At 64.3% G+C, this 113,968-nt stretch carries 101 protein-coding genes and 4 tRNA genes (2 of these 105 only partly in view); 51 read left to right on the forward strand and 54 right to left on the reverse strand.

Features of this window, described 5'->3' with window-relative positions; genetic code table 11:
* The 5 genes from CLU86_RS01805 to CLU86_RS01825 form a co-directional block, all read left to right on the forward strand.
* Positions 1-331: the end of a DMT family transporter gene (locus CLU86_RS01805; protein WP_099740385.1), read on the forward strand. Its footprint begins 551 nt before the window's first position; the window shows 331 of its 882 coding nt (coding positions 552-882); the start codon falls outside the window, past its left edge; it ends in the stop codon at positions 329-331.
* A gap of 176 nt (positions 332-507) precedes the next feature.
* Entirely contained in the window at positions 508-1,350 is an 843-nt protein-coding gene (locus CLU86_RS01810; RefSeq protein ID WP_099740386.1) for a DUF429 domain-containing protein, read from the forward strand.
* A gap of 21 nt (positions 1,351-1,371) precedes the next feature.
* A complete protein-coding gene (locus CLU86_RS01815; protein WP_233194729.1) occupies positions 1,372-1,614 on the forward strand; it encodes a hypothetical protein in 243 nt (80 codons plus the stop codon).
* 142 nt (positions 1,615-1,756) lie between these two features.
* On the forward strand, positions 1,757-2,404 hold the full coding sequence (locus CLU86_RS01820; protein ID WP_099743218.1) for a LysE family translocator: 648 nt from the start codon (positions 1,757-1,759) through the stop codon (positions 2,402-2,404).
* Between the two features lie 122 nt (positions 2,405-2,526).
* Positions 2,527-3,198: a histidine phosphatase family protein gene (locus CLU86_RS01825; protein WP_099658306.1), complete on the forward strand. Its 672-nt coding sequence runs from the start codon at positions 2,527-2,529 to the stop codon at positions 3,196-3,198.
* 4 nt (positions 3,199-3,202) lie between these two features.
* On the opposite strand, the gene CLU86_RS01830 is transcribed toward CLU86_RS01825, so the two are convergent.
* Both CLU86_RS01830 and CLU86_RS01835 read right to left on the reverse strand, forming a co-directional pair.
* On the reverse strand, positions 3,203-3,904 hold the full coding sequence (locus CLU86_RS01830) for an MOSC domain-containing protein (RefSeq protein WP_099740387.1): 702 nt from the start codon (positions 3,902-3,904) through the stop codon (positions 3,203-3,205).
* Between the two features lie 102 nt (positions 3,905-4,006).
* On the reverse strand, positions 4,007-4,552 hold the full coding sequence (locus tag CLU86_RS01835; protein WP_099740388.1) for a carboxymuconolactone decarboxylase family protein: 546 nt from the start codon (positions 4,550-4,552) through the stop codon (positions 4,007-4,009).
* A 96-nt stretch (positions 4,553-4,648) separates the two neighbouring features.
* On the opposite strand from CLU86_RS01835, the gene CLU86_RS01840 reads away from it, so the two are divergent.
* The gene (locus tag CLU86_RS01840) at positions 4,649-5,563 is read left to right on the forward strand and encodes an AraC family transcriptional regulator (protein WP_099740389.1); all 915 of its coding nucleotides are present in this window, start codon (positions 4,649-4,651) and stop codon (positions 5,561-5,563) included.
* 111 nt (positions 5,564-5,674) lie between these two features.
* On the opposite strand, the gene CLU86_RS01845 is transcribed toward CLU86_RS01840, so the two are convergent.
* Together CLU86_RS01845 and CLU86_RS01850 are read right to left on the reverse strand one after the other, a co-directional pair.
* Positions 5,675-7,015, reverse strand: coding sequence for a tetratricopeptide repeat protein (locus tag CLU86_RS01845; RefSeq protein ID WP_099740390.1), 1,341 nt, complete (start codon positions 7,013-7,015; stop codon positions 5,675-5,677).
* Positions 7,016-7,043: 28 nt separating this feature from the next.
* Positions 7,044-7,652, reverse strand: a complete 609-nt coding sequence (locus CLU86_RS01850; protein ID WP_099740391.1) for a hypothetical protein — start codon at positions 7,650-7,652, stop codon at positions 7,044-7,046.
* 278 nt (positions 7,653-7,930) lie between these two features.
* Between CLU86_RS01850 and CLU86_RS01855 the strand changes: the two genes are divergently transcribed.
* Positions 7,931-9,355, forward strand: coding sequence for a YdgA family protein (locus CLU86_RS01855; protein WP_099740392.1), 1,425 nt, complete (start codon positions 7,931-7,933; stop codon positions 9,353-9,355).
* A 101-nt stretch (positions 9,356-9,456) separates the two neighbouring features.
* Here CLU86_RS01855 and CLU86_RS01860 read toward each other — a convergent pair whose 3' ends face one another.
* The 6 genes from CLU86_RS01860 to CLU86_RS01885 form a co-directional block, all read right to left on the reverse strand.
* Positions 9,457-10,860 carry an amidase gene (locus CLU86_RS01860; RefSeq protein WP_099740393.1) on the reverse strand — a complete coding sequence of 468 codons (1,404 nt, stop codon included), beginning with the start codon at positions 10,858-10,860 and terminating at the stop codon, positions 9,457-9,459.
* Between the two features lie 103 nt (positions 10,861-10,963).
* The gene (locus CLU86_RS01865; RefSeq protein ID WP_099740394.1) at positions 10,964-12,454 is read right to left on the reverse strand and encodes an ABC transporter substrate-binding protein; all 1,491 of its coding nucleotides are present in this window, start codon (positions 12,452-12,454) and stop codon (positions 10,964-10,966) included.
* Positions 12,455-12,568: 114 nt separating this feature from the next.
* Complete coding sequence (locus tag CLU86_RS01870) at positions 12,569-13,471, reverse strand: ATP-binding cassette domain-containing protein (protein WP_099740395.1); 903 nt, start codon at positions 13,469-13,471, stop codon at positions 12,569-12,571.
* A complete protein-coding gene (locus tag CLU86_RS01875) occupies positions 13,468-14,493 on the reverse strand; it encodes an ABC transporter ATP-binding protein (RefSeq protein WP_099740396.1) in 1,026 nt (341 codons plus the stop codon). The genes CLU86_RS01870 and CLU86_RS01875 overlap by 4 nt, the downstream gene beginning before the upstream one ends.
* Positions 14,490-15,398, reverse strand: coding sequence for an ABC transporter permease (locus tag CLU86_RS01880; RefSeq protein WP_099740397.1), 909 nt, complete (start codon positions 15,396-15,398; stop codon positions 14,490-14,492). The genes CLU86_RS01875 and CLU86_RS01880 overlap by 4 nt, the downstream gene beginning before the upstream one ends.
* Before the next feature lie 17 nt (positions 15,399-15,415).
* Positions 15,416-16,378: an ABC transporter permease gene (locus CLU86_RS01885; RefSeq protein ID WP_099740398.1), complete on the reverse strand. Its 963-nt coding sequence runs from the start codon at positions 16,376-16,378 to the stop codon at positions 15,416-15,418.
* Positions 16,379-16,609: 231 nt separating this feature from the next.
* On the opposite strand from CLU86_RS01885, the gene CLU86_RS01890 reads away from it, so the two are divergent.
* A complete protein-coding gene (locus CLU86_RS01890) occupies positions 16,610-16,864 on the forward strand; it encodes a YfhL family 4Fe-4S dicluster ferredoxin (protein ID WP_099658319.1) in 255 nt (84 codons plus the stop codon).
* A 193-nt stretch (positions 16,865-17,057) separates the two neighbouring features.
* Here the strand turns inward: CLU86_RS01890 and pth are convergent, their stop codons facing one another.
* The 7 genes from pth to CLU86_RS01925 form a co-directional block, all read right to left on the reverse strand.
* Positions 17,058-17,669, reverse strand: coding sequence for an aminoacyl-tRNA hydrolase (gene pth, locus CLU86_RS01895; protein WP_099740399.1), 612 nt, complete (start codon positions 17,667-17,669; stop codon positions 17,058-17,060).
* Between the two features lie 113 nt (positions 17,670-17,782).
* Entirely contained in the window at positions 17,783-18,415 is a 633-nt protein-coding gene (locus CLU86_RS01900) for a 50S ribosomal protein L25/general stress protein Ctc (protein ID WP_099658321.1), read from the reverse strand.
* Between the two features lie 175 nt (positions 18,416-18,590).
* Entirely contained in the window at positions 18,591-19,562 is a 972-nt protein-coding gene (locus CLU86_RS01905; protein WP_099659062.1) for a ribose-phosphate pyrophosphokinase, read from the reverse strand.
* Positions 19,563-19,610: 48 nt separating this feature from the next.
* Positions 19,611-19,687, reverse strand: a tRNA-Gln gene (locus CLU86_RS01910).
* Between the two features lie 36 nt (positions 19,688-19,723).
* The gene (gene ispE / locus CLU86_RS01915) at positions 19,724-20,575 is read right to left on the reverse strand and encodes a 4-(cytidine 5'-diphospho)-2-C-methyl-D-erythritol kinase (RefSeq protein WP_099743219.1); all 852 of its coding nucleotides are present in this window, start codon (positions 20,573-20,575) and stop codon (positions 19,724-19,726) included.
* A 20-nt stretch (positions 20,576-20,595) separates the two neighbouring features.
* Positions 20,596-21,030: a lipoprotein insertase outer membrane protein LolB gene (locus CLU86_RS01920; protein ID WP_233194731.1), complete on the reverse strand. Its 435-nt coding sequence runs from the start codon at positions 21,028-21,030 to the stop codon at positions 20,596-20,598.
* 95 nt (positions 21,031-21,125) lie between these two features.
* Positions 21,126-22,988 carry a tetratricopeptide repeat protein gene (locus tag CLU86_RS01925; protein WP_233194732.1) on the reverse strand — a complete coding sequence of 621 codons (1,863 nt, stop codon included), beginning with the start codon at positions 22,986-22,988 and terminating at the stop codon, positions 21,126-21,128.
* On the opposite strand from CLU86_RS01925, the gene mutM reads away from it, so the two are divergent.
* From mutM to mutY, 3 genes are all read left to right on the forward strand, one after another.
* Entirely contained in the window at positions 22,936-23,748 is an 813-nt protein-coding gene (mutM, locus tag CLU86_RS01930; protein ID WP_099740402.1) for a bifunctional DNA-formamidopyrimidine glycosylase/DNA-(apurinic or apyrimidinic site) lyase, read from the forward strand. The genes CLU86_RS01925 and mutM overlap by 53 nt on opposite strands.
* 110 nt (positions 23,749-23,858) lie before the next feature.
* Positions 23,859-25,820: a dynamin family protein gene (locus CLU86_RS01935; protein ID WP_099740403.1), complete on the forward strand. Its 1,962-nt coding sequence runs from the start codon at positions 23,859-23,861 to the stop codon at positions 25,818-25,820.
* Positions 25,817-26,866, forward strand: coding sequence for an A/G-specific adenine glycosylase (mutY, locus tag CLU86_RS01940; protein ID WP_199175076.1), 1,050 nt, complete (start codon positions 25,817-25,819; stop codon positions 26,864-26,866). The genes CLU86_RS01935 and mutY overlap by 4 nt, the downstream gene beginning before the upstream one ends.
* Positions 26,867-26,887: 21 nt before the next feature.
* Here the strand turns inward: mutY and rapZ are convergent, their stop codons facing one another.
* Genes rapZ through CLU86_RS01955 form a run of 3 tightly spaced genes read right to left on the reverse strand, consistent with a single transcriptional unit; the run spans position 26,888 to position 30,313 of the window.
* Positions 26,888-27,751: an RNase adapter RapZ gene (rapZ, locus tag CLU86_RS01945; protein ID WP_099740404.1), complete on the reverse strand. Its 864-nt coding sequence runs from the start codon at positions 27,749-27,751 to the stop codon at positions 26,888-26,890.
* The gene (gene recN, locus CLU86_RS01950) at positions 27,741-29,417 is read right to left on the reverse strand and encodes a DNA repair protein RecN (protein WP_099740405.1); all 1,677 of its coding nucleotides are present in this window, start codon (positions 29,415-29,417) and stop codon (positions 27,741-27,743) included. Before recN ends, rapZ begins: the two co-directional genes overlap by 11 nt.
* 2 nt (positions 29,418-29,419) lie before the next feature.
* Complete coding sequence (locus CLU86_RS01955) at positions 29,420-30,313, reverse strand: NAD kinase (protein ID WP_099658329.1); 894 nt, start codon at positions 30,311-30,313, stop codon at positions 29,420-29,422.
* A gap of 28 nt (positions 30,314-30,341) precedes the next feature.
* Here CLU86_RS01955 and hrcA point away from each other — a divergent pair, with 28 nt between their 5' ends.
* The 4 genes from hrcA to greB all read left to right on the forward strand — a co-directional run bounded on the left by hrcA (position 30,342) and on the right by greB (position 32,370).
* On the forward strand, positions 30,342-31,346 hold the full coding sequence (hrcA, locus tag CLU86_RS01960) for a heat-inducible transcriptional repressor HrcA (protein WP_099658330.1): 1,005 nt from the start codon (positions 30,342-30,344) through the stop codon (positions 31,344-31,346).
* Between the two features lie 42 nt (positions 31,347-31,388).
* Positions 31,389-31,465, forward strand: a tRNA-Ile gene (locus CLU86_RS01965).
* A gap of 181 nt (positions 31,466-31,646) precedes the next feature.
* A tRNA-Arg gene (locus tag CLU86_RS01970) sits at positions 31,647-31,723 on the forward strand.
* 80 nt (positions 31,724-31,803) lie between these two features.
* Entirely contained in the window at positions 31,804-32,370 is a 567-nt protein-coding gene (gene greB, locus CLU86_RS01975; protein ID WP_099740406.1) for a transcription elongation factor GreB, read from the forward strand.
* 159 nt (positions 32,371-32,529) lie between these two features.
* On the opposite strand, the gene CLU86_RS01980 is transcribed toward greB, so the two are convergent.
* From CLU86_RS01980 to CLU86_RS01995, 4 genes are all read right to left on the reverse strand, one after another.
* A complete protein-coding gene (locus CLU86_RS01980; protein WP_099740407.1) occupies positions 32,530-34,806 on the reverse strand; it encodes a bifunctional (p)ppGpp synthetase/guanosine-3',5'-bis(diphosphate) 3'-pyrophosphohydrolase in 2,277 nt (758 codons plus the stop codon).
* A gap of 94 nt (positions 34,807-34,900) precedes the next feature.
* Entirely contained in the window at positions 34,901-35,104 is a 204-nt protein-coding gene (rpoZ, locus tag CLU86_RS01985; protein WP_005794722.1) for a DNA-directed RNA polymerase subunit omega, read from the reverse strand.
* Positions 35,105-35,121: 17 nt separating this feature from the next.
* Positions 35,122-35,742 (reverse strand): guanylate kinase, encoded by a 621-nt coding sequence (gene gmk / locus CLU86_RS01990; protein ID WP_099658372.1) that lies wholly within the window; start codon positions 35,740-35,742, stop codon positions 35,122-35,124.
* Positions 35,743-35,778: 36 nt separating this feature from the next.
* Positions 35,779-36,696 carry a YicC/YloC family endoribonuclease gene (locus tag CLU86_RS01995; RefSeq protein ID WP_099740408.1) on the reverse strand — a complete coding sequence of 306 codons (918 nt, stop codon included), beginning with the start codon at positions 36,694-36,696 and terminating at the stop codon, positions 35,779-35,781.
* Positions 36,697-36,771: 75 nt separating this feature from the next.
* Between CLU86_RS01995 and CLU86_RS02000 the strand changes: the two genes are divergently transcribed.
* From CLU86_RS02000 to hemW, 5 genes are all read left to right on the forward strand, one after another.
* On the forward strand, positions 36,772-37,788 hold the full coding sequence (locus CLU86_RS02000; protein WP_099740409.1) for a serine/threonine-protein kinase: 1,017 nt from the start codon (positions 36,772-36,774) through the stop codon (positions 37,786-37,788).
* An 82-nt stretch (positions 37,789-37,870) separates the two neighbouring features.
* Entirely contained in the window at positions 37,871-38,773 is a 903-nt protein-coding gene (locus CLU86_RS02005; protein ID WP_099658374.1) for a PP2C family serine/threonine-protein phosphatase, read from the forward strand.
* A gap of 81 nt (positions 38,774-38,854) precedes the next feature.
* Positions 38,855-39,583 carry a ribonuclease PH gene (rph, locus tag CLU86_RS02010; protein WP_099740410.1) on the forward strand — a complete coding sequence of 243 codons (729 nt, stop codon included), beginning with the start codon at positions 38,855-38,857 and terminating at the stop codon, positions 39,581-39,583.
* Positions 39,584-39,647: 64 nt separating this feature from the next.
* Positions 39,648-40,247 (forward strand): RdgB/HAM1 family non-canonical purine NTP pyrophosphatase, encoded by a 600-nt coding sequence (rdgB, locus tag CLU86_RS02015; RefSeq protein ID WP_099740411.1) that lies wholly within the window; start codon positions 39,648-39,650, stop codon positions 40,245-40,247.
* A 27-nt stretch (positions 40,248-40,274) separates the two neighbouring features.
* Positions 40,275-41,522, forward strand: coding sequence for a radical SAM family heme chaperone HemW (gene hemW, locus CLU86_RS02020; RefSeq protein WP_199175077.1), 1,248 nt, complete (start codon positions 40,275-40,277; stop codon positions 41,520-41,522).
* A 64-nt stretch (positions 41,523-41,586) separates the two neighbouring features.
* On the opposite strand, the gene CLU86_RS02025 is transcribed toward hemW, so the two are convergent.
* A complete protein-coding gene (locus CLU86_RS02025) occupies positions 41,587-41,913 on the reverse strand; it encodes an I78 family peptidase inhibitor (protein WP_099658377.1) in 327 nt (108 codons plus the stop codon).
* 272 nt (positions 41,914-42,185) lie between these two features.
* On the opposite strand from CLU86_RS02025, the gene CLU86_RS02030 reads away from it, so the two are divergent.
* Positions 42,186-44,180: a bifunctional 2',3'-cyclic-nucleotide 2'-phosphodiesterase/3'-nucleotidase gene (locus tag CLU86_RS02030; RefSeq protein WP_233195184.1), complete on the forward strand. Its 1,995-nt coding sequence runs from the start codon at positions 42,186-42,188 to the stop codon at positions 44,178-44,180.
* A 155-nt stretch (positions 44,181-44,335) separates the two neighbouring features.
* Here the strand turns inward: CLU86_RS02030 and CLU86_RS02035 are convergent, their stop codons facing one another.
* Both CLU86_RS02035 and radC read right to left on the reverse strand, forming a co-directional pair.
* Entirely contained in the window at positions 44,336-44,986 is a 651-nt protein-coding gene (locus CLU86_RS02035; protein WP_233195185.1) for a Smr/MutS family protein, read from the reverse strand.
* Positions 44,987-45,297: 311 nt separating this feature from the next.
* A complete protein-coding gene (gene radC, locus CLU86_RS02040) occupies positions 45,298-46,011 on the reverse strand; it encodes a DNA repair protein RadC (RefSeq protein ID WP_099740412.1) in 714 nt (237 codons plus the stop codon).
* A gap of 124 nt (positions 46,012-46,135) precedes the next feature.
* On the opposite strand from radC, the gene CLU86_RS02045 reads away from it, so the two are divergent.
* Positions 46,136-46,618: a peptidylprolyl isomerase gene (locus CLU86_RS02045; RefSeq protein WP_099740413.1), complete on the forward strand. Its 483-nt coding sequence runs from the start codon at positions 46,136-46,138 to the stop codon at positions 46,616-46,618.
* A complete protein-coding gene (ispH, locus tag CLU86_RS02050; protein WP_099740414.1) occupies positions 46,618-47,613 on the forward strand; it encodes a 4-hydroxy-3-methylbut-2-enyl diphosphate reductase in 996 nt (331 codons plus the stop codon). The genes CLU86_RS02045 and ispH overlap by 1 nt, the downstream gene beginning before the upstream one ends.
* 67 nt (positions 47,614-47,680) lie before the next feature.
* Here the strand turns inward: ispH and CLU86_RS02055 are convergent, their stop codons facing one another.
* Entirely contained in the window at positions 47,681-48,379 is a 699-nt protein-coding gene (locus CLU86_RS02055; RefSeq protein ID WP_099740415.1) for an HPP family protein, read from the reverse strand.
* Positions 48,380-48,572: 193 nt separating this feature from the next.
* On the opposite strand from CLU86_RS02055, the gene CLU86_RS02060 reads away from it, so the two are divergent.
* The 7 genes from CLU86_RS02060 to CLU86_RS02095 all read left to right on the forward strand — a co-directional run bounded on the left by CLU86_RS02060 (position 48,573) and on the right by CLU86_RS02095 (position 58,603).
* Positions 48,573-49,514, forward strand: a complete 942-nt coding sequence (locus CLU86_RS02060) for a threonine/serine dehydratase (protein WP_099740416.1) — start codon at positions 48,573-48,575, stop codon at positions 49,512-49,514.
* A 612-nt stretch (positions 49,515-50,126) separates the two neighbouring features.
* On the forward strand, positions 50,127-53,402 hold the full coding sequence (locus tag CLU86_RS02070) for an IPTL-CTERM sorting domain-containing protein (RefSeq protein WP_158236288.1): 3,276 nt from the start codon (positions 50,127-50,129) through the stop codon (positions 53,400-53,402).
* Positions 53,403-53,803: 401 nt separating this feature from the next.
* The gene (gene serS / locus CLU86_RS02075; protein WP_099740419.1) at positions 53,804-55,126 is read left to right on the forward strand and encodes a serine--tRNA ligase; all 1,323 of its coding nucleotides are present in this window, start codon (positions 53,804-53,806) and stop codon (positions 55,124-55,126) included.
* Positions 55,127-55,301: 175 nt separating this feature from the next.
* On the forward strand, positions 55,302-55,814 hold the full coding sequence (locus tag CLU86_RS02080; RefSeq protein WP_099740420.1) for a DUF1993 family protein: 513 nt from the start codon (positions 55,302-55,304) through the stop codon (positions 55,812-55,814).
* Between the two features lie 107 nt (positions 55,815-55,921).
* Positions 55,922-56,011: transfer RNA gene (locus CLU86_RS02085), tRNA-Ser, on the forward strand.
* A 196-nt stretch (positions 56,012-56,207) separates the two neighbouring features.
* Positions 56,208-56,393 carry a hypothetical protein gene (locus tag CLU86_RS02090; protein ID WP_143226639.1) on the forward strand — a complete coding sequence of 62 codons (186 nt, stop codon included), beginning with the start codon at positions 56,208-56,210 and terminating at the stop codon, positions 56,391-56,393.
* 530 nt (positions 56,394-56,923) lie between these two features.
* Positions 56,924-58,603 (forward strand): hypothetical protein, encoded by a 1,680-nt coding sequence (locus CLU86_RS02095; RefSeq protein WP_143226640.1) that lies wholly within the window; start codon positions 56,924-56,926, stop codon positions 58,601-58,603.
* A 170-nt stretch (positions 58,604-58,773) separates the two neighbouring features.
* On the opposite strand, the gene CLU86_RS02100 is transcribed toward CLU86_RS02095, so the two are convergent.
* The 12 genes from CLU86_RS02100 to CLU86_RS02155 all read right to left on the reverse strand — a co-directional run bounded on the left by CLU86_RS02100 (position 58,774) and on the right by CLU86_RS02155 (position 71,682).
* A complete protein-coding gene (locus tag CLU86_RS02100) occupies positions 58,774-59,622 on the reverse strand; it encodes a phosphodiesterase (protein ID WP_099740423.1) in 849 nt (282 codons plus the stop codon).
* Positions 59,619-60,704: an ABC transporter ATP-binding protein gene (locus CLU86_RS02105; protein ID WP_099740424.1), complete on the reverse strand. Its 1,086-nt coding sequence runs from the start codon at positions 60,702-60,704 to the stop codon at positions 59,619-59,621. Before CLU86_RS02105 ends, CLU86_RS02100 begins: the two co-directional genes overlap by 4 nt.
* Positions 60,694-61,500, reverse strand: coding sequence for an ABC transporter permease (locus CLU86_RS02110; RefSeq protein ID WP_099740425.1), 807 nt, complete (start codon positions 61,498-61,500; stop codon positions 60,694-60,696). The genes CLU86_RS02105 and CLU86_RS02110 overlap by 11 nt, the downstream gene beginning before the upstream one ends.
* Positions 61,500-62,315, reverse strand: coding sequence for an iron ABC transporter permease (locus tag CLU86_RS02115; protein ID WP_099743224.1), 816 nt, complete (start codon positions 62,313-62,315; stop codon positions 61,500-61,502). The genes CLU86_RS02110 and CLU86_RS02115 overlap by 1 nt, the downstream gene beginning before the upstream one ends.
* A gap of 51 nt (positions 62,316-62,366) precedes the next feature.
* Entirely contained in the window at positions 62,367-63,371 is a 1,005-nt protein-coding gene (locus CLU86_RS02120; protein ID WP_369803869.1) for an ABC transporter substrate-binding protein, read from the reverse strand.
* Positions 63,372-63,432: 61 nt separating this feature from the next.
* Complete coding sequence (locus CLU86_RS02125; protein WP_099740427.1) at positions 63,433-64,449, reverse strand: LacI family DNA-binding transcriptional regulator; 1,017 nt, start codon at positions 64,447-64,449, stop codon at positions 63,433-63,435.
* 193 nt (positions 64,450-64,642) lie between these two features.
* Positions 64,643-65,503: an oxaloacetate decarboxylase gene (locus CLU86_RS02130; RefSeq protein ID WP_099740428.1), complete on the reverse strand. Its 861-nt coding sequence runs from the start codon at positions 65,501-65,503 to the stop codon at positions 64,643-64,645.
* Between the two features lie 82 nt (positions 65,504-65,585).
* Complete coding sequence (gene prpF, locus CLU86_RS02135; RefSeq protein WP_099740429.1) at positions 65,586-66,794, reverse strand: 2-methylaconitate cis-trans isomerase PrpF; 1,209 nt, start codon at positions 66,792-66,794, stop codon at positions 65,586-65,588.
* Positions 66,795-66,874: 80 nt separating this feature from the next.
* Positions 66,875-67,252, reverse strand: a complete 378-nt coding sequence (locus CLU86_RS02140) for an endonuclease domain-containing protein (protein WP_099740430.1) — start codon at positions 67,250-67,252, stop codon at positions 66,875-66,877.
* 71 nt (positions 67,253-67,323) lie between these two features.
* Entirely contained in the window at positions 67,324-69,981 is a 2,658-nt protein-coding gene (gene acnD / locus CLU86_RS02145) for a Fe/S-dependent 2-methylisocitrate dehydratase AcnD (protein ID WP_099740431.1), read from the reverse strand.
* A 115-nt stretch (positions 69,982-70,096) separates the two neighbouring features.
* Positions 70,097-71,287, reverse strand: coding sequence for a 2-methylcitrate synthase (gene prpC / locus CLU86_RS02150; RefSeq protein ID WP_099740432.1), 1,191 nt, complete (start codon positions 71,285-71,287; stop codon positions 70,097-70,099).
* Complete coding sequence (locus CLU86_RS02155; RefSeq protein WP_099740433.1) at positions 71,284-71,682, reverse strand: acyl-CoA thioesterase; 399 nt, start codon at positions 71,680-71,682, stop codon at positions 71,284-71,286. The genes prpC and CLU86_RS02155 overlap by 4 nt, the downstream gene beginning before the upstream one ends.
* 164 nt (positions 71,683-71,846) lie before the next feature.
* Here CLU86_RS02155 and CLU86_RS02160 point away from each other — a divergent pair, with 164 nt between their 5' ends.
* Positions 71,847-73,271 (forward strand): short-chain fatty acyl-CoA regulator family protein, encoded by a 1,425-nt coding sequence (locus tag CLU86_RS02160; protein WP_099743225.1) that lies wholly within the window; start codon positions 71,847-71,849, stop codon positions 73,269-73,271.
* On the opposite strand, the gene CLU86_RS02165 is transcribed toward CLU86_RS02160, so the two are convergent.
* The 7 genes from CLU86_RS02165 to CLU86_RS02195 form a co-directional block, all read right to left on the reverse strand.
* Positions 73,234-75,591 (reverse strand): CHASE2 domain-containing protein, encoded by a 2,358-nt coding sequence (locus CLU86_RS02165; RefSeq protein WP_099740434.1) that lies wholly within the window; start codon positions 75,589-75,591, stop codon positions 73,234-73,236. The genes CLU86_RS02160 and CLU86_RS02165 overlap by 38 nt on opposite strands.
* A 44-nt stretch (positions 75,592-75,635) precedes the next feature.
* Positions 75,636-77,375: a FecR domain-containing protein gene (locus CLU86_RS02170; protein ID WP_233194734.1), complete on the reverse strand. Its 1,740-nt coding sequence runs from the start codon at positions 77,373-77,375 to the stop codon at positions 75,636-75,638.
* Positions 77,376-77,522: 147 nt separating this feature from the next.
* Positions 77,523-78,221 carry a response regulator transcription factor gene (locus CLU86_RS02175; protein ID WP_099740436.1) on the reverse strand — a complete coding sequence of 233 codons (699 nt, stop codon included), beginning with the start codon at positions 78,219-78,221 and terminating at the stop codon, positions 77,523-77,525.
* Positions 78,222-78,360: 139 nt separating this feature from the next.
* Entirely contained in the window at positions 78,361-79,284 is a 924-nt protein-coding gene (locus CLU86_RS02180) for a formylglycine-generating enzyme family protein (protein WP_233195187.1), read from the reverse strand.
* Between the two features lie 184 nt (positions 79,285-79,468).
* Positions 79,469-79,729: a hypothetical protein gene (locus CLU86_RS02185; RefSeq protein WP_099740438.1), complete on the reverse strand. Its 261-nt coding sequence runs from the start codon at positions 79,727-79,729 to the stop codon at positions 79,469-79,471.
* A gap of 207 nt (positions 79,730-79,936) precedes the next feature.
* The gene (locus CLU86_RS02190) at positions 79,937-81,235 is read right to left on the reverse strand and encodes a tryptophan--tRNA ligase (RefSeq protein WP_099740439.1); all 1,299 of its coding nucleotides are present in this window, start codon (positions 81,233-81,235) and stop codon (positions 79,937-79,939) included.
* 67 nt (positions 81,236-81,302) lie between these two features.
* Positions 81,303-81,974, reverse strand: a complete 672-nt coding sequence (locus CLU86_RS02195) for a site-2 protease family protein (RefSeq protein WP_099740440.1) — start codon at positions 81,972-81,974, stop codon at positions 81,303-81,305.
* A gap of 241 nt (positions 81,975-82,215) precedes the next feature.
* On the opposite strand from CLU86_RS02195, the gene CLU86_RS02200 reads away from it, so the two are divergent.
* Positions 82,216-83,412: a methyl-accepting chemotaxis protein gene (locus tag CLU86_RS02200; protein ID WP_099743226.1), complete on the forward strand. Its 1,197-nt coding sequence runs from the start codon at positions 82,216-82,218 to the stop codon at positions 83,410-83,412.
* Positions 83,413-83,461: 49 nt separating this feature from the next.
* Here the strand turns inward: CLU86_RS02200 and CLU86_RS02205 are convergent, their stop codons facing one another.
* Positions 83,462-84,097: an L-threonylcarbamoyladenylate synthase gene (locus CLU86_RS02205; protein ID WP_099740441.1), complete on the reverse strand. Its 636-nt coding sequence runs from the start codon at positions 84,095-84,097 to the stop codon at positions 83,462-83,464.
* 21 nt (positions 84,098-84,118) lie between these two features.
* Positions 84,119-84,982, reverse strand: a complete 864-nt coding sequence (locus CLU86_RS02210; RefSeq protein ID WP_099740442.1) for a 3',5'-nucleoside bisphosphate phosphatase — start codon at positions 84,980-84,982, stop codon at positions 84,119-84,121.
* A gap of 168 nt (positions 84,983-85,150) precedes the next feature.
* Here CLU86_RS02210 and CLU86_RS02215 point away from each other — a divergent pair, with 168 nt between their 5' ends.
* Complete coding sequence (locus CLU86_RS02215; RefSeq protein ID WP_099740443.1) at positions 85,151-86,905, forward strand: methyl-accepting chemotaxis protein; 1,755 nt, start codon at positions 85,151-85,153, stop codon at positions 86,903-86,905.
* A 186-nt stretch (positions 86,906-87,091) separates the two neighbouring features.
* Here CLU86_RS02215 and recJ read toward each other — a convergent pair whose 3' ends face one another.
* Positions 87,092-88,816 carry a single-stranded-DNA-specific exonuclease RecJ gene (recJ, locus tag CLU86_RS02220; protein WP_099740444.1) on the reverse strand — a complete coding sequence of 575 codons (1,725 nt, stop codon included), beginning with the start codon at positions 88,814-88,816 and terminating at the stop codon, positions 87,092-87,094.
* A complete protein-coding gene (locus CLU86_RS02225; RefSeq protein WP_099743227.1) occupies positions 88,813-89,775 on the reverse strand; it encodes a phosphoglycerate mutase in 963 nt (320 codons plus the stop codon). Before CLU86_RS02225 ends, recJ begins: the two co-directional genes overlap by 4 nt.
* Positions 89,776-89,887: 112 nt before the next feature.
* On the opposite strand from CLU86_RS02225, the gene CLU86_RS02230 reads away from it, so the two are divergent.
* The 12 genes from CLU86_RS02230 to CLU86_RS02280 all read left to right on the forward strand — a co-directional run bounded on the left by CLU86_RS02230 (position 89,888) and on the right by CLU86_RS02280 (position 103,847).
* Positions 89,888-91,141: a lipoprotein-releasing ABC transporter permease subunit gene (locus tag CLU86_RS02230; RefSeq protein WP_099658410.1), complete on the forward strand. Its 1,254-nt coding sequence runs from the start codon at positions 89,888-89,890 to the stop codon at positions 91,139-91,141.
* Complete coding sequence (locus CLU86_RS22755; protein ID WP_158236289.1) at positions 91,134-91,310, forward strand: hypothetical protein; 177 nt, start codon at positions 91,134-91,136, stop codon at positions 91,308-91,310. The genes CLU86_RS02230 and CLU86_RS22755 overlap by 8 nt, the downstream gene beginning before the upstream one ends.
* Before the next feature lies 1 nt (position 91,311).
* Positions 91,312-92,010: a lipoprotein-releasing ABC transporter ATP-binding protein LolD gene (lolD, locus tag CLU86_RS02235; protein WP_099740445.1), complete on the forward strand. Its 699-nt coding sequence runs from the start codon at positions 91,312-91,314 to the stop codon at positions 92,008-92,010.
* Positions 92,011-92,264: 254 nt separating this feature from the next.
* Positions 92,265-94,820 (forward strand): PAS domain S-box protein, encoded by a 2,556-nt coding sequence (locus CLU86_RS02240; protein ID WP_233194735.1) that lies wholly within the window; start codon positions 92,265-92,267, stop codon positions 94,818-94,820.
* Between the two features lie 24 nt (positions 94,821-94,844).
* The gene (locus tag CLU86_RS02245; protein WP_099740447.1) at positions 94,845-95,681 is read left to right on the forward strand and encodes a TatD family hydrolase; all 837 of its coding nucleotides are present in this window, start codon (positions 94,845-94,847) and stop codon (positions 95,679-95,681) included.
* Positions 95,682-95,783: 102 nt separating this feature from the next.
* Positions 95,784-96,419 carry a DNA-deoxyinosine glycosylase gene (locus CLU86_RS02250; RefSeq protein WP_369803871.1) on the forward strand — a complete coding sequence of 212 codons (636 nt, stop codon included), beginning with the start codon at positions 95,784-95,786 and terminating at the stop codon, positions 96,417-96,419.
* Positions 96,420-96,423: 4 nt separating this feature from the next.
* The gene (locus tag CLU86_RS02255; protein ID WP_099658413.1) at positions 96,424-97,188 is read left to right on the forward strand and encodes a spermidine synthase; all 765 of its coding nucleotides are present in this window, start codon (positions 96,424-96,426) and stop codon (positions 97,186-97,188) included.
* A gap of 97 nt (positions 97,189-97,285) precedes the next feature.
* Positions 97,286-99,079: a GspE/PulE family protein gene (locus CLU86_RS02260; protein ID WP_099740448.1), complete on the forward strand. Its 1,794-nt coding sequence runs from the start codon at positions 97,286-97,288 to the stop codon at positions 99,077-99,079.
* Positions 99,080-99,221: 142 nt separating this feature from the next.
* Complete coding sequence (locus CLU86_RS02265) at positions 99,222-99,710, forward strand: tripartite tricarboxylate transporter TctB family protein (protein WP_099740449.1); 489 nt, start codon at positions 99,222-99,224, stop codon at positions 99,708-99,710.
* Positions 99,711-99,725: 15 nt separating this feature from the next.
* Positions 99,726-101,237 carry a tripartite tricarboxylate transporter permease gene (locus CLU86_RS02270; protein ID WP_099740450.1) on the forward strand — a complete coding sequence of 504 codons (1,512 nt, stop codon included), beginning with the start codon at positions 99,726-99,728 and terminating at the stop codon, positions 101,235-101,237.
* Positions 101,238-101,386: 149 nt separating this feature from the next.
* Positions 101,387-102,682, forward strand: coding sequence for a DUF3422 family protein (locus CLU86_RS02275; protein WP_099740451.1), 1,296 nt, complete (start codon positions 101,387-101,389; stop codon positions 102,680-102,682).
* 223 nt (positions 102,683-102,905) lie between these two features.
* Positions 102,906-103,847 carry a DMT family transporter gene (locus CLU86_RS02280; RefSeq protein WP_099740452.1) on the forward strand — a complete coding sequence of 314 codons (942 nt, stop codon included), beginning with the start codon at positions 102,906-102,908 and terminating at the stop codon, positions 103,845-103,847.
* Between the two features lie 44 nt (positions 103,848-103,891).
* On the opposite strand, the gene CLU86_RS02285 is transcribed toward CLU86_RS02280, so the two are convergent.
* Positions 103,892-104,575 carry an SH3 domain-containing protein gene (locus CLU86_RS02285; protein WP_099740453.1) on the reverse strand — a complete coding sequence of 228 codons (684 nt, stop codon included), beginning with the start codon at positions 104,573-104,575 and terminating at the stop codon, positions 103,892-103,894.
* 62 nt (positions 104,576-104,637) lie between these two features.
* Between CLU86_RS02285 and CLU86_RS02290 the strand changes: the two genes are divergently transcribed.
* The 3 genes from CLU86_RS02290 (at position 104,638) to CLU86_RS02300 (ending at position 109,448) form a co-directional block, all read left to right on the forward strand.
* Positions 104,638-105,465 carry an SDR family oxidoreductase gene (locus CLU86_RS02290; RefSeq protein ID WP_099740454.1) on the forward strand — a complete coding sequence of 276 codons (828 nt, stop codon included), beginning with the start codon at positions 104,638-104,640 and terminating at the stop codon, positions 105,463-105,465.
* A gap of 222 nt (positions 105,466-105,687) precedes the next feature.
* Positions 105,688-106,782, forward strand: coding sequence for a TRAP transporter substrate-binding protein (locus CLU86_RS02295; protein ID WP_099740455.1), 1,095 nt, complete (start codon positions 105,688-105,690; stop codon positions 106,780-106,782).
* Positions 106,779-109,448, forward strand: a complete 2,670-nt coding sequence (locus CLU86_RS02300) for an EAL domain-containing protein (RefSeq protein WP_099740456.1) — start codon at positions 106,779-106,781, stop codon at positions 109,446-109,448. Before CLU86_RS02295 ends, CLU86_RS02300 begins: the two co-directional genes overlap by 4 nt.
* A gap of 21 nt (positions 109,449-109,469) precedes the next feature.
* On the opposite strand, the gene CLU86_RS02305 is transcribed toward CLU86_RS02300, so the two are convergent.
* Entirely contained in the window at positions 109,470-110,369 is a 900-nt protein-coding gene (locus CLU86_RS02305; RefSeq protein ID WP_099658423.1) for a DMT family transporter, read from the reverse strand.
* A 183-nt stretch (positions 110,370-110,552) separates the two neighbouring features.
* On the opposite strand from CLU86_RS02305, the gene CLU86_RS02310 reads away from it, so the two are divergent.
* Entirely contained in the window at positions 110,553-111,536 is a 984-nt protein-coding gene (locus CLU86_RS02310) for a quinone oxidoreductase (RefSeq protein WP_099740457.1), read from the forward strand.
* On the forward strand, positions 111,533-112,378 hold the full coding sequence (locus CLU86_RS02315; protein WP_099740458.1) for an NUDIX domain-containing protein: 846 nt from the start codon (positions 111,533-111,535) through the stop codon (positions 112,376-112,378). Before CLU86_RS02310 ends, CLU86_RS02315 begins: the two co-directional genes overlap by 4 nt.
* A 101-nt stretch (positions 112,379-112,479) precedes the next feature.
* On the opposite strand, the gene CLU86_RS02320 is transcribed toward CLU86_RS02315, so the two are convergent.
* Positions 112,480-113,412, reverse strand: coding sequence for a LysR family transcriptional regulator (locus tag CLU86_RS02320; protein WP_099740459.1), 933 nt, complete (start codon positions 113,410-113,412; stop codon positions 112,480-112,482).
* 124 nt (positions 113,413-113,536) lie between these two features.
* Here CLU86_RS02320 and CLU86_RS02325 point away from each other — a divergent pair, with 124 nt between their 5' ends.
* A protein-coding gene (locus CLU86_RS02325) for a bile acid:sodium symporter family protein (RefSeq protein ID WP_099740460.1) crosses the window boundary here: on the forward strand, positions 113,537-113,968 show its start. 567 nt of this gene lie beyond the right edge of the window; the window shows 432 of its 999 coding nt (coding positions 1-432); its start codon is at positions 113,537-113,539; its stop codon lies off the right edge, out of view.

Here is a 113,968-nt window from a genome sequence, read left to right on the forward strand (position 1 = left end):
GTCGCCCATCCTCATCGACTACATGGGCAACTTTGTGCGGGTGGGTTTGCTGGCGCCCGTGGTGCTGCGCGACCTGCCCACGGCCCGCACGCTGTGGCTGGCCCAATGGCGCTTTGCCCTGCTGGTGGCCGTGGTGAGCCCCGTGGCCTACGTGCTGGTGCTGTATGCCATGCAGCAGGCCCCCATGTCGCATGTGGCCCCGGCGCGCGAGGTGTCCATGCTGTTTGCCGCGCTGATTGGCGGGCATTTGCTGGGCGAGGGCGACCGGCTGGCGCGCGTGTGCGGGGCCGTGTGCATTGCCGCGGGCGTCACGGCACTGGCTTTAGGATGACAAGATGCACCCCCTGAGTCGCTTCGCGCCTTCCCCCTCTCTCATCTCGCGGCGCGAGTTGGGTGGGGGACGCCCCCAGCGGGGCGGGGCGGCCCTTGCGCGGGGGCGCTGGCGTTTGTCGTGCCAGTAGCGTAGGTTGCGTCCCGCAGGTAGTTCAGAGTCTGAAAGGAATAGGCATGTTAGTCGGCTGCGATTTCTCCAGCAGCCCCAGTCGCCGCAAACCCATCGTGCTGGCGCTGGGCCGCAGCGACGGTGTGCGTGTGCAATTGCTGGCGCTGGAGCGCATCGAGACCTTGCCTGCGTTTGCCCAGTGGCTGGGCCAACCCCGGCCTTGGGTGGGCGGCTTCGATTTGCCCTTTGGCCTGCCGCGTGAACTGGTGCAGACGCTGCGCTGGCCCACCGATTGGCGTGCCTGCATGCAGCATTACCGCAGCCTCACGCGCGAGCAGATCCGCGAGGCCTTTGCGGGCTTTTGCGATGCCCGGCCCGTGGGCGGCAAGTTTGCCCACCGCGCCACCGACGGCCCCGCAGGCTCCAGCCCCTCGATGAAGTGGGTGAACCCGCCGGTGGCCTACATGCTGCACGCCGGCGTGCCCTTGTTGCTGGAGGCCGGGGTCTGGTTGCCGGGCCTGATGCCCCCCGGCGCAGGCGCTGCAGATGGTGTCCAGCGCGTGGCGCTGGAGGCCTACCCTGGCCTGCTGGCGCGCGAGGTGCTGCAGCGGCGCAGCTACAAAAGCGACGACCGTGCCAAACAAACGCCCGAGCGCCTCATTGCCCGCAAGGACTTGGTCAACGCGCTGGAGATGGGGCAGACCCGCCTGGGCCTGCGCCTCAAGCTCAGCCACGCGCAGCGCGATGCGCTGGTGGCAGACGCCAGCGGCGACAGCCTGGACGCCACGCTGTGCCTGCTGCAAGCCGCCTGGGCGCAACGCGAACATGCGCAGGGCGATGCGCTGTATGGCCTGCCACCGGGGCTCGATGCGCTGGAAGGCTGGATCGTGACCGCCCCTGTTCCCTAGTGTCTCGAATCTCTGCCCACTATGAACCACCCCCAACCCCTGCACTGGTGCATCCGTCTGTCGGCCCTGGCCCTGTGCGCGGGCCTGGCCGCCTCTGCATTGCAGGCCGCCCCAGCGCCTTGGTACTACTGGCGCAGCAAGGTCGATGGCGCGCGGGTGTGCGCCCAGACCTCGCCCGGCCCTGGCTGGGAGCGCGACAGCCCGCCCTATGACGGCCCCGGCTGCCAGCCCCGCCGCAAGGTCATCGTGGTGCCTGTGCGATAGCGCCTGTTGCGGCGCTGTGCCTGCGCCGTAGCGGCACAATGGCAGGCTGCTGCCCGGCGTGGCAGCCTGCTTGTTCCGGTTGCCCGCCACTTTCACCACGGGCTTTTTTGCACCTTTGCGCCATTCGCGTGGCGATGAATTCATGCCTTCTACCGATACCTTGCTGGCCTTTTTCGGTGTCTCCATTCTTCTGGGCCTGACCCCCGGGCCAGACAACCTCTTTGTGCTGCTGCAATCGGCCCAGCGCGGCTGGCGTGCGGGCATGGCCGTGGTGGTGGGGCTGTGCATGGGCCTGGTGGTGCACACGGCGGCCGTGGCGCTGGGGCTGGCGGCGGTGTTTGCGGCCTCGGCCGTGGCGTTCACGGTGCTCAAGCTGCTGGGCGCCGCCTACCTGGCGTGGCTGGCCTGGCAAGCGCTGCGGGCCCCGGCGCCGTCGGGCGATGCGGGCGGCACCGCGGCGGCATCGGCGGGCGTGGCAGCCCCCAGTCTGTGGCGCATGGTGGGGCGCGGCGTGGTCATGAACCTCAGCAACCCCAAGGTGCTGGTGTTCTTCCTGGCCTTTTTGCCGCAGTTTGCCGACCCTGCCCGTGGACCCATGGGCGGGCAGCTCATGGTGCTGGGGCTGGTGTTCATCGTGGCGGCACTGCTGGTGTTTGGCGCCATTGCCTGCTTCTCGGGCGTGTTTGGCGCGCTGCTGCTGCGCTCGCCCCGGGCGCAGCAGTGGCTCAACCGCATTGCGGGCGTGGTGTTTCTGGGCCTGGCGGTGCGCCTGGCGACCTCACAGCGTTGAATCCCCTACAGCGCTGAGGCTGCAGAGTTTGCTATGAATTGAATAGCTGCTAGCGCTTGTCCCTCAAGCGCTAGGCGCTGTTTTTGCTTGTCATTTGTGTCTGTATCTTCAAAAATGACGCCATGACCGAACTCATCCTCATCCGCCATGGCGAAACCGACTGGAACCGTGAGCTGCGTTTTCAGGGCCAGGTGGACGTGCCCCTGAACGCCATGGGGCATGAGCAGGCCCGCCGCCTGGCGCAGCGGCTGGCGCAAGAGCAGTGCGTGGTCGATCACCTGGTGTGCAGCGACCTCATCCGTGCCCAGCAAACTGCGCAACCCGTGGCCCAGGCCTTGCTGCCGCATTTGGCGCTGGAGGGGCTGACCGATGCCGGGCTGCGCGAGCAGCACTTTGGCGAGGTGGATGGCATGCGGGTGAGCGACATCCAGCAGCAGCACGCCCAGGCCTGGGCCGACTGGCTGCGCTTTGATGCCGACCACGCCATGCCTGGGGGCGAAACCACACGCCAGTTCCACGCCCGTGTCATGGACGCCGTGCGCCGCCTGGCCGCGCAGCACGCGGGGCAGACGGTGATGGTTGTGACCCACGGCGGCGTGCTGGACATGGTGTGGCGCACCGCCCAGGGCCTGGGCCTGAGCGGCCCCCGGCAAAGCGACATCCCCAACGCAGGCCTGAGCCGTGTGCGCCTGCAGGGCGATGCGATTGAGGTGCTGCACTGGGCCGACACCCGCCACCTGGCAGACCTGCCCGCGCAGCCGGTGTACGACCAGAAGAAATTGCTGGTGCGCTGAGTTCTCAGTGTTCCGGTTGGGCGCCTTGCAGCCGCGCCTCCCAGTTCTCCGCCAGCCCCTGCTCCAGCCGCCGCGCAAACAGCTTGCGCCAGGAAGGCGGCAGGGGCAGCTCCAGCACACCGCTCAACGCTGCAGGATCGCATTCCCGGTCGCGGATCAGTGCCAGCAGGCGCTGCACCGTCCAGCCGGGGTGGGGCCGCTCCAGCAGCTTCAGCCTGTCGCCCGCCTGCACCACACCGCCTTGCAGCGTGCGGCAGTACCAGCCCGCGCGCAGGGTGTTTTGCACGCGGGCCGACATGTCGGGCACGCCAAAGCGCAGGTTGAGCTTCCAGCACGGCTGGCGGCCCTGCGTCACCTCCAGCACCGCAGTGCCCGCGCGCCAGTGGTCGCCCAGGCACACGCCGGCCTCGTCCAGGCCCGTCAATGCCAGGTTCTCGCCAAACGCACCGGGGGCTTGCAGCAGGGGCAGGTTGCCCAGCTCGCGCTGCCACTGGGCGTAGTGCTCCCATGCATACAGGTGCACCGCCTTGTCGTGCCCGCCGTGCACGCGCAGGTCGGCCTGGGCATCGCCCGCCAGCCCCTGCGGGCCGATGGCAACCGGATGGGCCACGGGCTGCTTGGCAATGGCGCTGGTGGCACCGGCCTCGCCCAGCGGGGCCACGGCTCCGGTCAGCACTTGCAGGATGTGGGCGGTGGGTAGGGTCATCGGGTGTTTCTCGTCAACAGGCTCTGGGGTGTGGCGTGCGGGGCCCGCCTTGGGCCCCGCGCGCCACGGGCGGGTGATGTGGGTTATCGCCGCTTGCGCAGATCAGGCCGCAGGGCGCAGTTTGACGGCTGGGAAATCCAGCGGCACATCAAAAGCCACGTTCACATAGTTGGTGAATAGGTTCAGCGCCACGTGGGCCAGGATTTCCATCACGGCCTCGTCGCTGAAGCCTGCGGTGCGCAGGGCCTGCACGTCGTCGGCGGTGATCTGGGCGCGCTGTTCTACGACCCTGAGGGCGAAGTTCAGCGCCGCCTGGGTGGCGGCATCGCCAGCGCTCCCTACCTGGGCGGCGGCCATTTCGTCGGCGGTGGCACCGGCCTTGCGGCCCAGCGCCGTGTGGGCGGCCAAGCAGTACTCGCAAGCGTTGCGGTTGGCCACGGCCACGGCAATCTGCTCGCCCAGCTTGGCGCTGAGTGTGCCGCTGCCCAGCGCGCCAAAGGCGGCCCACATGCTTTGCAGCGCGGCGGGCGAGTTGGCGACGGCACGGAACATGTTCGGTGTGGCCCCAAAAGCGCCGTGGACCTGGTCCAGCAAAGCCTTGCGGTCGGGGCTGGTGTGGGCGCGGTCGATGAGGGGGATGCGGTTCATAAAGACTCCTGTGGGTGGTGTGAAAGAGCCTCTAGTGTGTGGCGAATGTTTGTATGATTAGATTCATAAAATCCATCAAACAATGCAAATCGTCCAATGAGTGCACCAGCCCCTTCTTCAGAAGCCCCAGCGGTTCCCAACGCAGGGGTGGACCGCCTCTCGGCCCTGCTGGAGCGTTTTCGCGTGCGGGCGCACCTGTTCCATGCGGGGCCGCTGTGTGGCGTCACGCACTTTGCGGCGCAGCCGGGGCGGGCCTTTTTGCATGTGCTGCGGCGGGGCGACATGGTGGTCACGCACCAGCCGCGCAGCGGGGCTCCGCGACGCCTGCAGGTGAGCGAGCCCACGCTGCTGTTCTACCCCCGGCCGCTGGACCATGACTTTCACAACGCCCCGGTCGATGGCAGCGACTTTGTGTGCGCCACGCTGGACTTTGACGGCGGCGTGCGCCACCCGTTGGTGCAGGCCTTGCCCTCGGTGCTGGCGCTGCCCGTGGCCCAGGTGCAGGGCATTGGGCAAACGCTGGACTTGCTGTTTGCCGAGACGGAGCGCGTGCGCTGCGGCCAGCGCCTGCTGGCCGACCGCCTGTTTGAAGTGCTGCTGCTGCAGATGCTGCGCTGGCTGCTGGACCAGCCCGTGCACAGCGGCATCCAGTCTGGCGTGTTGGCGGGCCTGGCCCACCCCAAGCTGGCCCGCGCGCTCACGGCGGTGCACGAGCAACCGGGCGCCGATTGGTCGCTGGACCGCATGGCCCAGGCGGCCGGCATGTCGCGCAGCGGCTTTGCGGCCGAATTCAAGGCGGCGGTGGGCACCCCGCCGGGCGACTACCTGCTGCGCTGGCGGGTGTCCATTGCCCAGGCGCAGTTGCGCAGCGGGGCAGCGGTCAAGTCGGTGAGTGATGCGCTGGGCTATGCCAGCCCGGCAGCCTTCAGCCGGGCGTTCACGCAGGTTGTGGGTGCGTCGCCCCGTGCATGGCTCAAGGCAGAAGCCCCGGAGACCGTGAATGGGCCTTGAGCTGCCAATGCTTTGGCTGATTATTTGCTATTGATTTGGTAGCTTCTGGCGCTTGTAGATAGAGCGCTAGAGCCCTAAAAGGCTTGTAAGCCAGAGGGTGAAAGCAAGTTCTCAATCTGGCAAACCCAGCGCCGTGTTCACCGCGTGCATCTGCCGCGCCAGCCGCAGTGATTGCGGCTGGGCATTGCACTGCGGCTGCAGCAGGTTCTGGGCCGATGCCCATTGCCCGTTGCACTGCAAGGCGTGCAGGTACAGCTGGCTGAACAGGTCCCGCTGCGCATGGCTGCCGCCAATCTCCACCAACTGGGGCAGGGCCTGGCCCAGGCCTGCGACCGCATCGCCCCATCGCTCTTGTGCAAATGCTTGAATGCCGCGCGCAGCGGGCACGCACACGCCTTGCCATACCGCACGTTCTTGTGCATCGGTGCGGCTGGCGGCATGGGCTTCGATATGGGCCAGAAGGCGGGCGGCAGCAGCGTCTTCGCCCGCGCGGCCCAGGCCCAGCAGGTATTGCAGGTCGAGAAAGGGCAGCACTTGGTCCTGCCCACGCACGGCCAGGTAGCGGGCCACATCGGCCCAGCGGTCGCCCACGTCCACGCCCGCCAGCTCCAGCCGCGCTAGCAGGGAGATGGCGTTGATCTGGTCTTGCGAATACTCCTTGACCACGCCCCAGACCTGCGTGTCGTACAGGTGCAGGGCCTCGGCGTGCAGGTCTTGCTCCAGCAAAAACAGCGCCTGGTGCCACCAGTTGTGCGTGACCATGAAGGAGTTCAGTCCCGTCCAGGTGTCGTTCACGCTGTCCATGAAGGCCGCGCCCTCGCGGATGCGGCCTTGCGTCAGCATCACATGCGCCAGGGCGTGCTGGGCCCAGGGTTCCTTGCGGCACAGGGCGATGGCGTGACGGGCCGCAGCCTCAGCCTCTTGGAGGCGGTGGCACTGCTCCCAGCCAAAGGCCAGCATGCCGTGCAGGTAGGGCACCTCGGGCGCGGCGGGCAGGGCCTGCAAGGCCAGGCGCAGCATGCCGGGGGAGTCGCCCCGGTTGAACAGGTGGTACTGGCCCAGCTTGAGGGAGGCCAGGTCACGCGGGTGCAGGCGGGCTTGCTCTTCGTGCAGGGCAATGGCGCGGGGCAGGTCGCCATCCACCCACGCGGCCACGGCGGCCACAAAGCGTTGCTCGCGCTCGCTGGCCTGCGGGGCGCTGGCCAGCGCCTGGGTGATGAAGGGGCGGGCGTTGCGCGGTGCCTCGGCCGATTCGGCAAACATGTGCAGCGCGGCGCAGCAGGCCTGCACCATGGCACTGGTATCGCCTGCGGCTTGCAGCACGTTCACGGCCCGGGCTTCGCAGGCAATGAAGCCTTCCACAAAGTCGTTCACGGCATCCACGCTGCCTGCGTGATGCAGCGTGAGCGGGTTGCCCAGGCTGTCGGTCAGGGAGGGTGCACGGCCTTGCATGTGAGGTGGCTGGCGATGGGCGGGGCGCCTATTCGCCCTGGATGAGCGCCAGATAGGCGCGCCGGGTGGTCTCAGAGACCGAGTCCACCAACTGCGCGTGCGGCGTCTGGTGGCGCGCCATCATGCGGGCCGAGGCGATGGTTTTGGACTTGCAGTACCAGTGGCAGGTGTGCTGCATCAAAAACAGCTCGGCCGTCATCATGAAGGCGCGGTCTTTGGTGGCCAGGTATGCGGTGTTTTGCACCACATGGGCGATGCCCTTGGCGTGGATGGCCAGGGCCTGGCGCATGTCAAAGGTGAGGGCAGGCAGCAGCTTGTCGGCAAAGGGCAGGGCGATGGGCAAGCGGCTCACGCGCGCATCCTCTTCGCTGACCTTGGCGAAATCGGCGGCAAAGCGGCTGAATTGCTCGCTGAGTTGCTGCTCTGTGGTGCTCAGCAGCGACCACACTTGGTCGCGCCGCTCTGCGCTGCTCTCGCCCAGGGCGCGCATGTAGCCTTCGGTCAGGGCTTCCATGAGCTTTTCAATCTGGTAGTGGCTCAGGTGCATGCCCAAAATGGCGATGCGCTTGCGCTGCTCTTTGGCATTGAGCATGTAGGTGCCGGAGGCGATGAGGATCGCCATGAAGAGAAGGTCCATGAAGTGCTGCAGTGAAGGCGTGAAAAAGAGAGGCGGACTGGCCGCCAGGGCGGTCTTACCCAAAGATAGCGGATATTCCCGCCGAGTCAACGCAGCACCGCAAAAAGGCTGCGCAGTGCGGGGTGTGTCGTGCGGGAGATCAATTTGTGGGCTGCAGTGCCTACAAATGCACATCTGCTTGCATATGGAGCGTAGGGGCTTGGCCTAGGTGCTCAGAGGCGCTGGTATTCTCCCGCGCACCATCCGAGGGGGTGGGTAACCCAATTCACAGATTCAAAATGAGCAAAAAAACAGCTTTGGGCGCCGCCGTGGCGCTGGCCGTGGTGGCCTATGGTGGCGCCACTTGGTACATGGGCCAACGTGCGCAAGCCAGCTACAACGAGGCGCTGGAGGAAGTGCGCAAGGTGCTGGGCGCTGAAGCCGTGGTGTCGCAGGACTACCAAAAGGGCTTTTTCACTTCGCAGGCCAAGCTGGTGCTGCAATGGACGCCGCCTGCCGATGCCGAGACCAACAAGCCAGCCCAGCCCCTGCGCGTGGTGGTCAACAGCGCGGTGCGCCACGGCCCGCTGGCCGGTGCCCGCCTGGCCGCCGCCGTGGTGGACACACGCTTTGCCCTGGACGGCCTGGACGAAAAAGCCGCCAAGGACCTGGCCAAGGTGACAGCCCCCACGCTCACCACCGTGCACGGCCTGATGGGCGGCCACGATGCCACGCTGCTGGTGCCAGCGGGTGAGATGGGTGACGAAGAAGTGACGCTGCGCTGGCAAGAGATGAAGACCGAGTTCTCGGTCAATGGCGACCGCACACGCGTCAAGGGCAGCCTCCAGTGGCCCGAGATGTCTTTCTCGGGGGTGAACAAGTCTGCGGACGAAGACCTGGGCGGTTCGGGTGACCGCTTTGCCGTGTCGATGAAGGGCATGACGGGCGACTTCGAGAACCAGATCATCGATGGCCTGTGGATGCTGGCACCGGGCAAGGGCAACATGCGCTTTGCGCAGATTGAAGCGACCAGCACCCCCAAGGACGGCGCGGCCAAGCCGCTGATGTCGCTGAAGGACTTGGCGGGCACCACCACCATTGACCGTGCGGACAAACTGATGAGCGTCAGCACATCGATCAAGGGCAAGGGCCTGATTGGCCCGGTGGACTTTGAGTCCATCGGCTTTGAAGAGAAACTCCAGCGCATCGACGCCGATGTGCTCAAGAGCCTGCAGGTGCTGATGGTCGAGAGCTACAGCAAGGACGGTTTCAAGGCCATGACCATGGCCAACGAAGAGCAGGGCGGCAAGCTGATGAAGCTGCTGGCCGACAACGCCCAGCGCCTCACGGCCGCGTTGCCTGCGTATTCGATGAAGTTCTTTGCCACGCTGGGCGGGCAGCAAGGCGAGCTGTCGTACGGTGGCGAGGTGACCCGCGCCCCTTCTGCTGACGAAGTGACCCAGGCCGGTTGGGGCCCTGTGCTGCTCAAGAACTCGACCCTGCACGCCGATGTGCGCCTGCCCAAGGCCTGGCTGCCCCAGTTGGCCAAGGCCGCTGGCCAGCAAGAGTTCAAGAGCGAGGACATGGACGGCATGATCGGCATGGCCCAGGCAGCTGGCTACGTGCGCCAGGAGGGCGACAACCTGACCAGCTCGCTGAAGATGGAAGGCGGCCAGGCCAAGCTCAATGGGAAGGTGATGGATTTGCCTAACTTCCTGCAGTAATCCACCGGCCCGCGGCTGCCCTCAGGGTGGCTGTGCGACGGTACAAAAAAGCCCCGATCACCGCAGAGGTGACCGGGGCTTTTGACATGGGGCCGCCAACGTCAGGGTGCGGGCGGCAGGGGCCAGGGCCGCTGCGGGTCGCGGATCAGCTCAAAGGCCCGCGCCACCTGCAGCACGCCCAGGTCGTCAAACCGTGCCCCGGCAATTTGCAGCCCGATGGGCAGACCGCTGGCGGTGTAGCCGCAGTTGATGGACGCTGCGGGCTGCTCGGACATGTTGAACGGCACCGTGAAGCCAATGTGCTCCAGCGGCCGCAGCGGGTCATTGGTGGGCGAGGGCAGCTCCGCCGCAAAGGCGGGCATGGGGGCCACGGGCGAGAGCACGTAGTCGAACGCGCTGCATGCCTTGACCGTGGCGACCCGTGTGAGGTGGAACTGTTGGCTGGCCTGGAACACCTGCGTGCCCGTGAAGCCCGCCGCGCTCTCGGCCCAGGCGCGGATGTAGGGCAGCACCTTGGCGCGCTGCGCATCGGGCAGGGCTTGCAAATCCATGTGCGAGCGCATGCGCCAGAAGTGGTCCATGCCGTCGAGCATGGCCTGGGTCATGAAGGGCTGCATCAGCGTCACGCGGGCACCGGCTTGCTCGAACAGGCGGGCGGCATGTTCCACCGCAGAACGCACTTCGTCTTCCACGGGCAGGCCACAACCGGCATCCAGCAGCAGGCCGATGCGCAGGCCGCGCAGGCGTTGCACGCCCTGGTCGTGGTCGTCCCAGGCAATGGTCTGCGGCGGCAGGCTCATGCTGTCGCGCGCATCGGTCAGGCTGAGCACCTGCATCATCAGCGCGGCGTCCTGCACGGTGCGCGTCATGGGGCCCGCCGCACGGCCGGTGTAGGGTGGGTCGATGGGAATGCGCCCCAGGCTGGGCTTGAGGCTGAAGATGCCGCACCAGCTGGCAGGCAGGCGCAGCGAGCCACCGATGTCGGTGCCAATGTGCAGCGGCCCATAGCCCGCCGCTGCGGCAGCGCCACCCCCGGCGCTGGAGCCGCCCGGGCCCTTGCTCACATCCCACGGGTTGCGCGAGAGGGGGTGAAAGCTCGACAGCCCTGAGGACAGCATGCCGTAGTCGGGCATGGTGGTCTTGGCCACCATCACTGCGCCGGCCTCGCGCAGGCGGGCGGCGGGGGGCGCATCGGCCAGCGCAGGCACCAGCGGCACGGCGGCGGTGCCCAGCGGCGTGGGGTCGCCCTGGGTGGCGATGTTTTCTTTGATGGTGACAGGCACGCCATCCAGCAGACCTTGGGGCTCGCCGCGCTGCCACCGGGCTTCGCTCTGGCGGGCCTGCGCCAGCGCGTGCTCAGGCCGCAGCAAGTAGGTGGCGCGGATGTGGGGCTCCCAGCGCTCCATGTGCGCCAGCACGGCCTGCGTGATCTCCACGGGGGACAGCGTGCGCTGGCGGTAGGCTGCAAGCAGGTCGTGGGCGGGCAGGTCGTGCAGTGCGGTCATGGCGGGGGGGGCTATCAATGAAAATGGCTGATAGCGCTTATGAATAAAGCGCTAGCAGCTATCATTTAAGGAGTAATCCGCTGCCGCAGAGGCAGCATGGGCATCATGACCAAGAGAGGGCGGAGAGGTCGTTCACGAACACCGGCATGTCCTTCCACAACCCCTTGAGGTTTTTGTTCGCCACGGTGATCCACTGTGGCTGGTACAGGAAGGCGTGCACAGCGTCTTCGGCCAGCAGCTTTTGCGCGTCGCCCAGCAGGCGGGCCCGGTCTTGCGGGCGGGCTGCGTTCTTGATCTGGTTGTACAGGTCGTTGAACTTGGCCGACTGGTAGCCCCAGTAGTAGTCGGGCTTGGCGAAGTTGCCCAGGTCAAAGGGCTCTACATGCGAGATGAGGGTCAGGTCGTAGTTCTTGTTGCCATAGGTGCCGCTGAGCCACTGCGCCCATTCCACGTTTTGCGTCTTGGCCACGATGCCGACCTTGGCCAGCTGGGCCACGATGACCTCACCGCCCTGGCGTGCATAGGGCGTGGGGGGCAAGGTGAGGGTCAGCTCCAGCGGGGTCTTGACGCCTGCCTCGGCCAGCAGCTTTTTGGACTTTTCGATGTCGAACGGGTTGACGCCTGTGGTGTCCACATAGCCAAACGCGCCGGGCACATAGTGGCTGCCGATGGGGGCGCCGTAGCCGTCACCCGCGCCTTCGATCATGGCCTTGCGGTCAATGGCCGCAGCGATGGCGCGGCGCACGCGCACATCATCGAGCGGCTTCTTGGCGTTGTTGATGGCGAGGATGGTCTTGGCCCGTGAGCCACAGACCAGCAACTGAAAGCGCGGGTTGGCTTTGAACTGCGCCACGCTGCGCGGCGTGACGCGGGGGAACAGGTCCACATCGCCCGCCAGCAAGGCGGCCACCTGGGCGGCGGGGTCTGAGATGAATCGGAAGGTGGCGCGGCGGATTTTGGCGGCGCCCGGGGTGCGAAAGCCATCCCACGCCGTCAGCACCACGGACGAGCCCTTGTTCCAGGCACCCAGCTGGTAGGGGCCAGTGCCCACGGGCTTGGTGGCGTTGGTGTCGGCGCTCTTGGGCTCCACGATGATGGAGGTGGCCTGGCCCAGCGCAAACAGCAGGTCGGGGTCGATGTCCTTGTTCAGCACCACCAGGGTGTGCTCGTCCACCACCTGGGTGGTCAGGTTGGCAAAGGTGCGCTTGTCTTTGTTGGTGCTCTTTTCGCCGCCAGCGCGGTCGTACGAGAACTTCACTGCGGCTGCGTTGAAGGGCTCGCCGTTTTGGAACTTCACGCCACGGCGCAGCTTGAATGTGTAGGTTTTGAGGTCGGGCGAGACCTCCCAGCTTTCGGCGAGCAGGGGCGTGACGCTGCCGTCGGCGTTGATCTTGGTGAGCGTCTCGAACACGTTGTATTGCACGATCTCGGCAATGGCCGACGCGGCCCCGGCCGTGGGGTCCAGGCCTGGGGGCTCCAGGGTCATGGCGAGCACCACGGCGTCTTTGCGGCCCTGGGCCAGTGCACCCACGGGGGCGGCGAGTGGGATGGCGGCCAGGGCGCCAGTGGCGAGGACGGATCGGCGGTTCAGCATGTTCGCAAACTCCAGACTAAGACCAGACAAAAACCTGCAGCCGCCCGCGCATCGGTGCGTGGCAGCGGGGCGGGAGACAGAGCGCTTTGTACACCATCGACAGCCTTTGGGACGTCACGCCGCAGGCGCGGGGGCAGGGCTGTTGGCGCGTGCGGCCGCCGCAGCCAGCCGCCTTGCACGCGCCCGCCCCGGCTGCACCTGGGGCACCGCGGCCACCAGGGCCTGGGTGTAGGGGTGCTGCGCGTGGTGGAACAGTTGCGCCGGTGCACCGCGTTCCACAATCTGCCCCTGGTAGAGCACCACGACCTCATCGCACAGGTGGTTGACCACGGCCAAATCGTGGCTGATGAGCAGGTAGCTCACGCCAAAGGTCTGCTGCAAATCCTGCAGCAGGTTGAGCACCTGGGCTTGCACCGACACATCCAGGGCGCTGACCGGCTCGTCCGCCACGATGAGCCGGGGCCGGGTGATGAGGGCCCGCGCAATGGCAATGCGCTGGCGCTGCCCGCCCGAGAATTCATGCGGGTACTTGTCCAGGTCGTTGGTGCGCAGGCCCACCTGGGCCAGCACTTCGGCGGCTTGCTCGCGTTGCATGGCGCGGGTGGTTTCGCCCTGGGCCTGCAGGGGCTCGCTCACGATGCGCTCTACCGTCTGGCGCGGGTCCAGCGAGCCGTAGGGGTCTTGGAACACCATTTGAAAATCCCGCCGGGCCTGGCGCAGCGCTGCTGGGGCCAGTTGGTGCAGGTTGCGGCCCAGCAGGTGCACGCTGCCCGAGGTGGGGGTGTCCAGCGCCATCACGGTGCGGGCGAGAGTGGATTTGCCCGACCCTGACTCGCCCACGATGCCCAGGCTGCGGCCGCTGGGCATGGAAAAGCTCACGCCTTTGAGAGCCTGCACTTTGGCCGGTGGGCGCAGCAGGTGCTCGCGGGGCAGGGTGTATTCACGCACCAGGTCGGTCACTTCGAGCAGAGGCGCGTCGAGGGCTGGTGGGGCCGAAGAGGGGGTGGACAGGGTCATGCGGCTGCCTGAGTGGTCTGGGCGGTGTGGCTGGCCGCCTGCATGGCCTCGGGGCGCAGGCAGCGCACCTCGTGCACACCGTCTGCATCGTGCGCGACCACGGTGGCCGGCGGGCAGGTGCCGTGGCAGGCTTGTGCGGTGAAGGCGCAGCGGCCTGCAAAGGTACAGCCTGTGGGCAAATCCACCAGCTCGGGCACCGTGCCTGCGATGGTGGCGAGCCGCGCTGTGGGTGTCCGCTGCGCGCCCATCTGCGGGCGTGCGGCCAGCAGGCCGCGCGTGTAGGGGTGGGCCATGGCCGCAAACACCGAGGCCGTGGGGCCGCTCTCGACCACGCTGCCGCCGTACATCACCAGCATGCGGTCCACGTTCTGCGAGATCACGCCCAGGTCGTGCGAGATGAGGATGAGCGCCATGTGGCGTTCGGCCACCAGGTCGCTGATGAGGTCCAAAATCTGCTGCTGGATGGTCACATCCAGCGCGGTGGTGGGCTCATCGGCAATCAGCAGGTCTGGCCCGCAGGCCAGTGCCATGGCGATGGTGATGCGCTGGCGCTGGCCGCCCGAGAACTGGTGTGGATAGGCGTCAAAGCGCTGTGCCGCGCTGGGGATGCCTACGCGGTCAAGCAGGGCAATGGCTTGCTGGCGTGCGGTGCTGGCATCCAGGCCCAGGTGCCTGCGCAAGGGCTCGGCCACCTGGCGGCCTATGGTGTGCACGGGGTTGAGCGCGGTCATGGGCTCCTGGAACACCATGCCGATGCGGTGCCCGCGCAACTGGCACATCTGCGCGTCGCTGCGGCCCACCAGTTCTTGTCCGTCAAACTGGATGCTGCCCGAGACTTCTGCGCTGTCAGGCAGCAGCCCCATGAGCGCCATGGCGGTGAGCGATTTGCCGCAGCCCGACTCGCCAATCAGCCCCAGCGTCTCGCCACGCCCCAGCGCAAAGCCCACGCCGCGCACCGCATCGGCGGGGCCCCGGTGGGTCTGCAAGCGGATGCGGAGGTTGGAGACTTCAAGCAATGTCATCTCTTCCTCGCCAAACGGGGGTCCATCAGGTCGCGCAAACCGTCGCCCAGCAGGTTCAGCCCCAGCACGGCCAGGGCAATCGCCACGCCGGGCCAGACGGCCAGCATGGGGGCCTGGAACATGAGGGTCTGGGCCTCGCTCAGCATGCGGCCCCAGGAGGGCTCGGGCGGTTGTGTGCCCAGGCCCAGGTACGACAAGGCCGCTTCGGCCAGGATGGCCAGTGCAAACTGGATGGTGGCCTGAACAATCAAAGCGGAAAGGATGTTGGGCAGCACATGCTCCAGCGTGATGCGCCAGGGCCCCTTGCCGCAGGCGCGGGCCGCCAGGATGTACTCGCGCGACCACACGGCATTGGCCGACGCCCGGGTGACCCGCGCGAAGGTCGGTATGTAGAAGATGCCGATGGCAATGATGGAATTGACGATGCCCGCGCCAAACACGGCCGTGAGCATGATGGCCAGGAGCAGGGCAGGGAAGGCGAAGGTGAAGTCGGCCAGGCGCATGATGGCTTCTTCTACCCAGCCGCGCCGTGCAGCGGCCAGAAGGCCCAGCGCGGTGCCGATGCCCATGCCGATGCCCACCGCAATCACGCCGACGAGGATGGAGTTGCGCGCCCCCACCATGATGAGCGAGACGATGTCGCGCCCAAAGGCATCGGTGCCCAGCCAGTGCGCGCCCGAAGGGGCCTGCAGCTTGCTGGCCATGTCCACCTCATAGGGCGACCAGGGTGTCCAGACCAGGGACAGCGCGGCGGTGCCGAGCATGAACAGCGTGAGCACGGCACCCAGCACAAAGCTGCGGTGGCGCAGTGCACGCTGCACCCAGGTGGGCGGGCGCAGGGCAGCGGGCGCGGGCTGTGGGCCTGTGGCCTGCGCCGAAGCGAGTGTGGAGGTGTCTTTGGCCATGGGGCAGGTTCAGCCTCTCAGATGTCGCTGGCCTTCACGCGAGGGTCGATCACCGCGTAAAGGATGTCCACCACAAAATTCACCACGATCACCATGGCCGCCAGCAGCATGACGCAGTTGCGCACCACGATGAGGTCGCGGTTGGCGATGGACTGGAAAATCAGCCGCCCCAGCCCCGGCAGGTAGAACACGTTTTCCACCACGATGGTGCCCGCCAGCAACGAGGCAAATTGCAGCCCCATGACGGTGACCACCGGGATCATGGCGTTGCGCAGCACATGGCCCCACAGTGCGGCCCGTTGCGACAGGCCCTTGGCGCGGGCGGTGCGCACAAAGTCTTCGCGCAGCACCTCCAGCACGGCCGATCGGGTGATGCGGGCCAGGATGGCCGCTTGCACCACGGCCAGGGCAATGGCAGGCAACAGCAGCGCCTGGAGTGCTTGCAGAAGTCCACCACCGCTGTCCTCGGTCCAGCCCGGAAAACCGCCCGCCGCAAACCATTGCAGCTTGACCGAGAACAGCAGGATCAGCAGGATGGCAAACCAGAAGTTGGGGATGGCGATGCCCACCTGTGCCAGGGCCATCACGCCCACATCGCCCCAGCGGTTGTGGCGCGAGGCGGCATAGACGCCTGCCAGCAAAGCGAGCACGGTGGTGATCACCATGGCCATGAGCGCCAGCGGCACCGTGAGGGCCAGCCGCTCCAGCACCAGGTCCAGCACGGGCGAGCTGTAGGCGTAGCTTTCGCCCATGTTGCCCCCCACCAGGCCGCCGATCCATTGCCCATAGCGCTGCAGCGCGGGCTGGTCCAGCCCCAATTTGCTGGCCAAGGCGGCCACGGCCTCGGGTGACGCGTCCGGGCCCATCAGCATTTGCGCGGCATTGCCCGGAAGTATCTCCAGCACCAGGAACACCACCGCAGACGCGCCGAGCAAGGTGGCGAGCAGCGTGGTCAATCGTTTGAGGAGAAACAGTCCCATGGGGAGGTGTCAGTGGCGAGGCAAGAGAGGGTGTATCAATGCATGTGCGGACAAAGCATAGCGGCAAAGCGCCCCTTCTGCGGGCAGTGGGTTGTGCCCAGGCGTGCAAGCTTTGTGCCATGGTCGCGGGATAATCACCGCCATGACGTTTGCCTTGCCCTTTTCGGTGGCCCCATCCATGGCCCTGTCCCTTCGTATTCAGGCGGCCCCTGGCGCCTGTGGGAGCCTCGCATGGCGCTGATGATCACCGACGAATGCATCAACTGCGATGTGTGTGAGCCCGAATGCCCCAACGATGCGATTTACCTGGGCCAGGAGATCTATGAGATCGAGCCCAGCAAATGCACCGAGTGCGTGGGGCATTTTGATGAGCCGCAGTGCGTGCAGATTTGCCCTGTGGCCTGCATCCCGGTGAACCCGCAACATGTGGAAAGCCGCGAAACCCTGTGGCAGAAATTCCAACGCCTGCAGGCCGCTGCATCCTGAGGCGGTGGGTCGGCATGGCCCCGCAAGGCTTAGGGCGACGGTGTGCCGTCTGTGGCGTGCTTGGGCTGGTCGTCCCAACGGGGCGGCTGGGGGCAGGGCCCCGCTTGCTGGGGAATTTATGACCCAATTGGGCCCCTAGCGCTTATCAATCAAGCGCTAGCAGCTATCTAAAACATAGCAATTTGTTGAAGAGTCAGAGCGTTTCGGCAGGCCGAGGCGGCTTGGGGCGTGGGGGCTTGGTGGTGTGCACCAGCAAGGTGGCTTTATCCATGTCGCCTTCCAGCAGGGCGGGGTGGGCCTTGAGCGAGTGGGCAATGCTGTCTTCAATCAGCATGCGCTGGTCGGGGGCCGGCTTTTTGAGCACCCAGTGGGGGACTTCGGCTTTTTCGCCTGGGTGGCCGATGCCGATGCGCAAGCGCCAGTAGTCGGGCGAGCCCAGTTGGGCATGGATGTCTCTCAACCCGTTGTGGCCTGCGTGGCTGCCGCCGCGCTTGAGCTTGACCTGGCCTGGTGGGAGGTCCAGCTCGTCGTGCACCACCAGAATCTCATCTGGCTGGATCTTGAAGAAGCGTGCCAGCGATGCGACCGATTTGCCGGAGAGGTTCATGAAGGTCTGCGGTTGCAGCAGCCAGACGCTTTGCCCGTGCACCGTGGCGCGGCCCGCCAGCCCGTAGTAGCTGCGCTCAGGCACCAAGTGCACTTTCAACTCGCGTGCCAGTGCATCAATCCACCAGAACCCGGCGTTGTGGCGCGTGGCCTCATAGTCTGGCCCGGGATTGCCCAGGCCCACAAACAGCTTGATCATGTCGGCGATTATCTGTGGAGCAGATCAAAAAAAACGGCCCACATGGGTGGGCCGTTTGGGCTGCCAACCCTGTATAGGGCGGCAGCAGCAGGGGAGTCAATGCAAGCCTGAGCTTACTTCTTGCCCTTGCCCTTGCCCTTGGCGTCAGCAGCTGGAGCGGCTTCAGCTGGGGTGTCTTCCACCACCACTGGAGGCACCACCGACACGAGCACAGGGTTTTGCTTGTTGCCACGGATCACGGCGCTCACGCCCTTGGGCAGCTTGATGTCCTTGAGGTTCAGGGACACGCCCTTTTCCAGCTTGGACAGATCGACAGCGATGAACTCTGGCAGGTCCGAAGGCATGCAGGTCACATCGAGTTCGTTCACGATGGGGTTGACCATGCACTTGTCCACCTTAACGGCAGGGGACTCTTCTGCACCGCTGAAGTGCAGTGGCACCTTCAGGTGCAGCTTGGTCTTGTCGTCCACGCGCTGGAAGTCGATGTGCAGAACCAATTGCTTGTAGGGGTGGTATTGCACGTCGCGCAGCACAACCTTGGCAGTCTTGCCAGCCACTTCCATGTCCAGCACGCTGGAGTGAAAGGCTTCCTTCTTGAGGGCGTGCCACAGAGCGTTGTGGTCGATCTCGATCAGTTGGGGTTCCGCAGCACCGCCGTACACGATGCCAGGCGTCTTGCCCGAATTGCGCAGACGGCGGCTCGCACCCGTACCTTGCTTGGCGCGCTCAAAAGCGACGAAGTTCATAGTTAGCTCCTGGAAAGGGTCGACCGCGACCAGTCGTTCCCTGTTAAAAAAGATCTGCCTGCGTATTGCGTATGGCAGACCTACTGGGTTGTTCTCGAACGGACAAGCCTCCCGAAGGAGGCTTGTTGCAGCGTCGATGAAAAAGCGGCTTCCCTTGAGGGGAGCCCGCTGGTCATCAGGCGTTGTCTTGGTCCGAGAACAGGCTCATCACCGACTCGCCCTTGGCAATGCGCTGGATCGTCTCTGCAATCAGCGGTGCCACGGACAATTGGCGAATCTTGGAACATCCCTTGGCGGTTTCGCTCAATGGGATGGTGTTGGTCACCACGATCTCATCCAGGGCCGAGCCCTTGGAAATGCGTTCGATGGCAGGACCCGAGAAGATGGGGTGGGTACAGTAGGCGTACACCTTCTTGGCGCCGCGCTCCTTGAGCACTTCGGCGGCTTTGACCAGCGTGCCAGCCGTGTCGATCATGTCGTCCATGATGACGCAGTTGCGGCCTTCGATCTCACCGATCACGTGCATCACTTCCGAAACGTTGGCCTTGGGGCGACGCTTGTCGATGATGGCCAGATCGCAACCCAGTTGCTTGGCCAATGCACGAGCACGCACCACACCACCCACGTCGGGGGAGACCACAATCAGGTCTTCGTAGTTCTTTTGGCGCAGGTCACCCAGCAGCACAGGTGATGCGTAGATGTTGTCTACGGGAATATCGAAGAACCCTTGAATCTGGTCCGCGTGCAGATCCATCGTCAGCACACGGGCCACCCCGACGGCCTGCAACATGTTGGCCACCACCTTGGCGGTGATGGGCACGCGTGTGGAACGGGGACGGCGGTCTTGGCGGGCGTAGCCAAAATAAGGAATCACGGCACTGATGCGCTCGGCCGATGCGCGCTTGAGCGCATCCACCATGATCAGCAATTCCATGAGGTTGTCGTTCGTTGGTGCGCAAGTGGACTGAACCACGAACACATCGCGTGCACGAACGTTTTGCTTGATTTCGACAGTGACTTCACCGTCAGAGAATCGGCCCACATCGGCTGCGCCCAATTGGGTGCCAAGGTGTTTTGCAATTTCAGCTGCCATGCCAGGATTGGCATTGCCGGTGAAAACCATGAAGTCGGGTTGGTTGGCTTGCATGAGCATCCCAGCAGTCTGAAAAAAAGCCTGTATGCGGAAACGAGAATTTGGCAGGGGAAGAAGGATTCGAACCTTCGCATGCCGGAATCAAAATCCGGTGCCTTAACCAGCTTGGCGACTCCCCTACACGGGTCAACTGCCGAAGGCAATCAACCTTAATTTCATTCTGAAATCCACCCTGCCAGAGGATGAATCATCAGATTGCCGCATGTTTTAATTTTCCATTCGCTGGGAGCGTCCTGAAAATTGACATCGCGCGGCATTTGTGCAAACACTGCACTACCCGAGCCCGTCATTCTAGCATGCATTCCTTTGGATTTCAGCCAATTTATGGCTTTTTTCACATCGGGGCACAAACTTTCTGCGACTGGCTGCAAGTCGTTACGACCAAAGTCGTAGTGTGCTGCAGCAAAGCCTAAGATTGTAGCATGACTTGAATCACGCTTCAGAACGGGTGAAGAAAAAATTGCTTTTGTCTCCAATCCGGCCTGAGGTTTGACCACCACAAACTGCGTTAGTGGTGGTTGTTGTCCTGGCTCAAGGGGCCGGATTGTCTCACCAATTCCTTCCACCCAGGCGTTGTGCCCGCGCAAAAAAAACGGAACGTCTGCACCCAATGCCAAGCCGATGCGCTCCAGGGCTGGGCGGGGAAGGTTCAGCTTCCAGAGGCGGTTGAGGGCGATCAGGGTGGTTGCTGCATCTGACGAGCCGCCGCCCATGCCTGCTTGCGCTGGAATGTTTTTTTGCACTCCAATGTGTGCGCCTGCGCGGCAGCCCGTGGCCTCTTGCAGTGCGTGGGCTGCTCGCAGGGTCAGGTCCATGGCGGGCAGTTTAGTGTCGAGATCCTCGCGGCTGAGTCTCCCGTCGGACCGCATTTCAAAGTGGAGCGTGTCGCACCAGTCCAGCAGCATGAAGACTGACTGAAGCAGGTGATATCCGTCCTCTCTGCGGCCGGTGATATGCAAAAACAGATTCAGCTTTGCTGGGGCGGGAACGTCGTAAAGCGCTTGCATACGTTGGTTGTGAGCCTGGCTCATTGGGACAGCGAGATGCGCAGCGTCGCCTTGGGCTCAGGGAGGATCCGCTGCGCAGTGATGCGACCTTGGGGGGCCGCACTCAAGTCAGAAGTCCAGCCGGCTGCCTCTGCTTGGGAGCCCTTTAGCCAATGAAAAATGGCTTTGACTGGCAATGCTGCACCGGTCAGTTGGAGCACCAAGGCGTCCAGCGAGTCGGAGCGCTGAATTTGTTGGCCGGTTTGCAAGGTCGCGGTGCCTGCATCCCAGCGCAATTGCCCCAGCGTAGTGCCCAGGGGGCTGAACAGCGTGAGCTGGCCTTGGCTTTCTTCGCCTTCCAGTTCAAACAAGGCGGCAAACGATTGGGGTGTGTCGCCTTCTACCTGTAGCGCAATGCGCCCCGACCAGAATGGAGTCTCTGCATTGGTGGTGCGAGGGGGGAGTGCGCAGCCCACAAGCCCTCCCAACAGGGTGCTTGAGATACTCAGAAGCATCCCTCTGCGCAGGGAGGATTGCGGTGCATCGCATGTCAAATAGCGCGCACCACGCATCAAAATGAAACCCCGAGGCGCTTGAGCGTTTCTTTGAGCGTCTGGTTGTCGGGGTTCAGTCGCAAGCCCTCTTTCCAGATGGCTTTGGCTTTCTCTGTATTGCCCTGGCTCCAGAACACTTCACCCAGGTGGGCTGCTATTTCAGCGTCGGGCTTTTTGGAGAAGGCGGATTGCAGCAGTTGCTGTGCCTGGGCCTTGTTGCCCAAGCGGAATTCCGCCCAGGCCAAGCTGTCTGTGATGAATGGGTCACCGGGGGCGAGGTCAAGGGCTTTTTGAATGAGCTGCTTGGCTTCGTTCAACCGCACCCCGCGGTCTGCAAGCGAATAGCCCAGAGCGTTGTAGGCATGGTGGTAGTCGGGCTGCCGTGCGATGACTTGGCGCAGCAGCTTTTCCATGACATCCAGTCGCCCCGTTTTTTCTGCCAGCATGGCTTGGTCATAGGCCAAGTCGTTGTCTTCTGGTGACTCGTTCAGTGCTTTGCCCTGCAGCTGAAAAGCTTCTTCGTTTTGGTTGTGCTCTTTGAGCAATTGCACTTCGGCCAACAGTTTCATCCGTTGCTCTTCAGCGTTGCTGCCTGGCAGCTCTTTTAGCAAGGCCCTTGCTTCATTCATGCGCCCTTGCTTGGCCAGAATGGACGCGCGTTGGCGTTGCACGCTGAAAGAATCGTTGGGACTTTCGATGCGATCCAACCAGCCCTGCGCCGCCTTCAGGTCGCCTTGCTTTTCTGCAATTTGCGCGGCCAGCACATAGGCTTGGGTCATGATCCGCTGGTTGATCTCGGTATCACCCGCAGCTTGGGCTATGTCCATGAACTTGCGCAAGGATTTTGCTGCCAGTGTCAGCTTTTGATCCTGCACCTGCAGGCTGGCGAGCACAAGCCATGCCTCGGCCATATCGGGCTTGTCTTGTGTGACCCGATGCAGTTGGTCTGATGCTTCTGTAAATTGGGATTGGGCAAGCAGAACCCGTGCATAGAGCATCCGGATTTCAGGGGCTGGCTGTTGTTGTAGAAAGTGTGTAACAAAAGGCTTGGCTTCGTTACGACCTTCATCCAGAAGCTCCAACGCGAGTCTGGCCAAACCTTCATAGGTGGGGTCGATGGCCTGCGCCTTCGCGAGACTCTCCAGCGATCCGGGTTGGTCGCCAGCGGCCAAACGCATGCGTCCCACGGTAATCCAGGCCGCCGCCCCGGTGGACGGGTTGGCTATTTCGGCTTTGAGTGCTTCTTGCACTGCTCTGGCTGCGGCAGCTTTATCGCTTACGCGTCCATACATCTGTGGGATGGCGCTCAAAATGCCGACTTTGCCGGGCGCAGGCGCTTGCAGGATGAGTTGCTGCAATGGCGCTGCGGTTTCACTGACTCTGTTGAGGGCAATCAGGATCTGGAGCACATAGCGATTGGCCTCCCGAGATTGGGGGTGGTCTTCTTGCCATGCCTTGGCTGCTGCCAACGCATATTCGCCGGAGCGTGATTGCAAGGCAATGTCAGCAGCCCGTTGATACAGCTGGCTGCTGTGGCTGCGCCGGGCGGCGTCCAGCATCAAGGCATAGCCTGCACCTGGATCGCCCGTGCGTGTGGTGACTTCTCCAAGCAAAACTTCGTAGAAAAGGTTACCGTCTGTCGACGTACCTTCCTCTGCGACGTCGGTCGTGGCTGTTTTTTGTTTGGCTGTTTGTACTGGTTGAGCCCAACTGCAAGTCGCGGCAAGCGCCAAAACAGTGGTCAGGGGGATCAAACGAAAGCGATGAATATGCTCCATCGAACCATAATAATCCACATGTACGCCCCCTTGCTCGAAGAGACTGCATATGCCTGAGTTGCCAGAGGTTGAGGTCACTCGACGCAGCTTTGCGGACGCCATTGCGGGTGCTCAGGTACTCTCCATGCGAATGGGGAAGCCCTTGCGTTGGCCCTTGGGGTGTGAGCCGCACGCGGTGGTTGGTCGATTCGTGGCGCGGGTTCGGCGCCGTGGCAAGTACCTGTTGCTGGACCTAGATCGGGGTATGTTGCTGGTTCACTTGGGAATGTCGGGGAGTTTGCGATTTGCGTCGCATTTGCCCGAAGCGGACAAGCATGACCACTGGGATTTGGTGACTTCCAGCGGAACGCTGCGCTTGCATGACCCACGGCGTTTTGGCGCTGTGGTTTACGCAGTGGACGAGGTTGACCCGGTCGCGGTCAAGCTGCTCGGGGGTTTGGGCATGGAGCCTCTGGGAGGCGCCTTTGCCGTTGATACGTTTGTGCAAGGCGTGCGGTCGAGCCGTTTGCCAATCAAGCAACTGCTGCTTGCAGGGCGCTTGGTGGTGGGGGTGGGCAACATTTATGCGTCCGAAGCCCTTTTTCTGGCTGGCATACGCCCCACAGTACGGTCTTCTGGGTTAACGATTGCCCGGATCAAGCACTTGCACCAGAGTATTTGCGAAGTGCTGGAGAGGGCTGTGCAAATGGGGGGAAGTAGCTTGAAGGACTTTTCTAGCGCAGATGGCGCCAGTGGCCATTTTCAGACGGCGGCTCAGGTGTATGGGCGTGCCCAAGCGCCCTGCCATGTGTGCGCCACGCCCATCAAAATGGTGCGCCAGGGTCAACGCAGTAGCTTTTATTGTCCTGTTTGCCAACGATAGTTGTAACAGCTTGATGGGCTGATCATCGGCCGCGTTATGTAGGCAGAGCGGTCGGTGCTATATTTTGTTCATGTCTGCTTGCAGACCGACTATCGCATTCCGGGAGCAAAGTGGGACCCTCATTCAACGAACAGTTCGACCAGCATGGTGCATGGCGACGTGCATTTGCTCAGCAGCTCAAGCAGCTTGCTGAGTGGATGTCTGGCCATGATCTTATGGATGCTGCTGTACAGGAGCGGCTTCAGCGCTTGGAAAATCAGGTCCGGACTGACAAAGTCATGGTGGCCTTCGTGGCCGAGTTTTCGCGTGGCAAGTCGGAGCTGATCAACTCCATTTTTTTTGCCGACTATGGTCGGCGCATCATGCCTGCCAGCGCTGGGCGCACGACGATGTGCCCCACCGAGTTGGGTTACGACCCCGCATTCGCTCCAAGTTTGCGACTACTTCCCATTGAGACGCGTCTGCAGATGCAAGGCTTGGCAGAGTGGCGTCTTAAGCATGATCGTTGGGTTGAGATTCCGCTCGATGTGAATGACGCGGATCAGATTGCGAAAGCCCTGGAAAAAGTCGCAGAAATTCGGCGCGTAAGTCTCGACAATGCCAGGGCCTTGGGCTTTTGGCACGACGATCTTGCCGAAGAAAACCCTGTGCCAGACGCTGAAGGCATGGTGGAGGTGCCCATGTGGCGCCATGCGTTGATCAACATTCCGCATCCGTTACTTAAACAAGGGCTGGTCATCCTGGATACGCCCGGACTTAATGCGGTTGGGGCAGAGCCAGAGCTTACGGTGAACCTGATTCCGCAGGCGCATGCCGTGGTGTTCATCCTTAGTGCGGATACCGGGGTGACCCGCTCGGACCTCTCTATTTGGCGAGAGCATCTGGCCACATCCACTGACAGCATGGACGCGCGACTTGTTGTTCTGAACAAGATCGACACCTTGTGGGATGCCTTGAATTCGCCAGAGCAGGTGCAGGCGCAACTGGATCGCCAATGCAGGACTTCTGCAGAGATGCTGGGCATTCCGTTGAATCAGGTGGTGCCTGTCTCAGCCCAAAAAGGACTGGTCGCAAAAATTGCCTGTGACGACCTTTTGCTGGAGTCCAGTGGACTTCCTGCATTGGAGGAGGCACTTGCGCAAGGCGTGATGGGGCGACGGCAAGCCATTTTGCGTGCCGCTGTGGCCACGGGCGTGGCCAATCTCCGCTCTGAAACATCGCGTGTCATCAACATCCGGCGCCGTGACCTCGATGACCAGATGGCGGAGCTGCGTAGCTTGCGCGGCAAGAATATCTCGGTCATTGAGAGCATGCGGCATCGCATCGAGCAGGAACAGCAGGAGTTTGATCTCAGCACTGCAAAGATTCAGGCTGTGCGCGCCGTGCACCTCAAACTGTTGCGCGAGGTGTTTCATCAGCTCGGCTCCAAGGCGCTGAAAACCGAGCTGACGGAGCTGTCGCAGTTGCTACAGCAAAAGGGCTTGAAGCTCGGGGTGCGTAAGATCTATCTGGAAACCTTTGACAGATTGCGCGGCACCTTGGACAAAGCCCAGGCTTCCGGTACCGAGATTCAGGCGATGCTGGGCGGCACATTCAGGCAATTGAATGCGGAGTTCGGGTTCTCTTTGCAAGTGCCGCCGCCACCTCAGCTTGAGCACTTTTTGCACGACCTGGCCCAAATTGAGCAAAGCCATTTGCAGTACCTTGGCGTGAGCAATGCGCTGAAGCTGGCCCAACCAGAGTTTTCCGAGCGCTTGGTGCGCGCACTTGGAACGCGTTTGCGTACCGTGTACGAATCGGCAGCCAACGATCTGGAGTTGTGGAGCAAGTCTGCGACAGCACAGCTCGACGCTCAATTAAGGGAGCGTCGGCGCAGTTTCTCCCGCCGCATTGAGGCGGTGGATCGCATTCAGCAAGCTGCCAGTGGGCTGGTTGAGCGCATTGCCGAAATTGAGGCGGGTGAGGATGAGTTGATTCAGCTTGAGCACCGCTTGCAGGAACTCACTGCTCAATTGATTTCGTTGCCAGAGGAAGAGCATCAAGACGCTTCATTGGACTTCTTGATCGCATGACCGTGGTTGCTGATTCAGTGGCCACGCGTGTTGTGCGGTGGCAGATTGAGCACGGGCGCAGTCATTTGCCTTGGCAGCAAACCAGAGATCCTTACCGGGTTTGGCTCTCAGAGATCATGCTGCAGCAAACCCAGGTGGTGACAGTCCTCGACTATTACGCCCGATTTTTGGCGCGTTTTCCAGATGTGAGGGCGTTGGCTTCGGCTTCTCTGGACGAAGTCCTGGGTCTGTGGAGTGGCCTGGGATACTACAGCCGCGCACGCAATCTGCATCGCTGTGCCCAACGGGTGGTCGCTGAGTACGGCGGTCTCTTCCCCGGTACGGTTGCATTGCTGGCCGATCTCCCTGGGATTGGTCGGTCTACCGCAGGTGCCATCGCGGCTTTTTGTTTTTCACAGCGTGCCCCCATTCTGGATGCCAATGTCCGCAGGGTTCTCACGCGCCTGCTTGGATTCGATGCGGATTTGTCCGTTGCCAAAAACGAGCGGGCTCTGTGGGAGCATGCGGAATCTTTGCTACCGGTGGATGAGCTTTCGGTGAGCATGCCGCGCTACACGCAGGGGATGATGGACTTGGGTGCCACCATCTGTGTGCCTAAGAATCCGCAGTGCCTGATATGCCCCTTGATGGGCCTGTGCGCCGCACAAAAATTGGGTGAGCCAGAGAAGTACCCTGTCAAGACACGCAAGCTCTCGCGCCGTTCTGAGTCTTGGTGGCTTTTGGTGGTGCTGCGGGACGATGGTGCCGTCTGGTTGGAAACACGTCCTCCCAAAGGCATCTGGGCAGGCCTGCAGTGTGTGCCTGCATTTTCGGACCGTGATGCTTTGTGGGCGTTGGCTTCGTCACTGAGCTCTGTGGATCGGACTCGGGAAGTGGGTGCATTCCTGCACGTTTTGACGCACAGGGACCTCCACCTGCATCCCGTTGTGGCTCAGGTGCCGATGGGCCCTTGCCCCGATGGAGACGGGCAGTGGTTGACGAAAGAGCAGTGGTCCAAAGCTGGGTTGCCGGCGCCGATTCGCAAGATGCTGGACGCTTTGGTCTAGCAGCTCTCGGCGTGCGGCATTTCAGCGTCCATCCAGCTCTCGGTGTCTCCGCAGAACCTTCCAGCGTGTTTCGAAGATCTGCGCCAGTTGCTCTACCAAGTACACCGAACGGTGCTGCCCTCCAGTGCATCCAATGGCCACAGTGACATAGCTCCTGTGGTTTTGTTCCAAGACGTCCAGCCAATGGGTCAAAAATTGCTCGATGTGTTGGCGCATGGTGGATACGTCCGGCTGCTGCTTCAAAAAATCGGCCACAGGCGCGTCCAACCCGGTGAGGTCTCGCAATGCGTTCTCGTAGTGGGGGTTCGGTAGCATGCGCACGTCAAACACATAGTCAGCGTCCACCGGAATGCCCCGTTTGAAGGCAAATGACTGGAACACCAGCGTCATGCCCCCCGGCGCTACGGACAGCAGTCCCTTGACGTAGCTTTGCAATTGGGACGCGCGGATGTTGCTGGTGTCGATGACATGGGCTTGTTCGCGCAGGTCGGCCAGCAGCTCCCGCTCCAACTCAATGATTTGCACCAGTGCTTGGCGTCCCTGTTGGGTTTCGTCGTGGGAGAGAGGGTGCCTTCGCCTTGTCTCTGAAAACCGGCGTACCAAAGTGCCTGTGGTTGCATCCAAGAACAAAGACTGAACGACGACCCCTTGGAGCTTTAGTCGGTGGAGTTCTTTGGGGACCTGGGGCAACGATGTGGCACTGCGCACATCCATCGCAATCGCCACTCTGTTGCCGTGGTGCTGATGCTCCAGAGCGACAAATGCGGTCAGCAGTTCGGGAGGTAAATTGTCGACGCAGTAGTAGCCCGCATCTTCCATGGCATGGAGTGCCACCGACTTTCCAGAACCCGACATTCCGGTGATCAACACAATTTCAAGCGCCATGGGTTTCCCCGCATTCGCTGTTGGCCGCTTGCAGCATTTCTGCGGCATGGGCCAGGCTGGTGGCTGTGGAGCGCTCGCCCCCGAGCATGCGCGCAATCTCGGCAGTTCGCGCTTCTTTGGTAACGTGCCCCACCGTGCTGGTGGTGCCTGTGCTGGATCGTAGCTTGGAGACCTGCAAATGCTGGTGGGCGTATGCGGCCACTTGTGGCAGATGGGTGACTGCCAAGACCTGCCTATCCGCGCCCAGCTTTTGCATCAAGCGACCCACGGTCTCCGCGACGGCGCCGCCCACTCCGGAATCCACTTCATCGAAGATCAAAGTGGGTGCTTTGCCCAACTGACTGGTGGTCACGGCAATGGCCAGCGAGATGCGCGATAGCTCCCCGCCAGACGCGACCTTTCCAATGGGTTTGGGCGCCATGCCAGGATGACCTGCGACGAGGAAGGACACTTCGTCCAAGCCATGCGATGCCGGCTCGAGCAGTTTGCGCAACTCCACCTCAAATTTGCCACCTTGCATGCCCAGCCCTTGCATGGCCTTGGTGATCGCCAAAGACAGCCTTGGTGCCGCCTTGGTTCTTTGCATTGACAAGGCCCTGGCCGCAGCGTGAAAGGCCTTGCCGCTGGCATCCGCTTTGGTCACAAGAGCGGCGAGATCACTGGAGGCGTCCAACTGTGCCAGCGAAGTTTTCCAGTCCTTGAGCAGAGCCGGTAGGTCGCGCGGGGGACGCTTGTGCCTGCGGGCCAGTTGGAGCCATTGCGAAATCCGTGCATCCAGCTCTGCCAATCGTGTGGGATCAATCTCAGTGCGCCGCAAATAGCTTTGCAATGAGTGTGCAACATCGCTAGCTTGGGCCAAGCTGGATGCCAGTATGTCGGCCATGCTACTGAAATCGGCCTCGATATGCTCTTGATTTTGTAGCAGAAGATGAGACCTGGAAAGCGCTGCCAGCACACCGGAGTCTTCGTCTTCCAAGAGGTCAATGGCCGACTGCGCGGCTTCGATCAATGCATGGGCGTTGGACAGGCGTTTGTGCGTTGACTCCAGCTCATCCCATTCATCGGGCTGCGGGGCTAGCTTGTCCAGTTCTGAAATTTGCCACTGAAGGCGGTCGCGTTCTTGTTGCAGCGTAGCCTGCGCTTCGTGCGCTTGTTGTGCAGTTTTTTGATCTTGCCGCCACTGTGCCCAGAGCGCTGCCGTCAAACTGGGATCTGTGTTGGCATAGGCGTCCAGCAGTCCACGGACAGACTCGGGGCGGGTCAAACTCTGCCACGCGTGCTGCCCATGGATGTCCAGCAACTGCTCCCCCAAAGCCCGCAATTGGGTGGCTGTGACGGGTGTGCCGTTCATCCAGGCGCGACTTCGACCGTGGGTATCCACCGTGCGTCGCAATAAAACGGTGCTGTCGGCATCAATGCCCAAATGCTCCAACCATGGTCGTAAATGGTCTGGTACGTCAAACTCAGCACAGATGTCCGCCTTGGTAGCGCGCTCTCTGACTACGCTGGCATCTGCCCGGGAGCCTAAGGCGATTTGCAAGGCATCCACCAAGATGGATTTGCCTGCACCGGTCTCCCCTGTCAGAACGGTAAATCCCTCTTGCAACTCCAGTTCAAGCGATTCCACGATGACAAAATCGCGCAGCACCATCCGCTTGAGTGACATGGTCAGGACCCTCCCTCGTTCCAGCGGAGCTTTTTCCTCAATGTCGCAAAGTAGTTCCAGCCGACCGGATGCAAAAAGCGCACGCAATGCTCCGACCTGCGCACAAGGATGCGATCTCCGTGCTGAAGCGAGGCCAGCGATTGCATATCAAAATTGGCGCTGACATCGCGTCCGCTCACCACTTCCACCGCCACCTCGGTCGCGTCAGATAGAACAATGGGGCGATTGGACAATGTGTGGGGGGCAATAGGAACCAGCACCCAGCCTGGAATAGAGGGGTGAAGCATGGGGCCTCCAGCAGACAGAGAGTACGCTGTGGACCCCGTAGGTGATGCAATGATCAAGCCGTCAGCGCGCTGATTGGATACGAACCTGCCTCCCACTTCCACGCGCAACTCCACCATGCCCGAGGTGCCGCCCCGGTTCACCACCACATCGTTCATGGCAAAGGCTTCGAAAACCATCTCATCGTTGCGCATGACCCTGGCGTGCATCAATGGCCGGGAATCTTCTTCATATTCACCTCGCAACATGGGCCCCAGTGTGGTCTGATAGGCATCGAAAGGGATATCGGTGATAAAGCCCAATCGACCTTGGTTAATCCCAATCAGCGGCGTACCGTGCCGAGCAAGCCTTCTGGCAATCCCAAGCATGGTGCCGTCACCTCCAACGACCAGCCCGACATCACAGTTGGCAATCGCATCAACCTCTATGGACGCATATTGCCGCAGACCTGTGTTCGCAGCGGTCTCGGCCTCCAGCATGACTTCACAGCCCATATGGGTCATGAAGCTGGCAATTTCTTCCAGAGCCTGCAAGCTGCTGTCAGTCATGCCGGACGCTGCAGAGGCTTGGTATTTGCCAATCAAGGCGACGCGACGGAGTTTCGGGGTCATTTGGAAATTACATCATTAAAATCAAACAATGCTCGATGACCGTGCCAAGTTGTTGCTCAAAGCGCTTGTCGAGCGCTATATCGCTGATGGGCAGCCCGTAGGCTCGCGCACCCTTTCACGTGCGTCTGGGCTGGATCTTTCTCCTGCCACGATCCGCAATGTGATGTCGGATCTGGAAGAGTTGGGACTGATCGCCAGCCCACACACCTCCGCCGGGCGTATTCCGACAGCCCGGGGCTACCGGCTTTTTGTGGACACGATGCTCACGGTTCAGCGCGACGGACTGGATGCGCCGCAACTGAGGCCAGAGCAGCCGCAAAAGGTCATTGCCAATGCAGCCCATTTGCTCTCAAACTTGTCTCAGTTTGTGGGCGTGGTCATGGCTCCGCGCCGTACCTCGGTGTTTCGGCACATTGAGTTCTTGCGGCTCTCTGAGCGACGCTTTCTGGTCATCATCGTCTCCCCTGAAGGTGATGTTCAGAACCGCGTGATCTTTACGGACGCCGACTATTCCCAGTCACAGTTGATAGAGGCCGCCAACTTTCTCAATGCCCACTATGCGGGGCTTGCGATGGAGCAGGTGCGCGAGCGCCTCAAGTCAGAGGTGGATTTGCTGCGAGGAGAAATCGCTGCATTGATGCAAGCGGCGGTGACTGTCAGCTCTGAGGTGCTTTCACAAGCGCAAGATGAAGTCGTGATTTCTGGCGAGCGCAACCTGCTGTCCGTCAGTGACTTCTCCAGTGACATGGGCAACCTGCGAAGGGCCTTCGACCTTTTTGAGCAAAAGACGCAGATACTGCGGTTGCTCGACATCTCCAGCCAGGCGGAGGGTGTGCGTATCTACATTGGCGGTGAAAGCCAAGTGGTGCCATTTGAAGAGCTGTCTGTTGTAAGTGCGCCTTACGAAGTCGATGGCAAAGTGGTTGGCACTCTGGGGGTGATTGGGCCTACGCGCATGCCGTATGACAAGATGATTCAGATCGTGGACATCACCTCCAAGTTGGTCTCCAACGCGCTTAGCTACCGCAAATAAACACCTTACAATCCGGGGCTTCCGCGAGAGCGGGTTGGTACCGGGGCGTTAGCTCAGTTGGTTAGAGCAGAGGACTCATAATCCTTTGGTCGCGGGTTCAAGTCCCTCACGCCCTACCAAAGCCAGCGGTTGTCTGCACTCTTACTTTTTTTATGAAAAGTAGAGGTTTTGGGGAAAACACCCATCAGAGTGCATTACAATCTGAGGCATGCGATGAAGTTGATGTCTTCGTTAAGTTGACAAAAACAAGTTGCATAAATTTTTAAAGTTATAAAAATTTATGCTATAATTCAGAGCTTAGCGGCTGTAGCTCAGCTGGATAGAGTACTTGGCTACGAACCAAGGGGTCGTGGGTTCGATTCCTGCCAGCCGCACCAATGTTTAAAGCCTGCAACTGAAAAGTTGCAGGCTTTTTCATTTGTCTGATCGCTTGATTCTTTTTGGGGATGAGCGCGCTATGAGTAAAGCCTTTACCAAAGAGTCTGATGGGGAAGAGGGTGATGAAGTCGCTCTGCCTCCCATCCCCGCGGGTGGAAAAAACTACATCACACCCGCTGGATATGCCCGTTTGCGTTCTGAGCTACTGGACCTCATCGACAACGAGCGGCCCAAGGTGGTTGAGACGGTGCACTGGGCGGCCAGCAATGGTGACCGCTCGGAGAATGGTGACTACCTGTATGGCAAAAAGCGCCTGCGCGAGATAGATCGGCGCATTCGATTTTTGACCAAGCGGCTGGAGATTGCAGAGGTGGTCGATCCCAGTTTGCACGCGGGCAGTGACCAAGTCTTCTTTGGTGCAACGGTCACCTATGGCGACGATGAAGGCATCGATCGCACCATCACCATCATGGGGATTGACGAGGCCGATAGCCATGCGGGCCAAGTCAGTTGGATTTCTCCAGTCGCGCGTGCGCTGCTCAAGGCGCGTGTAGGCGATGAGGTGCCTTTGCCCACGCCGGGCGGGGTGCGGTCGTTGGAGGTTTTGTCCGTGACTTATCCAAAGCCTGCCTTACACGGCTATTGATCCGGCACGAACCTACTTGAACCGTTCACACTGAGCTCGCCGAAGCACCGCGCAAGGTTTCGACAAGCTCAACCTGAACGGATATTTCAAGTTCAAAGAGGCTGCTCAATAAGACCTAAGCCATCCTGACTGGTGGATGGCTTGAGGTGCTTGTGGTTGTCAGGTGGCTTGCGGAGTGATCCGTGAGGCGCGAAGGACTGCCTGGGTGCGGCGGAGGTTGCGCAGGGCGGCTTCGAGGTGGGCTTGGTCTCTGACGGCGACGATGAAGCGCAGGTCGGTGGTGTCCAGGGCGACCTCGTCGTCCATGTCCACATGGGTGATGTCCGCTTCGGAGTTGGCGAGTTCCTGCGCTATGCGCGCTAGCACGCCCTTGCCATTGGCAACGGTGACCACCACGCCGGTTTCAAACATCCGTGTTGGTTCATCGGCCCAGTCCACTGCGATAAAGCGTTCACTGTCTTTGTGTTGCAGCCGCTTGGCCACACTGCAGTGGGCGTTGTGTACAACCAGTCCTTCGCCGCGTCCTAGGTAGCCCACGATGCGATCCCCGGGCACAGGGCGGCAGCAAGGCGCGTACTGCACGGACGCATTTTCACTGCCATCCAGCGTGACGGCCCCCTGTGACAACGTCTCGTGAGAGGTGTAGCGTTCTCGGGTGAGCAGCAGTGCGTCAGGGCGATGCCCGGTTTCGCCCAGCAGCACCACCAGCCGTTTGGCCACGATGCCTGCGATGCGTTTGCCCAAGCCCAGATCTGTCATGAGCTCACTGCGATTGCGGTTGCCCGTGAATCGCAGCAGTCTTTCCCATAGGACATGTGTGTCGCCTTCATCCGGCGGCAGTTGCTCCAGTCCCTCGGCCCGAATGGCCTGGGTGAGCAGCTTTTCGCCCAGGCCCTCGGACTCGGTTTGGGCCAGGGTTTTGAGGTAGTGGCGAATTTTGGAGCGTGCACGCCCCGTGCGCACAAACCCTAGCCAAGCGGGGTTGGGTGTGGACACGGGGGCTGTGATGATTTCCACCACATCGCCGTTCTTGAGCTCGGTGCGTAGGGGAACCTGCTCATTGTTGATTTTGGCTGCGGTCGTGCGGTCGCCCACGTTGCTGTGGATGGCGTAAGCGAAGTCCACCACGGTCGCGCCACGGGGCAGGGCCATGATTTGGCTCTTGGGCGTGAAGACGTACACCGCGTCTGGGAACAGATCCACTTTGACGTGGTCCCAGAATTCGGCCGCGTCTCGGGTTTCATTCTGGATGTCCAGCAGCGATTGCAGCCATTTGGTGCCCAAACGCTCTGCCGATGTTCCGTCGGTGTCCTGCGCCTTGTAGAGCCAATGCGCAGCCACACCGGCTTCTGCGATCACGTGCATTTCGTCGGTGCGCATCTGGAACTCAATGTTCACCCCGGATGGGCCCACCAGGGTGGTGTGCAAGGACTGGTAGCCATTGAGCTTGGCAATCGCAATATGGTCCTTGAACTTGCCCGGCACGGGCTTGTACATCTGGTGCAGTACCCCCAGGGCGGTGTAGCAGTCCGTCACGGTGGGCACAATCACGCGAAAGCCGTAGATGTCTGTGACCTGCGCAAAGCTCAGGTGCTTGAGGTCCATCTTTTGGTAGATGGCATACAGCGTTTTCTCGCGGCCCGCGAGACGGACCTTCATGCCGATGCGATTGAAGGCGGCATCGACTTCCGTTTGCACCTTTTGCACCAGATCGCGCCGCCGGTTGCGTGATTTGTTCACGGCTTTGGACAGCGTGGCGTAGCGCCAAGGGTGCAGGTGCCTGAAAGACAGGTCTTGCAACTCCCGATAAGTCTGGTTCAGCCCCAGGCGGTGTGCGATGGGGGCATAGATTTCGAGGGTCTCGGAGGAAATGCGCCCCCATTTGCTGCGCGGCATGTCCGACAGCGTGCGCATGTTGTGCGTGCGGTCGGCCAGCTTGATGAGGATAACGCGCACATCGCGCGCCATGGCCAGCAGCATTTTGCGAAACGACTCGGCCTGGTTTTCTTCGCGGGTGTTGAACTGCAGCTTGTCCAGCTTGGTCAGCCCGTCCACCAGCTCGGCCACTGGCGCGCCAAAGCGGTCGATCAAATCGGCCTTGGTCACGCCGCAATCTTCCATCGCGTCGTGGAGCAGTGCTGCCATCAGGGCTTGGGCATCGAGCTTCCAGGTGGCGCATTGGGCCGCCACTGCGATGGGGTGGGTGATGTAGGGTTCGCCGCTGTTGCGCAACTGGCCCAGGTGGGCCTCGTCTGCAAAGCGATAGGCCTGGCGCACCTGCTCAATGCTGGTGGCGTCCAGATAGTCCAGGTTTTCTGTCAGCGCAGCAAAGCTGGCTGCAGCTGCGTTGGCGGCTGCAGCGGTTTGGCTGGCAGGGGATTGGCTGTCGCCAAGTCGGGTCTGCGTTGCAGAAGTTGAATTGAGCACCGCGTTCATGCCTTAAATGTAGCGTGGGAGCGCGAGGGCCGATGGGGAAGCAAAAAAAAGCACCGCAGAGCGGTGCTTTTTGGAGGGCATTGCCTGACAAAGCTCAACCGGGAACCTTCTTGAGCATTTCCAGGCCGACTTTGCCTTCGGCGATTTCGCGCAGGGCTGTCACGGCAGGCTTGTTGCGGCTTTCGATGCGAGGGGCGTGGCCCTGGCTCAGCATGCGTGCGCGGTACGTGGCGGCCAACACAAGCTGGAAGCGGTTGGGGATTTTTTCCAGACAGTCTTCTACGGTGATGCGTGCCATCGTTTTACTCCGGGGATTCAGGTGATATTGAGCGACTTGAAGGTGTCAGCACGGGCGCGGCGCTGTGCGGCGTACTTGAGTCGCTGGGCGTGAACTACGGCTTTCAGGTCGAAAAGCGCGCGCTCAAACAACTCGTTGATTATAACGAAGTCGAATTTGTTGGCCTGTTCCATCTCGGTGGCTGCATTTTTCAGCCGCAACTCGATGGTTTCTGGGGAGTCCTCCCCGCGCCGCTCCAGGCGGGAGCGCAATTCCTCCCAGCTTGGGGGCAGGATAAACACCAGCACCGCATTGGCAAAGGCCTGTTTGACTTGGAGTGCGCCTTGGAAGTCGATTTCCAGAATCACATCAGCCCCTTGGGCGATGCGTTCTTCAATGGCCTTTTTGGAGGTGCCATAGCGGTTGCCGTGCACCAAAGCCCATTCCACAAAGGCGTTGCCCTGCACCATGGCGTCAAACTCTGACTGCGATGCGAAGAAATATTCGCGGCCGTGCTTTTCTTGCCCGCGGGGCGCGCGCGTGGTGTGCGAGATGGAGGGGCTCACACGCGAGTCCAGCTCCAAAAGGGCTTTGACAAGGCTGGATTTGCCCGCCCCACTGGGGGCTGCAACAACGAATAAATTTCCGGGATAGTCCATAGCTGGTAAGCGCTAAGCGCTATCAAAAAATGAGTGTTACTCGATATTTTGCACTTGTTCGCGCATCTGCTCGATCAGCACCTTCATGTCCACGCTGATGCGGGTCAGGTCCAGTGCTGCAGATTTGGAGCCCATGGTGTTGGCTTCGCGGTGCAATTCCTGGATGAGAAAGTCCAGGCGCTTGCCGACTTCTCCGCCCTTTTTCATCAGGCGCTCAATTTCGTCCAGGTGCGATTCCAGTCGCGTGATTTCTTCGGCCACATCAATGCGAATGGCAAAGGCGGTGGCTTCGGTCAGTGCGCGGTCGCGGGCTGCTTCGGGCAGGGTGGAGCCGTCGGTCAAAGCCATGGCTTCCTTCCAGCGCTCCATGAAGCGCTGGCGTTGTTGCTCCACAAGTTGGGGCACCAGCGGCACGGCCTGCTGGGCCAGCAAGCGCAGTTGCTTGGCGCGGTCCAGCACCATGGCGGCCAGCCGTTTGCCTTCGCGCTCGCGGGCGGCCAGCAGGGCGGTGAGTGCTTCTTCGGCCAGGGCGGGCACAGCTTCGCTCCAGTCTTCCGAGCCTGTGTTGGCGTTGGCGCACAGGCGCAGGGCATCTGCCACGCTCAGCGGTGCGGCGCCTGGCAGCCAGGCCTTGACGGAGTCTTGCAAGGTGTTGAGGCGCTGCAGCAAACGTGCTGGCGGATCTTGCAGGGTGTTGCTGTCTTCGTTTTCAATGGCCGCGCGCACTTCGACCTTGCCGCGCTTGAGGCGGGCTGTGAGCAGGCTGCGCAGCGTGGGCTCCAGCGCGCGCAGGTCGTCGGGCAGGCGAAATGACAGGTCCAGAAAGCGGCTGTTGACCGAACGGATCTCCAGGCCCAGCCTGCGATTTTGGGGGGCGCGGCCCTCGGTTTCAGCGCCAGCGGCAGACGCGCCTTGCTGTGCACTGGCGTATCCGGTCATGCTGTAAACTGGCATTGGACTTTTTGATGGTTGCTTGCGATCCGGCGATTATCCGGGTTCCGCCTTACCCCCGAGTCATCTTCGCAAAATATGTCAAAAATCAAGCCGGCTCCATTGCCGCCAGACACCGTTCTTGGTGGGTACCGCGTGGTTCGCAGGGTCTCCTCGGGGGGCTTTGGCGTGGTGTACCTCGCCATGGACCCTGAGGGCCAACAGGTCGCTATCAAAGAATACCTGCCATCGTCTCTGGCCACGCGCGGGCCGGGCGAGTTGCTGCCCAAGGTACCCTCCGAAAAGCTCTCGCTGTACCGACTGGGGCTCAAAAGCTTCTTTGAAGAAGGGCGCTCGCTGGCGCAGATCTCGCACGCCTCGGTGGTCAGCGTGCTCAACTTCTTTCGAGAAAACGAAACCGTCTACATGGTGATGAACTACCTGGAGGGCGCGACCCTGCAGGATTTCATCATCACCGCACGCGATTTGAAGACGCAGAAGGTCTTTCGCGAGTCCACCATCCGCTCGCTGTTTGACGAGGTGCTGCGCGGCTTGCGCATCGTGCACCAGCACAAGATGCTGCACCTCGATATCAAGCCCGCCAATATCTTCATCACCGACGACAACAAGGCCGTGTTGATTGACTTTGGCGCGGCACGCGAAGTGCTGAGCAAAGAGGGCAACTTCATCCGCCCGATGTACACCCCCGGCTTTGCGGCCCCCGAGATGTACCGGCGTGACTCCTCCATGGGGCCTTGGACGGACATTTACGCCATCGGCGCCTGCATCTACGCTTGCATGCAAGGGTTCCCGCCCAACGAGGCGCCGCAGCGCATTGAAAAAGACCGTCTGTCGCTGGCGCTGACCAAGCTGCGTGGCGTGTACTCTGACAACCTGATCGAGGTGGTGGAGTGGTGCATGGCGCTGGACCCCTTGTCGCGCCCGCAGTCGGTGTTTGCCCTGCAAAAGGAACTGAGCCGCGAGGGCGAGCGCCGTTACACCAAGCTCACGGTGGCCGAAAAAATGCGCCTGCAGCTGGACACCCTGGTGTCTGACACCAAAAAGAATGTGCAAAAGGTGGGTGAAGCCACCGGCATCGGAGCCAAGCCCAAATGAAGGCGACCCACGCAAAGCGGGTTGGGGCAAGGCACATCTTCATTGACGATGCCAGCGTGCATCCCTGTTTGCGTGAGTCGCTATGAAATTTTCGGTTTTTCAGATCAGCCGCCGTGGTGGCCGCGAAAAGAACGAAGACCGCATGGGCTATTGCTACACGCGCGAATCGGGCCTGTTCGTTTTGGCCGACGGCATGGGTGGCCACCCCGAGGGGGAAGTGGCTGCGCAAATCGCGCTGCAAACCGTGTCTGCCCTGTTCCAGCGCCAAGCTAAGCCCCAGATCCAGGATGTGCAGGAATTCCTGTCGGGCGCGCTGCTGGCGGCCCACCACCAGATTCTGCGGTATGCCTCTGAGAAGGGCATGATCGATACGCCACGCACCACGCTGGTAGCAGCAGTGTTGCAGGGCGGCTCGGCCTCGTGGATCCATTGCGGCGACTCGCGCCTGTACATGGTGCGCGATGGTGAGCTGCTGACCCGCACGCGCGACCACTCGTACCTGGAACTGCGCAACGCGCCGCCCCCTGGGCTGGACCGCATCAATCGCAACGTGCTGTTCACCTGCCTGGGCTCGCCGACCAAGCCCATTTACGACATCACCGGCCCGGTGTACCTGGAGCAGGGCGACCGCATTCTGCTGTGCTCGGATGGCCTATGGGGCACCTTGAGCGACGAAGAAATCGCCAAGCAAATGGCCCGCCAGGCGGTGTCACATGCCGTGCCCGACCTGGTCGAAGAAGCGCTGCGCAAGGCGGGCGAAAGCAGCGACAACGTGACGGTGGTGGCGCTGGAGTGGGAAACGCCCGACGCGTTCGAATCTACCCAGGGCGTGTCCACCGATAGCATCAGCGACGATGTGTTTGCCTCCACCATCCAGGCAGGGCCGCTGGATGGCTTGGTGGATGATTTGGACGACGCCGCCATTGAGCGCTCTATCGCTGAAATCAACGAAGCGATCCGCCGCTCCGCAGCCCGCCGAGGCTGAGGGGCGCTGGCCTGCTGGACCCGGGGGCTTTGAGCCCCTGTCCGTTCTGACTTTTTCTGTTGCGATGCCATCGCTTGTGCCATGACCACCTTCCAACGCTCCGGCCAACGCGCCGCCGACCAGCTGCGCCCCGTGCGCATCACCCGCCACTACACCATGCACGCCGAGGGCTCGGTGCTCATCGAGTTTGGCAACACCAAGGTGCTGTGCACTGCTTCGGTGGAAGAGCGCGTGCCTCCACACAAGCGTGGCAGTGGCGAAGGCTGGGTGACGGCCGAATACGGCATGCTGCCCCGCGCGACCCACACCCGCAGCGACCGTGAGGCCGCACGCGGCAAGCAAAACGGCCGCACGCAAGAGATCCAGCGCCTCATCGGCCGTTCGCTGCGCGCGGTGTTTGACTTGAAGCTGCTGGGCGAGCGCACCATCCAGCTCGACTGCGATGTGATCCAGGCCGACGGCGGCACCCGCACCGCCGCCATCACCGGCGCCTGGGTGGCCGCGCAAGACGCGGTGAACACGCTGATTGCCGCCGGCAAGATCACCCAGTCGCCCCTGCGCGAGCCCGTAGCCGCCATCTCGGTAGGCATCGTGCAAGGCACGCCATTGCTCGATCTGGAGTATGTGGAAGACGTGGGCTGCGACACCGACATGAACGTGGTGATGACCGGTGCGGGCCACTATGTGGAAGTGCAGGGCACGGCCGAAGGCGTGGCCTTTACCCGCAAGGAAATGGACCGACTGCTGGCGCTGGCCGAAAAGGGCATTGCCGAGCTGATCCAACGGCAGCAGCAAGCACTGGCCGTTTAATCGTTTGCTATTTATTTGATAGCTTCTGGCGCTTGATAAATAAGCGCTAGGGCCTGATTTGACTATGAAACTCGTATTGGCATCCAACAACCAGGGCAAGCTCGCTGAGCTGCAAGCCATGTTCGCCCCGCTGGGCGTGGAACTGGTGCGCCAGGGCGACCTGGGTGTGGGCGAGGCCGAAGAGCCCTTTCGCACCTTTGTCGAAAACGCGCTGACCAAAGCCCGCTTCGCCTCGCAGCACACCGGCCTGCCCGCGCTGGCCGACGATGCGGGCATGTGCGTGGACGCCTTTGGCGGCCTGCCGGGCGTGGACACCGCCTACTACTGCACCCAGTTTGGCTACGAAAAAAGCGATGCCAACAACGTGCGCGCCTTGCTGGAGCAACTGCAGGGCGTGGCCAACCGCCGCGCCGCCATGGTCAGCACCCTGGTCGCCGTGCGCAGCCCGCAAGACCCCGAGCCGCTGATTGCCGTGGGCCGCGTGGTGGGCGAGATCACCACCGAACCGCGTGGCAGCAATGGCTTTGGGTTCGACCCGATCATGTTCATCCCTGAATTTGGCAAGACCTTTGCCGAGCTGCCTGTGGAGGTGAAGAACGCCAACAGCCACCGGGGCCGCTCTGCCGCGCAAATGCTCGCCCTGATGCGCGAGCGCTGGTTTTGAACATTGAGTGGTGAGAAGAGTCTGCCTGTGACCCATATCCCGATTGCCCCGCACACCGACGATGCGCCCGCCGTGGTGCGCGACATCCAGCACTACATGCGCCCCGGCCTGCTGCAACTCACAGCCCTGCCGCCTTTGTCGCTGTACGTGCACCTGCCCTGGTGCCTGAAGAAGTGCCCCTACTGCGACTTCAACTCGCACGAGGCGCGCGGTGGCAATGCTGCGGGTGAGGTGCCGGAGCAGCGCTACATCGACGCGCTCATGGCCGACCTGGAGGCCGCGCTGCCCTTGATCTGGGGGCGCACGGTGCACAGCATCTTTATCGGAGGCGGCACGCCCAGCCTGTTTGCACCGCAGGCGATAGACCGTTTGCTCAGCGACATCCGTGCGCGGCTGCGGCTGGAGTCGGATTGCGAGATCACCATGGAGGCCAACCCCGGCACCTTTGAAAAAGACCGGTTTCGCGCCTACCGCAGTGCGGGCATCACGCGCCTGTCCATCGGGGTGCAGAGCTTCAACGATGCGCACCTGAAGGCCCTGGGCCGCGTGCATGATCGAGCCCAGGCCCTGGCGGCGGTGCAAGAGGCCGCCAGCGCGTTCGACACCTTCAACCTCGACATCATGTATGCCCTGCCAGGCCAGACCCTGGCGCAGATGGAGCAGGACATGCAGCAGGCGCTGCAACTGGCGCCGCCGCACATCTCCATCTACCACCTCACCATCGAGCCCAACACCTACTTCGCCAAGTTCCCGCCCGCCATCCCTGAGGACGACCTGGCCTACGCCATGCTCGACCGCATCACCGAGATGACGGGCGCTGCAGGGCTGGCGCGGTACGAGATTTCAGCCTACGCCCGCGAGGGCCACCAGTGCTTTCACAACACCAACTACTGGCAGTTTGGCGACTACCTGGGCATTGGTGCGGGTGCGCACAGCAAGCTCAGCTTTGCGCACCGCGTGGTGCGGCAGGTGCGTTTTCGTGACCCAGTCCGCTACATGGACAACGCCCTGGCAGGCCATGCCGTGGCGCAGGACGACGATGTGCGCCGCGCTGATTTGCCGTTTGAATACATGCTCAACGCGCTGCGCCTGCGCGGTGGGTTTGCGTTGCCCGAGTTCACCGAACGCACAGGCCTGCCAATCAGCGCCATCGCCAAGGCGCTGGAGGCGGCGCAGAGCAAAGGCCTGATCGTGCGTGACGGCGTGCAGGTGCGCCCCACCGAGCGGGGCTTTGACTTCTTGAGCGACCTGCAGGAATTGTTTTTGGCGGACTGAGCAGGGCTCCAGGGCGTGGACGTGCAGTGCACGCCCACCAAGCCTGGTGCGCCCGTCGTCAGCCTTAGCCGCAGCGCACGGCGGTGATGCGGCCGCTGTCGTCCACCAGCAGGTTCAGGCGCTGCTCGTTGTATTCCTTGGTGATCATCTGGCCGGGCCGCAGCACCCGCGCCATGTGGGCGCCGGATTGCACGCGTGCCGCTTCGACCACGCTGGCAGTGCTGTCCTTGCCCACAAACGACTGCGCGGGTGCGGCATTGCACTGCCCGCCCACGGGTGGGGCGCCGGGTGCGGTGGGGGCGGGGTTGGCGCCTGCGCCGTGGCCTGCGCAGCCCGCCATCAAACCAGCGGCCACGGTGCTGCAGGCCACCATCCAGAGGGTGTGTCTCATACCAAAACTCCTAGTGCCCAAAATGGGGACGCGCACACCATAGCGCAGTTGGACCGGGGGGGCGGTGTCGGTGCGTAACGGGACGTGCGCTGGCTGGCTTGGGGGCAAGGTCCGTCACAGCGCTGTCAAACTGTCTTTACACACTCGTGGTTTTGTTTCTTCCTGGGTTCCCCATGTCGATAAAGACCTTTGTGTTCCGCTCTGCTCACCCCGCCCAGCCCGGGCGCCCTGGGCACTTGTCGCGCCGCACCGCCACGCTGGGCGTGGTGGCCATGGCAGCATCCACGGCCCTGCTCACTGCCTGCGGTGGCAGCGATGCTGGCCCGTCCAACGCCGGTGCCACGGCCACGCTGGCGGTGCTGGAGACCACTGACCTGCACTTCAACGTGCGCAGCTACGACTACTTCAAGCTGGCCGAAGACAAAAGCTACGGCTTTGAGCGCACCGCCACGCTGGTGCGCGCTGCGCGCAAAGAGTTTGCCAACACCTTGCTGGTGGACAACGGCGACACCATTCAGGGCACCGCGCTGGCCGACTACGAAGCCACCATCAGCCCCATCCCCTGCACGCAGCAGCTGTCCATGTACAAGGCCATGGGCGCACTGGGCTTTGATGCGGGCACGCTGGGCAACCACGAGTTCAACTACGGCCTGCCCTTTTTGAACCAGGTGCTGGGCGGCGGGCTGGATGTGGATGGTGTGGACCCCACCAAGAAATGCGCGGGTGCGGGCTACCCCACCGTGCTGGCCAACGTGTACAGCAGCAAGACCAAGAAGCCGCTGGTGCAGCCCTACACCGTGCTGGAGCGCACGCTGGTGGCCAAGGGCACGGACGGCAAGGAAGTGAAGCTGCCGATCAAGATCGGCGTCATCGGCTTCACGACCCCCGGCATCATGAACTGGGACAAGCGCTACCTGGAAGGCAAGGTCTACACCGAAGGCGCTGTCGAGTCGGCCACCAAGTACGTGCCCGAACTGCGCGCCAAGGGCGCCGACATCGTCGTGGCGCTGCTGCACGGCGGGCTCGATAGCGCGGCCTACTCGCCCACCATGGAGAACCCCGGCCTGCACCTGTCGAAGGTGGCGGGCATTGACGCGATGGTGATGGGCCATCAGCACGGCGTGTTCCCCGACACGGCAGCCACCCCCAGCTTCAACCTGCCCGGCGTGGACCACAAGGCGGGCACCATCAACGGCGTGCCCGCGGTGATGGCCAGCTCCTGGGGCAAGGCCCTGGGCGTGGTGCAACTGGCGCTGCAATGGGATGGCAGCAAATGGGTGATTAACAAGACTGCCAGCAAGAGCGAGCTGCGCAACATCCAGAGCAAGAATGCCGCAGGCGCCACGGTCTATGTGGATGCGGATGCGACCATCGCCCCGCTGATCGAGACCCAGCACCAGGCCGCGATCAAGTACGTGAAGACACCCATCGGCCAGACCGACTTCCGCATGAGCACGCTGTTTGCCGATGTGGGCGACCCCGGCGCGATCCAGATCGTGAACCAGGCCCAGCAGGCCTATGTGGCCGCCTACATCAAGGCCAACTTGCCGCAGTACGCAGCGCTGCCCGTGCTGTCGGTCAGTGCGCCGTTCAAGAGCGGCTTCCAGGGCGGGGCGGACTACACCGACGTGGCCGTGGGCCCGCTGGCCATCAACAATGCGGCCGACCTGTACCTGTACCCCAACACCGTGTATGCGGTGAAGGTGAACGGCGCTGACATCAAGAACTGGCTCGAAGCCGCTGCCCAGCGCTTCAACCAGATCGACCCGGCCAAGACCACCGAGCAGGCGCTCATCAGCACCTTCCCCGGCTACAACTTCGACATGTTCACCACAGCCGATGTGCAGTACGCCATTGACGTGACGCAGGCCAAGGGCAGCCGCATCAAGAACCTGACCTACCTGGGCAAGGCCATGGACCCCGCACAGGAGTTCGTGATCGCCACCAACAACTACCGCGCCACCAGCGGCAAGAGCTTCATCGACAAGCTCGACGGCTCGGGCACCATCTGGGCCTCGCCCGACGCTAACCGCGACGTGGTGATCGAGTACATCCGCAAGAACCCCGCCGTGACGCGCACCGCCAACGGCGCCGCCAAGAGCTGGCGCTTTGCCAAGGCCACCGTGGCCGGGCCGGTGGTGTTCAGCTCGGGCGCCAACGGGCTGGCCGTGGCGCAGGCTGCGGGCCTGGCCAATGTGAGTCTGGTGGCAGCGGACGATGGCAGTGGCAAGGGCACTTCCAAGTACGCCGTGGATTTGTCCAAGTAAGCCGGTCGGCCGTCCGCCTGATGGGCGGGCGGCTGCTGAGGTGTCGGATTGGAGCCACCCCGTAGGCATCTATGGGGTGGCTTTGCTATTAAATATATAGCTGCTTGCGCTTGTTTTTAAAGCGCTAGAGCCTGTTTTTATAAAAATTCAGGGCCTCAGGTGTTGCGCCCGCCCACCGGCTGTAGCAGCACCAGCAGCGCCCCGGCGCCGCCATCCATGGGGCGGGCTTGCACAAAGGCCAGCACCTCTTTCTTTTGCACCAGCCAGCCCTGCACGCGGCCTTTGAGCACCGGGCTTTTGCCGGGCGAGCCCAGGCCCTTGCCGTGCACCACGCGCACGCAGCGCACGCCCAGCTTGTGGGCATGGCGAATGAAGTCGCCCAGGGCCTCGCGGGCCTCATCCACGCGCAGACCGTGCAGGTCCAGCTGGCGCTGAATGCTCCAGTGGCCTGATCTGAGGCGGCGGGTGATCTCCACCCCGATGCCAGGGCGGCGAAAGCTCAGCTGGTCATCGGTGTCGAGCAAGGTGCTTACGTCAAAGTCATCGCTGATGGACTCCATCAGCACCCGTTCTTCGTCCAGCCAGTGCTGCACCGGCAGGGGCGGGGGCAGCTGCGGCTCCAGTTGCGCCAAGTTGGGCTGGGGCAGGGGCGTGATGGGCCCTACGGCGCGGCTGAACAGGGTGCGTTCGGCCGCTTGTCGGGCCGCGGCCTCGCGGCGAGCCTGGGCCTCGGCTTCAGCGCGCTGTTGCTCTTCGCGCAGTTGTCGGGCCACGGTGGCCAGGTCGTGCAAATCGTGCAGGCGCACGCTGGGGCGGCGTGGGGCGGTGGGCGCGCGCCGGGCCTTGGCGGGCGGTGCCGCGCCTTGCGCGCCTGGGGTGTTAGGCAACGGTGCGCGCGGCGGTGTTTGGCGCCAGGCTTGCAGCGCCGCCTTGCGGGCTGCGGCGGCCGCCCGGCGCGCTGCGCGAGAGGGGGATGCTGGCGTCTTCGCGGCTGGTTCTGTGGGTTCTTTGGCAGGTCTGGCGGGCTGCGCCGCGCGTGTCAAAGCGGCGGCCAGGGCGCCACCAAGCTCTGGCGCCGTGGGGGCTGCGGGCGGCTGCCGTGGCGGGGGGGGCTGCGTCACACCAGCCCCTGTTCAGCCATCGACAAGGCCTGGCCCGGCGCCACGATGACGTGGTCCAGCACGCGCACGTCCACCAGGGCCAGCGTGGTTTTGAGGGTCTGCGTCAGCGCCTCGTCGGCCCGGCTGGGCTGCACGCTGCCGCTGGGGTGGTTGTGGGCCAGCACCACGGCGGCGGCCTGGTGGTGCAGGGCGCGCAGCACCACTTCGCGGGGGTAGACGCTGGTTTGCGTGAGCGTGCCGCGAAATAGCTCTTCCAGCGCCAGCAGGCGGTTTTGCGCGTCCAGGAACAGCACCGCAAACACCTCGTGTCCCTTGGCGGCCAGATGCAGTTGCAGGTAGTGCTTGACGGCGTTGGGCGAGTCGAACACCTCGCGCTCGCGCAGTTGCTGGGCCAGGGCGCGGCGGGCGAGTTCGAGCACGGCCACCAGCTCGGCGCGCTTGGCAGGGCCCAGGCCCTTGATGCGTTCCAGGTCGGCCGCGCTGGTGTTCAGCAGCCCGGCAATACCGCCAAAGCCGCCGGTGATGCGCCCCGTATCTGGGTCTACGGCAGGCGGATCCAGCAGCTCTTGCGCCATTTGCAGCACGCCTTTGCCCACGATGCCGGTGCGCAGCAAGATGGCCAGCAGCTCGGCATCGGCCAGGGCGGCGGGGCCACGGGCCAGCAGTTTTTCGCGCGGCTGGGCGTCGGTGGGCAGGTCTTTGATGGCCATGGCGCGGGTCTGTTGCTGAGGTGGGGGAGGGCGGGCTTGTCGGGTGGCTGGGCGCACGGCCCAGGCCGGGATCAGTAGGGGTTTGCCCGGTTTTCTACAATCGGGGCAGTTTATCGGGACTTTCATGACCACTACAGCCGCCCCACTTCCCGCCGTTTCCGCCGTTCCCACCGTTCAGCCCGGTTCCTTTCTCACCTTGCATTACCGCCTGGCAGGCCCTGCCGGTGATGTGATCAACACCTTCACCGACAAGCCCGCCACGCTGTCGCTGGGCACAGGCGAGCTGTCGCCCGCCATGGAGCAGCGCCTGCTGGGCCTGCCGGAGGGCACGCGCACCACGTTTGAGCTGCCTGCGGGTGAGGCCTTTGGCGAGCGCAACGCCGACATGCAGCAATGGGTGGCGCGCAAGCTGCTCAATGAGCTGGGCGACCCAGACGAAAAATACAACGTGGGCGATGTAGTGCAGTTCCCCACGCCCGACGGCCTGGGCAGCTACGCCGGTGCCGTGCAGCAGGTGCGCGAAGACGGTGCTGTGCTGTTTGACTTCAACCACCCGCTGGCGGGCCAGCCGGTCACGTTTGAAGTGCAGTTGATCGGGGTTTTGTAATGATCAGCCCCCAGGAGGTATTGCTGGCCGAGCCGCGCGGCTTTTGCGCGGGCGTGGACCGGGCCATCGAGATCGTCGAGCGCGCCATCCAGAAGTTTGGCGCCCCCATCTACGTGCGCCACGAAATCGTGCACAACACCTATGTGGTCAACGACCTCAAGGCCAAGGGCGCGATCTTCATCGAAGAGCTGGCTGACGTGCCGCCCGGCTCCACGCTGGTCTTCAGCGCCCACGGCGTGAGCCGCGCGGTGCAGCAAGAGGCCGAGCAGCGCGGCTTCAGCATTTTTGACGCCACCTGCCCCCTGGTGACCAAGGTGCACGTCGAGGTGGCCAAGCTCGCCAAAGAGGGCTACGAGTTCATCATGATCGGCCACAAGGGCCACCCCGAGGTCGAAGGCACCATGGGCCAGCTGGACCACGGCATCCACCTGGTGGAAGACGTGGAAGACGTGGCCCGCGTGCAGCCTGCGCAAACGGCCAAGCTGGCGGTGGTGACGCAGACCACGCTGAGCGTGGACGATGCCGCCGAGATCACGGCCGCGGTGCGCGCGCGCTTTCCGAGCGTGCGCGAGCCCAAGCAGCAAGACATCTGCTACGCCACGCAAAATCGTCAGGACGCGGTGAAGGTGCTGAGCCCGCAGGTGGACGTGGTGATCGTGGTGGGCAGCCCCACCAGCTCCAACAGCAACCGCCTGCGTGAGCTGGCGGCGCGCCTGGGCACCCAGGCCTACATGGTCGACAGTGCCGAAGAACTGCGCACCGAGTGGTTTGCGGGCGCGGCCCGCGTGGGCCTGACGGCGGGGGCATCGGCACCAGAAATCCTGGTGCAACAAGTCATAGACCGCATCAAGGCGCTGGGCGCGGTGTCGGTGCGCAGCATGTCGGGCATTGAAGAAACCATCAAGTTCCCGCTGCCCAAGGGCCTGAAGATCGACGCGGCCACGGGGCTGGAGATTACCCAGCGCATGCCGGAGACGGGGCCGGCTGCGCATTGAGGGATTTTTGCTATTTATTTGGTAGCTGCTAGCGCTTGCTGATAAAGCGCTAGAGGCACTTTTTGCTTCAAGGTTGATGGGGCGCAGGCCCGCTCCACAAATCCAGCGGCGGGTCTGCCGCCACGGCGCGCAAGATGTCGGTGCGCGAGATGAACCCTGCTAGCACGCCCGCCTCGTCGGTCACCGGCAAACCGGGCAAGCCAGTGGTTAGCAGCACGTTGGCCACGCGGCGCAGTGCGGTGTCGGCCGCCACCGTGGTCACGGGGCTGATCATCACTTCAGACACCGGGCGGCGCGCCAAGGCAATGGCCTGCTGCACCGCCCCGGGCTCGGGCAGCAAATCCAGTGGGGCCATGTCGGCACGCAGCAGCAGCCCCACCACGCGGCCCCGCTCGTCCACCACCGGGGCTTGCGCCACCTTGTGTTCGGCCAGGGTTTGCCAGGCGTCGTTCACCCGCGTGCCGGGCTCCACACTCAATGCCCCGTGGCTCATCACATCGCGCACCAGCGTCAGGGGCTCGCGCCGGCGCTGGGGCCCCTTGCCCGTCTGGACGTAGGCGGCCACCGCATCCTGCAGACGCAGGTTGACTGCGGGCGCATGCTTTGCATCCTGCGGAGCAGGGGCGGCGGCTGCGTCTGGTGGAATGTCCGTGCCCCGCGTGCGCAGCGCCTGGGGGCGCTCCACCCGCCGCACTGCGGCAATCTGGGCCAGGTTTTCAGGCCCCCCTCGGTAGATCTGGCCCGATGGACCGAATACAAAAAACATCACCACCTCCTGTGGGGCTGCGCTGGCGCACCGAATAGGGACTTGTTGATAAACGAATCTCCCACTCTGTGCGCGATCGGCTTTTAGCGGATGGTATCGGCATCCGGGGCCAGGCCATTGAGTCCTGCTGCGGAGGGTCAGTAAGGCCGTTGCACCCTACACTGCAAGCCCCTTTCCCATCGGAGCCCTTTGAATGATCGACCGCGCCGCCATCTCTGCCGCCCGCCAGCGCCTGGCCTTGCAGCCCCACTTCTTGCGGACCACGCCGCTGCTGCGCCTGCCCGGGCAGGCGCTGGGGGTGGACTGCGCAGAAGTCTGGCTCAAGCTGGAGCACCTGCAGGTGGGCGGCAGCTTCAAGGCCCGGGGCATGCTGTACCGCCTGCTCGCCAACCCGGTGCCCAGCAGCGGCGTGGTCATTGCCTCCGGCGGTAACGCAGGCATTGCCGTGGCGGCGGCAGCCCAGGCCCTGGGTGTGCGCTGCGAAGTCTTCGTGCCAGAGGTTTCGCCCGAAGCCAAACGCGCCCGCCTGCGCGCCTTGGGGGCCGAGGTGGTGGTCACCGGCGCAGCCTATTCCGAAGCGTTTGACGCCTGCGTGGCGCGCCAGCAGGCCACCGGCGCATTGCAGGCCCATGCCTACGACCAGCCCGAGGTGGTGGCCGGTGCAGGCACCCTGGCGCTGGAGCTGGAAGAACAAGCTGGCCGCCTCCCTGACACGGTGCTGGTCAGCGTGGGCGGCGGCGGCCTCATCGGCGGTGTGGCCGCATGGGTCGAGAGCCGTGCCCATGTGGTGGCGCTGGAACCCGAGCGCGCGCCCACGCTGCACGCTGCGCGGGCGGCAGGCCAGCCGGTGGATGTGGCGGTGGGCGGCGTGGCTGCCGACTCCCTGGGGGCCAAGCGCATCGGCGCCATCGGCTGGGAAGTGAGCCAGCGCCATGTGCACGATGCCTTGCTGCTGCCCGATAACGCCATCTGCGCCGCCCAGTTGTGGCTGTGGAAAGAACTGAAACTGGTCGTGGAACCTGCTGCCGCGCTGGGGCTGGCAGCGCTGCAAACCGGTGCGTATCGACCTCAGCCACAGGAGACCGTGGGGTTGATTCTGTGTGGCGCCAATTTTGATCCAGCAAACCTCGCATGACGCCCCTGAAGGGCTTGCAGCGGGTGAACAATCGACGGACAGAGCACGTGCCTTGCGCTTTTTTGATACTGACGTCGATCCGGTCTGGCGATGTTTGCGAGATGGCATGGGACGCGTTGGATGTTGAGGCCGCTTCGTGGATGGCACCGCCGAAACGGTCCAAGTCGAAGAAGGAGCACCGGTTGCCTATGGCACGTATTTCCGTCCAACATGATAGATCCGCTGTCGGATAGGACCGACCCTCACGCTGCCGATGCGGCGCCACGAGCTGAACGCCGTGTTACACGGGTTCCATTCAACGTTTAGAGATTGGGCTAGGAAAACCGCCCGGCCAACCGGCCTCTCCGATATGCGCAGTGGAGCTCTTTTTGGCCTGCATGTCTTCGATACGAAGACCGAGGCCGCCTGCTGGTGGGGTGGAATGCTGGAAAAGCGCGCAGAAATCATGCAGGAATAAGGCGCTCAAGGCATGTGGGGTTGTACCCACGCGCTTGGAGTTGCCCAGCTATTCCCGTCGGTTCGTGCTTTCCACCTGCAGCGTCGTCCCCGAAGTGTCTGATGGTGTTACGCTTACTAACATCTATTACCACCCCGACAGGGATAGTTTTTCCAATGTCCCAATTTCGTTCGATAGAGGTCACGCACTTGCGCTCAATCCTCGTACTAACTGTCTCCAGTGCGCTGCTATGGAGCAGCGCTGCGGCCACGATTCTTGTCGGCCCTTCAGTGCGCGCATCTGAACGCAACGAAGTCGCGTTGATCGACGTAGCTTTGCCTGATAGCCGTGGCCTGGAAGCCGGCGTAGTCCCCGGCGTCAGGGTGGTGAGGTTTGATAGCCGACGAGACGGTCTCGCGGACATTGCGCGTTGGGCCGCCGGTCAGAAGGAACTGGACGCAATCCATATCCTTTCTCACGGATCGGCTGGCGTGGTGAGTCTGGGCACGGTCCCGCTGACGCAGGCTACCCTGGAGCTGGATCAGACCCGTTCCCAGCTTGTAGCCTTAGGGGGCGCCTTGAAGAAGGGTGGGGATTTGCTCTTCTACGGCTGCGAGGTGGCTGGCGGCGTTGGGCCTGGCGTGCTGCAGGCGATCGCTGACGCCACCGGCGCAGATGTGGCCGCTTCGGCGGACCTGACAGGCGCCGCGAATCGAGGTGGCAATTGGGTTCTTGAGAGCCATATTGGCCACATCGAAGCCCAGTCCCCGCTGAGTGTCAGGGCCATGGCCGCCTATGACGGTTTGCTTCTTTCCGGCAACGGCACCGCCGACGGAGATTACGATTTTGGCGGCACCCTGAGCGCCGCCCTGACCGGCGCCAACGCCGGCTTCAAGAAGCTCAACGACAAACTGCTGGTCAGCAACTTCCTGCTCAAGTCCGGCACCCAGCTGTATGCCAACGACGGCAATGCCAATTCCGACGGTTCCGTCATTACCGCCGTGTTCAAGGCCGAAGGCACGACAGTGGCCAAGACCTTCACCTTCAATGACTTCTCGATGAGTGTCACCGACCCCGGCGGCTTGCACCTGCGCTATTTCGACCAGCTTGAAGTCCTGCTCAAAGATAGCAACGGCAATACCATCGGGTCGGTCTACAAGATCGCCAACGGCGCGACGCCGACCATGGGCACGGGGCTTACCAAGCTGAGCACGCTGCTCAATGGCGGCAACGAGTGGTCGGTCAACGGCGTTGCTTCGGTGACGATCACGGCCAGTCTGGTGCTGAACGCCACGCCCGGCAAGCAAGGCGGCTACGGCACCGAGATCAACTTCGATTCGATGAAGATGAGTAATATCTCTGCATCAGTGCCTAACGTCGCGCCCACCTTTGTTGGAGCCACCACCGCGCTGAGCGTGGGACAGAACAACGGCAACGTCGACCTCAGGAGCTTGCTGCACGCGAGCGATAGCGATACCGGCCAGACCCTGACTTGGACGCAGTCCTCCGCGCCAGCGCATGGCACGCTGAGCTTCAGCGGCGCCACCGGCTCCTCGGGCAGCACCGACATCACCCCGGGCGGCACCATTGCTTATGCTCCGACGGCAGGCTACGCTGGCACCGACTCGTTCACTGTGCAGGTGAGCGACGGCACGTCCACCGCCATCCGCACCATCACCGTCAACATCACGCCGACCACGCCCGGCGCGCCCGACCTGGCGGCAGGCAGCGATAAGGGCAGCAGCCAGACCGACAACCGCACCAATGAGGGCAGCCTGACGTTCTCTGGCACGAGCGCTGCTGGCGACACCACGAGTTCCGTGCGTGTGTTCCTAGACGCCAACAACAATGCCACCTATGACAATGGCGAAGCAACCGCGACCGCCACCCTCAGCAACGGCGCTTGGACCGTTACCGGCCTGTCCACCAGCGGCGTGACCGACGGCACCTACAACGTATATGCCATCACCACCTCGGCCGTCGGCGCCCTCATCAGCGCGCCTAGTTCCGGCTTGGCCATGACCATCGACAAGACCGCGCCGGGTGCGCCCACCAGCCCGATCGCGCTGAGTGCAGCGTCTGACAGCGGCAGTTCGAACTCGGATGGCCGAACCAATGTCACCAATCCGGTCTTGCGCGTGACCTTGGCGGGCACCAACGCCGTGGCAGGCGATACGGTTGAACTGCTGCTGGGCGGCGCCTCGCTGGGCACGCCCGTGACCGCTGTGCTCACTGGCACCGATATCGCCAATGGCTTTATCTACCTGGCCGTCACCAGCGGCGCGCTGGGCGCTGATGGCAACAAGACCTTCACCGGCAGAATCACCGACGTGGCCGGCAACTTGGGCGCAGCTGGTGGCAGCAGCACTGTCGTGCTCGATACCACCGCGCCGGCTACGCCAGCCACACCCGTCCTCGATCTGGCGAGCGACAGCGGCAGCTCGAATTCGGATCGCATCACCAGCAATACCACCCCTGTCATCAACGGCACGGCGGAAAGCGGCAGTCTCGTCACCCTGTACGACAGCAACGGTACCACCCCGTTGGGTTCGGCGGTAGCCACTGGTGGCGCCTGGAGCATCACCACCATCACCCTTGCCGATGGCATCCACAACCTGACCGTCAAGGCGAGCGATGCGGCAGGTAATGTCAGCGCTGCATCCGGGCCGCTTTCTATCACCATCGACACGCGGCCATTGGTCTTTACCAGCGCCACTGCAGGCGATGGGCAGGTCACGCTTGCATGGACCAGCACGGCGGCCAGCGTCGTTGGCGCATACACCGTGACAGGCACGCCAGCGGGTACTTGCACTACCAGCACCACATCCTGCGTCGTATCGGGCCTGACCAACGGCACGACCTACCAGTTCACGGGCACAGTCAGTGGCGGTGGTGGCATCGCCTCTGCACCGATCAGCGCGACACCGGTACGCACCGAATACACCGGTCCGGTGCTTAACCTCGGCAATGCTGCAGTCGCAATCACTGGCGGCGGCAACCACTGCACGTTGACGTCAGCGGGCTTCAACGCGGTGGTGCCACCCAACGCACCGGCAGGCGCTACCCAGCCGGTGGGTGTCTTCCGTTTCACGGCCGAGGGGTGCCCTGGCGATACGCTCTCGGTCAGCCTGACCTATCCCCAGCCCTTGCCCGCGGCCGTGCGCTTCCTGAAATTCGGTCCACCTGCAGCAGGCCAACCCGTTTCATGGTTCGAGCTCAAGCCTGCCGACTATGCGCTGAGCAATGGCGGCCGTACGGTGACCTATACCGTCACCGACAACCAGGCTGGAGACTCGAACACGGCAGCCGGTGTCATCGACGATCCCTTTGCGCCCATGGTTTTACTGGCACCGGCTGGCGTGACCGGTGTGCCGACGCTTTCGCAGTGGGGCCTGATGCTGATGAGTCTGCTGGTGGGGTTGATGGCGTGGCGCATGCGTCGCGTGGGGTGATGGGCTCCTGCGAATAGCAGCCTGCAGTAAGGGGCCCCCTGAGGGTGGCTGTTCAGATTGCTTTTCTCCGCTGCGGGATTCGAAGCAGCCCCATTGAAGCAGTCCCCATCGCTTGTGAAGCTTCCAAGAAGCCGCGATATTGGTTTGGTTCGTCTGGACATGCCAGCCCAACGAAGTTGCCCGCGAGTTCTACCTATGCGCCGGTTGGTAAGCACCGCAACGCCGTAGACTGTTCTGCCAACGGGAGGCCAGAGGGCTTGGAGCGCAAACGGGCAATCGGCGCCCCCTCCAGGGACGTAGCACGTTGCTCGCAGCCACTGGGGCGTCTCTTTCGGTTGCAAGGCGCAACGCGGCGCAGGGGGTGACTTCGACGCCCGGCTCAGGGGGCATAAAATCTCTCCATGCTTGACATCCTCCTCCTCCGCAAAGACCTCGACACCGCGATCGCGCGTCTGGAAACCCGCAAAAAGCCCCAGGCCTTCCTGAACGTGGAAGCGTTCCAGGCACTGGAATCCGAACGCAAGACGCTGCAGACCCGCACCGAAGAGCTGCAAGCCCAGCGTAACCAGCTGTCCAAGCAGGTGGGCATGCTGATGAGCCGTGGCGACAAGGACGGTGCCGAGGCCGTCAAGGCCCAGGTCGCCGCAGGCAAGGTGGAGCTGGAGCAATCCGCCGCCCGCCTGGAACAGATTCAGGCCGAGCTGCTGGCCATGCTGGTGGCAGTGCCCAACTTGCCGCACGAATCCGTGCCCTTGGGTAGCGACGAGCATGGCAACGTGGAAGTGCGCCGCTGGGGCACGCCTGCCAGCTTCGACTTTGAGGTAAAGGACCACGTGGATGTGGGCACCCCACTGGGCCTGGACTTTGACATGGGCGTCAAGCTCTCGGGCTCGCGGTTCACTGTCATGAAGGGCACCATCGCCCGCCTGCACCGCGCACTCAGCCAGTTCATGCTGGACGTGCAGACGCAAGAGCACGGCTATACCGAGTGCTATGTGCCCTACGCTGTGAATGCCGATTCGCTCAAAGGCACGGGCCAGTTGCCCAAGTTTGAAGGCGACCTGTTCGCCGCCAAAAAGGGCGGACAAGACGGCGAGCCCGTGCCCGACAACGCGGCGCTGTACCTCATCCCCACCAGCGAAGTGCCGCTGACCAACTTTGTGCGCGATGTGGTGGTGGCCGAAGACCAGCTGCCCATCAAGCTCACGGCCCACACACCGTGCTTTCGCTCTGAAGCGGGCAGCTATGGCCGTGACACGCGCGGCATGATCCGCCAGCACCAGTTCGACAAGGTCGAGATGGTGCAGATCGTGCACCCTGAAAAGAGCTACGAAGCGCTGGAAGAAATGACCCAGCACGCCGAAGCCGTGCTGCAAAAGCTGGGTCTGCCTTACCGCGTGATGAGCCTGTGCACGGGCGACATGGGCTTTGGCGCCGCCAAGACCTACGACTTGGAAGTGTGGCTGCCCGCGCAAAACACCTACCGCGAGATCAGCTCGGTGAGCAACTGCGAAGCCTTCCAGGCCCGCCGCCTGCAAGCCCGCTTCAAGAACGCCCAGGGCAAGAACGAGCTGGTGCACACCTTGAACGGCTCGGGCCTGGCCGTGGGCCGCACGCTGGTGGCCGTGCTGGAAAACTATCAGCGTGCGGATGGAACCGTCGAGGTTCCGGCCGTTCTCCGCCCCTACATGGGTGGAGTGTCGGAGCTTGCTCCGCAGGCTTGAGCACAAACCTCTGCTGAGCTTCTTGCACAACGGGCCTTCGGGCCCGTTTTTCATGCCCGGTAGGTGTTACGGATATGCCGCCAGCAGCATCCTGGGCGTTGTGGTGCAATCCTGCTCCGCTGTGGGCGCCGTGCCGCAGCGTCGTGATCACACCCACCTACCAGGACCGATTTCCATGACCTATCCCATGCACACCTCCAGCGTCCCCGTCTTTCGCCAGATGCTGGGCGCCCTGAAGGACGTGCTTGCCAAGACCGAGGCCCACGCCACCGCCCGCAAGATTGAGCCCGATGCCCTGCTGCAAGCCCGGCTCTACCCCGACATGTTTCCCATGGCCCGCCAAGTGCTGATTGCCTGCGACTTCGCCAAGGGCGTCTGCGCCCGACTGGCTGGCGTTGAAGTGCCATCGTTTCCTGACGGCGAGCGCTCTGGCTTTGCAGAGCTGAATGAACGCATCGATGCGGTGCTGGCATTCATCGAAGGCCTGCCCGCCGAGAACTTCGCCGAAGCCGCCACCCGCCAGATCACCCTGCAGCCCGGCACGCCCCGTGAAAAGCAGTTTGTGGGCCAAGCCTACTTGCTGCACTACGGCCTGCCGCAGTTCTTCTTTCACGTCACCACCGCCTATGCGCTGGCGCGCCACAACGGGGTGGAACTGGGCAAGCGCGACTACATGGGCAAGGTTTGAGGGGACAGGGGGTTGAGTGTTGAGCGCTTCTTCTGTCATGCGCCTTCAGCGAGAACAGGTGCTTGCCGCTCAAAAAAGCTTGCTATAATCGCAGGCTTCGACACACAGGAGAGGTGGCAGAGTGGTCGAATGTACCTGACTCGAAATCAGGCGTAGTGGCAACACTACCGTGGGTTCGAATCCCACCCTCTCCGCCAGCATCAAGGCCCGGTAGCTATCTAATCAATAGCACCGGGCCTTTTTCTTTTTGGTCTGCTGGTAAAAATCTGGACAGCTAGCCGATCTTGCGGATTGCGCTGGTCCTACATCCACGCGTAAATGGTTGCAATACGGCGAGTGCTGTGTTTGCTCAGTGCATCAACGCTTTGATATGGCAGTGCTGTGGCGCTGATCATGGAATTGCAATTGAAACGATTTGAGGGTATCTCGATACTTGCGGAAGTTGCAATGGAGGGTGATCTTGGTGCGAATTTCAACTTCCTCGAGTGGGCCGCAATGATCCGGTGGATTGGTATGTTTTGCGGCTCGCCGCTTTTCGTGTCAACCGGCACCCAAACGCCTCAAGAGCTCAATGACTGAGGGAATGTTTTCTCGAGTGGTAGGCACACTAGTTGAGCATCAGCATCTCCTTGGTTTCATCACTAGAGGCTCGCCGCCTGCATTGCCAACTTGCTACTGGGCTCGGGGTTGATACGGAGGTTGATGAGACCTTTTGCTCGCCACAGCGCCGCGTGTCTCAGATCTTCGGGATATCTCTTTCGATTTCCTTCATGGGTTTGCCTTGCTCTCGGTTCTTCAACTGGGCGTGCTGCATCGCATGCGAATCGCATTGTTCATGGGCTCGGTTATGGGGCTGAGCCCTTGTGCTCGTACTTCAAGCGCTTCCAGTTCTCGTTTGCAGGCTCTTGGATCAGATGTGCTGGTGATGTGCGAACGGCATGTTGCACATGTATCGAGGCGACCGTGCCGTCGCGTTGTTGCGAGGTCGGCTCCGTTGGGCTGAATCGGGAGGGCGGTCCCACCAAGAAAAGAAAGCAAAGGCAGTGTGAAGCCCATCTGCGCGTTCAATTTGGCACCCTCAGAAACAGTGCGTAACCAAAGCCTTGTGCGTGGCGCTCTCGGTGAGAGGTATCGATGATTACTATCGCCACAACAAGGAGGGGAAATCCATGACGCAAACAGCAGCCGTCTGTGACCACGTTCACGGTAACGTCAATGACGCTGGTTATTCTGCATTTCAAGCTCGCGTGAAAGCCCGGTTCTCAAAAAACATGGCAGAAGGCAAGAGCCTAGCATTTGCGACTGACGCTACAGGACTTTGGCAAGCCTATTTAGGCACATTCACTGATCCTGCAGACCGTCGGCTTCACGACTGTAGCGTCTGCCGCCATTTCATTGAGAGATTTGGCGGGTTGGTGACGATTGACGAAAGCGGAGAAACTCGCAGTGCGATCTGGGATCCCGAGGATGCCCCTGAGCACTACAAGCCAGGCTTTGCTGCCATGTTGCGCATAGTTCGCCATGCAAGCGTGACTGGCGTCTTTCTGTCCAGCGTCTCAGAACTTGGTCAGGCCAAAACTGGTGTTTGGTCACACCTTGCAGTGACGTTTCCCGTCAATATGTTGCACCACGACCGTCTGCTGACTGCTGGCCAAAAGATGGCCGAGAAACGTGAAGACTTCGGCACTGTGATGCGTGCTCTTGACGAGTTTACTGCTGACCATGTCCAAACCGCCGTGGATCTGCTCAAGACTGACACGCTGTACCAAAGTGAGAGGGTGCTGGGCCAGGCACAGTGGCTACAAAGCATCCATACCAAGCGGCATGCCACCAGCGATGCGCGGCGCCGTGAAAATCATGTGTGGGCGGCGGTAGCATCAGCGCCACAAGGTTTTTGTCATCCTCGCAGCAGCATGATTGGTTCGCTTCTTGAGGATATTGCGGCAGGCATGGAGTTCTCTCAGGTGTCGAAGCGCTTTGCAGACAAGATGCACCCACTGCGCTATCAGCGTCCGCAGGCTGCACCCACTGCAGGCAATATCGCCCAAGCCGAGAAAGTGTTTGAACAACTGGGTCTTGCGCCCGCACTGCATCGACGCATCGCACGTTTCGAGGAGGTGCCTAAGGTTTGGGTGCCACGCGTTCAACCCGCGCGAGGGGCCGGTAGCGGCTTGTTCGGGCATCTGGTGCCGAAGGTGCAGATGACGGTGAAGGCAGGCTCAATGGCCATGCCAATTGTCACCATGACTCTGCAAAAGTTCGTGCAAACGGTTGCCCCGGACGCAGAGCAGCTTGAAGTCATGCTGCCGGTAGCGCATAAGGCGCCGTTCATCGTCATCACCACGGCTGTGCATGCAGAGGTCCCTCCCATTTTTCAGTGGGACCACCCGTTTGCGTGGTATGTGTGGCACGAGGGGGCTGCTCCTGATCAGTACGGGCTATCTGCCGGCTGGACCGAGGTGGCGGGAGTGACCCGATTGCCTGCCCGGTGGAATGACGATGGTCAGCGTTTTAAGCATCAGGGGGACGGCTTGATTCTTCTGCTTAAAGGTGCGCGCGAAACCCGGCAAGCCGGAGCCGGTCTATTCCCAAGCCTGCTCCGCTCTGAGCTGCATGGCGTGCGCGCCACCATCGAGGCGCACTCGCGTGGGGCGCAGATGGGGGGAATGGCCGAAGGAACGGCCATCGGTTATGACCTGCGCAACGGGCAGGGATCGGGTTATCCCGTGACACTGCGTGCTACGGTTGGGGGGCGAATCCACACCTACAAGATTGATCGTTGGGACTGATCACTTGGATCGCCAAGCAACTCGCAGCTGATGATGCCCCCATCCGCGCGCCGGTGTTGTTGCAAGCTCGAAACTCTGCTGCTGGCGCTGTAGGTCGAGTTGTGGTTCCGGAGAGCCAAGTAGTTACTGCTACGGGACGTTGAACCTCAGCGCATCGGCTCTCCGCCCCGTCAATCAATCAACTGCCCATCCGACTCATGGAAGGGGAACGGCCCTTCAAATGCCCCACTGGCCGCCAGATGAGACACCATGCGCGCCCCGCGCGACAGGGCGTGGATGGCGAAGCCTGGGGGCTCCAGCATCCAGGTGGATGCCGCTTGCGGCGACAGGTCCAGGCTGACCTGGTGCGCGGGGGCGGGCACGGTGGATGCGATGGTGCCGCCAAAGCGCACCTGGATGCTGCGGTGCAGGTGGCCGCAGATGACGCGTTCGACGTTGGGGTGGCGGGCCACGATGGCCTCTAGCGCCTGGGCGCCTTCGAGCAGGCCAATGTGGTCCATGTGGCCGATCAGTGTTTGAAACGGTGGGTGGTGCATGGCGATGACCACGGGGCGGTGGCTCTGGCGTTCCAGCTCGGCCTCCAGCCACGCAAGGCGTTGGGCGCACAGGCTGCCGGTGCTGGCCCTGGGCACCACGGTGTCCAGCGCAATCAATTGCAGGTCACCCACGGGCACGCTGTATTGCACAAACCCGTCGTGACCGAGGTGGTTGCCCAGGTAATGGGCGTGTTCTGGAAAGCTGGCGCGCAGTTGGCTGCGGTCGTCGTGGTTGCCCGGCAGCAGGTAGATGGGCATGGACCCCAGCGGGGCCAGCAGGGCGCGCAGGTGGTCGTACTCGGCTGCGCGGCCAAAGTCGGTCAGGTCGCCGGTGATGACCACGGCATCGGGGCGCTGGGGCAGGCGGGTGATGCTCTGCACCGCCTGCTGCAGGTACGGTGCCGTGTTAATGCGGCCATAGGCCAGGCGGCCTGGCTCGCGGATGTGCAGATCGGACAGTTGCAGCAGCAAGGTGGTGGTCATGGCGTGGTCTCCTCGGCCAAGGGCATGAGGCGTTCGGGGTGGATGCGGATGCCGACGGTGTCGCCCGTGCGTGCAGGGTGGTCGCGGGCCACATCGGCACGCAGCAGGGCGCTTTGGTCGGCCACGCGCAGGCTGAGCTGTACACGGTCGCCCAGAAAGCTGCGCTGAACCACCTCGGCGCGGCCCCAGGCCATGGTGAATGCGTCGCCTGTGGTGTCCAGGGCCACTTCCAGGTCTTCAGGGCGCGCCAGCAGGGTGTCCAGGCCTTGGCAGGATGCGGGGCAGGGCAGGTCGATGCCGCCCAGAGGCAGCACCTGGCGGTCGCAGGCGGCGGCGTTCCGTTCAAGGCGATTTACCTTGCCCAAAAAGGCCGCCACAAACGGGTGCGCCGGGGTGCGGTACAGCGTCTCGCCATCGCCCACTTGCACGATGCGGCCTGCGCGCATCACGGCCAGGCGGTCGGCAATGGCCAGGGCTTCTTGCTGGTCGTGCGTGACGTGGATGGCGGTGATGTGCAGGCGGCGCAGCAGCTCGGCCAGCTCGTCGCGCAGCGATTCCTTGAGCTTGGCATCGAGCGCGGTGAGCGGCTCGTCCAGCAGCAGCACGCGCGGGCGCACGGCCACGGCGCGGGCCAGGGCCACGCGCTGGCGCTGGCCGCCCGATAGCTCGGCAGGGCGTTTTTTCTCCAGACCGTTCAGGCGCACCAGGTCGACCAATTCACCCACAGTGCGGCGGCGCTCGTCTTCGGCCACACCGCGGATCTTGAGGCCGTAGCCAATGTTGGCCTCCACGCTCATCTGCGGAAACAGCGCGTAGTGCTGGAACACCATGCCCACGCCGCGCCGCTCAATGGGCAACTGCGTCACGTCGGTGCCACCAAAGGCGATGCGGCTGCCTGCATCGGGGGCCTCCAGTCCGGCGATCAGGCGCAGCAGCGTGGTCTTGCCGCAGCCCGAGGGGCCGAGCAGCGCGAGCACTTCGCCGGGTTCCACCACCAAGTCGGTGGGCTGCAGGCCGCGTGTGCCGTCGGCATAGGTTTTGGCGCACTGGACGATGTCCACGCGCGTGCGTTCAAGTTCCATGGTGTTTTTCGATGAGGGCGCCGATGGCCTGAAGGCCCCAGAGCACGGGCAGGATGACGATGAGGAAGACCAGCGTGTAGGCCGATCCGATTTCGATGCGCATGGAGGCATAGCTGTCTGCCAGGCCCACGGGCAGCGTGCGGGTGAGCGGCGTGTGCAGCATCCAGGTGAGGTTGAATTCGCCCACCGACAGCGTGAACACCATCAGGCTACCGGCCACGATGGCGGGTAGCACAGCGGGAACCAGCACGCCCAAAAAGCGCTGCGCAAAGCTGGCGCCCAGCGAGCGCGCAGCCTCTTCGAGCGCGCGCAGCTCCCCCTTGCGAAACGCCGCACCCACGGTGCGCACCATGAAGGGCAGCGTGAACACCATGTGGCCCACCAGAATGAAGGCGAAGCTTTGGCGAAAGCCCGCAAGCTGGCCATAGACCAGGATGAGCGCCAGCGCGCTGGCCAGGCCCGGCACCGCCACGGGCAGGGTGAGCAGCTCTTCAAACCACCGCGCCGCGCGCGATGGGCTGCGCGCCAGAGCGTAGGCGCAGGGCACGCCCAGCAGCAAATTGCCTGCCACGCACAGCAGCGCAATCCACAGCGACGAGGCCACCGTGCCGCCGTAAAGCTCCCAGACCTCGGCGAGCCAGCGTGTGGTGAGCCCGCTGGCCAGGCCCTTGCTGTAGTTGACCACCAGCCCGGTCATCACCGACAAGGCGATGGGGGCCAGCATGAAAACAGCCACCAGCGTGGTGAGCGCGATGAGCAGCCAGGGGGCCTGGCGCGCGTTGCGTGGGGTAGACATCAAAACGCCTCCTTGCCGCCCACGCGGCGCGCCAGCCACAGCACCATCCAGGTGATGAGCCCCAGCGCAATCGACAGGCTGGCCGCCAAGGAAAAGTTGGCGTAGTTGGTGAACTCGTTGTAGATGGTGATGGGCAGCACCTCAAATTTGCTGGCCAGCGTGAAGGCCGTGCCAAACGCACCCATGGCCGTGGCGAACACGATGGCGCCGCAGGCCAGGGTGGTGGGGGCCAGCTCGGGCATCCACACATCGCGTGCCACGCGCCAGCGCGATGCGCCCAGCGAGCGCGCGGCCTCTTCCAGCTGCGCGTCCATGGCCTCGGCGGCGGCGGTGTAGGTGGTGATGGCGCGGGGCAGCGAGAAGTACAGGTACGCCAGGAACAAGCCCGTGAGCCCATAGGCAAAGGTGATGCGCTCGCCGCCCAGGTGTGCAGACAGGTCCGCCACCAACCCCTGGCGCCCGCCCAGCAAGATCATGAAGAACCCGACGATCACCCCCGGAAACGACAGCGGCAGCGTGAGCATTGACAACAGCAGCCTGCGCCCCGCAAACCGCTGGCGTGCCAGCGTGATGCCCACCAGGGCCCCCAGCACCAGCGTGGCCAGGGTGACCACGATGGACAGGCCCAGCGTTTGCAGCAGGCTTTGCAGATAGCGGCCATGGCTGAGCACGGCAAAGTACGTGGCCCAGCCTTGGTCGGCCGGCAGCGCCAGCAGCCGCGCCACCGGCAGCAGCCAGAACGCGGCAAAGAAAGCCGCCGCCGGTGCGGCGCAGGCCAGCAGCAGCGTGCGGGAAGGAGCAAAGCCGGAGCGCATGGCGGTGGCAGATTGCAAGAGGAGGTCGCTGAAGGCAGTGGCCGCAGCGGCTTACTGCACGTCCTTCAGATAGCGCTCAGAGAACGCCTTTTGCACGGTGGCCATTTTTTGGTAGTCCACCGTCTTGGCGCGGGCGTATTCGCTGGCGGGCAGGAAGCGGGCCTGCACCTCCTTGGGCATGGCCGCTGCACGCACCGGGCGCAGGTAGGCATTGGCCCAGATGGCCTGGCCTTCGTCCGACAGCACAAAGTCCAGCACCTTCTTGCCATCGGCTTCGTGCGGGGCGTTGGCCACCAGGCTCATCACATAGGGCACCACCACCGTGCCTTCGGCAGGGATCACAAACTGCACATTGGCCTGGTCCTTGTACTTGGCGCGGTAGGCGTTGAAGTCGTAGTCCAGCAAGATGGCGATCTCGCCCGACAGCACGCGGGCATACGAGGTCTGCTTGGGCACGATGGGCTCGTTCTTTTGCAGCGCCTTGAAGTAGTCGATGCCCGGGGCAAAGTTGTCCAGCGTGCCGCCGCGCGCCTGGTTCACGGCCACAGCGCCCACATAGCCGACGAAGGCCGAGGCGGGGTCCAGGTAGCCGATCAGGCCCTTGTAGTCAGGCTTGAGCAAATCTGCCCACGACGTGGGCACCGGCTTGCCCTTGAGTGCATCGACATTGACCATGAAGCCGAGGGTGCCCGAGTGGATGGTGAACCACTGGCCGTTGGGGTCCTTGAGACCGTCAGGAATGTCGGCCCAGGCGGCGGGCTTGTAGCTGCCCACCACGCCGTCCTTCTGGGCCTGGATGGCGAAGGTGACGCCGAGGTAGGTCACGTCGGCCACGGGGCGGGCCTTCTCGGCCACCAGCTGCGCCAGCGACTGGCCCGAGTTCTTGTTGTCAGGCGGCACGGTGACGCCCGTCTTGGCCTTGATGGCCTTGATCTGGCTGCCCCAGTCGGCCCATTCGGGTGGGCAGTTGTAGCAAATAGCCGTCTGGGCCATGGCCAGGGTGGAGGCGGTGAGGCCAATGGCCAGCGCTGTGGTGCGCAAGAGGGAAGGCAGCATGGAACGCATGGAAGAAGCTCCGTGGGTTGAGGGAAAAAAGGTGAATGAGAAATCTCGGACGTCAGGCAGAACCGCTGGGCGCCTGGCCGCACGATTCGCCCGCACGCCAGGCATGCGGCAGCGTCAAGCTGGCCTGGGCAGGCAGCAGTGCCTGGCGGGCCATGGCCTGCACCAGCAGCTCCACACTGGCGTGGCCCAGGTCGGCATTGGGTTGGGCCACGGTGCTCAGCTGTGGCGCCAGGTCTTCGCCCAGCGCAATGCCGTCAAAGCCCACCACGCTCACATCGCGCGGCACCGACAGGCCCGCCAAATGGGCGCTGCGCAGCGCGCGGATGGCCAGCAGGTCGTTGGAGCACACCAGTGCGGTGGGGCGTTCGCGGGCTTGCAGCAGGCCGCAGATGGACTGGATGGCCGTGTCCACAAAGGGCACCTCCAGCACCGGGGCACTGGTGCCATTGCCCAGCCCTGCTTGCGCCATGCCGCGCTGAAAGCCCCGGCAGCGTTGCTGCGCGCGGTCTGAGGCGTGGAGTTGGCCCGTCACCATGGCCATGCGCCGGTGGCCCAGGCCCGCAAGGCGCGCCACCAGTTCGGCCACGGCCTGCTCGCCGTCCACCGACACGCAAGGGTGCTCGGCATGCCGGTTGTAGACCAGCACATAGGGCAGGCCCGTGTCTGCCAAGCGGCGCAGCGCCAGGGAGGTGCCGGGGTTGGACACGGTCAGGATCATCCCGTCCACATTGCCCGCGATGAGCAGGGACGCGGCCCGCTCTTCCTGGTCCAGCCGGTAGTCGGTGGTGAAGGGCAAGATGGCGTAGCCCGCCGCAGCCGCAGCGCGGGCAATGCCTTCAAGGCATTCGGCAAAGACCGGGTTGGTGAGGGTGGGCAGCACCACGCCCACCACGCGGCTGCGCTGCGTGCGCAGCGTGCGGGCGCTGGCATTGGGCTGGTAGCCCAGGGTGCGGGCCACCTGCGCCACATGCGCACGCGTGGCAGGCGTGACCTTGTCCGGCAGGTTGAAAACCCGCGAGACCGTAGCGACCGAAACGCCCGCAGCTTGGGCAACATCCAGGATATTCACGCAGCTCCTTGGCCTGATGTAATCGATTACATTGGGCCGCGCTCGTGTGACCTGGGTGTGACAAAACTCTGCGGGGTGGGCTTACACCGCTGCGGTGTGGTGTGGGTGGCCGACGCTCAAAAAGCGTGTGAGAGACGGCGCCAGAAAGCGTTGGATGGCGAGGTGTTTTGGGGGCACACCAAGCCCCAGGTTCTCAGGTGTAGCGCTTTTCCAGCGCGTCCCACGCAGGCTTGCCGACCAGGCGCTGGCGCTCGGCAAACGGGGTGACGAGGCCACTGTCCTCGCGCACTTCCTTGGCGTCGCGCAGCGTGGTCAGCGCGTTTTGCATGCCCATCACCGCGCCTTGCAGCGCCACGTTGGCGTACAGCACGATGCCGTAGCCCAGTTCGCCCAGCTGGTCGGCGTTGAAGAGGGGCGTCTTCCCGCCAATCACCATGTTCATCAACTGGGGCTTGGCCAACCGCTGGGGCAGGGCGCGTACCTCTTCGGCTTGGGTCACCGCTTCTACAAACAGGATGTCGGCCCCCGCCTCGGCAAACTTCTGCGCACGCTCCACCGCTGCTTCAAAGCCGTGGGTGGCGGCAGCGTCGGTGCGCGCCATGATGAGGAAGTCTGGGTCGCGCCGCGCGTCCACTGCCGCCTTGATCTTGCTGACGGCTTCTTCGGTGCTGATGACCTCTTTGCCGCTGAAGTGCCCGCAGCGCTTGGGCGCCACCTGGTCTTCGAGCTGGATGCAGTCGGCCCCGGCGCGCTCCAGCGTGCGCACGGTGTGCACCACGTTCAGGGCATTGCCAAAGCCGGTGTCGGCGTCCACGATCAGTGGCACATCCACGGCGTCGCGGATGCGGGCCGTGTGGTCGGCAATCTCGTGCAGGCCCATGAAGCCCTGGTCGGGCATGCCGAACCACATGTTGGTCACGCCTGCGCCCGTCACGTAGATGGCTTTAAAGCCCAGGTCGGCAATCACCTTGGCGGAGAGGGCGTTGAAAGCGCCAGGCACGATCAGGCCGTTGCGGGCTTCGACGAGTTGCTTGAGTTGTTTGCGGGTAGACATGGTGTTTTGAATAAAAAGGGCTGCTAGCGCCCACTAAATAAGCGCTAGCAGCTATCAAATCAGGAGTGATTGCTGTGGGGCTTCAGGCCAGATCGCCCGACACCCGCACCCAGCCCTCCATCAGGATGCGGGCGCTGCGGCTCATCAGGGCCTTGGTCACCGTCCACTGGCCGTTGACTTGCGCGGCCTCTGCGCCCACGCGCAGCGTGCCAGAGGGGTGGCCGAATCGCACGGAGCCTGGCATGGCGTTGCGCGCGCCGCCACTGGCCGCCCGGTGCACCAGCGTGCCGGGCACTGCAGCGGCGGTGCCAATCGCCACAGCCGCTGTGCCCATCATGGCGTGGTGCAGTTTGCCCATGGACAGGGCCCGCACCAGCAAGTCCACATCGCCTGCCTGCACAGCTTTGCCGCTGGATGCCGTGTAGGCCGCAGGCGGCGCCACCCAGGCGATCTTGGGCGTGTGCTGGCGCGTGGCGGCTTCGGCCACATCGCGGATCAGGCCCATCTTCACGGCGCCCCAGGCGCGGATGGTTTCCAGGCGGGTGAGGGCCGCTTTGTCTTCGTTGATGTCGGCTTGCAGCTCGGTGCCGGTGTAGCCCAGGTCGCGGGCGTTGAGGAAGATGGTGGGAATGCCCGCGTTGATCAGCGTGGCCTGGAACTGGCCGACTCCGGGCACCTCCAGCGCATCAACCACGTTGCCCGTGGGGAACATCGCGCCGCCGCCGCCCTCACCCTCGCCATCGTCCGCAGGGTCCAGAAACTCCAGCGCCACTTCGGCGGCCGGGAAGGTCACGCCGTCCAGCTCAAAGTCGCCCGTCTCCTGCACCTGCCCCTCGGTGATCGGCACATGCGCCACGATGGTCTTGCCGATGTTGGCCTGCCAGATGCGCACGGTGCACACGCCGCTGTGCGGAATGCGCGCCGCGTCGATCAACCCCATGTGGATGGCACACGGCCCCACGGCGGCAGAGAGGTTGCCGCAGTTGCCGCTCCAGTCCACAAAGGGCTGGTCGATGGATACCTGGCCAAACAGGTAGTCCACATCGTGCCCCGGCTGCGTGGCGGGCGAGAGGATCACCACCTTGGACGTGGACGAGGTGGCGCCGCCCATGCCATCGGTCTGCTTGCCATACGGATCGGGGCTGCCCACCACGCGCAGCAGCAGCGCGTCGCGCGCTGGGCCGGGCTGCTGTGCGGCCGGGGGCAAGTCTTGCAGGCGAAAAAAAACGCCCTTGCTGGTGCCGCCGCGCAGGTAGGTGGCAGGGATTTTGATTTGGGGCGGATGGTTCATGGGGTGCTTTTGCTGGCCCCCTCTCCCCTGGCCCCTCTCACGCAAGGGGCGAGGGGGAAAGGAAGAGGTGGTGGGTGTTTTCAATCTTCGTTGGCAACTTGCGGGGGAGGTAGAAGGGGGCTGGGCGCCTGCAGATGCAATGCAGCCCATATGGCTTCGAGCACAGCGTCCGTGCGCAGCAGGATGTCGTTGTTCCAGAAACGCAGTACGCGAAAACCCTGGCTTTGCAGCCAGGCATCGCGGGCCGCGTCATGCGCTGCGCCTGCGTGCTGGCCGCCATCTGCCTCGATGATCAGGCGCTGCGCGAAATGCACGAAGTCCACGATGTAGGGGCCGAGGGGTTGCTGTCTGCGAAATTTTTGATCGCCCATGCGGTGAGCCCGCAGGTGCTTCCACAGCAACAGCTCAGCGTCGGTCATGTTCTGGCGCAGGTTTTTGGTGAACTGGCGTTGGTCCATGGCTGGGGCCCCCTCTCCCCCAGCCCCTCTCCCGCAAGGGGCGAGGGGAGCAATACAAACAGCAGCGATTGTCATCGTGCGTTAGCCCCTCTCCCCTCGCGGGAGAGGGGTTGGGGAGAGGGGGGCGCTGCCTTCGCTTCCAAAAAGTCCTGCGCAAAGCGCTGCAGCACGCCACCCGCTTCGTACACCGATGCTTCCTCGGCCGTATCGAGGCGGCAGGTCACCGGCACCCGCAGCACTTCGCCATTGCGCCGGTGCACCACCAGCGTGAGGGTGGCGCGCGGTGTGCGCTCGCCCAGCACATCGTAGGTCTCGGTGCCATCCAGCCCCAGTGTCAGGCGGGTCACACCGGGCGTGAACTCCAGCGGCAGCACGCCCATGCCGATCAGGTTGGTGCGGTGGATGCGTTCAAAGCCCTCGGCCACCACGGTCTCCACCCCGGCCAGGCGCACGCCCTTGGCGGCCCAGTCGCGACTCGACCCCTGGCCGTAGTCGGCCCCGGCAATGATGAGGAGCGGCTGGCGGCGGTGCAGGTACGTCTCCATCGCCTCCCACATGCGCACCACGCGGCCCTCGGGCTCGATGCGGGCCAGTGATCCCCTCTTCACCTGGCCATCGACCACCGCCATTTCGTTGACGAGCTGCGGGTTGGCAAACGTGGCGCGCATGGCGGTGAGGTGGTCGCCCCGGTGCGTGGCGTAGGAGTTGAAGTCCTCCTCGGGCACGCCCATCTTGTGCAGATATTCACCCGCCGCGCTGGCCCCCAGGATGGCGTTGGAGGGCGAGAGGTGGTCGGTGGTGATGTTGTCGCCCAGCAGGGCCAGTGCGCGCATGCCCTTCAAGCTGCGCGGGTTGGCTGCCAAAGCGCCCACGCCCTCAGTGTCCCAGTACGGCGGGCGGCGGATGTAGGTGGACTGGGGGCGCCAGTCGTACTGCGGGCTCACGGCCTCGCCATCGTCCTGGCGTATCGCGAACATGGGCTCGTACACGGCGCGGAACTGCGCGGGCTTCACCGCCTGGGCCACGATGGTGTCGATCTCTGCATCGCTGGGCCACAGGTCTTTCAGGCGCACGGGCTGGCCATTCACTACCGCAAAGGCGTCGTTCTCAATGTCAAAGCGCACCGTGCCCGCAAGGGCGTATGCCACCACCAGCGGTGGGCTGGCCAGGAAAGCCTGCTTGGCGTACGGGTGGATGCGCCCATCGAAGTTGCGGTTGCCCGAAAGCACGGCCGTTGCGTACAGGTCGCGGTCGATGATCTCTTGCTGGATGGCGGGGTCGAGAGCGCCGCTCATGCCGTTGCAGGTGGTGCAGGCAAAGGCCACGATGCCAAAGCCCAGCGCCTCCAGGTCGGCCAGCAGACCGGCTTCTTTCAAATACAGCTCTACCGCTTTGGAGCCAGGCGCGAGCGAGGTCTTGACCCACGGCTTGCGCGTGAGGCCCAGGCGGCGGGCGTTGCGCGCCAGCAGGGCAGCAGCGATGACGTTGCGCGGGTTGCTGGTGTTGGTGCAGCTGGTGATGGCCGCGATGACCACGGCGCCATCGGGCATGCGGCCGGGCTCTTGCACCCACGGGGCGGCAATGCCGCGCTCGGCCAGCGCGGTGGTGGGCAGGCGGCGGTGCGGGTTGCTGGGGCCAGCCATGTTGCGCACCACGCTGCTGAGGTCAAAGCGCAGCACACGCTCGTACTGCACCTCGCGCAGCGTGTCGGCCCACAGGCCCGCGGCCTTGGCATAGGTCTCCACCAGCTGCACCTGCGTTTCTTCGCGGCCCGTCAGGCGCAGGTACTGCAGCGTCTGCGCGTCGATGGCAAAGAGCGCTGCGGTGGCGCCGTACTCGGGGCACATGTTGCTGATGGTGGCGCGGTCGCCAATCGACAGGCTTTCGGCGCCTGCACCGTAGAACTCCACGTAGGCGCCCACCACTTTCTCATGGCGCAAAAATTCGGTGAGTGCCAGCACGATGTCGGTGGCGGTGATGCCGCTTGGGCGCTGGCCCGTCAGCTCCACACCCACGATATCGGGCAGGCGCATCCAGCTGGCGCGGCCCAGCATCACGTTCTCGGCTTCGAGCCCGCCCACGCCCACGGCGATCACGCCCAGCGCATCTACATGCGGCGTGTGGCTGTCAGTGCCCACGCAGGTGTCGGGGAAGGCCACGCCTTCCTGAACATAGACCACGGGCGACATCTTCTCCAGGTTGATCTGGTGCATGATCCCGTTGCCCGCCGGGATCACCTCCACGTTGGCGAAAGCCTTCTTCGTCCACTCGATGAAGTGAAAGCGGTCCTCGTTGCGACGGTCTTCAATGGCGCGGTTCTTGGCGAAGGCATCGGGGTCAAAACCGCCGCACTCCACGGCCAGCGAATGGTCCACGATGAGCTGCACCGGCACCACCGGGTTCACCGCCGCCGGGTCGCCCCCTTCTTTCGCAATCGCATCGCGCAGTCCCGCCAGGTCCACCAGCGCCGTCTGGCCCAGGATGTCGTGGCACACCACGCGCACGGGGTACCAAGGGAAGTCGATGGTGCGCTGGCGCTCGATGAGCTGGCGCAGGTAGGCACCCAGCTGCGCGGGGTCGGCGCGCCGCACCAGGTTTTCGGCATGCACGCGGGCGGTGTAGGGCAGGGCGGCCCAGGCGCCGGGCTGGAGCTGTTCGACGGCCTCGCGGGCGTCGAAGTACTGCAGCGTGGTGCCGGGCAGGGGTTTGCGGTGGGCGGTGTTCGTCATGGGGCAGAGTGGTTCACTATTTTTTTGATAGCTGCTAGCGCTTGTTGTGTGCGATTTTCAAGCATGAATGGCTTGAAAGTGTTGTCCAACAAGCGCTGGCTGCTATCGTTTTTTGTCAGCAGCGTTCTTCAATGGGCACGAACACCTGGTCCTCTGGCCCGGTGTAGTGGGCGCTGGGGCGGATGATCTTGTTGTCCACGCGCTGCTCGATCACATGCGCTGCCCAGCCGCTGGTGCGCGCGATGACGAACAGCGGCGTGAACATGGCGGTGGGCACCTGCATCATGTGGTAGCTCACGGCGCTGAACCAGTCGAGGTTAGGGAACATCTTCTTGACCTCCCACATCACGCTCTCCAGCCGCTCGGCAATGTCGAACATCTTGGTGCTGCCCGCCTCTTGCGACAGGCGTTGTGCCACACCTTTGATGACGACGTTGCGTGGGTCGCTCACGGTGTAGACCGGGTGGCCAAAGCCGATCACCACCTCCTTGGCCTCCACGCGGCGGCGGATGTCGGCCTCGGCTTCGGTGGGGTTGTCATAGCGCTTCTGGATCTCGAACGCCACCTCGTTGGCGCCGCCGTGCTTGGGGCCGCGCAGCGCGCCAATTGCGCCTGCAATGCTCGAATACATGTCGCTGCCCGTGCCAGCAATCACCCGGGCGGTGAAGGTGCTGGCGTTGAACTCGTGCTCGGCATACAGGTTGAGCGAGGTGTGCATGGCGCGCACCCAGCCCTCGGGCGGCGGGGTGCCGTGCAGCAGGTGCAGGAAGTGGCCGCCGATCGAGTCGTCATCCGTCTCCACCTCGATACGGCGGCCCGAGTTGCTGAAGTGGTACCAGTACAGCAGCATGCTGCCCAGCGATGCCATCAGGCGGTCGGCAATGTCTCTGCTGCCTGGCAGGTTGTGGTCGTCCTTCTCGGGCAGGGCGCAGCCCAGGGCCGAGACGCCGGTGCGCATCACGTCCATGGGGTGGCTGGCGGCGGGCAGTTGCTCCAGCGCGGCCTTTACGCTGCCCGGCAGGCCACGCAGGGCGCGCAGCTTGGCTTTGTAGGCCCTCAGCTCGGCACGCGTGGGCAGCTTGCCATGCACCAGCAGGTGGGCAATCTCTTCAAACTCGCACACCTCGGCAATGTCCAGGATGTCGTAGCCCCGGTAATGCAGGTCGTTGCCGGTGCGGCCCACGGTGCACAGGGCGGTGTTGCCCGCCGTCACGCCCGAAAGGGCGACGGATTTTTTGGGCTTGGGGAGTGGGGCCGAAGGGGCTGAAGGTGCTGAGGGGACCGTGCCCGCGAGGGTGGTGTTCATGGTGTTGTCTCCTGGTTCAAGTGCGAAGGGTGGATGGCGACGGGGCGGCCGGTGGCATCCACCGCAACCATCTCGAACACCCCTTTGAGAACGTCTTCGCCCGGCATGTGGGGCCGCACGGCCAGGCCATGGATGCACACGGTCATCGAACTGCGCCCGACCCGGCTCAACCAGCCGCGCAGCGTGAGCTGGCAGCCCACAGGCACCGGCGCGAGGAAGTCCACGCGGGTCACGCCCGCCATGACGACTTCGCGCTGCGCCAGGCCCCGGGCTGTCAGAAACGCAGCCTTGGCCAGCCACTGAAGCCCTTGCCCCGCAAACAGCTGGCCGTGGTGGTTGCTGTGCATGGGCAGCACCAGTTCGTGCAGTTCCATCGTTCCAAAGGGTGTTGTCATGATTCGCAATTTACGCAAAATACACGCCTTGAAGAAGGGCTAAAAGGGCGAATTTTTGCGAAAGCAAACCTTCGATTTGCAAATTTTGCGAATTGCTGTGCACGAAAAGTGCGCGGCAAATGCGCGATCAAGGCGCGATCCATGCGCGCAAAAAGGGGCAGGGTTTGAAAAAGACATTCATGGGCGTCAAGCTGCGCAAGCTGCGGGCCGAGCAGGGGCTGTCCCAAATTGCGTTGGCGCAGACGCTGGGGCTGTCCCCCAGCTACCTCAACCAGCTGGAGCAAAACCAGCGGCCCTTGACGGTGTCGGTGCTGCTCAAGTTGCACCGCACTTTGGGCGTGGACATCCAGCAGTTTTCTGAAGACGAAGAGGCGCGGCTGATGGCCGGGCTCAAAGAGGCCCTGGCGGGCAGCGCTGAGCCCATCGGGCTGCCCGAGCTGCAGGAGATCGCCGCGCAGATGCCCGGAGTGGGGCGCGCCGTCATTGCCTTGCACCGCCGCAACCTGGAGGCGATGGAGCGGCTGGAGGCGCTGTCGCTGCAGCTGGGGGACGACCGCTCGGCCGCATCGGCGCCCCGGGCCATGGCGTTTGAGGTGGTCCGGGATTTCTTCTTTGCGCACCAGAATTACTTCGATGGACTGGACCGTGCGGCAGAAGCCTTGGCCGTGCAGGCCCAAGCCCACCCCGGCCCCCTGGCCGATTGGCTGACCGTGCGGCTGCAGCAACTCCATGGCGTGCGGGTGGCGCTGACGCAAGACCCAGCGGCAGGCAAGCGGCAGTTTGACCCCGACACGCGGCTGCTGCGGCTGTCGCACACGCTCGATGCCTCGCAGCGGGCCTTTCAGCTGGGCACGCAATTGGCCTTGCTGGAGTGCGAGCAGGCCATCAATGCCCTCATCCAGGTGGCGCCATTCACCGCCGACCCCGCCTCACGCAAGCTGGCCCGCGTGGGCCTGGCCAACTACTTTGCCGGGGCCCTGTTGTTGCCCTACCAGGCTTTTCTCAGCGCTGCAGAGGCGCTGCGCTACGACATCGATTTGCTCGACCAGCAATTTGGTGTGGGCTTTGAGACCGTGTGCCACAGGCTGAGCACCTTGCAGCGCCTGGGCGCGCCGGGGGTGCCGTTTTTCTTCATCCGGGTGGACCGTGCGGGCAACATCTCCAAGCGCCAGTCGGCCACGCATTTCCACTTCAGCCGCGCTGGGGGCACTTGCCCGCTGTGGAACGTGTACGAAGCCTTTGCGCGCCCTGATCGCGTGCAGGCGCAGCTGGCCAGCATGCCCGATGGGCGCCGCTACCTGTGGATTGCGCGCACCGTATCCACCTGCGCGGGCGGGTACGGCGCACCGCAAAAAACCTTCTCCATCGGCCTGGGCTGCGATGTGCGCCATGCCGCGCGCCTGGTGTACGCCAAGGGCCTGGACCTGCAAGACCCCGAGGCGGCGGTACCGATCGGCATGGGGTGCAAGGTGTGCGAACGCGAGCACTGCACGCAGCGCGCCTTCCCGTACGTGGGCCGGGCGCTGCAGGTGGATGAGAACCAGAGCAGGTTCACGCCGTATGGATCTCCTGCGGCAGCACCAGCCTGAATTCAGCGCCACGGCCCTCTTCGCTCTCCACTTCCAGGCTGCCGCCGTGCCGCTGCACCACGGTGTGCACCAGCGCCAGCCCCAGGCCTACGCCAGAGATGTGGGGGTGACTTTGGTCGTGCAGGCGGGCAAAGGGGGCAAACAGGCGGTCTTGCTGGCCTGGGGCAATGCCGGGGCCTTCATCGCGCACCGCCAGCACCCAGTGCGTGCCGCGTGCTTGCAGGCGGCATTGCACCACGCCGTTTTCCGGGCTGTATTTGATGGCGTTGTTCAGCACGTTGGCCACGGCGCGGCACAGTAAGGCGCGGTCGCCCAGGCAGGGCGCGGTGTCGGGCAGTGATTGCAGGGTGACTTGCACATCACGCTCGCTGGCCAGGGCCCAGGCGTCGTCCACGGTTTCGTTCAGCACGGCCACCAGGTCCAGAGGGGCCATGCGGTATTCCTGCGTTTGCGCACTGGCCAGGCGCACAAAGTTTTCTGCCATGCCGAGGGACGCCTGCGCGTACCGCTCGATGCGCTGCATCAGCGTGTCTGCGGGCATGCGGCCAGGGTAGGCGCGCTGCATCTCCAACAGCGTCAGGATGGAGGCGTTGGGCGCACGGATGTCGTGCGAGATGAAGTGCAGCGCCTGGTCGCGTTGCTGCAAGGCGCGGCGGATGTCGGTCATGTCCACCAGCGTGATGAGCCAGCCCACGTTGGCAAAGTCGGTGAACGGTTTGCACAGCATGAGTAGGCTGCGGCCTTGTCCGTCTTGCCCCTCGCTTTGAGCGGGTAACTGGCCGCTGCGCAATTTGTCCTGGGTGATCAGGGGCTCTAGGGTGCGCGGGTCTTGCAGGTCGTGCAGCACCTGGGTGATGGGTTTGCCCTGCAGTGCCGATGGCGGCTCGAACGCCCCCAGGCCGGTGTGGCGCTGCGCCGCCAGATTGGCCAGCAGGATGCGCCCTTGCGCGTCGCAGACAAAGTTGGGTGAGGGCAGTTGCTGCAGGCTGGTGCTCACAAACTGGTGCAGGTCGCGCAGCTGGCGCGATGCGCTCTCCACCGCGTTGATGCGCCGCTCCAGAAAATCACCGGTGCCTGCCGTGGGGGTCTTCAGCACCAGCATGCCTTCGCGCTGCAGGTGTTCGATTTCGGTGCGCAAAAACTGAGCGGCAGCGCTGAGCCGCCGCCAGCTCCACAGCGGGTAGGCCAGCACCAGGCCCAGCAGCGCGGCGGCGGGGGCAAACTGCCATCCCGTCCAGGCAGGCAACAGCATGGACAGCAGCAGCGTGGTCAGCGCCAGCCCGGCACTGGTGAGCAAGGCCGCCAAGGGGCCCGTCACCAGCAAAGCCAGCAGGGCCGCTGCGACAGGCACCAAATTGAAGGCGATGTTGGCGGCGGTCGGGGCGGTCTGCAGCCGTACCTGGGCCAGGTGGCTGTCGAGCACATGGGCGACGACTTCGACGCCGGGCATCAGCCGGGCACCGCTGCTGACCGGGGTGGCAAACATGTCGCCTAGGCCCGATGCCGCTGCGCCCACCAGCACGTATTTGCCGCGAAAGGCGCTGCTGGGCACCTGCCCGCGCAGCACATCGATGTAGGAATAGGTGGGGTAGTGGGCGGGCCCGCCGGCGTAGGCAATCAGCTCATGCTGGCCCACGGCCCAGGGGGCGGGGGGGCTGTTGCCCAAGGCGCTGGCGGGGTCGGACGGAGCCTGCGGTTTGCAGCCCTGCGCGGGGGGCTGTGCAATGCATTGCAGCGCCTGGCTGAGGTGGCTCCAGGGGGCATCCGCCGGGCCTTCTTGCAGGTACAGGCCGCGCACCACGCCGTCGCCATCGGGGGCCACGTGCACATGGCCCAAGGCGGCTGCGGCCTGGGCGAACATGTCCAGGGGCAACTCGGACATCCCTTCAGATCCCCCTGCAGACAGCCCCGCATAATTGCGCTGCAGCACGGGCAGCGCCACCCGGTGGCTCGCCGCAATGGCCTGGGCCAGCAGGGCATCGTCCAGCGGGTAGTCGGCGTCGGCCTCGCTGAACAGAATGTCCAGGCCGATGGCCTGGGGTTGTTGTGCGCTGATGGCCTCCAGCAACTGCGCATGCAGCGCGCGCCGCCAAGGCCAGCGGCCGATGGTAGCGATGCTGCGGTCGTCCACCGCCACCAGCACGATGTCGGGGTGGGGTGGCCGCGCCAGGGCGCGCAGCCCCAGGTCCTGGATCAGGTGGTTGGGGCCTGCCAACTGCCCTGGCGGGCTCAGCCAGGCCACCAGGGCCAGCAGCGCCAGCGCCAGCAGGGTCCATTCAAAGCGCCGCTGCTGGGCGCGCGTGCGTGCGGCTTTGAGCATGGCTGTGCGGGCGGTTGTGGTGATGCGGTGCCGGTGCTGGCGCCTCAGGGGCGCCGCACGGCCTCGCCGCTGGAGTCCGACACCGGCAGGCCGGAGCTGGTGTTGAAGCCCGTGCCCACGCGGATGGAGCGTGGTGGCGAGAAGTCGCTTTGCAGGCCGGAGGGGTCCAGCACTTGGATGCGCACAAAGTAGGTGCCCGCAGCCAAGTCGGCTGCGGTCCATTGAGGTGCGTCCAGCGTGGTGTCCAGCGTGGGCTTGTCAAAGCCTATGTCGCGTGCCAATTGCAGTCGAAAGCGTTGCCCGGCCTGGGCCTGCCAGCGCAGGTTCACGGTGGTGTCCCCATCGCTGGCCTGCATGGACTGGGCCGAGAGGGTGGGGGGCTGCTGCGCCAGCACGAAGCTTTGGGCGGCCGCAAACGGGCCTTGGTCGGCCTGGCCCTGGGCCAGCTCACGCACGCTGGCTGCACGCCAGAAGTAGTTGCCCACGGGCAGCGAGGCGACCGAGAGCTTGCAGTTGTCCAGGCGGGCTTCGTCCAGCGCGGGCTGGGTGAAGGCCGCGTCTGCCGCCACCTGGATGCGGTACCAGCGCACGCCGGGCACCTGGGTGCACAGCAGCTGGCCACCGGCGTTGGACACCACGCCCGCTGCGGCGGGCTGCTGGTACAGCGGCGGCACCGGCTGGGTCTTGACGGTGAGCGGCTGGGTGGTTGGCAGGCCCGCAATGCCTGCCGCATCGACCGAGCGCACGGAGAGGTAGTACGGCCCATCTTCCAGCCCCGGCCAGCGCAACCGGCCGTTGGCAAAGGTGCCTGAGCGCAGCACCTGGGTCAGGTCTGCATCGCGCGCCACCACGGCCTGGTAGGCCGCGGCTTCGGGCTGCGGGGGCACATCCAGCGCCAGCAGGCCGGGCTCGTGCACGGCTTTGGGCAGGGTTTGCAGGTCGGGGGCGGGCAGCAGGGGGCGGGGGCTGCCCACCGTGCCGTCGGCCAGCACCGCCAGGCCTTGGCCGGGCTGCAGCAGGGCGGCTGGGGTGTTGCCGGGCACGGGGATTTCGCCGGTGCGCGACTGCACGGCCACGGCGCCTTGCAGCACTGCGGCCGTGGTTTTGCCGTCCTCACTCAGGGCCACGCCAAAACGGGTGCCGCGCACGCTGGTCACGGCACGGGGGGTGCGCACCTCAAAGCGTCGCAGCTTGTCGCTGCTGGGGGGGACGGTGGATTCGACGCTGCCGCGCTGGACCTCCAGCACCGACTGCACGGACCCTGCGCGGCCCCGGCGGCGCAGCTGGCGCAGTTGCACGTCCGACTGGGCATTCACCCGCACGATGGAGCCATCGGCCAGGCGCACGGCGACAAAGCCATCGGGCCCGACTTCCAGCTTGGTGCCTTCGGCCAAGGTGCTGCCTGCGGCCAGAGGGGCGCTGGCCGGTGCCGCGTTGCCAGCCTTTCCGTTGGGTGTGGGCGGCAGCGCTTTGACGTTGCCGTGCACAAACTCCACGCTGGCCGATTCCTCCGGTTGCAGGTCCACCGGAATCCACACCACCGAGCCTGGCTGCAGGTGCTTGGGGTCTTTGACCTTGTTGCGTGCCTGCAGGCGCGGCCACAGCTGGGGGGCGGCCAGGTAGCTTTGGGCCAGCCCTTCCAGCGTGTCGCCGGGTTGAATGGTGTGGGGTATTTCGTCGCCCCGCTCGGCCGCAAGGGCCGAGGGCGCGGCAAAGGCGCTGAGCGCCAGACCGGCCACCAACAAGGCAGAAGGCAGGCGTTGGAAGGGGGCACTGAGGTGCAAAAGAGACTCCTTGGTAGGGGCGGGCGGCAAGGGCTTCTGGACTGCGGTGCAAATAGCGGGAGAGGCGGGCGTGCGGCGGTTGGACTGCACCCCCTGCGGCACCATGGCCCGACGCAGGTTGTGAAACCCGCTTCTTTGAACAGGTTCTCAGGCCCTGCGCTCTTTCTCCACCGCTTCAAACCGATAGCCCACACCGTACACCGCCGTCACCATGAAACCATTGGCGGGTCGCAAATCCAGTTGCGTGCGCAGGCGGGAGATGTGGGTGTCCAGTGAACGGGACATCACATCGGGCACCTGGCCCCAGATGATTTCCTTGAGGTGATCGCGTGACAGCAGCCGCCCCATGTTTTGAAACAGGAACAGGGCCAGATCGTACTCGCGGTTTTTGAGCTCAACCGGCTTGCCGCTGATTTCAATCGAGCGCGATTCGGGGAAGAAGCGGTAGGGGCCGAACTCCAGCACTTCGTCTCGGGCGTCGGGGTAAGCGCGGCGCAGCAGGGCGCCCACGCGGGCACGCAGCTCGCCAATGCGCACGGGCTTGGTCATGAAGTCGTCGGCGCCGCTGCCCAGTCCTTCCACGATGTCACGCTCTTCCTGGCGGTGGGTCACGAACAGGATGGGCATTGGAGCATCCACATGTTCGCGCACCCAGCGCACCACCTCGGGGCCGGTGGTGTCGGGCAGGTGCCAGTCCACGATGAGCAGGTCAAACGTCTCGCGGCGCAGTTCGCGCAGCAGATCGGCTCCGGTCAGGTGGGTGTGACAGATGTGGCCCATGGCTTCCAGGGCCTGTTTGAAGAGATCGAGCTGAAGCGCGTCGTCGTCCAGCGCGGCTATGCGCATGGGTTGCCTGTCGGATAAGTCATGGCCCATTATTTCCGAGGCCCTGCCGTTTTCTCGCCCTGCCTGTGTAACAGGCGGGGTGAGTTGACGGTTGTTTACGTTTTGCGATTCTTGAATCTTGATGCCAGGTCAAGGGCGGTCAAGGGCGGCTGGCGGCGCCAGTGGTCTCGCCCCACTCCCGCAGCAGGCGCATGCCGACCAGGGTGTAGCGGGTCTCTGGGCTGTTCCAGTTGCGGTAGCTGCAGCGCGCATAAAACGCCCAGGTGTGCCATGAGCCACCCCGGCGCACCCGCACCGAGCCTGTGGCCGGGCCCTGCGGGTCGGTGGCGGGGGATTGGGCGTAGTAGCCCTCGTCATGCCAGTCGGCCACCCATTCCCACACATTGCCCAGCATGTCGTGCAGGCCAAAGGCGTTGGGCGGGTAGCTGCCCGCCGGGGCGGTGAAGGCATGGCCATCGCTGCCGGGCAGGGCGTGCTGCTGCCAGCGCGGCCACAGGGGGGCGGCCGTCTGGTCGAACACGTTGGCGTACTGGGTGAGCTGGGCCGGGTCGTTGCCGTGGGGGTAGCGGGTGCGGGTGTTGGCGCGGCAGGCGTATTCCCACTCGGCCTCGGTGGGCAGGCGGTAGCGCACGCCTTCGCGCTCGGTCAGCCAGCGGGCCAGGGCCTGGGCATCGTTCCAGGTGACATTGACCACGGGGTGTTCGTCGCTTTGCGCAAAGCCGGGCTGGGCCCAGCTGTAGCGGGGGGTGCGCCCCTCAAAGGCATCGCCACGCGCCGTGCTGGCGGGGTCGTACTGGGCGTTGTAGCCGTAGCCGCCCGTGCCATCGGCCACGGATTCGGGCTGGTAGCCAGACAGCTCCAGAAACCGGCGGAACTGCCCCACCGTGACCTCGTGCCGCCCCAGGTAAAACGGCTGGCTGATGCGCACTGGGTGCACCGGGGCTTCATCGGCCAGGGCCGTGAAGCGTGCGGCGCCCAGCAGCGGAAACGCCAGGGCGAGCTCGCCCGGGGCCTCGTCGCTGCCCATCCAGAAGCTGCCTGCGGGCACCGGCACAAACTCCATGCCGAGCGAGTTGGTCAATCGGGTGGCTGTTGGCTGGCTGGTCGCAGCAGGCGTGTGGTCCGTGGCGGGGGTGGTGGTGCAGGCGGCACAGGCCCAGGCCAGCCCACCGTAAAACCCCCATGCGATGAGGCGTTGCCAGAGGACGTGAGGGGTGGTCATGGTGTGCCGGGGTGAGGTGGGATGGTCAGCGCGCTGGTGCCTCGTTCACGCACTGGTAGGTCATGCGGGCGCCGTCGTTGCGCAGCAGTTTGTGGTGCAGACCTTGTCTGCGGCACTCGGCTTTGGCGGTGGCGTCTGCCCGGCCTGGTTCGTTGGCGTACACGGGCACGGTGAAGGTCCGGTCAGGTGCCGCAGGCTGGCCAGAGGAGCGGCTGGGCGCTGTGCTGCAGCCCCCCACCAGGGCCAGTGCGGCAATCAGCGGTGCAACATGAAAGGGTGCTTGCATGGTGGGCCTCAAGACGTGAAGGCCAGTGTAAGGCAAGGCGTCTGCGGCGTGCCTGGCCCTGGGGCGTGTAGCTGCGCGACGAGCGTTGGTCGCGCTTGCAGATGTGTTGGGGCTTGATGAAAAATAGCTTCTAGCGCTTGATTGGTAAGCGCTAGAAGCTATTGATTTGATAGCGTTTTGGATGGGCGGTGCTGTCGCCGCCACGCTTCAGGCGGCGTTGGCCTCTGCCAGGGCTTGCAGCGCGGCGCGCACGTCGGCTGGGTCCACACCGTCCACCGCAGGCAGCTTGGCGGCCAGGGTGCTCAGCGCGTCGGGCTGGCTTTGCAGCTGTGCAATCGCCTGGCCTGCTTCCTTGGGGGCATCAAAGCCCGTGCTTTGCAGCAGCAGGCGTCCATCGGCGGCCAGCAGCTTGAAGTAGAACTTGCCATCGGCCTCGCGGTATTGCTTGAACGACGGCAGGGCCACTTTGGCCGCCTTGGTGGCTTTGGCGGTGCTGGCTTGCGACAGGCTGCGCAGGCCCACGGCCGAGCGCAGTTCCTTGATGAACGGCGTGGCCAGGGTGCGGGCGCGTTCGGCGCCGGCCAGCAGGGTTTGCTCAATGCGCGCGGGGTCGTTGATCAGCGCGTCGTACTGCTCGCGCATGGGGGCAATCACCTGGTCCACCCGCTCCAGCAGCAGTTGCTTGGCGTCGCCCCAGGCAATGCCGTCGGCGTAGGCACGGCGCAGGGCCTCGGTTTCTTCGGCGCTGGCAAAGGCCTGGTAGATCTGGAACAAGGCGGAGCCTTCGGTGTCCTTGGGCTCACCGGGCGCGCGCGAGTCGGTCAGCAGGCTGCCGATGAGCTTCTTGAGCTGCTCGCGCGACGAGAACAGCGGGATGGTGTTGTTGTAGCTCTTGCTCATCTTGCGGCCGTCCAGCCCGGGCAGGGTGGCCACGTTGTCGTCAATGACGGCTTCGGGCAGCACAAAGTGCTCGCCATACAGGTGGTTGAAGCTGCTGGCCATGTCGCGCGCCATCTCGATGTGCTGCACCTGGTCGCGCCCCACGGGCACCTTGTGGGCTTTGAACATGAGGATGTCTGCACCCATGAGCACGGGGTACATGAACAGCCCGGCGGTCACGCCGTCGTCGGCTTCACGGCCGGCTTCGGTGTTCTTGTCTTGCGAGGCCTTGTAGGCATGCGCCCGGTTGAGCAAGCCCTTGCCCGTCACGCAGCTGAGCATCCAGTTCAACTCGGGGATTTCAGGGATGTCGGACTGGCGGTAGAAGGTGACGTGTTCGGGGTTCAGGCCCGCAGCCAGCCAGCTGGCCGCAATCTCCAGGGTAGAGCGCTGGATGCGCACGGGGTCCTCGCACTTGATGAGCGCGTGGTAGTCGGCCAGAAAGTAAAAGCTCTGTACGCCTGGACGCAGGCTGGCTTGCACCGAGGGGCGGATGGAGCCCACAAAGTTGCCCAGGTGGGGCGTGCCTGTGGTGGTGATGCCGGTCAGAAAACGGGTAGTGCTCATGAAGGGAAAAACGGGGTCAAAAAGGACAATGGGGTCTGGCGGCGGGGGGGCGGTGTGGTCTGCGCGCTCAGCGCAGCAATGCGTTGAGCGGGGACAGCACCAGGGCTTTGATCAGGTTCAGGCCCATGGTCATGAGGGGCGTCATCCAGAACTGCGAGACGATCTGGAAATAGACCAGGGCCATGACCACGAAAAAGCCGTAGGGCTCGACACGGGACAGTATTTGCGATGCCTTCCAGGGCAGCAGGCCGACCAGGATGCGCCCGCCATCCAATGGCGGCAGTGGAAACAGGTTGAACGCCCACATCGACAGGTTGACCAGCACGCCTGCGCGGGCCATGCCGATGAAAAATTCTTCCTCAACGCCCACACCAGCCAGCACTGCCCACAGGGCCGCCCAGGCCACGGCCTGCGCAAAGTTGGACGCTGGGCCCGCCAGGGCCACCCAGATCATGTCGCGCTTGGGGTTGCGCAAGGCGCCCACATTCACCGGCACAGGCCGGGCGTAGCCAAAAACAAAGGCCCCCGAGGTTGCGAAGAGCAGCAGCAGCGGCATCAGGATGGTGCCGACCGGGTCGATGTGCTTGACGGGGTTGAGGGTGATGCGTCCCAGCATGTACGCCGTGTTGTCGCCAAAGTGGCGCGCTGCGTAGCCGTGGGCCGCCTCGTGCACTGTGATGGCAAGCAGCACGGGCAGGGCGTAGATCAGGATGGTTTGGATGAGATTGGAGGTGTCCACGCGAAGATTGTCTCAGAAGGTGCCCGTGCCTCTGGCGTGCCCTGGCCTGCAGGCTTGTGTGGGCCCGGGGCTTTGCTCGCCACGGCGGCACGCTGCAGATTGTCTCGGATGTGCGACGACGATTGGTGCTCGCCAGCGCCAGACCGCGTTCGTGGGTACGATGCCGCAACACACTGCGGTGCCACCGCTGGCGGTTGCCAGCCGCGCGCACCGCAAAAAACCAAAGGACGGAGACAAAGACATGGGATTGGATCGACTGCGGATTGGAACGCTGCTGCTGCTGGGTTTTGGAACGGTGGCTTTGCTGGTGGCGGTGTTGGTGGGCGTGGTGTGGCTGGGCATGGGCCAGGCGGAAGACGCCTACCGCACGGCGGTGGCCTCGGTGTCGGGACTGGAGCAAGCGCAAAAGCTGCCCCTGCTGCGGGCCGCTGACCAGGCCCATGGCCTGCTGCAAAACGTGCGGGTGTGGCTGGTGGTGCTGGGCCTGGCAGTGTGTGTGGTGGCTGTGGTGGCGTTTGGCGTGCTGCGCAGCGCCATCGTGTCGCCGCTCAAGCAGGCCTTGCTGATTGCCGAGACCGTGGCGGCCGGGGATTTGAGCCAGGAGTTTTCGTCCGACCTGCATGGCGACTTTGGGCGTTTGCTCACGGCGCTTGGGTCCATGGAAGACACGCTGACCGAGCTGGTCACGGGCATCAAACAGTCTTCCGACTCCATCTCGGACGCCACCGGCGAAATTGACTCAGGCAACAGCGACCTGGCCCGGCGGACCCAGGACCAGGTGGCCTCGTTGGCCGACACGGCGGCCAGCATGTCGCAGCTGACGGTGACGGTGCGCGAAAACGCCGACCGCGCCCGTTCGGCCAGCACCCTGGCCGTGAATGCATCGCACATTGCCGAGCGCGGCGGCGCCGTGGTGGGCGATGTGGTGCAGACCATGGACGCCATCAGCAGCAGCTCGCGCAAGATCGTGGACATCATCCAGGTGATCGAGGGCATCGCGTTCCAGACCAACATCCTGGCCCTGAATGCGGCGGTGGAGGCCGCGCGGGCGGGTGAGCAGGGGCGCGGCTTTGCCGTGGTGGCCAGCGAAGTGCGCAGCCTGGCCCAGCGCAGTGCCGTGGCCGCACGCGAGATCAAGACGCTGATCAGCCAGTCGGTGGATCAGGTGGAAAACGGCTCCGGGCTGGTGGGCCGGGCGGGCGAGACCATGCAAGAGATCGTGCAGGCCGTGGGCCAGGTCACCACACTGCTGGGCGATATCTCGGGCGCGCTGCACGCGCAGACGGCGGGCATTGAGCATGTGAACCAGGCCGTGGCCCACATGGATGGCGCCACCCAGCAAAACGCGGCCTTGGTGGAGCAGGCGGCCAGCGCGGCCTCGGGCCTGGCGGGGCGGGCTCAGGAACTGCAGCGCGCAGTGGGCGCGTTCAAGCTGTAATTCGTTGGGGAGCGGGCGGCAGGTGCGCAGCCTGCCACTGTCCGCGCTCTCAAAGCCCCAGGGCTTGCAAGCTGCCCCGGCCTTCGCGCACCACTTCGGGGTCGCCGCCGGTGCCCATGGGGGTCAGGTCGATCACAGTGGTGGGCTCTAGCGGGCAGGCGCCAGCGTCCACGATGGCGTCCAGCACCTTTTCGTAGCGTTCGCGGATCTGCTCAGGGTCGTTCAGGGGCTCGCTCTCGCCCGCCGGGATGAAGGTGGTGGCCAGCAGTGGCGCGCCATGCAGCTCCAGCAGCAATTGCAGGCCCTTGCGGTCGGGCACGCGCAGGCCAATCGTTTTGCGTGAGGGGTGGCTCACCCGGCGGGGCACTTCCTTGGTGGCTTCCAGGATGAAGGTGTAAGGCCCCGGCGTGCCCAGCTTGAGCAAGCGGTACTGGCGGTTGTCCACCCGTGCATAGTTGGCCAGCTCAGACAGGTCGCGGCACAGCAGCGTCAGGTGGTGCTTGTCATCCACCTGGCGAATGCGTCGCAGGCGGTCCACGGCGTCCTTGTCGTCCAGGTGGCACACCAGGGCGTAGCTGGAGTCGGTGGGCACGGCCACAATGCCGCCTTTTTGCAGCAACGCGGCAGCCTGCTTGAGCAGGCGGGGCTGTGGGTTGTCGGGGTGAACTTCGAAGTATTGGGCCATGGCTTGGGTGTTCTGGGGCCCTCAGGCGGCGGGCCGCACGCGGTGGGCCAGCGTTTCCCAGACGGGCGTGAGGTGGCCCGGCAGCAGGGGCAGGGCGCCCAGGTCGGTGTGGGATTCGTCGGGGCTGTGGAAGTCGCTGCCGCGCGAGGCGGCCAGACCGAATTCCTGCGCCATGTCGGCATAGGTCAGGTACTCGGCGGCGCTGTGGCTGCCTGTGACCACCTCTACCCCCGTGCCGCCATGGGCCTTGAATTCGGAAAACAGCGCGTATTCCTCGGTGGCGGTGAACTTGTAGCGTGCGGGGTGCGCAATCACCGCCACGCCGCCAGCCTCGGTGATCCAGCGCACGGCATCGCCCAGGGTGGCCCAGCGGTGGGGCACGTAGCCGGGTTTGCCCTCGATCAGGTACTTGCGAAACACCTCGGCCGTGTCGCGGCAGACCTTGGTTTCGACCAGAAAGCGCGCAAAGTGGGTGCGTGAGATGAGTTCGGGGTTGCCCACAAACTGCAGCGCGCCTTCGTAGGCGCCTGCAATGCCCACCTGGGCCAATTGCGCCGCCATCTCCTGGGCGCGCTGGCCGCGTCCACCGCGTGTGGCGGCCAGCCCCTGGGCCAGGGCGGTGTTGTCTGGGTCAAACCCCAGGCCCACGATGTGCACCGTGGTGTCCGCAAAGGTGACAGAGATTTCGGTGCCTGTCAGATACGCTAGACCTTGGCTGTGCGCTGCAGCGGCCGCGCGGTGTTGGCCGCCAATTTCGTCGTGGTCGGTCAGGGCCCACAGCTCGACGCCATTGGCTTTGGCGCGGGCTGCGAGGTCTTCGGGCGTCAAAGTCCCGTCGGACACCACGGAGTGGCAGTGCAGATCAGCGTTGAGGTAGGTAGTCACGGTTTCATTCTACGGGTTTGCCCCAGACCACGAGGGTGGGATAGCTTCTATTATTTTGAATAAAATAAAACAAATGATAAATGTGATGCATCATGCCTCACTCTCGTTGCCTGGTGCCTGTGTGCAGCCCCAAGCCGTCTCTTTTTCTCAGCTCACCCACAAAAAATCATGAAATTCAACGACCTGCGTGTGGCCCACAAGATGTGGAGCGTGATCCTCGGTCTCTTGCTGCTGATGTTGGCGGCTGCTGTGAGCATCCAGCTGTACAGCCGCAGCGTGACCGACAAGACCGAGGCCCTGGTGGAGCGGTACGAAAGCGCCATCACCACGGCGGTGAGCTGGCGTGGCTTGGCGGAGCTGGCGGTGACGATGTCGATGTCTGGCTTCGTCACCACCGACGCCAAGCTCAAAGAAGACTTTGACGCCCGGGTGCCAGCGCTCACCGCCCGCATCACGCCGGTGCAGGAAAAGATCAACAAGTCGGCCATCTCGGACGCTGACAAGGCCGCGCTGGCCGCCGTGGCGGCTGCGCGTGCCGACGTGCGCGGCCAGGGCGACAAGATCAAAGAGCTGGTCGAGGCGGGGGACCCGGCAGCCAAGCAGAAATTCCTGGAGACCGTCTACCGCCCCAAGATTGCGCTGTACCTGGAGTCCATCGACAAGTTCGTGGCGCTGCAAGAGCGCCAGCGCGATGAGGCAGTGCAAGCGGCCAAGGCTGCCAGTACCAAGATGGTGTGGGTGGCTGGCGCCGTGGTGTTGGTTTTGATTTTGCTGGGCATGGGCTTGGCGGCCTTGCTGGTGCGCTCTGTCACGGGCCCGCTGCACCGTGCTGTAGACACCGCCAACGCCATCGCCGCAGGCGACCTCACCCGCGAGCTGCAATCGGGCCGCAAAGACGAACTCGGCCAAATGCTGCGCGCCCTCTCTGAGATGTCCACCCGCCTGCGCGGCGTGGTGAGCGAAGTGCGCCAGGGCGTGGACTCCGTCTCCAGCGCCTCGGTACAGATCGCCAACGGCAACCACGACCTCTCGGCCCGCACCGAACAAACCGCCGCCAACCTCGAAGAAACCGCATCGAGCATGGAAGAGCTCACAGCCACCGTCACCCAATCGGCCGACACCGCCCGCCAGGCCAACCAGCTCGCAGGCACCGCCGCCCAGGCCGCAGCCCGCGGCGGAGAAGTGGTGGGCCAGGTGGTCACCAGCATGCAGCAGATCACCGAAAGCAGCCGCAAGATCAGCGACATCATCGGCGTGATCGACGGCATCGCCTTCCAGACCAACATCCTGGCGCTGAACGCGGCCGTGGAAGCTGCCCGCGCAGGCGAGCAAGGCCGAGGCTTTGCCGTGGTGGCCAGCGAAGTACGCAGCCTGGCCGGGCGCAGCGCCGAAGCCGCCAAGGAAATCAAAACCCTCATCGGCAAATCGGTCGAAAACGTTGAAAGCGGCTCCGAACAAGTCACCCAGGCAGGCAAAAGCATGGACGAAATCGTCGCCAGCGTGCGCCGCGTGAGCGACCTCATTGGAGAAATCACCGCATCGTCCACCGAACAACGCGACGGCATCGGCCAAGTCAACCAAGCCGTGGCCAACCTGGACCAGATGACCCAGCAAAACGCCGCGCTGGTGGAAGAATCCACCGCAGCCGCTGCCTCCATGCGCGATCAGGCACAACGGCTGGCCGAAGTGGTCAGCGTCTTCAACGTGGGCGCCAGCACCCGCGCGAGCGCGCCTGCCCCGGCCCCCCGGCCTGCACCTGCCCAGCGCTTTGCCCCGGCCCCCGCCCGGGCCGCAGTGGCGGGCAGCAAGGCGGCGCCAGCGGCCAAGCTCACCAGCAGTGCCAAGGCGCCCGCCCCGGCCAAGGCCCCGTCGCCTGCGGCAGCGGCGGCCAAGGGCAATGACGATGAGTGGGAGAGCTTCTGAGGCAGTGTGGGGCAAGGGTTTGCTATTGAAGTGATAGCTGCTAGCGCTTGTAAATAAAGCGCTAGGGGGTGATTTGGCTTGAAGATTTACTTTGCTTGCCAATGAAAAAACCCTGGAAGAGCGATGCTGCCCTTCCAGGGTTTTTGTTTGAGGCACCCCACAGGGGGCGCGGCCTTGCGCATCCCTTCAGAGCTGTGCCCCTTCCACCAGAAACTGCACCTTGCGCTCCCCCTTCCACTCGTTCACGTCGAGGCGGAAGGCCAGCAGCACCCGCGCAGGCAGTTGCTCGGTGTGGCCGAACCAGATGGCGTCCACCGGGTTGCCCTGGTGGATGAGCTTGAGCGAGAGGTGGTTCTTGGCCTCGCCCACCAGGCGCTGGCTTAGCACCTGCACCTCTTCGCTGAAGGTGGGGGGTAGAAAGCCCTGGCCCCACACCTCGCGGTGCAGGGTGTCCACGATGTCGGCGCGGCAGTATTCGGGGGCCAGGGGACCGTCGGTTTCGATCTTGCGGGTGAGGGTGGCGGCGTCCAGCCATTCCTGCGCCACCTGCGCCAGGCCTTGCTCAAACACCTCGAAGTGCTCTTCGGCCACGGTACAGCCCGCCGCCATGGCGTGGCCGCCGAATTTGAGGAGGACGCCGGGGTGGCGCTTGGCCACCAGGTCCAGCGCGTCGCGCAGGTGAAAGCCGGGGATGGAGCGGCCTGAGCCCTTGAGTTCGTGCTCTTTGCCCGGCGCGCTGCTGGCGGCAAACACAAAGGTGGGGCGGTGCAGCTTGTCCTTGATGCGGCTGGCCACGATGCCGACCACGCCTTCGTGGAAGTCGGGGTCGAACACGCTGATGGCCGGGGGCGGTTCTTCGTCTTCCTGGAACAAACTCTCGGCCATCAGCATGGCTTGGTCGCGCATGCCGCTTTCAATATCTCGGCGCTCGCGGTTGATGCCGTCCAGCGTGGCGGCCAGCTCGGCGGCGCGGCCGGTGTCGTCGGTCAGCAGGCATTCGATGCCCAGCGTCATGTCGGCCAGGCGGCCTGCGGCGTTGATGCGTGGGCCCAGGGCAAAGCCAAAGTCGAACGTGGTGGCGGCAGGCGCCTTGCGGCCTGCGGCGGTGAACAGCGCGGCCACACCGGCAGGCATCTGGCCCATGCGAATGCGTTTGAGGCCCTGGGCGACCAGGCGGCGGTTGTTGGCATCGAGCTTGACCACGTCGGCCACCGTGCCCAGCGCCACCAGGGTGAGCAGCGGGTCGAGCTTGGGTTGCGTGGCGGCGTCGAAGACTCCGCGCGCCCGCAGCTCCGCACGCAGGGCCAGCAGCACGTAAAACATCACGCCCACCCCGGCCATGGACTTGCTCTCGAACGGGCAGCCGGGCTGGTTGGGGTTGACGATGGCATCGGCCGCAGGCAGCGCGGGGCCAGGCAGGTGGTGGTCGGTCACCAGCACCTGCAGGCCCAGGGCCTTGGCCTCGGCCACGCCTTCCACGCTGGCGATGCCGTTGTCCACGGTGATGAGCACATCGGCCCCGCGTTCGGCCACGCGGCGAGCGATGGGGGGGGTGAGGCCGTAGCCGTCGGTCACGCGGTCGGGCACGAGGTAGTCCACGTTTTTTGCACCTAGCATGCGCAGGCCGCGCACACCCACGGCGCAGGCGGTGGCGCCATCGCAGTCGTAGTCGGCCACGATGACCAGGCGCAGGTTCTGCGCCATGGCGTCGGCCAGCAGGCGGGCGGCGGCGTCAATGCCCTTCAGGCCTTTTTCGCCGCTGGGGGGGAGCAGGCGGGCAAGGCCGTCGTCCAGCTCGTCTTTGCTGTGTACGCCGCGCGCGGCGTACAGGCGCGCCAGCAGGGGGTGCACGCCCGCTTGCTCCAGTGCCCAGGCGGCGCGGGGGGGGATGTCTCTTGCTATTATTTTCATAGCTTTTCGCGCACGTCTTTCAAGCGCTGGGGGCTTAAAAGGCTTTGAATTTTTTGCAGCAGGCTGCGGGGCGCGGTGTGAAAGCTCTGCACGCCACGGTCGCCGCACAGGGTCAGGCGCACGGGGCGGCCTTGCTCGGCTTGCTGGCGCAGTTGGGCCAGGGGGCCTGCGTCCAGCGCTTGCCAAGCTGCGGCCCAGGCGCGCCAGTCTTCGCCCAGGGCCGGGGTTTGCAGGGAGGCGTCAATGTGTGGCGCGGCCGTTGCGGCGGGGGGGCTGGGCAACTGGCCCGCGCCGTGCACCCAGAAGGAATTGACGGTGGGCAGGCCCTGGCTGCTGCGCTCGTCGTTGAAGGCGTGGGTGTAGAGCAGCATCTGCATCTCGCTGAACAGGCGCTGCAGGGTGCGGGTGGCTTGTTTGTCGGTGCCCTGGGGCATCCAGGTGCGCACGTCGCGGCACAGCACGCGCTCCAGCGATGCGGTGGCCAGGCCCTGCAGGGGGGCGCCCTGGGCCAGCCAGCGGGTGGGCTGGTCGTAGGTGAGGGTGATGCCGTCTTCGGCAAACCAGGGCGCCACGATACCCAGCAGCGCGCGCGAGGCGGCTTCGTCCAGCGCCAGTTGGGCGGGGTCGCCCAGGGTGACGTGGTTGGTGCTGACCTGCCACTGGCAGGGGGTGATGAACGCCCAGGCGGTGCTGTCGGCGCCCAGGCCCTGCTGCACCCGGTGCCAGGCGGCCCAGGGGATGCGGCCGTCTTCGGTGGGCAGGCCCAGGCTGTGGGCCAGGGCCACTTCGGCGGGGCTGGAGTAGCTGTTTTCGTCGCCCCAGTGGGCGCGGGCGGTGTCGGGGGTGAGGCGGGCGAGCAGGGCGGCCAGATGGGGCAGCGCCAGGCTGTCCAGGGTTTGCTGGGCTCCATCGGCGGTGCTGGCCGCGCAGGGGATGAGCAAATGGTGGGGGTCTGACAGGTGCATAGGTGCCGGTATTGTCCGGGATGCCACAATCCGCGTCGCCCACTTCCCCCTACATTCCCCACGTCGCCCAGTTCGGGCGCAGTGGCGGGCGAAATTTCAGGTGACTATGCAACTTCCTTACGAACTGGCCTTGGGCTGGCGCTACACGCGCGCTGGCCGCGCCACGCGGCGCAATGGCTTTATCTCGTTCATCTCGGGCGTGTCCATGCTGGGCATTGCGCTGGGGGTGGCGGCGCTCATCATCGTGCTGAGCGTGATGAACGGCTTCCAAAAAGAGGTGCGCGACCGCATGCTGAGCGTGGTCTCGCACATCGAGATTTTTGCGCCCCACGGCGCAGCGCTGCCCGACCCAGCCCGCACGCTGGCTGAGGCGCAGCAAAACCCTGCCGTCATCGGCGCAGCCCCCTTTGTGGCTGCACAGGCGCTGCTGGCGCGCGGCGAGGACATGAAGGGCACCTTGGTGCGTGGCATTGACCCAGACAAGGAAGGCGCCGTGACCGACCTGGCCGCCACGAATGCCGACGTGCTCAAGCAACTGGTGCCGGGCGCGTTCCATGTGGTGCTGGGGCGTGAGCTGGCCCGTTCGCTGGGCGCGCGTGTGGGCGATGCCGTCACGCTGATCGCACCGGCCGGGCAGGTCACGCCTGCGGGCGTGGTGCCCCGCCTCAAGCAGATGACGGTGGTGGGCACGTTCGATTCGGGCCACTACGAGTACGACTCGGCCCTGGTCATGCTGCACCACGAAGACGCCCAGCGCATCTTCCGCCTCGAAGGCCCCACGGGCGTGCGCCTGAAGCTCAAGGACCTGCACCAGGCCCGCGAGGTGGCGCAGCAGCTGGTGGGCAGTCTGAGTGGCGACCTGCTGATCCGCGACTGGACGCAGCAAAACCGCACCTGGTTTGCCGCCGTGCAGCTGGAAAAACGCATGATGTTCATCATCCTCACGCTGATCGTGGCGGTGGCCGCGTTCAACCTGGTGAGCACGCTGGTGATGACGGTGACGGACAAGCGCGCCGACATCGCCATCCTGCGCACGCTGGGCGCCAGCCCCAAAAGCATCATGGGCATCTTTGTGGTGCAGGGCGCCATGGTGGGCGTGATCGGCACCTGCGTGGGCCTGCTGCTGGGCCTGGGTATTGCCGCCAACATCGATGTGATCGTCCCGGCCATTGAGCGGGCGCTGAACGCCAGCTTCCTGCCCAAGGACATTTACCTCATCAGCAAGATGCCGAGCGAGCCGCAGGCCAGCGACATCGTGCCCATCGGCGTCATTTCCTTGGTGCTGGCCTTTGTGGCCACGCTGTACCCCAGCTGGCGCGCCAGCCGCGTCAATCCCGCAGAGGCTCTTCGCTATGAATGAGAAACACCCCCTGAGGCGCTTCGCGCCTTCCCCCTCTCTGGCCTCGCTGCGCGATGCCGGAGGAGGACGCAGCCAGCGCCCGCAAGTGGAACGCCGCATCCGCGACGGGGCGGCCCTTGCGCGGCTGCCCTGGCCTTGCGAGCGCCAGTTTCATGCCATGGATAACTGAGATGAATGCATTGAAAAACGACGTGGTGCTCGAAGCCAAGGGCCTGACCAAGCGCTTCACCGAAGGCCGCCTGGATGTCACGGTGCTGCACGGTGTGGACCTGCAGATCCGTGCGGGGGAGGCGTTGGCCATCGTCGGCGCTTCGGGCTCCGGCAAAAGCACGCTGCTGCACCTGTTGGGCGGGCTGGATGCGCCCACGGCAGGCTCGGTGCGGCTCAAGGGCTCGGAGTTGTCCACCCTCTCGCCCGAGCGGCAGGGCCAGTTGCGCAACCAGCACCTGGGCTTTATCTACCAGTTCCACCACCTGCTGCCCGAGTTCAGCGCGCTCGACAACGTGGCCATGCCGCTGCGCATTCGCCGCCTGCCGCTGGCGCAGTGCCATGCCGAGGCGGCGCGCGTGCTCACCGCCGTGGGCTTGAAGGATCGTCTGCAGCACCGCCCGGCCGAGCTGTCCGGCGGCGAGCGCCAGCGCGTGGCCATCGCCCGCGCCCTGGTCACCCGCCCCGCGTGCGTGCTGGCCGATGAGCCCACCGGCAACCTGGACCGCAACACCGCCGATGGCGTGTTTGACCTGATGCTGCAACTCGCCCGCGACCAAGGCACGGCGTTTGTGATGGTGACGCACGACGAATCGCTGGCGGCGCGCTGCCACCGGGTGGTGCGGTTGGTGCAAGGGCGGCTGTCCGAACCCTCTGCTTAAAAGCGGTTGACGGATTCCCTGCGGGATCGTCAACAGGCTCCTGGCTATAGGCGTCCGTGTATAGGCGCCCGTGGCTTTGTGCCCACGGGCGTCTCTCATTTTGGGCTCGCACCAGACAACCGGCCGTATTTGGGTTGTTTTGTTACAGAACGTGTGCAAAATGAGGCATCTGCTGGCGCAGCCCCCCGCGCGCCGAGCCGCCGCCGCCCAGCACCGGGCATGAAGGAGGGAAAGGGTTACCGATGGAGGGTTCCTTGCCAAGCCAGACCCAGGACCAGACCGAGAACCGGGAAGAGGCCCGGCGGCTGGCCGCATTGCGCGACCTGATGGTGTTGGACTCCCCGCCCGAACCCCTGTTTGATTCCATCACCCGCATGGCCGCCGAGGTGTGCGGTGTGCCCATCGCGCTGATCAGTCTGGTGGACGAGCGCCGCCAATGGTTCAAGGCCAATGTGGGACTGCGGGGCTTGAGCGAAACGCCGCGTGAAGTCGCGTTGTGTGACCACACCATTCGCAGCGCTGAGCTGCTGGAGGTGGAAGACACCACGCAAGACCAGCGTTTTGCCCGCAACCCCCTGGTGGTGGATGGGCCCCATATCCGCTTTTACGCTGGCGCCCCGTTGCATGCCCCGGGTGGCGAGCGGGTGGGCACGCTGTGCGTGATCGACCGGCAGGTGCGCCAGCTCAGCGCCCAGCAGCGCGCCAGCCTGCAGTCGCTGTCGCAACTGGCCTCGCAGGCGCTGACCATGCGCCGTGATCTGCTCACCCGCGCCTTCAGCGTGCGTCACGATTACGAGAAGGCCCTGTCTGAGAGCGAGGCCCGCTACCGGACCATGGTGGAGGGGCAGGGCGAGATGGTGTCCTTGTCCTGGCCCGACGGCGAAATTTTTTATGCGAACCCTGCCTACGCCAGGCTGTCAGGCCTGGAGGGCCAAAGCGTGGTCGGCCGCAATCTCTACGATTTTGTGCTGCCCGCAGACCGCGAGGTCTTGCGCCAGCGGCTGGCCGAGCTGTTTCGCACAGGCCAATCCTGCGTTGGCGAAGACCGCATCGTGTGTGCGGCCCAGGATGGGGGGGAGCGCTGGGTCTCCTGGATCAACAGCCTGTTGCACGACCCCCAGGGGCGCCCCTACCTGCACTCGGTGGGGCGAGATATCTCCGCCCAGAAGGAAGCTGCCCGTGCCTTGCGGGCCAGCGAGCAGTTGCTGGCCCGCATCGGCAACGTGGCGGGCGTGGGCGGGTGGGAGCGCGATTTGGTCACCGGCCATTCGGCCTGGACGGTGCAGATGCAGCGCATCCACGAAACCGAGCCGGGCGTGGTGCCCGCCATGCGGGATGCCCTGGATTTTTACGAGCCCCATGCGCGCCCGTTGATCCACAAGGCGGTGGCGCGTGCCGTCCAGACCGGCGAGCCGTGGGACCTGGAGCTGCCCGCCGTCACCGCCAAGGGCAAGCGCCTGTGGCTGCGCTCGTTTGGCGAGGCAGAGCGGCGCGACGGCGTCACCGTGCGCCTGGTGGGGGCGGTGCAAGACATCACCCAGCGTGTGCAGGCCGAGCGTGCGCGGCGCATGCTGTCCGACATCATTGAGAGCACCTCCGACTTTGTGGTGCAGGCCTCGGTGCAGGGTGAAATCACCTACCTCAACCCCGCTGCAAGGGCCCTGCTGGGGTTGGCGCCCGAGGTGCCAGCGTCCAGCGTGCAGCTCTCCCAATTGCTGCCGCCCGACATGCTGCAGCTGCATGCCGAGGTGGTGGTGCCCGAGGTGCAGCGCAACAGCCTGTGGACGGGCGAGATCACGGTGTGCGGCGCAGGCGGGCGTTTGCTGCCGGTGAGCCACATGGTGATCGGGCACCGTGACCTGCAGGGCAAGCTGGAGCACTTGTCCGGGGTGATGCGCGACATCTCGCACGCCGAGCAGGCCCGCCAGGAGCTGCTGCGCCAGACCAACACCTTGCGCTCGGTGACCGAGGTGGTGCCTGCCCAAGTGGCCGTGGTGGGCGCCGATTTGCGCTACCGCTTCATCAACAGCGCCTTTGAGCGCTGGCATGGCAAGCGGCGCGACGAGGTGGTGGGCCATTTGCTGCAAGAGGTGCTGGGCGAGGCCGAGCACCAGCGCAGCCTGCCCATGGTGCAGCGCGTGCTGGCGGGAGAGACGGTCACCTTTGAAAAAGACTATGCGCACCGTGCGCCTGCGAGCCACCTGTCCATCCACTACATGCCCCTGCGCACCGAGTCGGGCGAGGTCGATGGCTTTGTGGCCATGGCCCAGGACATTACCGAGCACCGCCAAGAAGCCGGGCGGCTGCTGGCCCTGTCGCAGCGCGACCCCCTCACGGGCCTGCTCAACCGAGCCGGGCTGGACGCCTACATGCAGCGCAGCCTGGCCCAGGGCGGCGGTGCCCACATGGCGCTGTTGTACATTGATCTGGACTATTTCAAGCCCGTGAACGACACCTACGGCCACCCCGTGGGGGATGAGCTGCTCAAGCTGTTTGCACAGCGCCTGCGCTCGCTGGTGCGCCCGCGCGATGCGGTGGCCCGCCTGGGCGGCGATGAGTTTGCCGTGGTGCTGGAGCAGGTGCGCGAGCTGGACCACGCCCGCACCGTGGCCGCCAAGATCGTGGAGGCGGCCCAGGCGCCTTTCGAGCTGCAGGCTGCCACCGTCTTTGTGGGCGCCAGCGTGGGGCTGGCGTTTGGCGTGGACCCCGCCAAAGGCGCCACAGACCTGATCGCCCGTGCCGACGCCAAGCTCTACCTGGCCAAGCGCAACGGGCGCGGGCGCTTCGAGGGGCCACCTGGGGAGGCGTGAGCGCCCTTGGGGCATCATGCCGCCATGACTTTCTGGATAGACACCCACGCCCATCTGGACGCCCCCGAGTTGGCGCACGACGCAGACGCGGTGCGCCAGCACGCTGCGCAGGCCGGGGTGGCGCACTGCGTGCTGCCCGCCGTGGAGCGCAGCAACTGGGACACCGTGCGCCTGCTGGCCCACCGGCATGGTGACAGCTACGCCCTGGGCATTCACCCCCTGTACACCGGCCGTGCGCAGGACGAAGACCTGCAACACCTGGCCGATGCCCTGCAGCGGCACCGCAGCGATCCGCGTTTGGTGGCAGTGGGCGAGATCGGGCTCGACTTCTTTGTGCCGGGGCTGGACAACGCGCGCCAGCAGCGCTTTTACCGCGCGCAACTGGTGCTGGCGCGGCAACTGGATCTGCCGGTGATTCTGCATGTGCGCCGCTCGGCCGACTTGCTGCTCAAAGCACTGCGCGAGGTGAAGGTGCGCGGGGGCATCGCGCACGCCTTCAATGGCAGCTTGCAGCAGGCACAGGCTTTCATCGATCTGGGCTTCAAGCTGGGGTTTGGCGGCGCCGTGACGTACGACCGGGCCCTGCAGCTGCGCCGCCTGGCGGCCGAGTTGCCACTGGACAGCCTGGTGATGGAGACCGATGCCCCCGACATACCGCCCCACTGGCTGTACACCACCGCTGCGCAGCGCGCACAGGGCCAGGCCCAGGGGCGCAACACCCCCGCCGAGCTGCCCCGCATTGCACAGGTGGTGGCCCAGCTGCGCGGCATGGCGCTGCCAGAGCTGGCGCAGGCGACCACCGCCAACGCCTGTGCCGCCTTGCCGGGGCTGTCTTTGGTTTTCATAAAAAAATGGCTCTAGCGCTTTACCCATAAGCGCTGGCAGCTACGGTTTTGGTAGCGTTTCAAGAGCGGACACCGGCGGGATACATTCCAGATACGTGAGCGCATCACAATGCCGGGCATGAAAAAGATGGAGGGCGGTGTGCCCGTGACAGCCCCCAAATCCCCAGGTTTCGCCGATCTCCCCCAATCCCTCGCAGCCCCCTCGTTGGCGCCCCCAGGCGCGCCCACCCGGCTGGTGGGGTTGCCGCCGGTGGTGTCGGGCCGCACGGTGGTGTTGATACTGGGCAGCTTCCCAGGGGCGGCGTCACTCAAGGCGCAGCAGTATTACGGCCACCCGCAGAACCACTTTTGGCGCATTTTGCAAAGCCTGTGGCCCCAGCACCCGCTGCCGCCTGTGGGGCCGCAGCACTATGCCCAGCGCTGTGCCTGGCTGCTGGAGCGTCGCCTGGGTGTGTGGGATGTGTACGCGAGCTGTGAGCGCGAGGGCAGCCTGGACACCAGCATCCGCCGCGCGGTGGTCAATGATTTTGCGCAGTTGCTGCGCGAATGCCCCGCGCTGCGCGCCATCGCCCACAATGGCGGGGAAAGCTTCAAGCACAGTGCGGCGGTGCGCCAGCAGTGGGCGGGTGTGCATGCCGATGCCCAGGTGCAGTCGGCCCTTCTGCCCTCTACCAGCCCGGCCAACGCCTCTTGGAGCTTTGAACGTAAACAGACCGCGTGGGCCCAGTTGATGGCCGCGCACGGATTGCTTTGAACCCATGACCCGCAAAAAAAATACCCTCCCCGAGCTGCCAGAAGTCAGCGTCTCTGACGATGGCGAAGTGCGCCACCTGCACCTGGGCACGCCCTGGATCCAGGGCTCCATGCGTGTGGACGACCCCTTTGTGCTCGAGCTGGAATACGTGCAGCGCATGATGGCTTGGTTGCTGTTTGTGGAGCCCACCTCCGTCACCAAGCGCCACGCTATGCAGCTGGGCCTGGGGGCCGGGGCCATCACCAAGTTTTGCCACAAAAAGCTGCGCCTGTGCGCCACCGCCATCGAGCTGAACCCGCAGGTGCTGGCCGTGTGCCGCCAGTGGTTCAAGCTGCCGCCCGATGGCGCCAAGCTGCGCGTGGTGCTGGCCGATGCGGCCGAGGAAATCAAGAACCCCATGTGGCTGGGCACGGTGGACGCACTGGCGGTGGACCTGTACGACCACGAGGCCGCAGCCCCGGTGCTCGACAGCCCCGACTTTTACGCCGACTGCCGCGCGCTGCTGTCGGACGATGGCTGCATGACGGTAAACCTGTTCGGCCGCTCGTCGAGCTATGAGCGCAGCCTTAAAAGCATGGCCAGCGCGTTTGGCGAAGACGCACTGTGGGCCTTCAAGCCCACCCGCGAGGGCAACACCGTGGTGCTGGCGCAGCGCACCCCCTCGCGCCCCAAGCGTGCCGAGCTGATGGCCCGTGCCGAGGTGGTGCAAGAGCGCTGGGGCCTGCCCGCCACCAAGTGGGTGCGCGTGTTCAAACCCGTTGCGGCATAGCGGGTCGGATGGGGCTGGTGGTCCCTGGGCCTTTTTGATTTCTCCGGTTTTCTTTCGGTCTCTTCTGGTCTCTTTTGGTCTTTTCTAGGTTTTTGCCATGTCCCCTCACACTGCGACCGCTGCACGTACTTCTGCCACCTCTTTTTCAGGCCCGCTGGTCTGGCGCAAGGTGGTGGACTGGCTGAGCGCGGACGGTGTGATATCTGCCGAAGAAGCGCAGCGCACCATTGCCCGCTGCTCGCAGGCCGAGAGTGCGCAAAACCCGCTGGTGCGCCTGGCCAACGTGGCCATGGCCCGGGCCAGCGATGGCCGGCCACTCGATATCGAGGCCCTGACCGAATACCTGGCCAAGCGCGCGGGCCTGCCCTACCTGCGCATTGACCCGCTGAAGGTGGATGTGGGCCGCGTGGCCGACACCATGAGTGCCTCATACGCCGAGCGCCACAAGGTGCTGCCCGTGCAGGTGACGCCCAAGGAGGTGGTGGTGGCCACGGCCGAGCCCTTCATCACCGATTGGGTGGGCGAGGTCGAGCGCCAGTCGCGCCGCACGGTGCGCCGCGTGGTGGCCAACCCGCAAGACATCCACCGCTTCACGGCCGAATTTTTTGCGCTCGCCAAGTCCGTGCGTTCTGCCCAAAAGGCGGGTGGCGCCAATGCGGGCAGCAGCTTTGAGCAGCTGGTGGAGCTGGGCAAGACCAACAAGCAGCTCGATGCCAATGACCAGGGCGTGGTTAAGGTGGTGGACTGGCTGTGGCAGTACGCCTTTGACCAGCGCGCCAGCGACATCCACCTGGAGCCCCGGCGCGAGCAGGGCGTGATCCGGTTTCGCATCGATGGTGTGCTGCACCCTGTCTACCAGATGCCCATGGGTGTGCACAACGCCATGGTCTCGCGCATCAAGCTGCTGGGCCGCATCGACGTGGTGGAAAAGCGCCGCCCGCAGGACGGCCGCATCAAGACCCGCAACCCGCGTGGTGAAGAGGTGGAAATGCGCTTGTCCACGCTGCCCACGGCGTTTGGCGAGAAGATGGTGATGCGGATTTTTGACCCCGACAACGCCGTCAAAGACCTGGATGCGCTGGGCTTTTCGCTGCACGATGCGCAGCGCTGGGAAGGCTTGGTCAAGCGTCCGCACGGCATCATTTTGGTGACGGGGCCCACGGGCTCGGGCAAGACGACCACGCTGTACTCCACGCTCAAGCGCGTGGCCACCGAAGAGGTCAATGTGAGCACGGTGGAAGACCCGATCGAAATGATCGAGCCCAGCTTCAACCAGACCCAGGTGCAGCCCCAGCTCGACTTCAATTTTGCCGAAGGCCTGCGCGCCCTCATGCGGCAGGACCCCGACATCATCATGGTGGGCGAAATCCGCGATCTGGAAACCGCGGAGATGGCGATCCAGGCGGCGCTGACGGGGCACTTGGTGTTCTCGACCCTGCACACCAACGACGCTCCGAGCGCCATCACGCGGATGATGGAGCTGGGTGTGCCCTCGTACCTCATCAACGCCACGCTGCTGGGCGTGCTGGCCCAGCGGCTGGTTCGCACCTTTTGCAAGCACTGCAAGCAGCCTGACGAGGCAGCCCAGCGCGAGACGCTGGCCGATCTGGTCAAGCCCTGGAAGCTCAATGGTGCCTACCAGCCCTATAAGGCCGTGGGCTGCGTGGACTGCCGCATGACGGGCTTTCAGGGGCGCATGGGGCTGTATGAGCTGCTCACGGTGACGGAGGCGCTCAAGGACAAGATCAACCAGGCCCCTTCCATCGAAGCGCTGCGCCGCCAGGCGGTGCAAGACGGCATGCGCCCCCTGCGCCTGGCGGGGGCGCTGCGTGTGGCCGATGGCGTGACTTCGCTGGACGAGGTGATCGCGGCCACACCGCCGCTTGAATAGCGCATTGCAAGGGTCGGGGTTTTCCCGGGGTGTGTCTCCTCTCCCATAGGGGCGTTACCGAATGTAGGTGGAATCCACATCGAGTCGCTGGACCCGGGCCACCACAATCGGCCGATCCGAATATCCTGAAGGGGACACACTCGTGAATATCAAGAGTCAGAAAGACTTTTTTGCCGGCCTCATGTTCATGGGCGTCGGGACTGCATTTGCGTGGGGAGCGACCACGTACAACATCGGCACAGGTGCCCGCATGGGCCCCGGCTATTTCCCGCTGATCCTGGGTATCTTGCTGGCCTTCATCGGCTTGGTGATCACCTTCAAGGCCACCACGGTGGAGACGGCTGACGGAGACAAGATCGGCAAGTGGGCCTGGAAGCCGCTGTTCTTCATCCTGGCGGCCAACTTCACCTTCGGCATTTTGCTCGGCGGCCTGCCCAGCATTGGTGTTCCCGCCATGGGCCTGATCGTTGGCATCTACGCCTTGACCTTCATTGCCAGCCTGGCGGGCAATGAGTTCAATGCAAAGGCTGTGTTTGTGCTGGCCACCGTGTTGGCGGCTGGCAGCTATGTGGCTTTCGTGTGGGCACTGAAGTTGCAGTTCCCGGTGTGGCCTAGTTTCATTTCCGGTTAAGGCAGGAGCACCTCCATGGACTTGATTAACAACTTGGCGCTCGGCTTCGGCGTCGCCTTTACGTTCCAGAACCTTGTTTACTGCTTTATCGGCTGCCTGCTGGGCACGCTGATTGGCGTGTTGCCAGGCATTGGCCCTGTGGCCACCATCGCCATGCTGCTGCCCGCCACTTACGCGCTGCCCCCTGTGGCTGCGTTGATCATGCTGGCCGGTATTTACTACGGCGCGCAATACGGTGGTTCGACCACCGCCATCTTGGTGAACTTGCCTGGCGAGTCTTCGTCGGTGGTGACGGTGATCGATGGCTATCAGATGGCGCGCAAGGGCCGAGCCGGCCCCGCGCTGGCGGCTGCGGGCCTGGGCTCGTTCTTCGCTGGTTGCGTGGGCACGCTGATCCTGGCGGCCTTCGCTCCTCCGCTGACCGAAGTGGCCTTCAAGTTCGGCCCTGCCGAATACTTCTCGCTGATGGTGCTGGGCCTGATTGGTGCCGTGGTGCTGGCTTCGGGCTCGCTGCTCAAGGCTGTGGCCATGATCGTGCTGGGTCTGCTGATGGGCTTGGTGGGTACGGACGTGAACTCGGGTGTGGCCCGTTTCAGCTTCGACATCCCTGAACTGACCGACGGCATTGGCTTTGTGACCATCGCCATGGGGGTTTTTGGTTACGGTGAAATCATCGCCAATCTGGCCCGCCCAGACGATGACCGTGAAGTGTTTACTGCCAAGGTGGAAGGCCTGTTCCCCACTAAGGAAGACTTCAAAAACATGATCCCTGCGGTGCTGCGTGGCACGGCACTGGGTTCGGCGTTGGGTATCTTGCCCGGTGGCGGTGCGTTGCTGGCGGCGTTTGCCGCTTACACAGTGGAGAAAAAGACCAAGCTGCGTCCTGGCGAAGTGCCTTTCGGCCAAGGCAATATTCGCGGTGTGGCTGCTCCTGAGTCTGCCAACAACGCGGGTTCGCAAACCTCGTTCATCCCGCTGCTGACCCTGGGTATCCCCCCCAACGCCGTGATGGCACTGATGGTGGGTGCAATGACCATCCACAACATCCAGCCTGGTCCCCAGGTGATGACCAGCAACCCAGAACTGTTCTGGGGCCTGATCGCTTCGATGTGGATTGGTAACGCCATGCTGGTGATCTTGAACCTGCCGCTGATCGGCATCTGGATCAAGCTGCTCACCGTGCCTTACCGCTGGTTGTTCCCCTCCATCGTGCTGTTCTGCGCGGTGGGTGTGTACTCCACCAACAACAACACGTTTGATATCTGGATGGTGGGTGCATTCGGCCTGATCGGGTACATCTTCCACAAGCTGGGTACCGAGCCTGCACCTTTGCTGCTGGGCTTCATCCTGGGCCCGATGATGGAAGAAAACCTGCGCCGTGCACTGCTGCTGTCGCGTGGTGACTGGAGCGTGTTTGTCACGCGTCCGCTGTCCGCTGGTTTGCTGGCTGCTGCTGCGTTGCTGCTGATCATCGTGTTGTTGCCCGCTGTGAAGAACAAGCGCGAAGAGGCTTTCGTCGAAGACTGAGTCTGAGGTGCGGGGCACAAGTCTTCGCATCTTTGAACCTGCGCACTACCAAAACAACGGCACCTTCGGGTGCCGTTGTTTTTTGTCGTTCAATCCCAGGTCGTGCAAGGGGCTCGGTACACAATGGTGGCCAGCCTTCAGGGATTTGCATGCCACCCACGATCCGCCCCACGCAGCACCCGCACCGGGTTTTGCTGCACAACGAAATCCACGCCCGCCCGCCAGAGGCCATGTCTTCGCCCCTGGCCATCGCCCATGTGGTGATGCTGGCCGATGCCGCAGAACGCGAGGCCAGCCGGGCGCATGTGGCCGCGCTGCTCAGAGACCACCATCTGGCCCTGCCCGATGCGGACACCACCCACTTGCGCATGGACCTGGGGGCCTTTCGCATTCGCTGGGAACTGCACACCGAGTTTGTCTCCTGGACCTTCATGGTGCCCACGGCCATGGACGCGTTTGGAGAGCGCGAGCCTGTGAGTGCGACGACGGCGGTGCCGCGTGAGTGGCTGGCCGCTTTGCCGGGGCAGTGCCTTTGTAGCCTGAACTTGTGGGCGTTGCCCACGCACCAGTTTGGGTCCGGCACGCTCGTCAAGCATGTGCTGCACGAAGACACGCTGGTGGCATCGACCGTGGCCGATGGGCACGGTGAGGTGTACACCGACTTCGCCATCCATGCCGATGGTTTTTCGCGCATGGTGCTGCTGGCCGGTGGCATGACGCCCCGCCGCCTGGGCCGCCTGGTGCAGCGCCTGCTGGAAATTGAAACCTACCGCATGGCCGCGTTGCTGGGCCTGCCGGCCGCGCGCGAGGCTTCTTCTGTACTGGCCTTTGCCGAGCGTGAGCTGGCCGAGCTGGCCAACGCCATCCGCACGGCCAACCGCGACGATGAGCCTGCGCTGCTGGACCGCCTCACCCGGCTGGCCGGGCAGGTGGAAAGCCAGTACGCGGCCACGCATTCCCGCTTCTCGGCCAGCAGCGCTTACTTTGAACTGGTGGACAAGCGCATCCAGGACATTGCCGAGTCGCGCCTGGCAGGCATGCAGACCATCGGTGAGTTCATGGACCGGCGTCTGACCCCTGCGCGCAGCACCTGTGAGTGGGCTGCGCGCCGCCAGGATGCGCTGTCGCAGCGGGTCTCGCGCATGAGCAATCTGCTGCGCACCCGGGTCGAGATCGAGCAGCAGCAAAGCAGCCAGGCCTTGCTGGCCACCATGAACCAGCGGCAGGATTTGCAGCTCAAGCTGCAGTCCACGGTGGAGGGTCTGTCGGTGGCTGCCATCACCTACTACATCGTGGGCTTGGTGTCTTACCTGGCCAAAGGGGGCAAGGCGCTGGGGTGGCCGCTGTCACCAGAATCCACTGCGGCCATCGCCATCCCTGTGGTGGCCTTGGGGGTTTGGTGGTCGCTGCGGCGCTTGCACCACCGGCTGTTCCGCAAGCACTGAGGTTTTTACGGGGCTGCTTGCCCTGTGGGCTCCTGTGAGGCTGCACCGAGGTGTGCGCCTTGCAGGCATCTTGTGCGGCGTGGTCCGCCACCCTCAGTGCCGATGCCCGTCAGGCTCGGGGCCGTGCCACACTGGCACGTGCCGGTGCTGTTTGCGATGCACCCAGCGCGGGCCGAGTCCTCGGCCGTTGCTTACCCCGTCGCTTGCTCCTTTGCCTGAAAGAATGCCCGTGTCCAATCCCTCCTCCGCATCGCCAGCCAAACCTCCTGCCTCTGGCTTGGCGCTAGGTCTTGCGCTGGCGTTGCTGGGCTCCATCGCCTTCAGCGCCAAGGCCATCATCGTCAAGTTGGCCTACCGGCATGGGGTGGATGCGGTCACGCTCATCATGTACCGCATGCTGTTTGCGCTGCCCATCTTTGCCACCATGGCCTGGTGGGCCAGCCGGGGCAAGCCGCCGTTGTCGCGCAAAGATGTGTGGGGGGTGCTGGGGCTGGGCGTGACGGGGTATTACCTGGCCAGCTTTCTGGATTTTGCCGGGCTGGTCTACATCACGGCCAGCCTGGAGCGGCTGATTCTTTATCTCAACCCCACCTTGGTGGTGCTGCTGGGCTGGGCGCTGTACGGCAAGCGCATCCATTGGGGGCAGGCGGTGGGCATGCTCATCAGCTACTGCGGGGTGGTGCTGGTCTTCGGGCTGGAGGCCCAATCGCAGGGTGGGCAGGCTGCGTGGGGGGCGTTGCTGGTGTTTCTCAGCGCTGTGAGCTATGCCGTTTACCTTGTGTACAGCGGAGAGATGGTCCAGCGCATCGGCGCATTGCGCCTGGTCGGGCTCGCCACCACCGTGGCGTGCGTCTGCTGTCTGGTTCAGTTTGTGGTGCTGCGGCCGCTCAGTGCCGCCATCGTGGCCCCGCAGGTGCTGTGGTTGTCGGTGCTCAATGCCACGCTGTGCACGGCCGCGCCAGTGCTCATGGTGATGATGGCCATTGAGCGCATTGGGGCCGGTATGGCGGCGCAGGCGGGCATGGTGGGGCCCTTGTCCACCATTTTCATGGGCATCTGGATCTTGGGGGAGCCCTTCACGCTGTGGCTGGCGGTGGGCACCTGCCTGGTGGTGGCAGGGATCTTTGTGTTCACCCGCCTGGCGCGCAAGGCGGCGGGAGGTTAGCCAGGAGCCCGCAGTGCGGGCCCCTGCTTTTTTGGGGGGCTGCCTTACTTGTTGTTGCCCCAACTGTTGGCGCCACCGTTGTTGCTGCCGTTGCCCATGCCCCAGTTGTTGTTATTGTTGCCCGACGAATAGGTCGACAGGCCCGGGGCTGCAGGGGCTTGTGGGTTGTTGCTGGGAGGGCGCTGGTAGGCTGATGCCTTGTTGCCATTGCCCGTGTTGGCGTTGCGTGCCCCTTGCTGTCCCTTGGTGGGGGCGGGGGTCTCTTCGCCCATGTCGTCATCGTCCCCGTCCTGCGACTGGTGGGCCCCGGCGGGGGCTTGTGCGCCTTTGCCGTTCCCCCAGCCCCGTGTGCCGGCGGTGCTGGTGGGGGTGGTGGTGCTGGTGCCGCCCCGGCCCAGTACGCCGCCCAGGGTGCGCATGCTGCCGGTGCTGGCGTTGTTGTTGCCCGATGGGGCGGCCGAGTTGGCTGCCCCCATGTCGAAGTTGTGCACCCAGCCGCTGGCCCCCTCAGGGGTTTGCACTTTGACCCACTGGCCATTGCGCTCGGAGGTTCGCGTCACCTGTGTGTTGGCAGGGATGGAGCCCAGACTGGGGGCGTTGTCTGCGGGGGATTCGCGCAGTTCCGTCGAGCGTTTGACCACCGCAGTCTGCGCGTGCGCCGTGCCAAAGGGGAGTGCAACAGTCAAAGCCAAGCCGCTGGCAAGGGCTAGATGGTTCAGCCAGTTCATGGTGGGTGCCTCAATTTATGATGCTTTGGAATCAAGCATCAACATGCAAACCGGAGATTGTTATGGATTTGGGAATTGCGGGCAAATGGGCGCTGGTGTGTGGCGCCAGCAAAGGCTTGGGGTTGGGGTGCGCGCAGGCCTTGGTGCGCGAGGGTGTGAACGTGGTGATCAACGCTCGCAACGCCGATGTGCTGGCTCAGTCTGCTGCAAAATTGATAGCTGACAGCGCTATTCAGATCAGCGCTGGAGGGCTGAAACACCCGCAACCCGTGGTGCTCGCTGTCGCGGCCGACATCACCACGGCGCAGGGCCGTGAGGCGGTGTTTGCCGCAGCAGGTGGGCCGGGGCGCGACTTTGACATCGTGGTCACCAATGCGGGTGGGCCGCCTCCTGGGGACTTCCGTGACTGGGACCGGGATGCCTGGATCAAAGCGGTGGACGCCAACATGCTCACACCCATTGAGCTGATCAAGGCCACCGTGGATGGCATGGCGGCGCGCGGTTTTGGTCGGGTGATCAACATCACCTCCAGCGCGGTGAAGGCGCCGATTGACGTGTTGGGTTTGTCCAACGGTGCGCGCAGCGGCCTCACGGGCTTTGTGGCGGGCGTGGCCCGCAGCAAGCTGGCTGCGCAGGGTGTCACCATCAACAATCTGCTGCCCGGCAAGTTCGATACCGACCGGCTCGCCGCCACCATCGGTGCGGCTGCAGCCAAGACGGGCAAGGCACTGGATGAAATCCGCGCGTCGCAGCAGGCGCAGATTCCCGCCGGGCGGTATGGCACGCCTGAGGAGTTCGGGGCCATTTGCGCATTTTTGTGCAGCATGCATGCTGCCTACATGACGGGCCAGAATGTGCTGGCCGATGGCGGCGCTTACCCAGGGGCTTGAGCCCGGTCAAGTGGTGCACCGCTTGTGGGCGGTGCACGAGGTGGGCACCTGCTCTTGATTTGTGTCAATTAAATGTGTCCAAACGTGGTTATTTGGGGGATCGTGCGGGCGTAGCGTAGGCACAATGGGCGCCGCTACGCCTGTGGCCCGCAGGGTGGTGCTTTTTGGCTTTTCCGATTGGGAGAAGCAAGACTCCTCACAAACCAGGGTTGTCCGGCTGCCATGTTTCGCCTATCACGTCCGCTGCGATTGCTTCGCCACTGCGCTGCTCTGGCGTGCTGCTGCGCGGGCGGTTTGGTGGCTACGGCGGCATGGCCCCAGGCCAAGCCGCAGGCGGCGCCTTACCACCTGCGTGTCGTGGGTGGCTTGGCAGACCTGAGCCAGTACACGCGCCGCGAAGAGCCTTTTTGGAAGCATGACCTTGCCCGCCTGAGCGGCGGGCGCTACAGCGCAGAGATCGTCCCTTTCGACCGTGCTGGCGTGCCCGGCACCGAGATGTTGCGCTTGTTGCAGCTGGGGGTGGTGCCGTTTGGCACGGCGCTGATGAGCTCCTTCACGGCGCAGTACCCCGAGTACACGGCCCCCGATCTGGCGGGGTTGAACCCCGACATTGCCACTCTGCGCAGCACGCTGGCGGCATTCCGCCCCTACCTGGAAAAGACACTGCGCGAGCAGCATGGGGTGGAGCCTCTGGCCATTTACGTATACCCAGCCCAGGTGGTTTTTTGTGGCAAACCATTGCGTGGGCTGTCGGACTTGTCGGGGCGGCGGGTGCGTGTGTCCTCGTCCACCCAGGCTGATTTTGTGAGCGCCCTGGGCGCAGAGCCCGTGCTGACGGGCTTTGCGCAGATCGTGCCCAGCTTCACGGCGGGCAACACCGACTGCGCCATCACCGGCACCATGTCGGGCAACACCTTGGGTTTGCACACCCTCATGACCCATGTGCACGCCCTGCCTGTGACCTGGGGGCTGGCGGTGTTTGGGGCCAATCGCACGGCCTGGGCGGCATTGCCTGCAGACCTGCGCGAGCTGTTGCGGCGCGAGTTGCCCAAGCTGGAGTCCTCCATCTGGGCGGAGTCCGAGCGGGAGACAGCCGATGGCATGGCCTGCAACCGGGGGGCGGCAGAGTGCGTTGGTGGGCGCAAGGGACGTCTGGTAGTGGTGCCTGTGTCTGCGCAGGATGAGCGCCGCCGCAGTGAGATCCTGGCCTCGACCGTGCTCCCACGTTGGCTGCAGCGCTGTGGCGCTCGCTGTGCCCAGGTCTGGAACTCCACCATCGGGCCGGTGCGCGGCATCATGGCCCCCAAAGCCCCATGAACGTGGCGGTACCCCGGCGCATCAAACTTTTCGTGTGGGGCGGTGTCGCGTCGTTCGTGCTGGCCGTGGTGGCCGTGGCCGTTACCCTCATCTTGAACGCCCGGCAGGTGGCGCTGGCCGATAGTGCCAGCGGTGCCAATCGATTTGTGTCCAGCGCGGAGTCGGCGCTCAACCGCTCCTTGCTGGCGGTGGACGTGTTGTTGGCCAGCATGGACGAGATGCTGGAGCTGTCAGGCGCGCGCCCCGAGTGGCTGGACCCTGAGGTGGCCAGCCAACGCCTGCGCAGCTCTGCCCGCCAGAACCTGATGGTGCGCTATGTGGCGCTGTTGGATACGCAGGGGCGCGTGTTCGCTTCGTCTGACGCGGCCGGGGCCTCGCTATCGGTGTCACTGCCTGCGGGCTTTGCGGCCTCGGTGCTTGAACAACCGGTCTCGATGCTGATGGTCAGCGCACCGGCCGTGAGCTTTGTCAGCGCCGAGCGTGTGCTGTACCTGGCCCGGCAGATGCGGCTGGTCGATGGCACCCAGATGTTGGCCGTGGCCGAAGTGCCGGTCAGCGCGCTGGCGGGTGTGCTCACCCAGGGCATGGACATCGCAGGGCTGCAAGTGACGCTGGAACGCTCCGCGGGCCAGGCGCTGCTCACCATGCCTCGGCAAGAAGACGCGCAGGCCCGCTCCCTGGCGCCGCCGCTGGCCGATCTGGATGTGCTGGGCCCGGCATGGCAAGCGCGTGCGCGTTTGAGTGGGGCGCTGGCCCTGGTGGTGTACCGGCCTTTGATGTACCAGGACTTGCGCATCGCCGCGAGCGTGCCGCGTGACGATGCGTTGGCGGCCTGGCGTTCTACCCGCGACGGCATCCTGCTCACGACCTTGGGCTTTGTGGTGATGATGGTGCTGGTGGGCGCGGTGTCCATGCGCTACCTTGACCGCATGACGCAGGCCCGCCTGGCCATTGCCCACTCCAAGGCCACGCTGGACGAAGCCCTGGAGTCCATGGTCAGCGGCTTTGTCTTGCTCGACAGCCAGATGCGCCTGGTGCAGTGGAACCGGCGTTTTGAAGAAATTTACCCCTGGCTCAAGGGCCAATTGGCAGCGCAGGTGCCCTTTCGGGAGCTGCTGATGGAAAAGGCCCGCCACCACCTGGACAACGCCAGTGCCGAGGAGCAATTGCGCTGGGTGGAGCACCGCGTGGCTGTGCAGCGCAACCCCCAGGGCCCGCACGAGCAGGGCCTGCCCGATGGGCGCGTGATCCAGGTCACCGAGCGTGCCACGCCCGATGCAGGCCTGGTGATCACCTACCACGACGTGACCGAACTGCGCCGCGCGAGCGCCGAGATCGAAAACCTGGCTTTCTACGACCCGCTCACCGGCTTGCCCAACCGCCGCTTGCTGATGGACCGCATCCAGCAGACGGTGGCCGCCAGCGCCCGCAGCGGCCTGCATGGCGCCTTGCTGTTTTTGGACCTGGACCATTTCAAAACCCTCAACGACACCCTGGGGCACGAGGTGGGGGATGTGCTGCTGCGCCAAGTGGCCCAGCGCCTGAAGGCCTGTGTGCGTACCGAAGACACCGTGGCCCGGCTGGGGGGCGACGAGTTTGTGATCATGCTCAAGAACCTTGCCACCAGCAGCGAAGAGGCCGCCTCACTGGCCCGCCGGGTGGGCGAGAAGATCTTGCGCCGCTTGAATATGCCCTATGCCTTGGGTGCACACACTTACCACAGCACCCCCAGCATTGGCGCCACGCTCATCGGGCTGGACATGCAGCCCCCCACCGATCTGCTCAAGCAGGCCGACATCGCCATGTACCAGGTCAAGTCGCAGGGGCGCAACTCGCTGTGCTTTTTCGATCCGCAGATGCAGATCGCCATCAACCAGCGGGTGCAACTGGAAAACGACCTGCAACGGGCCATCACGGGCAGCCAGTTTGAGCTGCACTACCAACCCCAGCAGCGCCTGGATGGGCGCATCGTGGGGGTGGAGGGGCTCATCCGCTGGCGTCATCCTGAGCGCGGTCTGGTGGCGCCAGGGCAGTTCATCGCCGTGGCCGAGGAGAGCGAGTTGATCGTGCCCATTGGCCACTGGGTGCTGCGCACGGCGTGTGAGCAACTCGCCGCCTGGAAGGGTGATGCCCGCTACCAGCATGTGCAGGTGTCGGTCAACGTCAGCGCGCGGCAGTTTCGCCAGCGCGACTTTGTGGCCCGGGTGGTGGAGGTGCTGCGCGAGACCGGGGCCCAGGCCCATCTGCTCAAACTGGAGCTGACGGAATCGCTGGTGCTGGACGATGTGGACGACACCATTGCCAAGATGGTGCAACTCAAGACCAAGGGCGTGCGGTTTTCGGTGGACGACTTTGGCACCGGCTACTCGTCTCTGGCCTACCTTACGCGCCTGCCGCTGGACCAGCTCAAGATCGATCAGTCCTTTGTGCGCAACCTGGGTGCCAAGCAGACCGACGATGTGATCGTGCAGACCATCATCGGCATGGCGCGCAACCTGGAGCTGGACGTGATTGCCGAAGGGGTGGAAACCGCCGAGCAGCGCGACACACTGGCCCGCTACGGCTGCCACTACTTCCAGGGCTATTTGCTGGGCCACCCCATGCCCGTGCAAGAGCTGGAAGCCCTGCTGGCCCGCGATCCGGCTGCCGCCGGTCTGGAGGCCTAAGGCCCTCCAAGGGGCTGCGCCTCAGCGCCTGGACGACACCACAATCCCTCCCACGATCAGCGCGAATGCCACGCCGTGGAACAGGTGTGGCGTCTCCCCCAGGAACGCGGCCGACAGCAGCGCGGCAAACAGCGGCGTCAGGTTGATGAAGAAACCCGCCACGGCAGGCCCCGCCCGCTGAACGCCCACGCCCCAGCAGCGGTAGGCCAGCACGGCAGGCCCCACGGCAATGAAGGCCAGCGCCGCCGCCAGGGGCCAGCTCCAGTCAATGTGCGTGCGGCCCAGGCCCCATTCCACGCCCGCAAACGCGCCTGACCAACCCAGGCCGAACACCATCTGCGCCATCAAAAACGCCGCCCAGTCACCCCGCAGGCTGGCGGGCTCGCTGGTGCGCACCAGCAGCCAGCTGTAAAACGACCAAGACCCCGTGGCCAGCAGCATGAAGAGGTCGCCCGGCACCAGGCGCAGCGCCAGCAACTGGCCCCACTCGCCCCGGCTCAAGACGATGAGCACCCCGGCGATGGACAGCACGGCACCGGCCAGCTGCTGGCGCGTGACCTTGGCACCAAAGAACAGCGTGCCCACGGCCAGCATCCACACCGGCATGCTGGAACCCACCAGCGTCACATTGATGGGCGTGGAGGTTTGCAGCGCCATGTACTGCAGCGCGTTGTACAGCCCAATGCCCAGCAGTCCCAGCACGGCATAACGACGCCAGTGCGGCCACAGCGGGCTGTCTTTGCGCAGCACCGCATGCGCCAGGGGCAGCAGGATGGCAAAGGCCAGCAGCCAGCGAATGAAGTTCAAGGCGATGGGGGCAATCATGGTGTGCACCAGTCGGCCTACCACGGCGTTGCCGGCCCACAGCAGGGGGGCGGTTACCAGCAGCGCCGCCGTGCCGGGCGTGAGTCTTTGGGTCATGCCCAGAAATGTAATGGCCTTGGTGTGCGCGCTGCAGGGAAGGGGTACTTCGCGCAGCCCTTCGTCGCGCTCGTGTGCCACAGAAAGCTCGGCAGGCAAGGCTGGTGGATTCATGGCAGGATGGCGGCCGTTTGTCCTGCACGCGCCGTTGGCGCGTTCCACCCCTTACAGGAGCCTGTTGCCATGAGCCTTGCCGTCCAGATCCGCCAGCATGGTGGTCCCGAAGAACTCCAGATTGTTGATGTGCCGGTGGGTGAGCCCGGGCCCGGCGAGATCCGCATCCGCCACCGTGCCGTGGGCCTGAACTTCATTGACGTGTACCACCGCACGGGCCTGTACCCGCTGGGCATGCCCGCCACCATTGGCATGGAGGGCGCCGGGGTGGTCGAGGCCGTGGGCGAGGGTGTCACGCACCTGCAGGTGGGCGACCGCGCCGCCTACGCCAGCAACCCGCCTGGCGCCTACTGCGAAGTGCGCGTGATGCCCGCCAAATGTGTGTGCAAGCTGCCCGACGCCATTAGCTTCGAGACCGGCGCGGCCATGATGCTCAAGGGCTTGACGGCACAGTACCTGCTCAAGAAAACCCTGCCCGTGGAAGGCCTGCACAGCGGCGACCACGTGCTGTTCCATGCCGCTGCGGGCGGTGTGGGCCTGATCGCCAGCCAGTGGGCCAAGGCGCTGGGCCTGCAGCTGATCGGCACGGCAGGCACCGATGCCAAGTGCCAGCTGGCCCTGGCCAACGGCGCGGCGCATGCCATCAACTACAACACCGAAGACTTCGCGGCGCGCGTCAAAGAAATCACTGGCGGCAAGGGCGTGAAGGTGGTGTACGACTCGGTGGGCAAGGACACCTGGGACAAGTCGCTCGACTGCCTGCGCCCCTTTGGCCTGATGGCCAGCTTCGGCAATGCCTCGGGCCCCGTGGCGCCGTTTGCACCGGGCTCGCTGGGCGCCAAGGGTTCAATCTACGTCACGCGCCAGACGCTGTTTACCCACATCGCCACGCGCGAAAGCACGCAGGCCATGGCCGATGAGCTGTTTGCCGTGGTGGCCAGTGGACAGGTGAAGATCCATATCGACCAGCGCTACCCGCTGGCCGACGTGCAAAAGGCGCACCGTGACCTGGAAGCACGCAAGACCACCGGCTGCACCATCCTCACGCTGTGAACGCCGCCGTCCAGCCCCGGTCCTTTGGCGACTGGCTGGCCAGCGCGCGCCAGGCTGCGCAGCAGCCTCCCGCCCAGCCGCGCCAGGCGCTGGTGGTGGCGGGGCAGGTGGTGGGCTCGGTGGCTGAGGGTTTTTTGAATCAAATTGGCCGCCAGCGCTTGATGGATAAGCGCTACAAGCTATCAATTGATGAGCATTTTGGCGCCGCCGCCTGGCGCTTGGACGTGCCGCCCGAAGCATCGGTGGATGCCCCCACCGACGCCCTCAACGCCTTGGCCGCTGCCCTGCGCGACGAGGGCCTGTGTGGCCCCTGGCGCGATGAGCAACTGGCGGTGTGCAACCCGGCGGGCGAGGTGGTGGGCACGGTGGAGCGGGGTGCGGTGCGCGTGCTGGGCATTGCCACCCGCGCCGTCCACCTGGTGGGCCTGGCGCCGGACGGCCGCATGTGGGTGCAAAAGCGCTCTATGGCCAAGCCCAACAACCCCGGCCTGTGGGACACGCTGATGGGCGGCATGGTCTCGGCCGCCGACTCCTTGCCCCAGGCGCTGGCCCGCGAGACCTGGGAGGAGGCGGGCCTGCGCGTGGAAACGCTGGTGGGCTTGCAGCACGGTGGCCATGTGGACTTCAGCCGCCCCAGCCGGGAAGGCGGTGGCGCGGGCTACATGCGCGAGCGCATCGACTGGTTTCGCGCCCAGGTGCCCGAGGGTGTGGAGCCGGCCAATCAGGATGGCGAGGTCGATCACTTTGAGCTGCTGCAGCCGGAAGGGGTGCGTTTGCGGGTGGCCCAGGGCCTTTTCACGCTGGAAGCCGGTCTGGTGATCGCGGGGTTTCTGGGAATGTAGTTTCCCCACCGGGCCACTGGGTGCCCACGGTGGGGCGGCGCGTGGGGATTCCGGTCTCTGCAGCACGTGATGCAGCGCTTGCCCGCCTGCCGCCGACGGGGCTACGGGTGGGCGCTGGAACCAGGGATGGGCTGCGGCGCGGCGTGTCGCTGCGACGCCACCGTTTTCACCAGGTCCCATGCGGCCTGCGCAATGGGGGCCAGAGCGCGGTTGCGGCGGTGCACCAGCATGACCTCGCGGTCCACGCGGGGCAACAGGGGGCGCACAGCCAGCCCAGCCAGGCCTTCGGGGGGCAGTGCCAGGGTGGGGATGACCGAGATGCCCAGCCCCGCATCGAGCATGCGAAAGATGGTGGTGGGGTGGCCCACCTCCTGCGCCACTGTGCATGGCACGGCGTGCTCGGCCAGGGCGCGGTCGATCAGGCGGCGGCTGCCCGATTCGTGGTCCAGCAGGACCAGGGGCTCGCCCTGCAGGTCGGTCCAGCGCACCTGGCGCTTGCGGGCCAGCCGGTGGCCGGGTGGGCAGGCCAGGCAAAAGGGCTCGGTCAGAATGGTCTCGCAGTGCAGGGCATCGCGCTCGCTGGGATCGATCACCACACCAAAGTCCACCTCGCCCGACAGCACGCTGGCCAGTACCGCGCTCTGAATGCGGTCCAGCAGCACCAGCTCCAGCCCTGGCAGGGCGCTGTGGGCCTGTGCAATGCAATCGGGCATCAGGTTGGCCGACAGCGTGGGGCTGCTGGCCACGCGCACGCGGCCACGCCGCTCAGTGGCTAGCTCGCGCACATCCAGCAGGGTGGCTTCCAGCTCCTCCAGCACGCGGGGCAAGCGTGCCGCCAGGCGCTGGCCTGCGTCGGTCAGTGTCACCTCCCGCGTGGTGCGGTTGAGCAGCTTCAGGCCCAGTTGGGCCTCCAGCTCGGTGATGCAGCGGCTCACGGCCGGTTGGGTCAGCCCCACGGCATCGCCGGAGCGGCTGAAGTTGCGGGTGGCCGCCACCGACTGGAATACGTGCAATTGGCGCAGGGTGATATTCATGCGCTCAAATCATAAATCTATCAGAGAAATCCATTTCTCTTTGAAATGGGGCTGGGGTCCAATACAACTCCTTGGCCCTGGTTTGCCAGTGCCCCTGTTCATGACTTTGCGTGTGTTTTGACCCATGGCCCGTTCCCGCTTTCTTCCTGACAATTTCACACTCGCCTTGCTGGGCACCGTGACGGTGGCCAGCGTGCTGCCTGCATCGGGCGTGGCCGCCCAGGCGCTGGAGGGGCTGACGGTGGCCGCTGTGGCGCTGCTGTTCTTTCTGCACGGGGCCAAGCTCTCGCGCGATGCCATCGTGGCGGGGCTGTCGCACTGGCGGCTGCACCTCGTGGTGGTGGTGGCCACGTTTGTGCTGTTTCCGTTGCTGGGCTGGGCGCTGCGGCCTGTGCTGCAGGGCCTGGTCACTCCGGGGCTTTACACCGGCATCCTGTACCTGTGCGTGTTGCCTGCCACGGTGCAGTCGGCCATTGCCTTCACTGCCATGGCGCGCGGCAACATGCCTGCGGCCATTTGCAGTGCATCGGCGTCCACGCTGCTGGGCATTGTGATC

This window comes from Acidovorax sp. 62 (assembly GCF_002754495.1).
Classification (GTDB): domain Bacteria; phylum Pseudomonadota; class Gammaproteobacteria; order Burkholderiales; family Burkholderiaceae_C; genus Acidovorax.

Bases quoted from the DNA above. Each gene is read 5' to 3' on its own strand.
- CLU86_RS02025 (WP_099658377.1), bottom strand. From the start codon at position 41,913: ATGAGACACACCCTCTGGATGGTGGCCTGCAGCACCGTGGCCGCTGGT.
- CLU86_RS01870 (WP_099740395.1), bottom strand. From the start codon at position 13,471: ATGACCCTGTCCACCCCCTCTTCGGCCCCACCAGCCCTCGACGCGCCT.
- CLU86_RS02005 (WP_099658374.1), top strand. From the start codon at position 37,871: ATGAAATTTTCGGTTTTTCAGATCAGCCGCCGTGGTGGCCGCGAAAAG.
- CLU86_RS02105 (WP_099740424.1), bottom strand. From the start codon at position 60,704: ATGGAACTTGAACGCACGCGCGTGGACATCGTCCAGTGCGCCAAAACC.
- CLU86_RS01875 (WP_099740396.1), bottom strand. From the start codon at position 14,493: ATGACATTGCTTGAAGTCTCCAACCTCCGCATCCGCTTGCAGACCCAC.
- recN (WP_099740405.1), bottom strand. From the start codon at position 29,417: ATGTCACTCAAGCGGATGGTGCTGCGCGATTTTGTCATCGTGGAATCG.
- rapZ (WP_099740404.1), bottom strand. From the start codon at position 27,751: ATGGCGCTTGAAATTGTGTTGATCACCGGAATGTCGGGTTCTGGAAAG.
- mutM (WP_099740402.1), top strand. From the start codon at position 22,936: ATGCCTGAGTTGCCAGAGGTTGAGGTCACTCGACGCAGCTTTGCGGAC.
- CLU86_RS02230 (WP_099658410.1), top strand. From the start codon at position 89,888: ATGCAACTTCCTTACGAACTGGCCTTGGGCTGGCGCTACACGCGCGCT.
- CLU86_RS01900 (WP_099658321.1), bottom strand. From the start codon at position 18,415: ATGAACTTCGTCGCTTTTGAGCGCGCCAAGCAAGGTACGGGTGCGAGC.
- rdgB (WP_099740411.1), top strand. From the start codon at position 39,648: ATGAAACTCGTATTGGCATCCAACAACCAGGGCAAGCTCGCTGAGCTG.
- CLU86_RS02070 (WP_158236288.1), top strand. From the start codon at position 50,127: ATGTCCCAATTTCGTTCGATAGAGGTCACGCACTTGCGCTCAATCCTC.
- CLU86_RS02165 (WP_099740434.1), bottom strand. From the start codon at position 75,591: ATGCTCAAAGCCGCACGCACGCGCGCCCAGCAGCGGCGCTTTGAATGG.
- CLU86_RS02115 (WP_099743224.1), bottom strand. From the start codon at position 62,315: ATGCGCTCCGGCTTTGCTCCTTCCCGCACGCTGCTGCTGGCCTGCGCC.
- CLU86_RS02270 (WP_099740450.1), top strand. From the start codon at position 99,726: ATGGACTTGATTAACAACTTGGCGCTCGGCTTCGGCGTCGCCTTTACG.
- pth (WP_099740399.1), bottom strand. From the start codon at position 17,669: ATGATCAAGCTGTTTGTGGGCCTGGGCAATCCCGGGCCAGACTATGAG.
- CLU86_RS02260 (WP_099740448.1), top strand. From the start codon at position 97,286: ATGTCCCCTCACACTGCGACCGCTGCACGTACTTCTGCCACCTCTTTT.
- recJ (WP_099740444.1), bottom strand. From the start codon at position 88,816: ATGAAAATAATAGCAAGAGACATCCCCCCCCGCGCCGCCTGGGCACTG.
- CLU86_RS01865 (WP_099740394.1), bottom strand. From the start codon at position 12,454: ATGCTGAACCGCCGATCCGTCCTCGCCACTGGCGCCCTGGCCGCCATC.
- CLU86_RS02205 (WP_099740441.1), bottom strand. From the start codon at position 84,097: ATGGCCCAATACTTCGAAGTTCACCCCGACAACCCACAGCCCCGCCTG.
- CLU86_RS01995 (WP_099740408.1), bottom strand. From the start codon at position 36,696: ATGCCAGTTTACAGCATGACCGGATACGCCAGTGCACAGCAAGGCGCG.
- CLU86_RS02275 (WP_099740451.1), top strand. From the start codon at position 101,387: ATGCCACCCACGATCCGCCCCACGCAGCACCCGCACCGGGTTTTGCTG.
- CLU86_RS02200 (WP_099743226.1), top strand. From the start codon at position 82,216: ATGGGATTGGATCGACTGCGGATTGGAACGCTGCTGCTGCTGGGTTTT.
- CLU86_RS01890 (WP_099658319.1), top strand. From the start codon at position 16,610: ATGGCGCTGATGATCACCGACGAATGCATCAACTGCGATGTGTGTGAG.
- CLU86_RS22755 (WP_158236289.1), top strand. From the start codon at position 91,134: ATGAATGAGAAACACCCCCTGAGGCGCTTCGCGCCTTCCCCCTCTCTG.
- CLU86_RS02175 (WP_099740436.1), bottom strand. From the start codon at position 78,221: ATGCGCATAGCCGCGCTGGACGACGACGCGCTTCAGCTCGATCTCTTC.
- CLU86_RS01905 (WP_099659062.1), bottom strand. From the start codon at position 19,562: ATGCAAGCCAACCAACCCGACTTCATGGTTTTCACCGGCAATGCCAAT.
- prpF (WP_099740429.1), bottom strand. From the start codon at position 66,794: ATGAACCATCCGCCCCAAATCAAAATCCCTGCCACCTACCTGCGCGGC.
- mutY (WP_199175076.1), top strand. From the start codon at position 25,817: ATGACCGTGGTTGCTGATTCAGTGGCCACGCGTGTTGTGCGGTGGCAG.
- CLU86_RS02055 (WP_099740415.1), bottom strand. From the start codon at position 48,379: ATGTTTTTTGTATTCGGTCCATCGGGCCAGATCTACCGAGGGGGGCCT.
- CLU86_RS01840 (WP_099740389.1), top strand. From the start codon at position 4,649: ATGAGTGCACCAGCCCCTTCTTCAGAAGCCCCAGCGGTTCCCAACGCA.
- CLU86_RS01830 (WP_099740387.1), bottom strand. From the start codon at position 3,904: ATGACCCTACCCACCGCCCACATCCTGCAAGTGCTGACCGGAGCCGTG.
- CLU86_RS01820 (WP_099743218.1), top strand. From the start codon at position 1,757: ATGCCTTCTACCGATACCTTGCTGGCCTTTTTCGGTGTCTCCATTCTT.
- CLU86_RS01850 (WP_099740391.1), bottom strand. From the start codon at position 7,652: ATGGACCTTCTCTTCATGGCGATCCTCATCGCCTCCGGCACCTACATG.
- radC (WP_099740412.1), bottom strand. From the start codon at position 46,011: ATGGCCATCAAAGACCTGCCCACCGACGCCCAGCCGCGCGAAAAACTG.
- greB (WP_099740406.1), top strand. From the start codon at position 31,804: ATGAGTAAAGCCTTTACCAAAGAGTCTGATGGGGAAGAGGGTGATGAA.
- CLU86_RS01835 (WP_099740388.1), bottom strand. From the start codon at position 4,552: ATGAACCGCATCCCCCTCATCGACCGCGCCCACACCAGCCCCGACCGC.
- CLU86_RS02290 (WP_099740454.1), top strand. From the start codon at position 104,638: ATGGATTTGGGAATTGCGGGCAAATGGGCGCTGGTGTGTGGCGCCAGC.
- CLU86_RS02110 (WP_099740425.1), bottom strand. From the start codon at position 61,500: ATGTCTACCCCACGCAACGCGCGCCAGGCCCCCTGGCTGCTCATCGCG.
- CLU86_RS02080 (WP_099740420.1), top strand. From the start codon at position 55,302: ATGACCTATCCCATGCACACCTCCAGCGTCCCCGTCTTTCGCCAGATG.
- CLU86_RS02130 (WP_099740428.1), bottom strand. From the start codon at position 65,503: ATGTCTACCCGCAAACAACTCAAGCAACTCGTCGAAGCCCGCAACGGC.
- CLU86_RS02295 (WP_099740455.1), top strand. From the start codon at position 105,688: ATGTTTCGCCTATCACGTCCGCTGCGATTGCTTCGCCACTGCGCTGCT.
- CLU86_RS01860 (WP_099740393.1), bottom strand. From the start codon at position 10,860: ATGACCGCACTGCACGACCTGCCCGCCCACGACCTGCTTGCAGCCTAC.
- CLU86_RS02255 (WP_099658413.1), top strand. From the start codon at position 96,424: ATGACCCGCAAAAAAAATACCCTCCCCGAGCTGCCAGAAGTCAGCGTC.
- CLU86_RS02310 (WP_099740457.1), top strand. From the start codon at position 110,553: ATGAGCCTTGCCGTCCAGATCCGCCAGCATGGTGGTCCCGAAGAACTC.
- lolD (WP_099740445.1), top strand. From the start codon at position 91,312: ATGAATGCATTGAAAAACGACGTGGTGCTCGAAGCCAAGGGCCTGACC.
- CLU86_RS01845 (WP_099740390.1), bottom strand. From the start codon at position 7,015: ATGCAAGGCCGTGCACCCTCCCTGACCGACAGCCTGGGCAACCCGCTC.
- CLU86_RS01855 (WP_099740392.1), top strand. From the start codon at position 7,931: ATGAGCAAAAAAACAGCTTTGGGCGCCGCCGTGGCGCTGGCCGTGGTG.
- CLU86_RS02305 (WP_099658423.1), bottom strand. From the start codon at position 110,369: ATGACCCAAAGACTCACGCCCGGCACGGCGGCGCTGCTGGTAACCGCC.
- CLU86_RS02155 (WP_099740433.1), bottom strand. From the start codon at position 71,682: ATGACAACACCCTTTGGAACGATGGAACTGCACGAACTGGTGCTGCCC.
- CLU86_RS02100 (WP_099740423.1), bottom strand. From the start codon at position 59,622: ATGACCACCACCTTGCTGCTGCAACTGTCCGATCTGCACATCCGCGAG.
- serS (WP_099740419.1), top strand. From the start codon at position 53,804: ATGCTTGACATCCTCCTCCTCCGCAAAGACCTCGACACCGCGATCGCG.
- CLU86_RS02190 (WP_099740439.1), bottom strand. From the start codon at position 81,235: ATGAGCACTACCCGTTTTCTGACCGGCATCACCACCACAGGCACGCCC.
- CLU86_RS02060 (WP_099740416.1), top strand. From the start codon at position 48,573: ATGATCGACCGCGCCGCCATCTCTGCCGCCCGCCAGCGCCTGGCCTTG.
- prpC (WP_099740432.1), bottom strand. From the start codon at position 71,287: ATGAACACCACCCTCGCGGGCACGGTCCCCTCAGCACCTTCAGCCCCT.
- CLU86_RS01810 (WP_099740386.1), top strand. From the start codon at position 508: ATGTTAGTCGGCTGCGATTTCTCCAGCAGCCCCAGTCGCCGCAAACCC.
- CLU86_RS01925 (WP_233194732.1), bottom strand. From the start codon at position 22,988: ATGGCGTCCGCAAAGCTGCGTCGAGTGACCTCAACCTCTGGCAACTCA.
- CLU86_RS02140 (WP_099740430.1), bottom strand. From the start codon at position 67,252: ATGGACCAACGCCAGTTCACCAAAAACCTGCGCCAGAACATGACCGAC.
- CLU86_RS01825 (WP_099658306.1), top strand. From the start codon at position 2,527: ATGACCGAACTCATCCTCATCCGCCATGGCGAAACCGACTGGAACCGT.
- CLU86_RS02180 (WP_233195187.1), bottom strand. From the start codon at position 79,284: ATGGAGTTTGTGCCGGTGCCCGCAGGCAGCTTCTGGATGGGCAGCGAC.
- CLU86_RS02185 (WP_099740438.1), bottom strand. From the start codon at position 79,729: ATGCAAGCACCCTTTCATGTTGCACCGCTGATTGCCGCACTGGCCCTG.
- ispH (WP_099740414.1), top strand. From the start codon at position 46,618: ATGATCAGCCCCCAGGAGGTATTGCTGGCCGAGCCGCGCGGCTTTTGC.
- ispE (WP_099743219.1), bottom strand. From the start codon at position 20,575: ATGCAAGCGCTTTACGACGTTCCCGCCCCAGCAAAGCTGAATCTGTTT.
- CLU86_RS02045 (WP_099740413.1), top strand. From the start codon at position 46,136: ATGACCACTACAGCCGCCCCACTTCCCGCCGTTTCCGCCGTTCCCACC.
- hrcA (WP_099658330.1), top strand. From the start codon at position 30,342: ATGCTCGATGACCGTGCCAAGTTGTTGCTCAAAGCGCTTGTCGAGCGC.
- CLU86_RS02000 (WP_099740409.1), top strand. From the start codon at position 36,772: ATGTCAAAAATCAAGCCGGCTCCATTGCCGCCAGACACCGTTCTTGGT.
- rph (WP_099740410.1), top strand. From the start codon at position 38,855: ATGACCACCTTCCAACGCTCCGGCCAACGCGCCGCCGACCAGCTGCGC.
- CLU86_RS01880 (WP_099740397.1), bottom strand. From the start codon at position 15,398: ATGGCCAAAGACACCTCCACACTCGCTTCGGCGCAGGCCACAGGCCCA.
- CLU86_RS02245 (WP_099740447.1), top strand. From the start codon at position 94,845: ATGACTTTCTGGATAGACACCCACGCCCATCTGGACGCCCCCGAGTTG.
- CLU86_RS02120 (WP_369803869.1), bottom strand. From the start codon at position 63,371: ATGCTGCCTTCCCTCTTGCGCACCACAGCGCTGGCCATTGGCCTCACC.
- CLU86_RS02215 (WP_099740443.1), top strand. From the start codon at position 85,151: ATGAAATTCAACGACCTGCGTGTGGCCCACAAGATGTGGAGCGTGATC.
- CLU86_RS02300 (WP_099740456.1), top strand. From the start codon at position 106,779: ATGAACGTGGCGGTACCCCGGCGCATCAAACTTTTCGTGTGGGGCGGT.
- CLU86_RS01980 (WP_099740407.1), bottom strand. From the start codon at position 34,806: ATGAACGCGGTGCTCAATTCAACTTCTGCAACGCAGACCCGACTTGGC.
- CLU86_RS01815 (WP_233194729.1), top strand. From the start codon at position 1,372: ATGAACCACCCCCAACCCCTGCACTGGTGCATCCGTCTGTCGGCCCTG.
- CLU86_RS02280 (WP_099740452.1), top strand. From the start codon at position 102,906: ATGCCCGTGTCCAATCCCTCCTCCGCATCGCCAGCCAAACCTCCTGCC.
- rpoZ (WP_005794722.1), bottom strand. From the start codon at position 35,104: ATGGCACGCATCACCGTAGAAGACTGTCTGGAAAAAATCCCCAACCGC.
- CLU86_RS02320 (WP_099740459.1), bottom strand. From the start codon at position 113,412: ATGAATATCACCCTGCGCCAATTGCACGTATTCCAGTCGGTGGCGGCC.
- CLU86_RS02090 (WP_143226639.1), top strand. From the start codon at position 56,208: ATGGAATTGCAATTGAAACGATTTGAGGGTATCTCGATACTTGCGGAA.
- CLU86_RS02250 (WP_369803871.1), top strand. From the start codon at position 95,784: ATGAAAAAGATGGAGGGCGGTGTGCCCGTGACAGCCCCCAAATCCCCA.
- gmk (WP_099658372.1), bottom strand. From the start codon at position 35,742: ATGGACTATCCCGGAAATTTATTCGTTGTTGCAGCCCCCAGTGGGGCG.
- CLU86_RS01885 (WP_099740398.1), bottom strand. From the start codon at position 16,378: ATGGGACTGTTTCTCCTCAAACGATTGACCACGCTGCTCGCCACCTTG.
- CLU86_RS01955 (WP_099658329.1), bottom strand. From the start codon at position 30,313: ATGACCCCGAAACTCCGTCGCGTCGCCTTGATTGGCAAATACCAAGCC.
- CLU86_RS02030 (WP_233195184.1), top strand. From the start codon at position 42,186: ATGGCAGCATCCACGGCCCTGCTCACTGCCTGCGGTGGCAGCGATGCT.
- CLU86_RS02285 (WP_099740453.1), bottom strand. From the start codon at position 104,575: ATGAACTGGCTGAACCATCTAGCCCTTGCCAGCGGCTTGGCTTTGACT.
- acnD (WP_099740431.1), bottom strand. From the start codon at position 69,981: ATGACGAACACCGCCCACCGCAAACCCCTGCCCGGCACCACGCTGCAG.